The sequence below is a fragment of the Amycolatopsis sp. TRM77291 genome (assembly GCF_054166285.1).
Map to the genome: position 1 here is coordinate 6497473 of NZ_JBSZHF010000001.1, position 112915 is coordinate 6610387.

A 112915-nucleotide genomic window follows, 5' to 3' on the forward strand; every position below is an offset into this window, starting at 1 on the left:
GCGGGGGAAGCGGGGGGTGAGGCGGGAGCCGAGGAAGCGGCCGGGTTGGGCGGAGCGGCGTAGGTGTTCATCGCCGTGATCTTCCACTTGTCGCCTTGCAGCTCCGCGTTCAAGTGCAGCTGCGCGCTCCCGGCGGTCGTCTTGTTCGTGTCGGCCCGCGTCGAGCTCTGGTCGACGAACACCATCACGTCGGCCCGGTCGCCTTCCAGCCGGATGACGGCGCTCCGGGTGACCTTGCACGTCACGACCATCTTCTGCTGCGGGGCCAGCCGCTTGACCTCGCCCATCAGCAGGTTGTACTTCGCCCGCACCTCGTCGTTGACCAGCAGATCGGCCGCCGCGGACTCGGTCTTCGCGATGTTGTTGTAGTCGTACGAGAACAGCGCCTCGGTCGCCTTCGCGACCTGGTCCTTGACCTGCGCGGTCTTCGCGACGTCCAGCAGCGCGGTGTTGTTCGTCGAGCTGGACACCTCGTCGGCCTGGATCTTGAACAGCACCGCGGTCGCGGCCAGCAGCAGTCCGACGACGACCAGCGCGCCCGCCAGGATCAGCTGCCGGGAGCCCGGCTTCTTCTCGGGCGCTGAAGATTCATCGGAAGCGACCTCGGCTTCGGCCTCTTCGAGGTCGTCCGGCTTCTCTTCGGCGGCCGCGCGCGCCTTCGCACGCGGGCTCGGCTTCTCGACGGGCTCTTCAGGAGCCTCGACAGCGGCCACCTCAGGCTCAGCGACCTCAGCAACCTCAACGGCCTCAGGCTCAGGCTGGGGTTCCGGCGCAGGACGCGGAGCGGGCCGCGGCGACGGCCGGCGGACCGGCGCCGGCGTTTCGTCGACCTCTGAGACCTCGGAGACCTTCGAGACCTCGGAGACCTCCGAGACCTCTGTGGCAGCGGCTTCCGGAGAAGCGGGAGCAGGAGAGGCACCGGGCCGTCGCAGGCCGGCCACCCGGGGGCGGCGCACCGGCGGAGTGCTGCGAGGGGGCTGGCGACGGGAGGGGGGCACTACGTGGCTCCGTTCTAGGTGACGCTCTTACTGACCGGCCGCGACGAGGGGCACGTTGTCGATCCCGGACAGCTTCCACTCATCGCCCACCCGGGTCATCGAGACCTCCAGGCGCAACGCCTTCGAGCTCGCCTTGTCGCCCTGGGTGACCTGGGTGGAGATGGCGGCGAGGAAGCTCGCCTTGCCCTCGTGGTCGTCGAGTTCCTCGACCGCGATGTCCTGGATGGTGGTCACGACCTTGGTCTTCGCGTCGCCGAGCGCCTTGCGGTAGGTCGGCTCCAGCTGGGCCAGCTGCTGGCTCATCTTGTCGTCGGAGACGGCCTTCTGCTTGGCGAAGAACTCGTCGAGTTTCTCGAAGTCGACCTCGGTGTACGCCTTGATCGCGGTGCCGCCCGCCTTGGCCACCTCGTCCCGCGAGCGCGCCAGGTCGGCGTTGTCGTCGGACGCGGCCACGGCCCACATGACACCGAAGATCGCCGCGGCGACGAAGGCGGCGAGCGCGAACGCCGCCGCCCCGAGGACCAGGGTCCGCGATCGGGAAGAACTCATGACACTCCAGGTTAGATATACGGTCTCGGCGTCAGCCGGGCAGGCCCAGCAGCGTGCCGAGGGTGGGCAGGCTGACCCCGGGGCTCTGCAGGACGCTCGGCATGCCCTGTGCCGCGCGCAGGCTGGCCAGTTCCTCGGCCGAGCGGCCGGCGTTCGCCGCGACGTCGCCTTCCGACGGGATCTGCGGGACCCCGTTGTACGGCGCGTTCTGCGAACCGCGCACGTTGATCGGGCTGCCCTTCGGCTCGGCGCAGTACGCGTCGTCCTTCGGCGCGCGAGGCGTCGTGTCGGTGCCTTCGCGGTACTTGTCGAGGCCCATGTAGCCCTTGGTGCACGACGGCGGGTTGAACAGGTTGAGCGCGAGCCCGAGGTGCGCGGTGCCGTCGTTGGCGACGGTGTTGGCACCGGCCGCGAGCATCGGGTAGGTCACGAGGCCCTGTTCGAGCCCGTCGAGCCGGGTCACCAGCAGGTTCGACGTCGTGAGCAGGTTCGCCGTCAGCGCGCCAAGCCCCGGCCCGGATTCGGCGAGCACCGAGCTGATCTGGTTCGCCACCTGCGGGGTGATCCCGATCAGCTTCCGGATGTCGGCGTCGGAGTTCTTCAGGGTGCCGGAGAGCTTGTTGAGATCCGCGCTGAACGACTTCATCGAGCTCGCCATGTCGTTCTGCGTTTCGAGGACCTGTCCGCCCTTTTCCAGCAGCTGGACGGTCTGCGGCAGGTATTCCTGCGCGGTCGCGGTGAAGCTCCGCGCGGTGTCGAGCAGCCTCTGCAGGTCCGGGCCGGTGCCATTGAAGGCGTTGTACGACTCGTCGACGACCTTGCGCAGCGAGTCGGTCGGCACCGAGGCCGCGAGGCTGTCGAGGTCGCCGATGAGCTGTTCGGTGGGCACGGGCGTCTTGACCTTGTCGGCCGGGATGACCGAACCCGAGTTCAGGAACGGTCCCTTGTCGCTCTTGGGCTTCAGGTCGACGAACTGCTCGCCGACCGCCGACCGGTTCGCGACGACGGCGTCGAGATCGGCGGGCACCTGCGGGGCGTCCGGTGAGATGTTGAGGTCGGCCTCCAGCCCGGTCTTGGTCAGGCGCAGCTCGCCGACGCGGCCGATGTTGAAGCCCCGGTACGTGACCTCGGCGTTCTGGAAGATGCCGCCCGACTGCTTGAGCTGCAGTTTCACCGTGTAGCCCTCGTCGCCGAAGACCTGGCCGAGCCCGGCGAACCGGATCAGCGCGTACACGATGGCGACCACGGAGATGATCGCGAACGCGACCAGCTGGATCTTCGTCCTACGGACCAGCATCAGCCGGCACCTCCCGACAGCACGCCGAAGATACCGGCGGGTCCGGTCTGTTGCGGCTGTCCGCCGCCCTGCGGCGCACTCGCCTGGCCACCGGCGACACCGGCGACGCTGTCCGGGATCGGCAGCGGCGGGTTCGCGCCCGGCCCCTCGGTGCCCCCGGTCAGACCCGGCACCGGGATGACGTCCTTGAGCGGGTTCTCGCGGCTGCGGCCGAGATTCTTGAGGATCTCGTTCAGGTTCAGGTCGATCTTCGCGAACAGGTTGAAGTAGTCGCCCTTGACGCCGTCGTAGGCGGCGTCGCTGAACGGGAAGGTCAGCAGGATCTCCAGCGCCTTCGGCAGGTCCGCGCCCGCCTCGCCGAGCTTCTGCAGCGTCGGCTGCAGCGCCTTGAGGTCGGCGACGAGGTCTTCCTTGCTCTTGTTCACCGTGTCGACGGCGACACCGGAGAGGTGGTTGAGCGCGTTCAGCATGGTCACCAGCTGACCGCGCTGCTGCTCCAGCACACCGAGGCCGGGGCCGAGGTTGTCGACCGCGCCGACCAGCTTGTCCTTCTGGCCGTTCAGGGTGAGCGAGAGCCGGTTCAGCCCGTCGAGCGCCCGCGTGATGTTCGCGGACTGCTTGTCCAGGTTCGTGACCAGCTCGTTGGTGTTGTTCAGCAGCGCCTTGAGCTCCGGCGAGCGGCCGTGGGTGGCGTTGTTGAGTTCCTTGGTGATCGTGTTGAGCTGTTCCACGCCGCCACCGTTCAGCAGCAGCGAAAGCGCGCCGAGCAGTTCTTCGACCTCGACACTGCGGTTCGTGCGGGCCAGCGGGATCACCGCGTTGTCGGCGAGTTTGCCCTGTCCGTCGGCGGGCGCCGCCAGCTCGACGTACTTCTCACCCAGAAGGCTCGACTGCTTGACGTTGGCGAGCGCGTTCGCCGGCAGCTTCACGTCACCGTTGACCCGGAGGGTGACTTCGGCGTTCCAGCCGTCCGGGGTCAGCCCGATCGCTTCGACGCGGCCGATGGCGACCTCGTTGACCTTCACCCCTGCCTGCGGGGTCAGGTCGAGCACGTCCCGGAACTGCACCTTGACCGTGTACGGGTGGTCGCCGAGTTCGGCGCCACCGGGCAGCGGGACGTCGTAGATCCCGCTGAACCCGCAGCCGCTCAACGTCAGCGCGGCGACGGTCCCGGAGGCGATGAGAGCGAGTTTCTTCATCACTTGGCCGCCGTTCCATAGAGCTGCCCGGCGATCGGGAGCGGCAGCGGCGGCAGCTGGCCGGCCTGCGACGACTGGATCACCTGCGCGATCGACGGCAGCGGCACCAGCCCGTCGACCAGTCCGGCGACCCCCTTGCACGCGTCGCCCAGCGCGTCGAGCGCCTCCGGGGTCTGCTTGAGCAGGTTGCACACCATCACCAGCGGCGGCTGGGTGAGCTCGTTGAGGTTGGCCCGCGCGTCGAGCGTGCCGGACGAGGCGTTGTAGGTGTTGACCAGGTTCCCGAGGCCGACCGGGGCGACGTCGAGGATCTCGGCGAGCGCGCCGCGCTGGTCCACGAGCACCTTGGTGACACTGGCCAGCTTGTCCACATTGGACTTGAGCCGGTCGCGGTTCTTCTCGATGAACGCCTGCACCGCGGTCAGCGTGTCGGACAGCTGCTTCACCGTGGCCGAAAGGTTTTCCCGCTCCCCCGCGAGGAATCCGCTGACGTCGGCGAGCTGGCGCTCGAAGTCGCGGACCTGCTTGTCGCTGTTCACCAGCGTCTGCGAGAAGGAGCCGAGGTTCTCGACGGTCTTGAACAGATCGTCCTTGTTGCCGGACAACGTGCCCGCGGCCTGGCCGAGTTTCGTGATCGTGTCGTGCAGCGCCTGCCCGTTGCCGTCGAAGTTCTTCGCGGCGGTGTCGAGCAGGTTCGACAGCGACCCGTTCTTGTTGGCGCCGTTGGGCCCGAGCGACTGGCTGACCCGCGAAAGGCTGGCGGCGAGCTCGTCGACTTCCAGGGGGACCTCGGTGCGGTCGAGCCCGATGACGGCGCCGTCGGCGATCCGCGGGCCGCCCTTGTACGCCGGGGCGAGCTGCACGTAGCGGTCGCTGACCAGCGACGGCGACACGATGATCGCCTTCGCGTCGGCGGGCACGGGCACCGAACGGTCGTACTCGAGTTCGACGCGGACCTGGTTGCCCATCGGCTGGATCTTCGTGACCGTGCCCATGTCGACGCCGAGCATGCGGACACTGTTGCCTTCGTAGAGGCCGACCGTGCCGGCGAAGTACGCGGTCACGTGGTTGCGGCCGGCGTCCTTGAGCGTCCACCACAGCGCACCGGCGACGACCAGCGCGAGCACGATCGCGATGGTGAAGCCACGCGCGAGGCCGGCTCCGAGACGGGTACTCATTTCTCGTAGCACCCCTTCTCGTTGATCGGGCCGAACGACGGCAGGACCAGCCCGCAGATGTAGTTGTCGAACCAGCGGCCGCTGCCGATCGTGTTCGTGAACACCCGGATGAACGGCGCGAACCGCGCGATGCCCTGGCCGAGGGCGTCCTGGTTGCGCTGGAGCATCGAGGTCAGCTGATCGAGCTGGGTGAGCACCGGGTCGAGCTGCGCGTCGTTGTCGTCGACCAGGCCCTTGAGCTGGGTGGCGAGGTTGCGCGAGCCGTCCAGCAGCGCGGAGATCGCGTCCTTGCGCTTGGCCACCTCGCCGAGCAGCTTGTTGCCGTCGGCAAGGAGCTTCTGGAACTCGGCGTCGCGGTCGACGAGCGTCTGCGAGACCTGCCGCGTGTTCGCGAGCAGGCTCGACAGCTGCGAGTCACGCTTGGCGATGGTGTCCGAAAGCCGCGAAAGGCCGTTCAGGGCGCCCTTCACGTCGGCCGGGGTGTCCGCGAAGGTCTCCGTGATGACGTCGAAGCTCTTCGCCAGCTGCGTCGTGTCGATGTCGTCGACGGTCTGCGAAAGCCCGCGGAAGGCGTCGAGGACGTCGAACGGCGACATCGTGCGCTCACGCGGGATCGTCACGCTCGGGTCGAGCGTGCGCTGCCCCTGCGGGTCGAGCGCCAGGTACTTCTGCCCCAGCACGGTCTTGATCTTGATGGCGGCGCTGGTCTTGTCGCCCAGCCAGGCGTCCTTGACCTTGAACGAGATCCGGACCTTGTCGCCGTCGAGCTTGATCTCGGAGACCTTGCCGACCTTCACGCCGGCGACGCGGACGTCGTTGTCCTCCTGCAGGCCGGAAGCCTCGGTGAAGTCGGCGGAGTACGTCGTCCCGCCGCCGATGACCGGAAGGTCGTCGGAGTTGAGCGCGGCGAGGAAACCGAGTAGCAGCACCGAGATGCCGACCAGCGCGATCGGGATCGGATTGCGCTTCTGGAATGACTTCATGCCGTGCACCTCGCCCGGTTCACCGGCAGCAGCGGCAGGTTGATCGGCTCGTTGATCAGCGGAGGCAGGGCGACGGCTCCCGTCATCTCACAGGCGAAGAAGTTGAACCAGGAGCCATAGTCGGCGGTGCGGGTCAGCGCCGTCACCTTCTGCGGCAGGAACTGGATGAAGTGCTCGACGATCGGCTGGCTGTCGTTGAGGTTCTTCGACAGCGTGCCGAGCGCGGCGATGTCCTGCTTGAGCGGCTCGCGGGCCTCGCCGAGCAGACCCGAGGTCGTCTGGGCGAGGGTGCCGAGCGATTCGATGGCGTCGCCGATCGGCTCGCGGTCCGCGGCCAGCCCGGAGACCAGCTGCTGCAGCTTGACGATCAGGTCGTTGAGCTGCGGCGTGTGCGCGTTGACCGTGTCGAGTACCGAGTTCAGGTTGTCGATGACCTCGCCGATCACCTTGTCCTTGTCGGCGATCGTGGTGGCCAGCGACGCGGTGTGCTTCAACAGGCTTTCGACCGTGCCGCCCTCGCCCTGCAGGACCTGGATGACCTCGTAGGACAGCTTGTTGATGTCGTCCGGGTTGAGCGCGGTGAACAGCGGCTTGAACCCGTTGAACAACTGCGTCAGGTCGAGCGCGGGCGTGGTCCGCTCCAGCGGGATGTTCCCGCCGGGCTCCAGCGTCTTGCCGGAGCTGTCGGTGCCCTGCCCGAGCGAGAGGTAGCGCTGGCCGACCAGGTTGCGGAACTTGATCTGCGCGGTCACCCCGGCGGGCAGCTTGCGGCCGGCGTCCACCTCGAACTCGATCTCGGCCTGGCGCCGGTCGACGATGCGGACCTCCTTGACCTGCCCGACCCGGACACCGGCGATGCGGACGTCGTCGTTGGGCAGCACGAGGGTCGCGTCGCTGAACCGCGCCTTGTAGGCGTTGGTGCTGGTGGTGTTCACGTTGGCGATGCTGATCCCGAGGATCGTCGTGAACAGCACGGTGACGACGATGAAGGCGCCGAGTTTGATCAGCGGTGCGAGCAATCCCCTCACTTGACGTGCACCTCCGCTCCCCGATAGAGCGGACCGACGAGCAGCGAGCCCCAGCCGGGCACGTCCGAGGCGGCCATGCCGACCTGCGGGGCGACCAGCTGCGCGAGGAAGTCCGATTCGGACGCGCTGTAGGACGGGCTACCGCCGGGTGCTCCCCCGCCGTTGTAACCGCCGACGTTCGCGAAACCGTTCGAAGGCGAAAGGCCGTCGTTCGCCGAACGTGCCGGCGGCTTGACCGTGCTGCCGTCCTTGATCGGGCCGTCCGGCGGGTACTGCGGGAACGGGTCCGGGAACTGCTTCAGGTCGTAGCAGCGCGGGCCGCGTTTGTCCTCGAACCGCGGCTCGTCCTTGCCGGGCAGGTACGGCCCGCGGTTGACGGTGACCTCGATGGTCGCGTGCAGACCGGGCCGGTCGGTGCCCTTGCCGAGGGCCTTGTCGATCTTCGGCAGGTTGTCCGCCATCTGCCCGATCACGCACGGGTACGACGGCGAGTACTTCGCCAGCAGCTCCGCCGTCGGACGGGCGGTGTCGGCGAGCCTGATCAGGTTGTCGGCGTTGTTCCGCAGGAAGGTCTGGAGGTCGACCGAAGCCTGGGTGACGCTGCCGTAGAGGTTCGCCAGGTTCATCTTCTGGTCCACCACGGTGCGGGTGGTGGTGCTCAGATTGTCCAAGGTCTGCACCAGATCCGGGGCGACGTCGCCCAGGTTGTCCGAGAACTTCGCGAGCTCCTTGAGGTTCTGCTGGAGCTTGGGCTCGTGCGGGTTCAGCTCGCCGACGTAGGTGCCGAGCTGCGCGAGGGTGTCGCCGAGCTGGTCGCCGCGGCCGTTGAGCGCGGTCGAGATCGCCGAAAGGGTGCTCGACAGCTTCTGCGGCTGGACGGCCTGCAAGACCGGCATCAGGTGGGCGAAGGCCTGCTCCAGCTCGACCGCGCCGGACGTGCGGTCCTGGGTGATCACGTCGCCCTCGGCGATCGTCCGCTCCGAAGGCACGTCCGGGATTTCGAGGGAAACGAAACGCTCACCGAACAACGTCTTCGGCAGGAATCGCGCCGAAACGTTCTGGGGGATCAGTTTCGCCGACTCCGGATTCAGCGCGAGCGTGAGTTCGGCGCCGTCCGGGGTCGCGTTGATCTCCTTGACCGAGCCGACGATGAGCCCGCGGACCTTCACGTCGGACTGCTTCAGCAGCTGGTTCCCGATGTTGCCCGACTGGAGCTTCACGCTGACGACGGGCGTGAACGCCCGCTGGTACAGCGCGATGCTCAGCGCCACCCCGCCGATGAGCACGGCGACCAGAAGCAGGCCCAGCAGCCTGCGCCGGATTGTCGCGATCATCCTGCGATCCTCACCGTGACGTCGGTTCCCCAGATCGCGAAACCGATGAAGAAGTTCATGATGGACACCGTGACGATGCTCAGCCGGACCGCCTTACCGACGGCCACGCCGACACCGGCGGGGCCACCGGAGGCCCGGTAACCGAAATAACAATGCGACAGGATGATCAAGACGCTGAACAACAGCACCTTGATGAACGAATACAACACATCCTGTGGTGGTAGGAACAGGTCGAAGTAATGGTCGTAGGTACCCGCTGACTGGTTGTAGATGTAGATAACGACCAACCGGGACGCGAGATACGAACTCAGCAGGCCGATCACGTACAGCGGGATGACCGCGACGAAACCGGCGATGATCCGCGTGGTCACCAGGTACGGCAGGCTGGGCACGCCCATGACTTCGAGCGCGTCGATCTCCTCGGAGATCCGCATCGCGCCCAGCTGGGCGGTGAACCCGGCGCCGACGGTCGCCGAAAGCGCGAGCCCGGCGACCAACGGGGCGATCTCACGGGTGTTGAAGAACGCGGTCAGGAAACCGGTGAAGGCCGACGTGCCGATCGAGTTCAGTGCCGAATAACCCTGAAGACCGACGAGGACACCGGTGAACAACGTAAGGCCGACCATCACGCCGACCGTGCCGCCGATGACCGCGAGCGAGCCGGAACCGAAGCTCACCTCGGCCAGCAGCCGCAGAACTTCTTTCATGTAGCGGCGAAGCGTCCTCGGCGTCCACAGCAGCGCACGGCCGTAGAACGACATCTGGTCGCCGAGGTTGTCCAGAGTCTGCAAAGGACGGTTGGCGACCCGCTTGGCGCCCTGGAGGAAGGTCATGCGTCAGTCCAGCTTTCCGGGCACGATCTGCAGGTAGATCAGCGTGATCACGAAGTTCACCACGAACAGCATGAGGAACGTGATGACGACCGACTGGTTCACCGCGTCCCCGACGCCCTTCGGGCCGCCGGACGGGTTCAGTCCCCGGTAAGAGGCGACGACCGCGGCGATGAAGCCGAAGATCAGCGCTTTCAGCTCGCCGACCCAGAGGTCCGGCAGCTGGGCCAGCGCGGAGAAACTCGCCAGGTACGCGCCCGGCGTCCCGCCCTGGAGGACGACGTTGAAGAAGTACCCGCCGAGCACGCCGATGACGCTGACCATGCCGTTCAGCAGGAGCGCCACCAGCATCATCGCGAGCACGCGCGGCACGATCAGCCGCTGCACCGCGGAGACGCCGAGCACCTCCATGGCGTCGATCTCTTCGCGGATCGTCCGCGCGCCGATGTCCGCGCAGACCGCGCTACCGCCGGCGCCCGCGACCAGCAGCGCCGTGACCAGCGGGCTGGCCTGCTGCACGGTGGCCAGCACCGACCCGGCGCCCGTGTAGGACTGGGCGCCGAGCTGGCGGGCGAGCGAGCCGAACTGCAGCGAGATGACCGCGCCGAACGGGATCGCGACGAGCGCCGTCGGGAGGATCGTGACGCTCGCGATGAACCAGGCCTGCTGGATGAACTCCCGCAGCTGGAACGGGCGCTGGAAAATGCCACGAACGATGTCGAGGCCGAGAGCGAACAGGTTCCCGGTCTCGCGCAACATGCCGATCCCGGGAATCTTCGCCGATGAAGCGGAAGAGCTCACGCGCCACCTGACCCCGGATCTTGTGGCCGCAAGCGGTGGTTGCCCGCTCTCCCGGGATGCGGGATGTGGGCGACCTGGTCGTCGGGCAACTGGCCCTGGTGGTGGTTCGGGATCGAACTCTCGGCGGGCGACGACCGGTGGCCGGCGGTCGCGAGGCGCTGCGGGCGGACGCCGTAGCGCTGCTGCTCCTCCGGGGAGAGCGACTCGATGATGCTCTGCTGCGCCTCGGCAGGCAGGCCGTGCAGGATCTGCATGACGCGGTCCTTGCGGCGGACCGCGCCCATCCGGGTCGGCACGCCGGGCGTCGGCTGCATCTGCGGCGGCACCCCGCTGACGTCCTCGACACCGCCCGCGTGGTGACCGGCCTCGAACATCGCGCGCTCCGCGGCGAGCTGGGCCGAGTCCTTCTCCTCGCTCATGCCGATGGGGCCGTCCATCTTGCCGTTGAGGAACTGCTTGACGACCGGCTCCTCGCTGGTCAGCAGCACCTCGCGCGGGCCGAACATGACCAGTTCCTTGCGGAAGAGCATGCCGAGGTTGTCCGGGACGGTGCGGGCGAGGTTGATGTTGTGCGTGACGATCAGGAACGTCGCGTCGATCTGCGCGTTGACGTCGAGGAAGAGCTGGGAGATGTAGGTGGTGCGGACCGGGTCGAGACCGGAGTCCGGCTCGTCGACCAGGATGATCTGCGGGTCCAGCACCAGGGCGCGGGCGAGTCCGGCGCGTTTGCGCATACCGCCGGAGATCTCGCCGGGCAGCTTCTTGTCGGCGCCGTTGAGACCGGTCATCTCGAGCTTCTCGAGCACGATCCGGCGGACCTCGGTCTCCGACTTCTTCGTGTGCTCGCGCAGGGGGAACGCCACGTTGTCGTAGAGGTTCATCGAGCCGAAGAGCGCGCCGTCCTGGAAGAGGACGCCGAAGAGCTTGCGCACCTCGTAGAGCTGGTGTTCGGAGCACGTCACGATGTCGACGCCGTTGATCATGCATCGGCCACGGTCCGGCTTGAGCAGACCGATCATCGACTTCAAGAAGACGGACTTACCGGTTCCGGACGGACCGAGCATCGCCGAAACCTCGCCCGGAGGCAGGGTCAGCGTGACGTCCCGCCAGATGGCCTGCTTACCGAAGGACTTGGAAAGACCTTCGATGACCACCTCGGCACCCATCGCACCTCCAGGAGCTGTTCCGCGTCGTCGCGCACTGCCGTCCCGTGCCACTGGCCCGGGAGGACGCATGCGTTCGCGCAGCGATACCCGCGTCAACCAGGTGCAACGAGCTGAGTGCGAACAGGTTACTCACCAGTTTTCTTTTCTGGCCAGACCCGCGGGTAACTTTTCGCGCAGCCCGCCGCCTGCCCGTGCACCGCTTGCAGCACCGTAGTGCACGTCACTCCGGTGCGCAGATCCACAGCGGGCGCCGCCCGGCCCGTATCGCGTTTAGCCCGCTAAACGCAGGTCAGGGCCCTTGCCGCCCTCCGCGTCGGCCGGATCGCGTTTAGCGGGCTAAACGCGATCTGGTGCCCTGATGCTTAGCGTCGCTACGTGTCGCGATTAGGGGGCTAAACGCAGGTCGGGGCCGGAGACAGCGAAGGGGCGGGCATCCGAGTGGATGCCCGCCCCTTCGACGGTGCTGCGTTAGGCGCTGACGCGCCCGGGATCACTTGATGGTGATCTTGGCGCCGGCGGCCTCGAGCTTCTCCTTGGCGGCGTCGGCGGCCTCCTTGTCGACCTTCTCCAGGAGGGCCTTGGGAGCGGCCTCGACCAGCTCCTTGGCCTCCTTCAGGCCCAGACCGGAGACGACCTCGCGGACGACCTTGATGACCTGGATCTTCTTGTCACCGGCGGACTCGAGGACGACGTCGAACTCGTCCTGCTCCTCGGCGGCCGCGGCGGGGGCGGCACCCGGGGCGGCGGCGACGACGGCAGCCGGGGCGGCCGCGGTCACGTCGAAGGTGGTCTCGAATTCCTTCACGAACTCGGACAGCTCAAGAAGGGTGAGCTCCTTGAAGGCGTCGATCAGCTCGGCGGTGCTCAGCTTCGCCATGGTGGCTTTCCTCTCTGAAACGAACTAAAAGTTCGGGGTGGGGGTGTTCAGCTCTCGGCGGGTGCTTCGGCTGCTTCGGTACCGGCGTTGCGCTGCTTCTCCTCCAGCGCGGCAGCCAGGCGGGCGACCTGGGACGCCGGCGCCTGGAACAGCGCGGCGGCCTGGGACAGCTTCGCCTTGAACGCGCCCGCCGCCTTGGCGAGCAGGACCTCACGGCTGTCGAGATCGGCGATCTGGTTGATCTCGTCCACGGACAGCGTCTTGCCGTCCATGTAGCCGCCCTTGATCACAAGCGCGTTGTTGTCCTTCGCGAAGTCGCGAAGCGCCTTCGCGGCGTCAACAGCTTCACCTTCGACGAAGGCGATCGCGGTCGGGCCGACGAACAGGTCCTCGAGACCCTCGATTCCGGCGTCCGTGGCGGCACGCTGGACAAGGGTGTTCTTCGCGACCCGGTACTTGGCATTGGTGCCGAGAGCGCGGCGCAGCTGGGACAGCTGGGACACGGAGAGGCCGGTGTACTGGGTAACGACTGTGGCCGAGCTGGTGCGGAAGCGCTCCGCGATCTCGGCGACGGCCGCCTCCTTGTCGGGCTTCGCCATGGTCGCCTCCTCTCTTGGCTAGTGGTCCACTGGCCTTGAGAGCCCTGAAACGACGAAACGCCCCAGCGCAGACAGGCGCGGGGCGTCAGGGCAAACGACGGAGTACGTCGTGAGCGAGCCTCGTTCCTCCTGCGCGGGTCGCCCGCCCTAGCGGGGCCTTCGTTCTCCGAGTCAGATGACCAGGAGAAGACCAGCGGTCTTCGGTAGAACCTTGACAAGAGTACGTGACCCTGTTTCGCCCCCGGCACGGCCCCCCCCCCCCTCTCAACTCGCGTTCAGCGGGCTAAACGCGACCGGCGGAGTGCGCGGGAGGGCTCGCGAGGCATCATGGTGACGTGGCGGAGCAGCGTGATGACGGAAAGCCGGACAACGAGCCCGGCACGGACATCGAGCCCAAGGCGGGAGGTCAGCCCGCGCACCGGCTGGACGACGAGCAACTGCGCCAGTTCCAACAGTTTCAGCAGTTCCAGGACTATCTGAAGTTCACCGAGGCGCAGAAGCAGGGCCTCGTGCCGTCGCAGCCCGCGCAACCCATGACCCAGCACTACGGCGGTCAGCCTCCGGTGCCTCCGGGACCGCCGCCCGGCGAGCTCGTGCCGGCCCCTCGGCCGCGCATGCCGCGCTGGCTGCGACGTCTGGGCGGGAAGCTGCTCGCCTGGATCATCGTGATCTTGCTGATCTGCGTCGGCGCCACCATCGTCTACCGGCAGTTCTTCCCTAGCGACGCCGGGCAAAACACGGCGACGTTCGTCCAGGGCGGCGGAGGCAAGCATCGCACCAACCAGGTGCTGTCGACCAACCCGTGGGAGGCCGTGCGGGCCATCTACGACACGATCGGCAAGCCGTACCCGCCTGCCACCCGCGTCGAGAAGGTCTGCCTGTCGATGAGCGAACAGGCGCAGGCCCAGTTCGCCCGCAACCTCGGCTACCCGGACTGCGCGACCGCCGTCCCGGCCCTGAACGCCAAGGTCACCGACATCACGCCGTACATCTACGCGGTGCGCCCGATGTCGAGCGTCGTCCCGCGGCAGAACCTGACCATCCACTCGTGCTGGTACAGCATCCGCGGTGGCCCCTTGCTGGGCAGCTTCACCCTGCAGGAAGTCGAGATGGGTCAGTGGCTGATCACCGGGCACGCGAACTCCCCTGACCCCTGCCCCGCCCCGCCCACCGGCAACTGACCTGGGTGTTTAGCCCCCAGATCGCGATTAGGGGGCTAAACGCAAGTGCCCTCGGGATCGCGTTTAGCCCGCTAAAGGCGACACGCGCCCGGGATCGCGATTAGCCCGCGAAACGCAGGTCGCGCGCCGGATCGCGATTAGGGGGCTAAACGCAGGTCCGGTCAGAGGTCGTGCGACGTGAGGAAGCCGGTCAGCGCGGAGCCGAAGGCGGGGTGCATGACGGCGGCCATGTGATCGCCGGGGACGCGGACGAGGCGCGCGCCGGCGATGGCGGCGGCCAGGCGTTCGGGTTCCGCGGCCAGCGGATCGGTGTCCCCGGCCAGGATCAGGGTCGGCACCGCGATCGCCGTCAGGTCCAGTTTCGGATTCGCCGTCCCTCGTGCAACGGCCGCCAGCGCGATCCGGTCCGCCCGCAGAGCGTCGGCCAGCAGACGAAACGGCGCCGAAGACGGCGGAAGCGTCGAAGGGTCTGAAGCGAGCAGAGCCTCGCTGATCGCCTCCGGCGTGACGACGCGGGTGTCGACGCCGCCGAAGTCGACGATCCCCGAACCGACGCCCCCGATCGCGAGACACCGGATCCGCGGGTCGGCGGCCACGGCGCCGAGCGCGATCATCGCGCCCATCGAGTAGCCGACCATCGACACCTCGTCGAGGTTCAGCGTGTCGAGCAGCGCCGAGACGTCGCGGACCATCGCGTCGTCGCCGTAGCTCGCCTCGTCGTGCGGTTTCGCCGACCGCCCGTGGCCGCGCGCGTCCAGGCCGATCACGGTCAGCCCCGCGTCCTGGAGGGTGTCGACGACGCCCGGCGCGATCCAGTTGGCGTTCGTGTCCGCGGCGAAGCCGTGCTGCAGCAGAACCGGACGTCCTTTGCCTTCCCAAACGGTGTAGTTCAGCTGAAGCCCGTCGAACGACGCGAAGGTAGGCATGCCCTCAAGCAAACACGAAAAGGGGGCGGCCCCGCCGTAGCGGGACCGCCCCCTTCTCAGTGATGTCTAACTCAGACTCACGCGTCCTCGGAGAGGAGGTTGCGGGTCCGGGCCGGGTCGACCGGGACACCCGGGCCCATCGTCGTGGAGATCGTGACCTTCTTCAGGTAGCGACCCTTCGCCGACGAGGGCTTGGCGCGGAGGATCTCGTCCAGCGCGGCCGCGTAGTTCTCCACCAGCTTCTCGGTGTCGAACGAGGCCTTGCCGATGACGAAGTGCAGGTTGGCCTGCTTGTCCACGCGGAAGTTGATCTTACCGCCCTTGATGTCCGTCACGGCCTTCGCGACCGCGGGGGTCACGGTGCCGGTCTTCGGGTTCGGCATCAGGCCACGCGGGCCGAGGATGCGGGCGATACGGCCGACCTTCGCCATCTGGTCCGGCGTCGCGATCGCGGCGTCGAACTCGAGCCAGCCACCCTGGATGCGCTCGATCAGTTCGTCGGTGCCGACCACGTCCGCGCCGGCGGCCTCGGCCTCGGCGGCCTTGTCACCAACGGCGAAAACGATGACGCGGGCGGTCTTACCGGTGCCGTGCGGCAGGTTCACGGTGCCGCGGACCATCTGGTCGGCCTTGCGAGGGTCGACACCGAGGCGCATGGCGACCTCGACGGTGGCGTCCATCTTCGCGGAGGAAGTCTCCTTGGCCAGCTTCGCGGCCTCGAGCGGGGCGTAGAGCCGCTCGCGGTCCACCAGCTCAAGAGCCTTGCGGTAGGCCTTGCTGTGCTTGGGCATTGCTTCTGTCCTTAACTCTTCAACGGATCAGTGTGGTGTTGGAGCCAGCACTCGGCTCTCCCACGGTGGTGCGGGGTGGTGCTCAGTCGACGACCGTGATGCCCATCGAGCGGGCGGTGCCGGCGATGATCTTCGCGGCCTGGTCGATGTCGTGCGCGTTCAGGTCGGATTCCTTGGTCTTCGCGATGTCGCGGACCTGGTCCCAAGTGACCTTGGCGACCTTGGTCTTGTGCGGCTCGCCGGAGCCCTTCTCCACGCCCGCGGCCTTCAGCAGCAGCTTCGCGGCCGGCGGCGTCTTGAGCTTGAAGTCGAACGAACGGTCTTCGTACACGGAGATCTCGACCGGGACGACGTCCCCGCGCTGCGACTCGGTCGCGGCGTTGTAGGCCTTGCAGAACTCCATGATGTTGACGCCGTGCTGACCCAGCGCGGGGCCGACCGGCGGCGCGGGGTTGGCCGCACCCGCCTTGATCTGCAGCTTGATGATCGCCGCAAGCTTCTTCTTCTTGGGTGGCATTTCGTTTGTTCCTTCTTACTGACTTGAGTCCCCCGCACACCTGCCAGTACGCGGGGACTGCCGGCCGTCTGGCGGCCGTCAGATCTTGGAGACCTGGTTGAACGACAGCTCGACCGGGGTCTCCCGGCCGAAGATCGACACCAGGACCTTCAGCTTCTGTCCGTCCACGTTGACCTCGGAGATCGTCGCGGGCAGCGTCGCGAACGGGCCGTCCATGACGGTGACCGACTCGCCGACCTCGAAGTCGACCTCGACCGCGGGGCCGCCCAGCTGCGACTCGGAAGCGGCAGCCTCGCCCTTGCCGGGCTTGGCGGGGGCGGCCGTCTCGACCTTGGGCGCGAGGAACTTGAGCACCTCGTCCACGGTCAGCGGCGACGGACGCGAGGTGGCGCCGACGAACCCGGTGACACCCGGCGTGTTGCGCACCGCGCTCCACGAGGCGTCGTTCAGGTCCATGCGGACCAGGATGTAGCCGGGCAGCACCTTGCGCTGCACCTGCTTGCGCTGGCCGTTCTTGATCTCGGTGACCTCTTCGGTCGGGACCTCGATCTGGAAGATGTAGTCCTCGACGTCCAGCGTCTGGGTCCGGGTTTCGAGGTTGGTCTTCACCTTGTTCTCGTAACCCGCGTACGAGTGCACGACGTACCACTCACCGGGAGCGGCGTTGAGTTCCGCGCGCATCTTCGCGACCGGGTCGACGTCCTCGTCGGCCTCGGGCTCGGCGGCGGTGTCGTCGGTCTCGGCGGACGCCTCGTCGGCCTCCGCGGCATCTCCGGCTTCGTCGACCTCGTCGCCTGCGGCGGGCACCTCGACGGAGTCCAGGTGCTCGGACTGCTCGTCGCCGAGTGCCGCGTGCACCTGCTCGTCGGAAAGCTCGGTCAGCTCATGACCGGCTGCTGTGCCGTTGTCGGAGGTCACGTTCCGTCCTCTCAGTTGATCGGTTGCCGTGGCGCAGGCCTCCGCACGGTGCCCTCAGGCACCGCGAACGGCTGCCTCAGCTGCCGAAGACGGCACCGACGACCTCTTTGAAGGCCAGGTCGAGGCCGCTCACCAGCGCCACCATGAACACCACGAAGACCAGCACCACCGCGGTGTAGGTGACCATCTGCTTGCGGTTCGGCCAGATGACCTTGCGCAGCTCGGCCCAGACCTCACGGATGAAGCGCATCAGCCGGGCGAAGATCGACGCCTGCTTCGGCTTGCGGTCGCGCTTCGGGGTCGCCGTGCCTTTGGCGTCCTTGGACTTCTCGGTCTTGTCCCCGGCCTTCGCCTTGCCGGCGGGGCGGGTCTTGTCGTCCGACTTGGCGTCGGCCTTACCGGACGGGCGCGCGGACGCACGGCGCTCACGCCGGGCAGCGGCGGTCACCGGGCGGGACTGCTCGTCGGGCTTCCGCCCGGCGCCGTCCTGCGCCTTCTCACCGCTGGCGTCGCTGTCGCTCACGACCACTCCTCCGCCTTCACCAGTTCGCTAACGCAGGGGTGACAGGACTTGAACCTGCAACCTGCGGTTTTGGAGACCGCTGCTCTGCCAATTGAGCTACACCCCTTTGGAACCCCGATGCTCTGGAGCTCCCGAGGACGCATTCCATCGTCCCCACCGCCGTGGCGGGGATGACCGTAGTGCGTTCCGAGACCAGAAGTCTACGGCAACCCCCGAACAGCTTCGCAACCGCGCCCCTCAAAGCGGCGCGGAGCAGCCTTCCGCGGGGAAACTCCCCCACGGCCGACCCCATGATCGTGCCACGATGTCGCCATGAGCGCTCCCGCACCCTCGGCTTCGACGGCCACCCGCGTCTCGGCCCGCATCGGCGGCATCACGCCCTCGGCCACGCTGGCCGTCGACGCGAAGGCCCGGGAGCTCAAGGCGCAGGGTCGTCCGGTGATCGGGTTCGGCGCCGGGCAGCCGGACTCCCCCACCCCGGCCAACGTGCTCGAAGCCGCCGAAGCGGCCGTCCGGGACAAGGTCAATCACGGCTACACGGCCGCGGGCGGGCTCCCGGAGCTGCGCGAGGCGATCGCGGCGAAGACCGCCCGCGACTCCGGGTTCGAGGTCGACGCCGGCCGCGTCCTGGTGACCAACGGCGGCAAGCAGGCGGTCCACTCGGCGTTCGCGACGCTGCTCGACCCCGGCGACGAGGTGCTGCTGCCCGCGCCGTACTGGACGACGTACCCGGAGTCGATCGCCCTCGCCGGCGGTGTCGCGGTGCAGGTCACGGCGGACGAGACGACGGGCTACCTGGTCACCGTCGAGCAGCTCGAAGCCGCCAGGACGCCCCGCACGAAGGTGCTGTTGTTCGTGTCGCCGTCGAACCCGACCGGCGCGGTGTACCCGCGCGAGCAGGTCGGGGCGATCGGGCGCTGGGCACACGAAAACGGACTCTGGGTCATCACCGACGAGATCTACGAGCACCTGGTCTACGACGGCGCCGAAGCGCCTTCGATGCCCGTGCTGGTCCCCGAACTCGCCGACCGCACGATCGTCCTCAACGGCGTCGCGAAGACGTACTCGATGACCGGCTGGCGGGTGGGCTGGCTGCTCGGTCCGCGGGACGTGGTGAAGGCGGCGACGGCGTACCAGTCACATTTGTGCGGCAACGTTTCGAACGTGGCGCAACGAGCCGCGCTGGCCGCGGTGAGCGGTCCGCTCGATGCCGTTTTCGCGATGCGCGAAGCGTTCGACACCCGGCGAAAGACCGCGCTCTCCCTGCTTTCCGAGATCTCGGGTGTGGAAACTCCCGTGCCACTCGGCGCTTTTTACGTCTACCCGTCGGCGAAAGCCTTGCTGGGCAAGGAAATTCGCGGAGAACGCCCGGCAGACACGGTGGCGCTGGCCGATCTGATCCTGCGCGAAGCCGAGGTCGCCGTGGTGCCCGGTGAGGCGTTCGGGACCCCGGGCTACTTCCGGATTTCCTATGCGCTGGCCGAAAACGATCTCGCCGAAGGGATCACCAGGATGGGTCGTCTGCTCGCGGAAGCACGGTGACCGTGATGCGCCTGGGAATCGCCCTTCCGCAGTACGGTCCCCTCGCGTCGCTGGACGCCGTCACCGGTTTCGCCGCGGCCGCCGAGGAGCTCGGGTACGAGTCCTTGTGGGTCGGGGATCGCGTGCTGGCCCCGGTGTCGCCGTCGGACTTCTACCCCGGCGGCACGCCGGAACGGCCGTACCCGCCCGAGTTCGTCACCTTCGGCGATCCGCTGATCCTGCTGACCGTCGCCGCGAGCGTCACGAACAAGGTCCGGCTGGGCACCAGCACGCTCACCGGAACGGTCTATCCGGCCGTCGTGCTCGCCCGGATGCTCACTTCACTGGATCAGGTGAGCGGTGGCCGCCTGGACGTCGGCTTGGGCATCGGCTGGCTTCGTGACGAGTACACGGCGACGGGCACGCCCTGGAAGGGTCGTGGCGCGCAACTGGAGGAGCTTCTCGACGTCCTCCGGAAATTCTGGACCGGGGACCCCGTCGAGCACGAAGGCGAACGCTGGCGGGTCCCGGCGGCGAAGGTGGGATTGCGACCGGCGCAGCGCCCGCATCCGCCGGTGCTGCTGGGCGGGCTGTCGCCGGTGGCGCTGGACCGCGTCGGCCGCCGCGCGGACGGCTGGCTTCCCGCGGGGCTGCCCGCGCCATATCTGGCGAAACTCTGGGAGACCGTGGTGAGCTCGGCCGAGAAGGCGGGCCGCGACCCCGGCACGCTGCGGCGGGTCCTGCGGATCAACCCGAAGCCCGGAACCGATCTCCAAGACGTCGCCGCGCAGCTGAAGGCGGCCGCCGAGACCGGGATCGCCGAAGCCTTCGTCGACCCGCACTATCTCGCGCGGGACGTGGGCCACGCCCTCGATATCGCCGCCGAGCTGCGCGACCTCGTCCCCCGCGGCTGAAGGCCCTCCCCGCTCCCGGGAAGGCCCTCAACGGGTCAGGATTCGCCGTCGGCGAGCTGGACGAGCGCGTGGGCCTTCGCCGCGTACTTCCAGTTGCCGAGGTCCCGGATGGTCTTGATCTTGAGCTCGGCGAGGAGTTCGTCATGCTTCTTGGTCAGGCCCTCGAGCGCGGACGGCGGAGCGTCCAGCACCTCGTTGATGCCTTTGTCCTCCCACGCCTTGTCGACCAGCTTGTTCAGGTTCAGGCTCACGTGATTTCGCCTTTCCTCGGGGCAACTACGCGCACCACCTTGAACGTGATCCACGTCTCAGGCAACCGGAGATCACCCGTTCACGCGTCGTACACCGACGAGCGGACCGATGACAAAAGTGACCCAGGTCGCGTACAACGAACGGGTGACGCGGCGAAGAACGGGCGGCGGCTGCCTCTTCCTGGTGATCGTGCTGTCCGTCCTGGGGATCGCGTACCACCTGTGGGAGCGCGGGACGTCGGTGACACCAGCGGGAGTCACCACCCCGGACGGCGCGGGCCGGTACGTGGCGCTGGGCGATTCCTACACGGCTTCGCCGGGCACCGGGCGGCCTGTGGGCGAGCCGCCGGGCTGCGACCGCTCGGACAACAACTACCCGAGCCTGCTCGCCGCGAAGCTGCGTCCGGCCGAGTTCGTCGACGCCAGCTGCGGCGGCGCCACGACCGAACACCTCACCGGCGAGCAGAAGACCCGGGAGGGCACGAACGCTCCGCAGCTCGACGTCGTCGACGCCGACACGACTCTGGTGACCGTCGGGATCGGCGGTAACGACGTGGGCTTCGTCGGCTTCGCGAGCCAGTGCGCGACGCAGGTGCAGACCGCTTCGCCCTGCAAGACCCAGCTGACCGCGGGCGGACGCGACCAGCTGGCCGAGCGGATCGCCGCCGCGGCGGGCAGGCTCGGCGGGATTCTGGACCAGATCCGCGCGAAGGCCCCTTCGGCGCGCATCGTGGTCGTGGGGTACCCGACGGTGCTTCCGGACGACGACGCCGCTTGCTGGCCGGTCCTGCCGGTCGGCGCGGGCGACGTGGCCTACTTCCGCGACTCGCTGAAGCGACTGAACGAGGCGTTGCAGGCGACGGCGAAGGAACACGAAGCGGGCTTCGCCGACATGTCGACAGCGAGCAAGGGGCGGGACATGTGCAGCGCCGCGAACCGGCGCTGGGTCGAAGGCCCCGCTCCTTCCGTGCCCGCGGCGCCGCTGCATCCGAACGCGCGGGGCGCGGAGGGGATGGCGGAGGTCATCGAGAAGCTGCTCAAGTTCACGTAGAGCAAGGGACCTTTGCTCTTACTTACTTAGGCATGCTAAGCGAGCGATAGCAAAGGTCCCTTGCTCCCCCTGAGGTCAGATGCGGACGATCGCCTGCGCCTTGCCCAGGACGGCCTTGCCCTCGAACTTGGCGGTGATGTCGACGCGGGCGGTGCCGTCGTCGTTGACCACGGCGACCTTCCCGGTGAACTCGATCGTCGCCGCGCCGTCGTCCGGCACGACCACGGGGCGCGTGAAGCGCGCGAAGTAGTCGACGAGACGGCCGGGGTCGCCGAGCCAGTCGGTGACGAGCCGCGCCCCGAGCGCCATCGTCAGCATCCCGTGGGCGATGACGTCCGGCAGGCCGACCTCCTTGGCGAAGGCCTCGTTCCAGTGGATGGGGTTGAAGTCCAGCGAGGCGCCGGCGTAGCGCACCAGCTGGTCGCGGGTGACGTCGATGGTCAGCGGGGTCAGTTCTTTCCCGGCGGTGAACGTGCTCACGCGTCCTCCCCTCGGACCACGAGCTGGGCGTTCGTGGTGGCGATCGGGCCGCCGTCGGCGCCGGAGATCTCGGCGCGCAGGTTGATGAAGTCGTTCCCGGCGCGGGTCATGATGTTGTCGATGTACGTGGTGAGCGACAGGACGTCGCCCGCGTGCACCGGCCGCGTGTAGGTGAACCGCTGATCGCCGTGGACCATCCGCGAATAGTCGAGACCCAGCTCGGGGTCCGAGACGATCGCGTTGATCGAGGCGAGGTTGATGATCGTCAGGAACGTCGGCGGCGCGATGACGTCGGGGTAGCCGGCCGCCTTCGCCGCTTCGGTGTCGCGGTAGAGCGGGTTCGCGTCGCCGAGCGCGTCGGCGAACTCCCGGATCTTCTCGCGACTCACTTCATAGGTACTGGTCGGCGGGTACACCCGCCCGGTGAACGACTGGTCCAAGGCCACCCGAGCAGGCTACCGAACCCGGAAAAACCCGAAGCCGCCCTGGTGACCAGGGCGGCTTCGGGTGAGACAGGTAGAACCGCTAGACGCTCAGCGGGTCTCTTTGTGAGTCCGGTGCGTACCGCAGTTCGGGCAGAACTTCTTCATCTCCAGGCGATCCGGGTTGTTGCGCCGGTTCTTCTTGGTGATGTAGTTGCGGTGCTTGCACTCCTCACACGCGAGCGTGATCTTCGGTCGCACGTCAGTGGCAGCCACAGCATTTCCTTCTCTACTAGGCCTGGGATACCCAGGATTACCGCGTAGCGGTGGCCGGACTTGAACCGGCGACACAGCGATTATGAGCCGCTTGCTCTGCCAGCTGAGCTACACCGCCTTACATGAACCTGGCCGCGACACGCTTGCGTGACGCGGCTGAGGTTCTGAGCCCCTTTACGGAATCGAACCGTAGACCTTTTCCTTACCATGGAAACGCTCTGCCGACTGAGCTAAAGGGGCCTTGCCTCTCGCGAGGACTTGGAAAGATTAGCAGACTGGTTCAGGGGTCTTAACCGGGGGGCCGAGTACCGCAAAACCTCAGGTCAGCAGGGTCAGGACGGTCTCGGAGTGCCGTCCCGGCGACCGCGCCGTGCGGGCCTGCAGCCACGCCTCCAGGCGGTCCTCCGGCAGCGGCCGCGAGATGAGGTAGCCCTGCGCCACGTCACAGCCCATCGCCTCGAGCTGATCCCGCGCGACGTCCTCCTCGACGCCCTCCGCCACGACCGTGAGGCCGAGCGAGTGGCCCAGCTCGACGATGGAGCGCACGACGGCGAGGTCGCCGAGGTCGGTGCCCATGCCGAGGACGAAGCTCTTGTCGATCTTGACCTGGTCGACCGGGAGCTGCCGCAGGTACGCCAGCGACGAGTAGCCGGTGCCGAAGTCGTCGACGGCGAGCACGATGCCCAGCGAGTGCAGCTCCCGCAGGATCGGCAGCGCCTTCTGCGGGTCGGACATCACACCGGACTCGGTGAGCTCGAAGGTGAGCAGTTCCGGCGGGATGCCGAAGCGGTCGAGTTCGCGCGCGACCTTCGTCGGGAAGTCCTCGTCGGCCAGGTTCCGCACCGAGAGGTTCACCGCGGCGGAGATGCGCAGGCCTTCGTCGAGCCACTTGCGCACACGCTTCAACGACTCTTCGAGCACGAACGACGTCAGGACGCCGATGAGGCCGGCGGCTTCGATCGCCGGGACGAACTCGTCGGGTCCGAGCCTGCCGAACTCCGGATGCACCCAGCGAACGAGCGCCTCGACGCCTTGGATCTGCCGGTTCGGCAAGGTGATCTTCGGCTGGTAGTGGACGCTCAGCTGGCCTTCTTCCAGCGACTGCCGGAACTGCGTGACCATCTGGAACCGGCGCATGAAGATCTGGCCCATGCTGGCCATGTAGCCGCGGACCTCTTCGCCGCCCTTCGTGGCGCGGACGGCGACGTCGGCGCGCTGCAGGAGCCCGTCGACGTCGACCTGGTCGTCGTCTTCCGCCGACGAAGTGGCGTAGCCGATCATCGCGTTGGCTTCGACGGAGAGCCGGTCCACCGGGTACGGGGCGACGAGCTCCGCGCGCAGCAGTTCCGCGGCGGCCTGGGCGCGTTCCGGCGCGCAGCCGACGAGGAGCGCCGCGAAGGACGCGCCTTCGAGCCTGGCGAGCGGGACGTCGGGGCCGAGCGCGTCGCGGATCCGGCGGCCCGCGGCGATGACCATCCGGTCGGCCCACACGTAGCCGAGGGCGTCGCTGACGGTGGAGAAGACGTCGAGGTCGATCCGGAGCACGACCGCGTCGACCTGTTCCCGCAACGGTTCCTTGGCGACCTGGCGGAAGCCCGGCCGGTTGAGCAGGCCGGTCAGCGGATCGTGGTAGGCGTCGTGGCGCAGGGTCGCGAGGAGACGCCGGTTGTCCAGGGAAGTCGCGAGGTGGCTGGCCATCGTGCCGAGCAATTGGACGTCGTACTTGCCGAACCCGCGCCAGCGGGACAGCCTGTCGTGCGCTTCGACGACGCCGAGAAGCTGGTTCGCGCTGCGCAGCGGGACGACCAGCGCCTCCTGCGCGCCGCGGTCGAGCAGCGCGGAGCGGACGTCGGGATTGGCTTCGGTGATCCGGAAGTGCCGGACGTGCGCGCCGGGCAGGCGCAGCAGCGGGTCGTCGGCGGCCGGGTCGACGGGCGGCAGTTCGTCGCCCGCGACGACCATCCGCATGGTGTCCTTCGGTTCCAGCCGGAGCCTGAGCACGACGCGGCCGGCGGCCAGCTGGTCCTTGATGCGTTCGGCGATGGTCGCCCACTCGCGGACGTCGACACCGCCGACGAGTTCGTCCGCGCGCCCGGCAGGCCGCGCGGCGGCCTGTTGACCGGAACGCGCGACCATCAGGCTGACGTCGGACAACGCTTCCATGTCGCGCTGCTCGCGCAGCAGATCCGAGTACGCCCAGTACAACGCGGTGAGCCCAAGGAACACGGCCAGCACGAGCGGCCAGGCCTTCGGCGTCCCGGAAATGACCAAATATCCGGAAAGACCGACCGAAGCGTTGACGAAGCCGACGACGAGGATGCGGCCGGTCAGCCGGATCGCGGTGCTGACCCGCATGCGGCGGCGCAGCACGCGGACGGCCGCGAGCGCGAGCAGCGTGCTGACCAGCGGCGCGGTCAAAGTGCCCGCCAGCGCGGCGATCCAGGTCATGTCGTGGGCGCCGGAGGCCTGCTTCACCAGCCCTGCCACGGCGAACGCGCCGGTGATCTCCAGCAGGAAGGCGCCGGCGTTGTAGAGCACGCGGCCCGCGACCTTGCGGGCCAGCAAGGTCCCGATGCCCGCCGCGAGATGGGCGGCGAGCACGACTTCGAAGGGAGCGACGAAGAATCCGATGACCAGTGGGATCTCGGTGAACGAGATCGTCCACGAGATGCCGCTGCGGACGTCGACGTTGATGCCGAGCTGTTCGGCGAGCAGGAACGCGAGCGCGAGGATCGGCCCGATCCACAACAGGTCGTCCGAAGCCTCGAAGTCCAGCCACAGGCTGACCGCGGCCGCGGCGGCGATGCCCATGGTGAGTACCGCGAAGGTGTAGACGCGGAACCGTCGCTCGTCGGTACGAGCCTCCGTAACGGCGCCTCCCTTGCCCGCTGTCGCCTGTGCGGCGCTCCCGGGCCTGCCGTTCGTGTCCGGCATCCGACCTTCCTTCCCGGCTGCCCAACCGGTCTTGTCCTACCGCGACCTCGGGGACGAGGGCAATACAGTACCCCGGAGGGCGTACCCGAGTCCCATTCGAGACAGTATGAGATCACCCCAGGGTTAACAATGGGCGCGTCGCGCTGACCTGCGTGGACCAAGGGGTGAAATGGGAGCGTTATTCGCGTTCCTTCCGACTACCGGAAGTCACCTGACGCCACGCCCCGGCCAATCTCGTGAAGTTCCCGGCGGACCCGTGAGTAGGGGCTTGAATAGCCCTATGAATAGCCACGCGATCGCCGCCGGGCACGCCGAGCGGCTCGCCACCGTGGACGCCCTGCTCCCCGAAATGCCTGCACTGGAGCCTGCCGAGGACTCCGTGTCACTCTCCGCGACGGTTGGCGACTCGGCCGCCGCCGGATTGTCGGTACGGACCGAGGCGGGTCCCGATTCCGTTGACTCTCCGTGGCGGGCCCTCGTCGAGCATCGCCTCGAAGCGCGGCTCACCGGGCCCCGCCCCGAAGCCGCGCTTGACGCATTACTCACCCGATGGGATGAACATCTGAAGACCGTGGCCCCACCTGGGGATGTCGAGACCGCGGCGACCGTCGTGCGGCCGAGCCGGGACTCCCCCGGCTCGGCCGAATTGCTGCGCCGCGGCTTCGCGCCGGTGCTGGTGATCGCGGTCCGCCCGGCCGACCGGCTCGCCGCGACGGGGCCGCCCGCCACGCCCGGCGTGCACATCCGGCCCGCCGAAGCGGATGATCTCGAAACCGCCGTCGGACTCGAACTGGAATTGCAGCGCTATGACGCGCAGTTCGGTTCTGTCACTTTGCGCGAGGGCGCGGAGGAAACGATCAGGGCGGAGCTGTCGAAACACGTCGGCCGCGAAAATCCGACGTTGTGGATCGCCGAACTGTACGGACGGCCGCTGGGCATGGTCCGGGTGCAGTTCCCCGGCGAGACGGCGTGGATCGACGGCCGGGTCGCGGCCGAGCGCGTCGGCTACCTGTCGTCGCTGGCGGTGGCCGAACCGGCGCGATCGAGCGGGGTGGGGACGGCGCTCGCCGCGCACGCGCACCAGGTCTTCGACGAATGCGGCACCGAAGCCGTGCTGCTGCACCACGCGCTGGCCAACCCGCGCTCGACGCCGTTCTGGTACGCGCAGGGGTACCGGCCGCTCTGGACGTATTGGCAGCGGCGACCGGCGGTCCCCTGATCCCGATAGGCTCTTTTCGTGACGAGGGACGATGACGCGGCCCCGGTGGCGCCGACCGGGGTGGACACCGAGAAGCCGTCCGCGGCGAGGATCTACGACTGGTTCCTCGGCGGGACCCACAACTGGGCGGTCGACCGCGAGTTCGCCCGCGCGCTGGAAAAGCAGTGGCGGTGGGTCAAACCGGGCGCGCGGCACAACCGCGAGTTCATGAACCGGGTCGTGCGCGCGGCACTGGACGCCGGGATCCGGCAGTTCATCGATCTGGGCTCCGGTGTCCCGACCGCCGGGAACGTGCACGAGATCGTCCAGGAGGAACTGGAGCCGGGCGATACGGCGAAGGTCGTGTACGTCGACTACGAGCCGGTTGCGGTGGCGCACGCGGAGCTGATCCTCGAACGGCACGAGGCGACCGAGTGGGCCGGGATCATCCAGGCGGACATGCGGCGGCCGAAGGACGTTCTGCGGCATCCGGAAACACTGCGGCTGATCGATTTCGAGCAGCCGGTCTGCCTGATGATGATGGCCGTCCTGCATTTCGCCGGGCCGCACGACGATCCGCCCGCGCTCGTCGCGACCTACCGGAACGCGCTGGCGCCCGGTAGCTGGCTGGGGCTGTCACATATGAGCTTCGGCGGCCAGACGGGAAAGGACGCCGACGGGCTCCACTGGATGGTCGAGCAGTACCGGAAGACGAGCAACCCGGTGTGGATGCGGGACCGCGAAGAGATCGAGCCGCTCTTCGGGGACTGGCCGCTGCTGGAACCCGGCGTCGTCCACCTGCCCGACTGGCGACCGGTGCGGGAGCTGCGGCGGGACGAGGAAGGTGCCCGGCCGTTCGCGTGGTGCGGGGTCGCCGTCCACCCCTGACATCCGACCTTTTCTCCCAGCGCGTCGCGTTTAGCCCGCTAAACGCGACGCGTTGGGCGTTAGAGGTCTGAGGGGAGGGTGATCGCTGACGGCGAACGCGGAAAGGAAACAAACGGGTCGATCGGAGAGTTGAGCTAGGCAGACTCAACTAACCGAGGAGTGCACAGATGACCGACAACCGCCTCCTGCCCGTCCTCCCGCTCGATGACGACGTCGTGCTGCCGGGCATGATCGTCCCGCTCGACCTCGCCGACCCGGAGACGCGCGCCGCGGTGGAGTCCGCCCAGGCCAACACGCCTGCCCAGGCTTCCTTCCCGGGGATCCGGTCCAGCGCCGCCACCAAGGCCGAAGTGCTGATCGTCCCCCGCGTCCACGGCGAATACGCCGAACTCGGCACCATCGCGACCGTCGAGCGCATCGGGCGCGTGCCCGGCGGCAAGACCGCGGTGCTGCTGCGCGGCACCCGCCGCGCCGTCGTCGGCCGCATCGCCGACGGCCCCGGCGCCGCCCGCTGGGTGCACGCCGAGGTCGCCACCGAGACCAGCGACGACAACGCCGCGAAGCTCGCGTCGGAGTACAAGTCCGTCGTCATCGCGATCCTCCAGCAGCGCGGCGGCTGGCAGATGATCGACGCCGTCCAGGAGGTCGAAGACCCGTCCGCGGTCGCCGACCTGGCCGGCAACTCCTCCTACCTCAAGACCGAGCAGAAGCTCGAACTACTGACCACGCTCGACGTCTCCACGCGCCTGGAGAAGGCCCTCGAATGGAGCCGCGAGCAGCTGGCCGAGCTCGAGGTGACCGACACCATCCGCAAGGACGTCCAGGAGGGCATGGAGAAGCAGCAGAAGGAGTTCCTGCTGCGCCGCCAGCTCGAAGCGATCCGCAAGGAGCTGGGCGAACTCGACGGCACGGCCAACGACGACGACTACCGCGCCCGCGTCGAGGCCGCCGAACTGCCGGACGCGGTCAAGAAGGCCGCACTGTCCGAAGTGGACAAACTGGAGCGGACCTCGGACCAGTCCCCCGAGGGCGGCTGGATCCGCACGTGGCTGGACACCGTCCTCGAACTGCCATGGAACGAGCGCACCACCGACGTCCACGACATCGCCGCCGCGCGTGACATCCTCGACGCCGACCACGCCGGTCTCGACGACGTGAAGGAACGCATCATCGAGTACCTGGCCGTGCGCAAGCGTCGCGCGGAGTCCGGGCTCGGCCCGGTCGGCGGCCGTCGTTCGGGCGCGGTGCTGGCGCTCGCCGGCCCGCCCGGGGTCGGCAAGACGTCGCTGGGCGAGTCCGTGGCGAAGGCGATGGGCCGCAAGTTCGTCCGCGTGGCGCTCGGCGGTATCCGCGACGAGGCCGAGATCCGCGGCCACCGCCGCACCTACGTCGGCGCGCTGCCCGGCCGGATCGTCCGCGCCATCAAGGAAGCGGGCTCGATGAACCCGGTCGTGCTGCTCGACGAGATCGACAAGGTCGGTGCCGACTACCGCGGCGACCCGACGGCCGCGCTGCTGGAGGTGCTGGACCCGGAGCAGAACCACACCTTCCGCGACCACTACCTCGAGGTCGAGCTGGACCTGTCCGACGTCGTGTTCCTGGCGACGGCGAACGCGCTCGAGACCATCCCCGGCCCGCTGCTGGACCGGATGGAGCTGGTCACCCTCGACGGCTACACCGAGCACGAGAAGGTCACCATCGCCCGCGACCACCTGCTCCCCCGCGAGCTGGAGCGTGCCGGTCTCGGCAAGGACGACGTCACGCTGACCGACGGCGCGTTCAGCCGCATCGCCGCCGAGTACACGCGGGAAGCCGGGGTGCGCAACGCGAACCGGACCATCGCGAAGGTCCTGCGGAAGGTGGCGACCAAGGTCGCGCTGGACGAGGTCGAGCTGCCGCTGACGATCGACGCCGACGGGCTCGAGACCTACCTCGGCCGCCCGCGGCACCTGCCGGAGTCCTCACTGCCCGCGTCGACGCAGCGCACGTCGACCCCGGGCGTGGCGACGGGGCTGGCGGTGACCGGCGCCGGCGGCGACGTCCTCTACATCGAGGCGTCGCTGGCGGATCCGGAGTCCGGCTCGACCGGGCTGTCGCTGACCGGCCAGCTGGGTGACGTGATGAAGGAGTCGGTGCAGATCGCGTTGTCGTACCTGCGTTCGCGCGGCGCCGAGCTGGAACTGCCGGTCGGAGACCTGAAGGACCGCGGCATCCACGTGCACGTCCCCGCGGGCGCGGTGCCCAAGGACGGGCCGAGCGCCGGCATCACGATGACGACCGCGCTGGCGTCCCTGCTTTCGGGCCGGGTCGTGAAGTCGGACGTCGCGATGACCGGTGAGGTGTCGCTGACCGGGCGGGTGCTGCCGATCGGCGGGGTCAAGCAGAAGCTGCTGGCCGCGCACCGGGCGGGGATGAAGACGGTGATCATCCCGCAGCGCAACGAGCCCGACCTGGACGACGTCCCGGCCGAGGTGCTGGCACAGCTGGACGTCCACGCCGTGGCGAACGTCCGCGAGGTGCTGGACATCGCGCTGGCCCCGGCGACGGCCCCGGTCGCCCAGGCGGCGTAACGACGCGAGCCCTGAAGCCCCGGATCCTGCCAAGGATCCGGGGCTTTCGGCTTTCCGAGATCCGGACGAACCCGGACATTGCTCAGCCTTAAACTCCCTATCACGTTTTGATAACGTGTATTGCGTGCCACCCAGCCGGGGTGCGTGATCCTTGAGAGGGCAAGGTCATGAGTCAAGGAATTCTTTCCCCGTTGCGGCCGAGGCGCAGGTGCGTTTCGGCCGGTCAGATCGTCTGTCTGAGCATTCTCACCGGTTTCACCGCGGCGCTGACCTTCGCCGGCACCAGCGCCTCGATCGCCGCGGGCATCGCCATCGCCCTGTTCGGCGCCGTTCTCCGCCACCCCGTGCCCGCCAGGGCACACCGATGAACACCGAATCCGAGTTCATGGCGCGACTGCGTGAACTGCGCGACCGAAGCGGCCTCAGCATCCGCGCGCTGGCCGCCGCGACCGGCTGGTCCCGCAGCACCTTGGCCGACACGCTGGCCCGGAACACCTTGCCCGGCAACGAAAACCAGATGAGAGCACTGCTGCGCCCCCTGCTCCGGGCGGTTCCAGGAGAACCGGAAATCGACGAGTATCTCGCCGACTGGCGTCACCTGATCGGACGTCGTCACCACCGCAATGGCGGATACGCGCCGATCGATCGGATACTGCTCGCGTTGGCCGTCGCGGAACAACGCGGCGGGGCCGACGCCCCGGGACTCCGCAAAGCCCGGGAAATTGTGCTGAGCGAGGGTTCCCTACGAAAGTTCCCTTCTCGCGCTGAATATGCCGCGAATTCACCTGGAAGTCCCGTTCCGCCCGTACTCTCCGACCCGCTCCTTCCCGCACCACCACATCAGCGGATGTCTCGGAGGCATGAGTGAAGCGACGGAATTTCCTGCGCGCGGCCGTGGTCGGCGCCGGTGTCACGGCGTTCGGAAACAGGCTCTCGGGAGCGGCCCTCGCCGCGCCCGCCCAGAACGGACCCAGCCCGTACGGCGCGCTCCAGGCGGCCGACGCGAACGGGATCCAGCTGCCGGCGGGCTTCACCAGCCGCGTGATCGCGCGGTCCGGCCAGAAGGTCGCGAACACCGGGTACACCTGGCACAGCGCCCCGGACGGCGGCGCGGTGTTCGCCGACGGCAGCGGCTGGATCTACGTGTCGAATTCGGAGATCACGCCCGGCGGCGGGGCGAGCGCGATCAAATTCGACGCGAGCGGGAACATCACCGGCGCCCACCGCATCCTCTCGAACACGCGCCAGAACTGCGCGGGCGGCAAGACTCCTTGGAACACCTGGCTTTCCTGCGAGGAGATCGACCTCGGGTTCGTCTACGAGTGCCAGCCGAACGGCCCGGCCACGGCCGCCGTCCAGCGGCCCGCGATGGGGAAGTTCAAGCACGAGGCCGCGGCGGCCGACCCGGTGCGCAAGGTCGTCTACCTGACCGAGGACACCTCGGACGGCTGTTTCTATCGCTTCGTCCCGACGACCTGGGGCGATCTTTCCGCCGGGACATTGCAGGTGCTCAAGGCGGGCACGGCGACCTCGGGCAGCTTCACCTGGGCGAACGTGCCCGACCCCGACGGCTCCCCCACCGCCACCCGCAACCAGGTGTCCGGCGCGAAGCGGTTCAGCGGCGGCGAAGGACTGCACTACGCCAACGACACCGCGTGGTTCACCACCAAGGGTGACAACCGCGTCTGGCAGCTCAACCTCACGAACAACACCTACGAGCTCGCCTACGACGACTCGCTGGTCAGCCCCGGCTCGGCCCCGCTGACCGGCGTCGACAACGTCACGGGAACCTCCTCGGGTGACCTGTTCGTCGCCGAAGACGGCGGCAACATGGAGATCTGCATCATCACGCCGAACGACATCGTGGCGCCGTTCCTGCGGATCAACGGCCAGAGCTCGTCGGAGATCTGCGGCCCGGCGTTCACCCCGGCGGGGAACCGGCTGTACTTCTCGTCGCAACGCGGTACCTCCGGTTCGTCCTCGGGCGGGATCACCTACGAGGTGACCGGCCCCTTCCGGTCCTGAGTGCCTCTTGGTGAACCCGCACCGCGATCGACGTCGGCAGGGCGACCTGGTCAACCCTCTCCCGTTGACCGGCAAGGGCGCCCTACCACCGCGATAGCGGGGCCTTCGGCCGGGGCGGGTTCACGCGTTGTGTCCCTTTCTCCGCCCCGGCCTCAGCTCCGCAAACAGGCTCCGACACCGCGTGCGGGGCGCCCGGCCGGGCGCCCCGCACCGGCTCAGGCGTTGGTGCGGTTCTTCTCACGCAGCCGGTTCACCACGAAGAGCGTCAACGCGACGGCGACGGCGGCGATCACGAAGTACTGGAAGAACCCGGCGTACTTCTCGACCAGGTGCCAGCTCTCGCCGAGGCCGTAGCCGGCTAGCACGAACACCGTGTTCCAGATCAGGCTGCCCAGCGTGGTCAGGGCCAGGAACCGCCAGAACGGCATGCGCTCGATCCCGGCGGGCAGGGAGATGAGGCTGCGGAAGATCGGCACCATCCTGCCGAAGAACACCGCCTTGGTCCCGTGTTTCTGGAACCAGGCCTCGGTCTTGTCGAAGTCGGAGGTCTTGACCAGCGGGATCTTCGCCATCCAGCGGCGGGTGCGGTCGCGGCCAAGCAACTGTCCGAGGTAGTACACGATGATCGCGCCCGCGACCGAGCCGAACGTGGTCCACACCAGCGCTTCCACCAGGGTGAACGTGCCCTGGCTGGCGGAGAACCCGGCGAGCGGGAGCACCAGTTCGCTGGGGATCGGCGGGAACAGGTTGTCCAGGCCGACGATGATCGCGGCACCCGGACCACCCAGCGCGTCCATCAGTGACACCGCCCAGCCGGCGAGTCCTCCCATCGATTCGCTGGCGGTTTGGGCGAGCAGGAGGTTCATGGCGGCCTTTCGTGGTCGTCTGCAGTTGCCAACGAACGTACGAATCACCCGGGTTCCGCACCCTGGGGTTAAGCGGCACAGATCACTGAGGAAAACCGCAGTACCCGTTTCCGGATACCCCGCTAACCTGGCGTTATGCCTGTCCCGGCAGCGATGCGCCGCTATCTGCGCAAGAGTCTCCGCGGCACGCTGGGCCTGGCGATCGGCGCCACGACAGCGGTCGCGGAGTTCTTCTACGTGCTCTTCGGCGGAATCGCGCTCGCCGTCCCCGCGCTGCGGCTCCCTGTCTTCGCCGGTGCGCGGGCACTGTCCGAAATGGAACGACGGAGACTGGAGAAATACTTCGGCGAAGAGAACGCCGCGGACTACACCGACCGGCGCGCGATGGCGTATCTCGTCCCGCGATGCGTCATCGGCCTGCTCTGCGCCGCGATCTTCCTCATCGTCCTGCTGGGCGGTGGATCCGGGTTGATCATCGCCGCCCAGCTCCTCGACGGTCAGTCCCCCGGCGGGGGAGCGCCCGCCGACTGGTACGACCCGGTCACCACTCTCCTCTTCGGCGGAATCCTCGTTTTTCTGTGCCTGCAAGGACTGATCGGAGCCGCGACGCTGGATGCCAGGCTGGCGAGGCGGTTTTTCGGTCCCAGCAAAAGAGAACAGTTACGCCGGAGGGTCTCGGAGCTCGCGACCAGCCGGGCCGACGTGGTCGAGGCGGTCAACGGTGAGCGGCGCCGGATCGAGCGGGATCTGCACGACGGCGTCCAGCAGCGGCTCGTCGCGCTCGGGATGCTGCTCGGCCGGGCACGGCGGGCCACCGACCCGGACCGCGCGTCGGATCTGCTGCGGCAAGCGCACGAGGAATCCCAGCGCGCCCTCGTCGACCTGCGCGAGGTCTCGTGGCGGGTGTATCCGATCGCACTGGACGCCGACGGGCTGCACCCCGCGCTCGAAGCGCTCGCGGAACGCTCGGGGATACCCGTCCACCTGCGGGTTGACCTGCCGGAACGACCACCGGCGGCCGTCGAGACCGTCGTCTACTTCGTCGCGTCCGAAGCGGTCACCAATACGATCAAGCACGCCGCGGCGACGCGGATCGACATCGAGGCCGAGCGAGAGGGGGACAACGTGCGGGTGCGGATCACCGATGACGGGACCGGTGGCGCGCGGGAATCGGGCGGCGGTCTTTCCGGCCTCGCGATGCGCGTCGCGGCCGCGGACGGGCAGTTCACTGTGGACAGTCCGATCGGCGGCCCGACCGTGGTGACGGCGGTGCTGCCGTGCGAGTGATCCTCGCCGAGGATTCGACGCTCCTGCGAGAGGGGCTGGTCCGGCTACTGGTCGAAGAGGGGCACGATGTCGTCGCGTCGGTCGGCGACGGCGACGCGCTCCTCTCGACGACGGCCGCCTACCGGCCGGACGTGATCGTCACCGACGTCCGCATGCCGCCGACCCATACCGACGAGGGTCTTCGCGCGGCGCTCGAGATCCGGAACCGCTGGCCGGAGACCGGGGTACTCGTGCTCTCGCAGTACGTCGAGAAGCGCTACGCCGCCGAGTTGATCACCGGTGACGTCGAACGCGTCGGCTATCTCCTCAAGGACAGGGTCGCCCAGGTGGGCGAATTCCTGGACGCGCTCGACCGTGTCGCCGCGGGCGGGGCGGCCTTCGATCCGGAGGTCGTCCGGCGGCTGCTCGCGCGGACCACCCATACCGATCCGCTCGCGAAACTGACCGTCCGCGAGCGCGAAGTGCTGGAGAAAATGGCGCAGGGCCACACGAACGCCGGGATCGCCGGCTCGCTGTTCGTGTCGCTGAGCGCCGTCGAGAAGCACGTGAACGCCATTTTCGACAAGCTCGGACTGGCCAGCACCGCCGGGTACAGCCGTCGAGTCCTCGCGGTCCTGCGCTACCTCGGTTCCTGAGCCCGAGTTGACAGGCAAGTGACGACTTGCCTATAACGGAGTCGTGGACGGCGACCTGTTCAAGGCGATCGGCGACGCGACGCGACGCACCATCCTGGACGAGCTGACCGAAAAGGACGGTCAGACCCTGTTCGAGATCTGCGGCAGGCTGACCATGAAACATGGCCTTGCCTCGTCACGGCAGGCCATCTCACAGCATCTCGCGATGCTCGAACAGGCGGGCCTGGTGCACACCCGGCGGCAGGGCCGCTACAAGTTCCACCACATCGACACGAGCCCGCTGCGGTCGATCGTCGAGCGGTGGCCCATCGACCGAGAGGAACCGAACCCGTGATCCGGATCAACATCACCAGTGTCTTCGTCGACGACCAGGCCAAGGCACTGGAGTTCTACACCGAGAAACTGGGATTCATCAAGAAACACGACGTACCCACCGGCGATGCCCGCTGGCTCACCGTGGTCTCCCCCGCCAACCCCGACGGTGTCGAACTGCTGCTGGAACCGGACGGCCACCCCGCGGCGAAGCCGTTCAAGAAAGCGCTGACCGACGACGGCATCCCGTTCACCCAGTTCGCCGTCGACGACGTCTACGCCGAGGTCGACCGGCTCAAGGGCCTGGGCGTCGAGTTCACGCAGGACGCCGTCGACATGGGGCCCGTGGTCACCGCCGTCTTCGACGACACCTGCGGCAACCTGATCCAGCTCGCCACGATGAAGTAGCAACGAGAATGCGGGGCTTGGTCCACTGTGGACCAAGCCCCGCCGCGAAGTTCCTTACTGCTGCACCCATTCCACGAGTTCCACGGGCACGCCGTTCGGGTCGGTGACCATGAGGAGGCGCTCTCCCCACGGCTCTTCCCGCAGCGGCAACGTGATCTCGACACCTTCGTCGCGCAGGCGCTTCTCCTCGGCTTCGAGGCTCTCGACCGTGAAGGCCACGATCACACCGGACGCACGCTGCTGGCGCAGGTTCTCCGGAAGGACCTCGATCCCCGCCTGAAGCAGGACGATGGTCATCTTCGCGGTCTCATGCCCGAGGGAGACGAAACCCTCCGCGGCCATCTGCTCGGTGAAACCGAAGTGCTCGGTGAAGAAACGGCTGGAAGCGGCGACGTCGTCGACGGTCAGCGAGACGGTGGAGGCAAGGACGTTCATGGGCTATCCCCTTCGGGTCGGCGGGTGGGTTTCCGGAGAAGCGGACCGGTCAGTACGACCGGCGGCGCGGGACGCCGGTCGAGCGGCGCACCGGCATCGAGCGGCCCGGGAACGGCTGCTGGCGGCGGTCGTTCCGGCGGACCCGGGCGCGGTTGGTGCCTTCGTTGCCTTGGGGGATTCGAGCGGTCAAGGAGCCTCTTCTCTCACTGTTCGGTAGTACGGACGTAAGTTTACATCCGACGCACCGTAAGTCAAGGATATTTTTACGACGGTGGTAAACTTCGCGCATGACCAGCACGGATGTGGGTTTGCGGGAGCTCAAGAAGCAGGAGACACGGCAGCTGATCTCCGATCAGGCGACGCTGCTCTTCATCGAGAAGGGCTTCGAGGAGACCACGATCGCCGAGATCGCCGCAGCGGCGAGAGTCGCGAAGAAGACCGTCACGAACTACTTCGCACGCAAAGAGGACCTGGCGCTCGACCAGCACGAGGAGTTCACGAACGGGCTGGCGAACGCCGTCCGGGACCGGAAGCCGGGTGAGTCGGCGCTGGCCGCGCTACGGCGCACCTTCCTGGACGCGGTGGCCGAGCACTCGCCCGTGATCGGCTTCACCGGACCGATCTTCGCCAAAATGGTCCTGGAGAGCCCGACCCTGACCGCCCGGCTGCGTGAACTGCACGAACTACGGGAAGCGGCGCTCGCCGAACTGCTCGCGAGCGAGACCGGAGCCGACGCGGACGACGTCACCCCGGTCATGGCCGCCGCCGAGCTCAACGCGATCGACCGCGTTCTCTTCCGCGAGGTCCTCCGGCGCTCACACGCCGGCGAAAACAACGAAGAGATCGCCGCCGCGCTGACGAAGGCGACCCAACGAGCTTTCGAGTTGCTGGAACCGGCCTTCGGTGACTACGCGATCCGCGAATAGCCCTGGGTTTTGTCGGGGGTTCCCGCTAGGTTCCGCTGCATGTCTGAGGGGACCTTGCTGGACGTCGTCTATTGCGAAGGCTGGGATCCGGCCGCCCGCGCGGTGATCGGGAGGCTCTCCTCCGGCACAGCGCGCGGGCGCGACGCCGCCGGAGAGCAGTACGCCGTCGCCCTAATGCGCCCTGGCACCGAGGTGCCGCAGGTTCTGCTCGAGATCGCGTGGAAGCACTGCTTCGCCCGCACAGTGCAGTTCGATGAACTCGGCAGGCGCAGAGGTTTCTTCGAGTTCCGGGTGCTGGAGGACGGCTCGCTGTTCCTCATGAAGGTCGAGCAGTGGACCTACCGGTTCGACGATCAGGAGGAGTTCGACAAGAAGAGCGCCGGCCATCTGGAGATGTCCTTCGGCCCGGATGGCAAGGGCTGGATGCATCAGGCGCCCCAGGGTTACGGCGGCGGCTCCAGCAGCGGTCAGGTGAGCAAGCAGGTGTCGGAGCTGGCCATGCCGAGGCCTGCCTTCGGCGACTGGGAACCTCTCGCGAATTCGGGGCCGCTGACCCTCCGGACACCGGACACTCCCGATGCCGATCCGCCGCTGCCCGTCGACGAACGTCCCTGGCGGCCATCCGTTCCGCTGCGCCCTTCCGGCATGGACGAGATGTTCACCGCGGGCACGCGCTTCTCGCTGAGCGGCGACCATGGCCTCGTCGAGGTCGAGCTCCGGGACGCCGGCGGGCTCCGGATGCCCAGCGGCAGGCTCGTCGCGGCGGACCCGGCGTTCCTGGACGCCGACGCGGAGCACTTCACGGTCACCGTGCCGCCCGGTGAGTACCGGGTCGAAATCTCCGTGATCCGGTTCGTCGACGAACCCGCCCACGAACGGGTCGCCGCCGCCAAACTCGTCGTCGCCGACGCTCCCGTCGCCACCTGGGAAACCGCGCTCTGGCCAGGACAGAACGCGCTTTTCCTCGGGGACGGGGAGTTCTATGGCTACGGCGTGGACAGCGGCACGGGCTGCTTCGCCGACGCGGCCGCCCTCCCCGGGGAGATGGACGACGACCTTCTGGAGAAGTTCGAGGAGGTGGACCCGTACATCGACGTCACTCCGGACGGAGCCGAAGGCAACATCATCGCGTTCACCACCGGCTGGGGCGACGGCAGCTACCCGACGTGGATCGGCCGGGCGGCCGACGGCACGCCGGTCTGCTTCGTCACCGACATGCTGGTCCTCAACCGCGCCCGGATGATGGCGTCATGACCTTTACCGACGATGAGATCGCATACCTGCGCTCGCAGCCTTTGGCCCGCTTCGCGACCCTGTCCGAGGACGGCGAGCAGCCCGATGTCGTCCCGCTGGCGTTCGAGTTCGACGGCACGCATTTCTGGGTCGGTGGAGTGGGCGCTTCGGTTCTCGCGACCCGGAAGTTCCGCAACATCCGGGCAGGACGTCGCAAAGTGGCACTGGTCGTCGACGACACGGTCTCGTTCGACCCGTTCATCGCCCGCGGCATCCGCGTCTACGGCGAGGCCGCCGATCCGATCGAACGGGTCGGCATGGTCGGCCCGGGCATCTACGCGCGCGTGACGCCGAAGGTGTCGTGGAGCTGGAACATGGCGGGCGAACCCGCCGGCGAGACGTGGTATCCGTCGAGGCGAGCGGTGCACGGCGAGGCGTGACGCGCCGTTTTTGTCGGTGGGCGGCGGTACGGTCTGGTCCATGCGGGAGCTGATCGTCACGGAGAACTGCACGATCGACGGCGTGATCGAACTGGCGGGTGACTGGTTCAGTCCGGGTGACACCGATCCGGACGTGGACCGGTCGGACGTCCTGGCCGTGCTCGAAGAACAACGTGAGAACGCCGACGCGTTCCTCCTCGGACGCGTCACCTTCGAAGACATGCGCGGATATTGGCCGAAGCAAACCGAGGACACGACTGGGATTTCGGCCTATCTCGACTCAGTGGACAAATACGTGGTCTCGCGGACGCTGACCGAGCCGGAGTGGCGGAACACGACGGTGCTCTCCGGTGAGCTGCGTTCCGAGATCGAGAACCTGAAGGCCGCCGAAGGCAAGGACATCGTGACGACCGGCAGCATCTCGCTGGTGCGGGCGCTCATCGCCGAGGGCCTCGTCGACGAGTACCGGTTGTTCGTCTATCCCGTCGTGGCCGGTGAAGGCCGCCGGTTGTTCGAGGGTGCCACCGGCGTCCCGAAGCTTCGGCTGGTGGAGGAGCGGACGTTCGCGTCGGGCATCGTGCTGTTGCGTTATCGGGCCGCGTCGCGCTGACGTCACCGAAAACGGGATGAGGAGCGCACGGTCGCGGGCGTAGCGTCGGCGGCCGTGATCAGTGAGACGGATACGGGAGACGACCCGGCGGACGGCTGGTTCCCCGAGAGTGTGGCCGCGGGCTATGACGAGCCGGGCGGCGCGAACGCGCCTGAAGTGGTGACGCCGGCGGTGGACGTCCTCGAGGACCTGGCCGACGGTCCGGTGCTCGAGTTCGCCGTCGGGACCGGACGGATCGCGATCCCGCTGGCGGCGCGCGGTGTGCCGGTGAGCGGTATCGAACTGAGCCGCGCGATGGCGGACCGAATCATGAACAAGCCGGGCGGTGACGCCGTAGAGGTAACGCTCGGCGACATGACGAAGACACGAGTGGAGGGCGAATTCTCGCTGGTTTACTTGGTGTACAACACGATCGGCAACGTGACCACGCAGGACGGTCAGGTCGACGTCTTCCGCAACGCGGCCGCGCACCTGCGGCCGGGCGGGCTGTTCGTCGTCGAGGTCGGCCTGCCGGAGCTGCGCCGCTTGCCGCCCGGGCAGGACATCGTGCCGTTCGCGATGGAGAGCGGTTACGTCGGGTTCGACCAGTACGACGTCGTTACACAGGAGTTCACTTCGAACCACGTCACGGTGTCGCCGGATGGGCAGGGGCGCTTCCGCCGCATTCCCTTCCGGTACGCGTGGCCGGCTGAAATGGACCTCATGGCGCGCATCGCCGGGATGCGCCTGAGGTACCGCTGGGCGGACTGGGACCGTTCGGAGTTCACCGCCGAGAGTACGAAGCACGTGTCCGTGTGGGAACGCGCCCGTCCGTGAAGATGATGATCGCGCCGACGGCGAGCAGGGGCAGTGCCCACAATGCCGTTGTGAGATAGCCGTTGCGGGTGGGGAGGAGGGCGCCGTCCGGGGTGGCCGCGGCGAGCAGCAACCCGGCGAGGGCGCTGCCCACGGCCATGCCGATACTGCGCGCGATCTGGTTGATCGAGAGCACGCTGGCCGTTTCCCCTTGCGGCACACCGACGAGCACGAGTCTGGGCATCACCGCGAAGATGCCGCCGACGGCGAACCCGAGCAGGGCGATAGACAGGAGGACGAGAACGAACGACTGACTTCCGACGGCGAACACCAGTGCGCCTGCGACCGCGATCACGGTCGAAACCAGGTACGTCCACCGCTCGTCCATACGCGGAACCGCTTTCCCCGCAACGAATCCGAGCAGGGAGAACGGGATCAACGCCGCGCCCGCGGCGACACCGGGCAGCGCGAATCCGTACGGGGCGTCCGCAGGTGTCTGCACGTAGCGGGTGAAGAGACTGAACAACAGGTACAGACCCGCCCCGGCCACGAGAATCGCGAGGTTCGCGCGGAAGACGGGTCCTCGGCCGAGCAGCCGAAGGTCCACCAGCGGCTCCGTCGTGCGCAGTTCGACGAAGGCCCACGCGGCCAGGACCGCGGCGGTACCGACGAGCAGACCACCGGCGAGCCACACGGTCGACCACAGGGAGGGCACGGCGATGAGCAGGAGAACCCCGAGTGTGCCGAGCGCGAGGAGCAACGCGCCGGGGACATCGATCCGGGGCGGCCGACCGGGCGCCTCGGCAGGCAGCATGCGCCAGGCGATGAGGAACGCGACGACGGAGAGGAGGAATCCGAAGCCGTATGCGGCGCGCAGGCCCGCGAGCTGGTCAAGGAGGCTGACCACCGGGTAGCCGACCCCGATGCCGACGGTCGACGCGACCGACAGCGCGGCGATCGTCGAGGTCGAGCGCTCGGGCGGCAGGTGCGCGCGGGAGACGCTCATCAACAGTGCCCCGGCCGCGACCCCGAGCCCCTGCAGGGCGCGTCCGATCAGCAACGCCGTGTACGGAAGCGGAAGTACCGTCAGCAATCCGCCCGTCGTGACCATGGCCAGTGTGATCAGGATCGTGGTGCGGCGGTACGGGCCGCCGCCGAGCCTGCCAAGGACCGGACCAGCGATCGCGCCGCTGAACAGCGTCACCGTCAACGTCCACTGTGCCGCGTCGAGGGATACGTGCAGCCCCGTGGCGACCGGGGTGATCAGCGGCGCGCCGACGCTGCCGATCACGGCGCCCGCCAACGCCGTGCACACCAGTGCGGCGCTCAGCCGCCCGTCCCGCCGGACGGGGGCACTCATCGGTTCGTCTCGGTGGTGACGTGCGTGAACAGGCCCGGCTGGATCCGGGTGCGAACCCCCTCGGCCCAGAGCGCGTCGACCTGCTCGACGTCCATCGCGGCACCGGCGTTCAGCAGCATCCCGAAGGCGAGGAACGTCTTCACGGTCACCGGGTCGAGTCCGGTGCCGTTCTCGGCGGTGTCCCACATCCGCGCGAAACACGACCGCACCACGTCCCGCACCTCCGGGTCGCCGCACGCGGCGAAGCCCTGAAGCTGCAGCAACAACCCGGTCCGGTCGGTCAGCAGGTCGAAGTACTGTGCGCCCATCGCCGAGAGCGCCTTCAGCCCGGTCTCGCCCGCGCCCGCGTCCCGCATCGCGTCGCTGAGCCGCTCGAACGCGGCCTGGACCAGTTCGAGGAACAGGGCCTTCTTCGTCCCGAACATGCGGAAGACGTACGCCTGCGTGATGCCCGCCGTCTTCGCGATCTCCTCCGTCGACGCCCCGTGCAGCCCGTGCTCCGCGAACTCCTCCGCGGCGATGGCCAGCACCTGGGCACGTCGCTCGGGTCCGCTCATCCGTCCAGCCATGGCTTCAAGTTACTAGTTACTAACCACTTACTAAAGACCCGGGACGCATGAAAAGGAGCGGCCCCGTGACTGGGTCACGGGGCCGCTCCTGTGTGGCGAGTGAGGGATTCGAACCCCCGAAGGCAGTGCCGTCTGATTTACAGACAAGCGGCCAGACATGCGCTGACCTGCGCGTTATCGTCTCTCGACCCGAACTTTGGGGCATATTTGGCACAGAGTCTCTCAACGACAGCGGATCCACCGTCGCCAGTTGGCAACTGCGCCACCCCCACAGCCGCCCGCCAGATCCCAACTTTTAGGGACATGACTAGCGAGCTCAGGCCAACTAGGACGTAACGTTCCAACGCGAAGACACGATCTTGGAGCACCGCTGTACGTCGTGCTGCTCGGCGCACAGGTCGATCACGTGAGATAAGGAGTGCTTAGGATGCCAAAGAAGACCGGAGGCCAAAAGTACGTTCAGAAGGCTGTCAAATCCAAGGGCGCCCAGAAGGACGCCAAGCCCAAGAGCGTCGAGAAGGGCGCTAAATCCAAGAGCGCTGAGAGGGCCGCCAAGCCAAAGAAGGTCGAGAAGGGCGCCAAACTCACAGACGTTCAGAAGTTAGTCAAGGCCATAGACGAGGCCCGTGGCCAAAAAATCGTAACTCGCAAACCTAGGCCGATTCCGTCGGCAAATCCCCTGAAGATGCCGAAGCCTCCTGCAAAGCAGTAGAATCCTCCGATTCTGACTCTCCCCCAAAAGGCGCCACATAGGCTACATACATCGCAACTATACGAGAGGCCGGAATGCATACAGCATCCGCACCATCATAGATCTGCGACTCTTGCTCTTTCTCGTATGCGTAACTGATTGGACTAGTTAGAACCAGATCACGATCCTGAGTTTCGTCCGCAGCCGTACTAAAGGATAGTACACTGCCCTCAACCCTTGACCCGTCGTCAAGGATGCAGTTGACTAGAATGTCATCGTTCTCACCCTTGAGCTCGTCGAACAGTATCCACCAAGAAGACATCGCAGACGGATGCGGCGACCGGTGAGCCACAATAAAGGCAACAGTCGAAGACGACACTATTGCAAACATCATTGCACCGAGGGACCACCATAGAACCATTGGCAAGTTGGCCCGAAAGTACACCGAGCCGTCAAGAATCAACCGGCCAACGTCAGGCACCTTCCCCGGAAAACAGGCAGCAAGTACTGTCACTACCAAAATAGTAAAGACATTTGCCGCCACACTTACGGTCGCCACCGTTGCACTCTCACGAAACGGCGACTTTTTCTGGTCGGGGAAGTTACGCTCGCGAATGGCGACGTACGCCACCCCCGGAAGCAGAAGTACAACAAATAGGACTACACCAGTCAGAGTGGTGGGCAATACTCCTCCAAGAGGTTCGAGCGAAATATAGGGCTAGACCAGCGGACTACCTGGCAGTCTCATCGCGCTTCGTACGAGAGAGAGCTTCCGCTTGGCGCCCCTCTGGCGGCAAGGACTGGTCTACCACCGAATCGTCGCCATCGATCGAACCCGGCTGATATCGCGTCCCATTGGCATGGATGGCGTCCACGCGCATCTGGATGAGCCGCCGACGCGCCTCGTCTTCCTGCGGGTTCCAGTACGACTCAGCCGCCGTCGTCTGCGCCGAGTGCTTCCGGTAGAGCATGCTCGGTTCGGCGATGAACTCCCCTGGCGTCACTGCCTCCGCCGCCAACAGCGTGGCAATGGTCTCGGCCCCCGTGAGAGCCATCCACCCGCCCAAGGACCAGATGAGGTCCGTGTGCATCGCGACATTCGCCGCTAGCACCGAGAGCCTGTTCTCTGACTGCTCCTTGTAGAAGCGGCCGGGCTCCACGGGGCCATTGGGAGGGTCGTACGGCCCGGGCGTTGTCGTCCCATCCTCATGCAGGTCCAGACCCGCCGAGACACACCACGCGACGCGGTGCAACGCGTCGATATCCCGCGCTAGTGCACCCGGCAGCAGCACGTCGTCCGCGTCAAGGTTGCGAATCACGATCCCCCGCGCCTGAGATAGCGCCATGTTGCGGGTGACGGCCGCGCGGCCGGCCAAACCGGTGCCGTAGTGGACGCGAGGATCATCGTCGGGAAGCTCTTGTTTCGGCACACCGCTACTGCCGTCTTCCTGAACGCACCATTCCCAGGACCAGCCTTCCGGCATCTCCTGAGCCCGTAGAGACTCGTAAGCTTCCTTGAGGTAGTGGTGTCCGCCCTCAAAGACGGCCGTCACGACGGAGATCAAGCGTGGCGTTGCCATTGCTTACTCGTCCCACTTTCGCAGTTCGGTGGTGTAAGACAGGGAAATTCGGTCCGCCGGAGTCAGGAGTTCCGCCACGTCTACCGCGCGCCCCGACGTGTCGTAGCTGATCTTCAGGATGGGAATCACGGGCACGTTGAACGGGATGTCATAGAGGGCCACCTCTTCCTCGGTGGGCATGCGCGCGGAAACGCGATCCTCGATCTTCCCCACCTCCACCCCCGCCGTGTAGAGCTGGTGAAGGGTACCGCCGGGCCATGGCTCATTGGATGAGTCCAACAGCGGTGGATGATCCTTGACGAGCGAATACGGCAGGTACGAAACCATCCTGCTGTAGCCCTCGCCTTCCCGGTATTGCCGCAGGTAAGTCCTGCGTAGTACGTAGTCACTCGACGCAAGCCCCATGATCTTGGCTACCTCTTCCGGCGGAGGTACGACCTCATAGGTGACCTTGTCGTCGTTGACGGTGGCGATGTCGACCTTGGCGTCCCGCTCCGCCGAGCCGTGGCGCCGACGAACGTCCTCGGGTTCTTTGACCAGGTCTTTTTCCACCTGATAGTTGGCGTTCGAGCGCGTCAACTTCTGCGGAACCACGCGAACACGAACGGGCTGCCCTCGGCCGCCGGGCGCTAGAAGCCCCTGCCCCTTCAGGGTCTGCACAGCGGCGGAAACGACGTTCTTCCCGACACCGAACCGCTCTCGAAGTTGCTCGGTGTTCGGCAAGGTCTCCCCCGGCGCGAACTTGCCCTCGTGGATGTCCGCCCGGAGCTGCTCAGCTACCGCTTTCGCGTCCATTCGTTCCATGCCCTCATCCTCGCACACCATCCCAGGTTTCGAAACTCCATCCCGGGATGGACTTGACAACGTCGGGATGCAGACGGCAAGGTTCTCGGTATGCCATCCCGGGATGAAGAGAACATCCCAGGATGAACCTGGAACCGAGCGAAGGGGACCCGATGAGGTCGGCACACATCTCCCGCCGTCAGGCCGAAGCGTCGTTTGACGGACTGGAGTTCGATGTTTCTGCTGTTCAGGCTGCCGCGCCGATGGCCTGGGACTTCCTGGAGTACACCGACGAGGAGCGCGAGGTTGACGCGCTGATCGCGTCGGTTGACGCGGAGCTGGCGGCCGCGACGGCTGCGGCGGATGTGCGGGTGACGCACTCGTTTACCGACGTCCGCCGAGCGACCCGCTCGGAGCGACGGAGTGGCCGGACGGTGCTGCGGGCGCTGCCGTCGCTGCTGGACACCACCGCCGCCACGTCGTCCGAGGGCGAGGCCGCGTAATGGCGTGGCCATGGTCAAAGCCGAGACCTCAAGCGGAGGCCGGGCCGGTACGGCCGGACCAGGTGGCGCGGTTGGCTCGGCTGGTCGTGCACGAGGGCAACGCGATCGTGTTCGACGCGGAGGGCTCGGGTGAGTACGAGCGGGCTTCCGCACTGCTTGACGCGGCTCTCCGCAACGCAACGCCTGCCGAGGTCAAGGCCGCCCACGCGATAGCGGAGGAGTACCGCGAGGCCGAGTCGGCGGAGTACCGCCGCACCGGCGACTCCTCGGCACTGTCGCTGTCACTCGATGACATCCGCATTCCGTACGAGCGACCGGCGAGGTCGAAGCCCGCCGATCCTGCCTTGTCTGCCAGTCCCGCTGTTTCCGCCAGTCCCGCATCCGTCAGCACGGAAGGAACCACCACTATGGCCAACGTCGAAGAACTCCGCGCCGCGCTGTCCCTGGCCAACTCCCGCGCCGAAGGCGTACAGGGCCTTCTCGCTCAGGCCGCGCAGGAGCTGCGCGAAATCACCGGCACCGTCGAAACAGTCGCGCAGGGCAGCGGCCGGGCCGAGATTCACGACGCGGCGGGAATGCTCGCGCAGATCGCCGAACAGACCGAACAGCTCCTCGGCATGACCTCCGCCGCCCGCACGGCCATCGAGGCCTACGCGGGCTACCTGTAAGGAGCGCCGTCGATGACACGCCTACTGATCACCAGCCCCGACGCGGCGGCCCACTCCGCCAAGAACGCGCCGACCGCGCCGGGTGTCCCCACCAAGCCAGCACGTGACTCGAAGGGAAATCCGATGGTAGAGGAGCAGTTCGCCGTCTACCTCCGGCAGACGCGTGAACGCGCTGTGCGGCAAATGCAGGCCGCGCAGGACGTCATGGGTGAGTGGCTGGACCTAGTCCGCCAGAGCACCGAAACCCGGCTCGACAGCTTCGAAGCCGAGGACATCACCACCGATCCCGCCTACCGCGAAGCCCTGCGGCTCTACGCCCGTGTGGCCGCCTCGGTCGGCTGGTTCGCCCACCGCGCTCCCGCGATCGAAGCGGGTGAGGGCGAATGAGCCGCCAGTACCCGTGGACGCTGCGGGAGGTTCCGTGGTCGGACGTGCAGGAGTTCACCCGTGGCACGTGTGACGGGCTGCCGCTGCTGTCCTGGGGCATCGCCCCGACCGACAAGCTCGCGACCCGCCGCCAGTTGCGGGCGATGGGGTTGCGTCCGGGTGGTCAGGACCCGGTGGCCGTTCTGTACTTCCGGTGCGCCCGTGCAGGGAAGAAGGTCCACGCGGACCTGTTCCTGATCGACGGTGCGAAGCCGGTGCGGCCGATGACCCCGGCCCGGCAGGCAGCGCTGGACAAGGCGATGGCCGCCCGCCGCACCTGCCGCCAGTGCGGGGAGACCGGATGGGCCGAGCTGCCCAAGGCCGACCGCACCTGTGAGGCGTGCCGGTACCGGGCCGGGCTCGAACCCGATTCCTACCTCCACGACTACGTGGCCGGAACCCCGGTCCTCGCGCCGCACGAACTCGCCGAGGCTCACCGCGGCTTCTCCCCCGCCGGGCTCGCGCCGGTGATCCCGATTCATTCCGCACGGCCCGGCCGTGCCGAGACTCCGAAGGTGGTGGCCTGAATGACCACGCAAACCCTCATGATTCTGGGCGGCCTGGCGCTGGTGGGTGTGTTCAGCGTGTGGCGTGCCGGACGCAAGTCCGCCACCAAGGCACAGAAGGGCGTGCGGGAGGTGACCCGCATGACCGGCAACACCATCCGGCTCATCCTGGCCACAGCCGTCATCGCGTTCGTCCAGTGGCTCGTGGTCGTGAAGATCGGCAACACCACCGCCACCTGGATCGCGCTCATCGTCCCGGCCCTGTTCGCCGCCGCCACCATCGTGCGGCTCATGGCCATCACCGAAGTCGTCACCACCACGCGGGGAGGTCGTCACTGATGGCACGCAAGAAGACCGAGGGCGAACAGATCGGCGACCGCGTAGTCCACACGCTCCTCTCCGGCATGCGCCCCAAAGACCGGCAGGCCGTCCTGGGCGAGCTGACCCCGGCCGAGCGGCAGGAAGTCCTGGAGTCCGAGCTGGACGGCCGCATCGCGCAGTGGGACCAGACGCACGAGACGAAGTGGGGGGAAAGCTGATGACCACCACCGACATCGCCACCGCGCAGGACGCGCGGCACCAGCCGCTCACCGAGGCGGACAAGCTCCGGCAGGACGCCGAGTCAGCCGCGCAGGTCCGCAAGTTGGCCAACCACCCCGACGTGATCGCGCTGCGGGTGGAGAAGGTCCGCACTCAGATCGACGTCCTGTTGTGGGTCGGGATCTTCCTCGGTCTGGCCTTCACGATGGTCAACGTCCAGGCTTTCGCCGCGTCTGGGTCGGCCCCGTGGTCGCTCGGGTGGCTGTCCGCGTGGCTGCTGGACCCGATGGTGTCGCTCGTGCTGGTCGCCGTACTGCGGGCGGAGCAGATCACCGCCCGCTACCAGGTCGAAACCGGGAAGTGGGCACACCGGACGAAGTGGTTCGCGTTCCTGGCCACCTACGTCATGAACACCTGGAAGTCCTGGGTCCACCTCGACGTCGCGGGGGTCGCGCTGCACTCCGTGCCGCCGGTGCTGGTGTTCCTCGCTGCCGAGACCGCGCCCGTCCTGCGGGACAAGCTCACCGAAGCCGTCATGAAGGCCGCAGGACACGCCTTCACCGGCGAGACGAACAACCAGGAGACGGCCCCGGCCGCCGAGGCCACCCCCGCCGAGACCCCGGACGCGGAGGAGCCGTTGCCCACGCCGGCACTCTCCCCGGCCCCGGCTCCGCGCCGCACCACCCGCAAGGCCAAGGCCCCCGCCAGGCAGGGCCGCAAGCTGCGCGGTGACTACCTCGCCGAGGCCCGCGCCGCGTGGGCGCCCGGCATCGAGATCACCCCGGCCTGGGTTCGTGAGGTCTGCCCCGAGGTCTCGCGCGGAACCTCCAAGAACGTCGCCGACGACCTGATCGCCGAAACCGCCACCGCGCCCACCGTCCTGCCGGTGCCCGCCCCGACCACCACCGCCCGCACCGACTCGGAGGAGGCCGCCTGATGTCCACCACCGCCGACCACACCCCCGCATCCGCGAACGGCCCCGAACCCGAGAGGGACGCAACGGTGAACACGCCCAACCCGACCACGGACACCACCTCTGACGAACGCCCGGACGGCCGTGTCGTGAACGGCAACGTGGTGGAGTTCAAGCCGGGCACCGCCCGCACCGCCGAGGAGATCCCGACCCCGCGCGACACCGCCACCGTGGTCCGCTCGAATGTCCTCGACGCAGAGATCGTGGACGAGTCCGAGCCGGGCACGTCCGCCGCGAAGGTGGACCCCAAGGACGTGAAGAAGTCCTGGTGGGAGACCGTGTCCGACGCTAAGGCCCGACCGCTGGTCGCGTCCTGGCTGCTCTCGGCCGAGGAGTTCAAGGCCCGCGCGAAGTTCCTCGTGCAGCTCGCCGGGCACCAGACCGCGTTCCACGCGTTGCGGGTGCCCGTGTACGTCCCGAGCGCGTTGCTCAAGGCGCCGGGTGCGCTGTGCCGGGGCACCGTTCGTGTACACCGCTGGGTGTTCGACGCGGAGTCCAAGCCGGTGCGCATGGACGCCCGGGACCGGGCCGACGTGAACGAGTACATGAGGTTGCGCGAGGCCCGGAACGAGACCGTTCGCCGCCGGTCCGCGCCGGTGATGGTCGGTGTCCTGATGCTCATCGCGATCGTGTACCTAGCGATCACCTACGTCACGCCGTTCTGGAACTGGACCATCCTCATCACCGCCATGACGTTGGTGGGCTGGTTCGGGGCGCCGAAGGACAAGCCCGTCGCCGGGCGCGCCGTCGATTCCGCGAAGGCGCCGAAGCTCACGTCGGCGATGATCGAAGACGCGTTGGGCGCGCTGGGTATCGCGGGGATCAACCAGGCCATCGCGAAGGGCCGGGGCATCGGGTTCCCGTCGCCGATCGTGCGGGACGGGCCGGGCTGGCGCGCGGATATCGACCTGCCGCCGGGCGTCACGGCCGGGGACGTCATCGACCGTCGCGAACGGCTCTCCTCCGGGCTGCGGCGCCAGCTTGGGTGTGTGTGGCCCGAGGGTGACCCGACCATCCACGAAGGCCGCCTGGTGCTCTGGGTGGGCGACAAGGACATGTCCACCACCAAGCAGGCCCCGTGGCCGCTCGCCAAGCCGGGCGCGACGGTGGACCTGTTCAAGCCCCAGCCGTTCGGCACGGACCAGCGCGGCCGCTGGGTGCCCATCACGATGATGTTCGCCTCCGGTGCCATCGGCGCTATCCCCCGCATGGGCAAAACCGTGTCCCTGCGCGAAATCCTGCTCATCGCCGCACTCGACCCGCGTTCGGTGATCTACGCCTACGACCTCAAAGGCACCGGTGACCTGTCCGCGTTGTCGCAGGTCTGCCACGGCTACGGAGTCGGCGACGACCCCGAAGACATCGAGCGCATGGTTGTGGAGATGCGGGAACTCCGCGAAGAACTCCGCCGCCGCGCCAAGGTGATCCGGAACCTGCCCGAGAACGTGTGCCCGGACAACAAGGTCACCCCTGCTCTGGCGTCCCGTAAGGACCTGGGATTGGCGCCCATCATCATCGGTGTCGACGAGTGCCAGGTGTGGTTCGAGCACCCCGAGCACGGCGACGAACTCAAGGAAATCGCTACTGACCTGGTCAAGCGTGGTCCCGCGCTGGGTATTGGGCTGTTCCTGGCCACGCAGCGGCCGGACGCGAAGGCCATCCCGACCGATATTTCGGCGAACCTGTCCATCCGGTACTGCCTGAAAGTCATGGGACAGACCGAAAACGACATGGTCCTCGGAACCAGCCAGTACAAGAACGGCATCCGCGCGACCACCTTTGCCTGGTCCGACAAGGGAATCGGCTACCTCCGAGGAGAAGGCAGCGACGCGCAGATCACGCGCTCTGTCTACCAGGACGGGCCGACGGCCAAACGCATCGCCGCCGGTGCCCGCAAACAGCGCGAAGCCCTCAGCAACATCACCGGCTACGCCGCCGGGGAAGAGGTCGACCTCGACACCGCGCGCCTGGACACCCTCGCGGACGTCCTGGGCGTGTTCGAGAAGGGCGAGGAAAAGCTCTGGTCCGATGTGATCGTGTCCCGGCTCGCCGAGCTGCGCCCGTCGACCTACGGGAAGTGGAACCCGGCCGCCCTGGCCACCGCGCTGAAGCCGGACGGGTGAAGCCCGGACAGGTGTGGGCCACCGACCCCGAAACCGGGAAGGGCAGCAACCGCAACGGCTACACCCGCGACGCCCTCACCAAGGCCCGCAATAACCGAAAGTAACCGGCGAGTGGAGCTAGGGGCGCTCCGCGCTCTAGACCGGAGCGCCCCTAGACCTAGACCCCCACTCTAGAACTCCGCGACTTTCTGACCAGGACTCTAGGGACCTAGACCACCCCTGCGCCGACCAGCGGAAACCCGCGAAAACCCCGGCTAGCCGCCATCGCCACCGGCCCTAGCCCTGGTCGAGCACTGCCAAAACAGGCACACAACGTAACCAACGATGGGACTCTGTTTTGACCACGCACACCACCGGCCGCGCCCTCATCGCCGCCGTCCCGCTCGCCCTCGTCACGCTGTTCGTCACCGGCTGCGAGGTCCCGGCCGCCACCGGAACCCCCGGCACCCTCGACGCCACCACCGTCACCCGGCAGCTCGCCAAGCTCGCCGTGAAGCCCGCCGACACCGGCGCCCACTACAGCCGCGACGACTGGCCCCACTGGGACAGCGTCGGCAAGGGCTGCAACCGCCGCGAAGACACCCTCAAGACACAGGGCCACAACGTCACCACCGGCAAAGGCTGCAAGGTCCTGAGTGGAGAGTGGACCAGCCGCTACGACGGCGTGAAGGTCACCGACCCCGAACGCGTCGATATCGACCACATGGTGCCGCTCGCCGAGACCGCCCGCTCGCACACCCGCGACTGGACCGAGGCCCAGCGCACCCGCTACGCCAACGACCCGGCCGTCCTCGTAGCCGTGTCGGCGAAGTCCAACCGCAGCAAGGGCGACCAGGACCCCGCGAAGTGGCTGCCCGCCAAGGACCAGTGCGGCTACGTCGCGCACTGGGTGCGGGTGAAGACCACCTACCGCATGAGCATCGACCAGGCCGAACACGACGCCATCGCCGCCGTCCTCAAGCGCTGCTGACCGACCGCTGACCTACCGCCCCTGACTGTCCTCTGTGGAAGGTACTTCGATGGACACGGCACACCCGCTCACCAATCCCGAACGCCAGTTCCTCGGCTGCCTCATGTGGCTGTCCGCCGACCAGGCCCGGCGCCTGCTCACCGGGATGCGCGCCGATGACCTGGCCGACCCCATGGCGGCGTTTGTGCTTCAACTGGCCATCGAACTCATCGCCGACGGCCAACCACCGGCACCAGTCGCGCTGTTCGTCCATGCCGTCCGCACTGGCCGCGCCACCGGCGAGCACCGACAACATCGGCTCGGCGGGTGGCTGCGCGAGACCTACAGCGACGTCACACCCGCCCTCGCCGGATGGCTCAAAACCGTGGTCCTGGAAAACGCCTGGCGACGTGCTCTCACCGCTCACGCGCAGCGCCTCATCCAAGCCGCGGAATCAAGCCCCGCCGAGATCGTGCGGGACCTCGCCGACGAGACCACCGCCGAGGAGCTGTGGACCCGCTACCGGGACGCCCTCGGCAGGAATGCCGGCATTCCGAGTCTCGACGCCCACCGAGGAAAGGCCGCCTGATGACCGTGCCCGCGCTGCGGGTGGTGTCGCCTCCCCGTGAGCCGACCGCCACGTCCGCCGATGGCGCCGAAGTCCTGGACCAGATCGGAGAGTTCGTGTCCCGCTTCAACGTCTTCCCCTCCGAGCACTGCGCGCCCATGCTCGCGCTCTGGTACGCCCACACCCACGCCGCCGAACACTTCTACATCACCCCGCGCCTGATCCTGTCCTCCGCCGAGCCCGGTAGCGGGAAGACCCGCGTCCTGGAGGTCGCGCAGTACCTCGTGGCCTCACCGGAGATGACGCTGTCCGCCTCCCCGGCCGCGCTGTTCCGGCTCGTGTCCGCCGCACCGATCACGATCCTGTTCGATGAGGTGGACGCCATCTTCAACCCGAAGAACACCGGCAACACCGAGGACCTGCGCGCACTGCTCAACGCCGGATACAAGCGGTCGGCCACGATCCCGCGCTGTGTCGGCGACGCGAAGGCGATGGCCGTGCAGCGGTTCAAGGTCTATGCCCCCGCCGCGCTCGCTGGGATCGCCGGGCACATGCCCGACACCATCACCACCCGTGCCATCACCGTCCACATGCGACGTCGTGCCCCCGGCGAAACCGTCGAACCCTTCAAAACCCGCCGTGTCGAGACCGAGGCCGAGCCCCTGCGGGACCGCCTCGCCGACTGGGTCCACAGCATCGCCGAACAGGTCGGTGAGGCCGAACCCGAAATGCCCGAGGGCGTCACCGACCGCTCCGCCGAAATCTGGGAACCGCTCCTGGCCCTCGCCGACGCCGCCGGAGGCGAATGGCCCCAGAAGGCCCGCGAAGCCTGCCAGCACTTCGTCACCGCCAACAACCACCGCGCGGGCAGCGTCGGAACCCGCCTGCTCGCAGACCTGCGGACCGTGTTCACCGCGCACCAGGCCGAACGCCTACCCACCACGACCATCCTCGAAGCCCTCCACGCCATGGAAGAGGCACCGTGGGCCGACTACTACGGCAAGCCGTTCGACGCCCGCCACCTGTCCAAGGAACTCGGCCGGTACGGCGTCGAAGTCCACGCCTTCAAACACAACGGCACCACCGCCAAGGGCTACCGCACTACCGGCGAAACCGGCCTCGCCGACGCCTGGACCCGCTACCTCCCGCCACCCGAAACCGGGGATTCCCGGTAACTGCGGTAACCCCGGTAACCGTGCAGGTCAGACGGTTACCGAGCCGAAATCGCTGCGGTAACTGCGGTAACCGGGTTACCGAGGTTACCGAGCCGAAAATCCATCGGTAACCGCCTGACCAGCGAAGTTACCGAGGTTACCGAAGTTACCGACAACACCCGCTCAAGCCGCCAAGGAGACCGCCATGCACGTCGCGCACGCCACCAGCACGCACCACCGCGCGAGGAGAACCCGCCACCATGGCCACCACGAACTGGCTCACAGTCGCCGAGTTTTGCGCCGAGATGAAGATCTCGCGCCGAACCTTCCAGCAATGGCGCGCCACCGGGCGCGGACCTAGCTGCCTGAAACTGCCGAACGGTGATCTCCGTATCCGCCGTTCCGAGTACGAACGCTTTCTGGACATGTGCGAGGAGGCTGCTGCCTGATGGCGACCACCCATGACGTCCGAATCTGGACGCTTTACAAGTACGAGGGCAAGCGGAAGACGACGCACCGAGCCCGCTGGGTTGTTGCCGGTGAAAAGTTTGGCGAAAGCTTCGACACGTTCGCACTCGCCGATAGTTTCCGTTCCAAGCTGCTCACCGCCGCACGTGAGGGAGAAGCGTTCGACACTGAGAGCGGGCTACCGGTCTCGATGCTTCGCGCAACCGAGGTCAAGTCTTGGTTCACGTTCGCTTGCGAGTACGCGGATATGAAGTGGCCAGAGTCGTCGCCCAAGTACCGCGCATCTCTCGCGGAGTCGTTGATGACCATCACTGTTCCCATGCTCAAGGGGAAACCGCCGTGCGACCCCAAGACCCTACGAAAGGCCCTCAAGACCGCCTTCAATGTGAACACACGGAACGCTCCCCAAACAGACGAAGTCCGACAGGCTCTCTCGTTCGCCGCGAAGGCGAGCCGCAATGTCGGCGAGTTGGCGAATGCGGACACGCTGCGCACTGTTCTACGCGCCCTGGATCTCAAGTTGGACGGAAAGAAGGCAGCGACCAACACCGTGCGGCTCCGCCGCGTTGCTCTCGGAAACGCCATCGAGTACGCAATGTCGCCCGAACAGAAGCTTCTGACGGCAAATCCGGTTGAGGACGTGAAAATGAAGAAACGAAAGTTCGTCGTCCACGAGGTAGACCCGAAATCCGTCGTGAATCCGATTCAGGGGCGAATGTTGCTCGAAGCGGTCGGCACGATCGGCAAGCAGGGGCCGCCGCTGGTGGCGTTCTATGGGCTGATGTACTACGCCGCTCTCCGGCCGGAGGAGGTAGCGAACCTGAACAAGGCTGACCTGTCGCTGCCCAAGGAAGGATGGGGAGATCTTCTCCTCAGGAGGGCGCGTCCAGAGATTGGGCAGGAATGGACGGACTCCGGCGAGGCATCCGAAGAGGGGCCGCTCAAGCACCGGGCCGAAGAGGAGGAGCGGACGGTGCCGTGCCCGCCTCAACTCACCGCGCTACTCCACGAGCACCTACGCCAGTTCGGGACCGCGCCGGACGGCAGGCTGTTCCGGGGAGCCCGCGACGGCGGCCGGGTTGGCAGCTCGGTCTACGGCCGGGTGTGGGCGACGGCACGCGAACGGGTCTTCACGGCTGAGGTGGCCGCTGGACCACTGGGGAAACGTCCCTATGACCTCCGCCACGCTGCGGTGTCCACGTGGCTCAACGGCGGTGTGGAGCCCACTCGTGTGGCCAAGTGGGCCGGACACAGCCTCTCCGTGCTGCTGAGGGTCTACGCGAAGTGCCTCGACGGCGGGGAGCAGGCCGCCCGAGACCGCGTGACCAGGGCTCTTGGCGGCGAGTAGCCCGGAAAACTTTGGCGCGTATTTGGCGCGGCCACCCGCTACCAGCCGCGCCGAGCTACACACAACTGCACATAACAAGATCGGCCCCCGGGCCTGGTTTCCCAGGTCAGGGGGCCGATCTGCTGGTGTGGCGAGTGAGGGATTCGAACCCCCGAAGGCAGTGCCGTCTGATTTACAGTCAGATCCCTTTGGCCGCTCGGGCAACTCGCCGTGGCCGGGTGTCCCCGGCCGAGACGAAAGAATACCCAATGCCGTGGCGGGCCGGTCAACCGGGTTCCACAGGGCTAGGGTGGAAGCTCCTGACAAGCGAGTACGAGGTGTGAGAACACGTGGCGGATCCCTCTTTCGACGTGGTGAGCAAGGTCGATCGCCAGGAGGTGGACAACGCCCTGAACCAGGCCAGCAAGGAACTCGGTACACGGTTCGACTTCCGGGGTACCGGGACCAAGATCGACTGGTCCGGTGAGGAGGCGATCGCGATCGAGTCCGAGACCGAGGAGCGGGCGCTGGCGGCGGTCGAGGTGTTCAAGGAGAAGCTGATCAAGCGCGGCATCTCCCTGAAGGCCTTCGAGGCGGGCGAGCCGGCACTGTCCGGCAAGATCTACAAGATCGGCGGCAAGATCCTCCAGGGGATCGCGTCGGACAAGGCGAAGCAGATCGCCAAGTTCATCCGCGACGAGGGCCCCAAGGGGGTCCAGGCGCAGATCCAGGGCGACCAGCTGCGGGTGTCCGGCAAGAAGAAGGACCAGCTGCAGGACGTGATCGCCTTGCTGAAGGGCAAGGACTTCGAGATCGCGCTGCAGTTCACGAACTACCGCTGAGCGCGGTGACGACAAGGCCACCTTCCGCGGAAGGTGGCCTTCGTCATGTCTAGGACGCGGTGACCGTCCAGGTCCCATCGCCTTCCACCGAGACGAAGGCCGGGCCGGACACGGGCACGCTGCCCGTGTAGTCGCCGAGCTGGTTCACGGGAAGTTCCGAGTAGTCGCCGCTATGGACCCACACCGCGACGCGGCCGCTGTTCTTGGTGGTGACGGCGACCGACGTGACGGCCTCGGGCACGGCGAACACCGCTTCGCTCTTGCCCGAGAGGGGCTTGCCCGGCTCCAGGACGGGCAGGCCCCTCTCGTCCGTGATGGTCAGTGTCCAGGCGGCGTTGGCCTTGATGGTGAAGGTCTTCGCCTGGCGGCCGGGCATGTCGTTGATCCACCGCGTGCCCTTGTACGGGCCGATGTCGTTGACGATCAGCTCGTTCTCGGTGTTCACCGCGACGTGACCGGAGCACTTCGGACAGTCGAAGGTCACGAAGCCGAGGCGCGCCGGCCAGGCCATGGGGACCGACGCGTTCCCCTTGCCCGAGTGCTTCTCCTCCGGCTGAGGACCGGGGCTCCGCGTGGTCGTGGGGGCCGGCGAAGGTGCCAGCCCTTCCGGGGCGGCCGCCTGCGGGACGACACGGCCCAGATTCGGCGATGAGCAGGCCACCAGGCCCACGGTCAGCAGCGCAGCCGCGCACAAGCGCCTGATCACGTGTTTCCCCCTAGTCGAACCGTCAACGGATCTTCGCCAGCCGATAGCCCAGCGTTACCGGGCCACTCGGCCGAGCGATTCAGCCCACTCGGAAGTGGGTTTCCGCCGCAACTCCTTCGCGGAAGCCCGAAAGGGACAAAAGCCCGTGTTGTAATCCGGCGATCGCGTTCGAGGAAGGTCACGATGAAGCGCCGTTTCAGCTCCGCACTAGCCTTCGCGCTGTCACTCACGGTGATCGCGTCCCTGTTCACCTCCGCGCAGGCCGCCGAGCGCCAGCAGCTCGTTCCGGGCTACGGCTCGTACCCGCGGCTCATCCGGCTGGAGCATTCCCCGATCGGCCGCGGCCGCATCATCGCGTCGCTGACCAGCGAGGACGCGAACGGCAAGTTCACCCCGATCATGGAGAGCACCGACGAGGGCCAGAGCTTCCACAAGATCGGCGAGATCCGCGATCGCGACGGCCGCCGCGGCATGTGCTGCGGAACGCTGTACGAACTGCCGCAACGGGTCGGCAGGCTCCGCGCGGGCACCCTGCTGTGGGCCGCGAGCTACCGGCAGAACGCCGGTCCGGAGCGGCGCATCGGCATCAGGATCTGGTCCAGCCGCGACGCCGGTCGCACGTGGGGCTTCCTCTCCGAGGCGGCGCGTTCGCACAATCACGACGGCATCTGGGAGCCGGAGTTCGTCGTCGACGCGGGCGGCACACTGTGGCTGCACTACGCCGACGAGACCGAGGCGCCGCAGTTCGCGCAGGTGATGAACCGGGTCGCTTCCACCGACGGGGTGAACTGGGGCACCAAGCAGCGCACGATGGCGATCCCGCCGCATCGGGTGCGGCCGGGGATGCCGATCATCCGCCGTCTCCCCGACCGCCGGTACTACCTGGCCTACGAGATCTGCAACTACCGCGACCGCTTCTGCGACCCGTACTTCAAGATCTCCTCCGACGGCGCCAACTGGGGCGATCCCCTCGACCCCGGTACCCGCGTCACCACCGCGAACGGCAACTACTTCCAGCACGCCCAGACGGTCACGTTGTTCCCCGGCGGCCCGAACGGCGTGCGGCTGGTGATGGTCGGGCAGATCTACACCAACGCCGCCGGGGTCCCGCAGAGCAAGAACGGCAAGGTGCTGCTGGCCAACGACAACTTCGGCGCCGGGCACTGGTACGAACTTCCGGCACCGGTGCACATCACCGGGATCCACGACAACTTCTGCCCCAACTACAGCTCGACGCTGCTGCCGGTCGACGACGGCAAGAACGTGTTGCAGATCTCCACCGAGTACAACGCCGGCTGCAAGGCGTACTTCGCGAAGGGCCCGGCGTTCTGAGCCACCCGGTAGTGTGAGATCCCGAGCGATCGGCTACGAAGCGGGGGCATCGCATGAAGGGCATCGTGCTGGCGGGGGGCAGTGGGACGCGTCTGCATCCCATCACCCAGGCGATATCGAAACAGCTGCTACCGGTCTACGACAAACCGATGATCTACTACCCGATCTCGGTGCTGATGTTCGCCGGGATCCGCGAGATCCTGATCATCTCGACCCCTGTCGACCTGCCGCATTTCCGGCGATTGCTCGGTGACGGCAGCCAGTTCGGGCTCAGTTTCAGCTACGCCGAGCAGGCCGCCCCGAACGGGCTGGCCGAGGCGTTCGTCATCGGCGCGGACTTCATCGGCGACGACGACGTCGCGCTCGTGCTCGGCGACAACATCTTCTACGGCCAGGGGTTCTCCAGCAGGTTGCAGGCCGCGGCGACCGCGCTCGACGGCTGCGTGCTGTTCGGCTACCCGGTCAAGGACCCGCAGCGGTACGGCGTCGGCGAGATCGACGCCGACGGCAAGCTCCTCTCCATCGAGGAGAAACCCGAGAAGCCGAAGTCGAACAAGGCCATCACCGGCCTGTACTTCTACGACAACCAGGTCGTCGAGATCGCCCGTGACCTCAAGCCCTCGCCACGCGGGGAGCTGGAGATCACGGACGTCAACCTCACCTACCTGCGCCAAGACCGCGCGACCCTGATCGACCTGGGCCGGGGGTTCGCCTGGCTCGACACCGGCACGCACGACTCGCTGCTGGAGGCGGGCCAGTTCGTGCAGGTCCTCGAACACCGGACCGGCGTCCGGATCGCCTGTCTCGAAGAAGTCGCGCTGCGTATGGGCTTCATCGACGCGGAGCAGTGCTACGCGCTCGGGGCGAAGCTGGCGAAGTCCGGCTACGGCGAATATCTGATGAACGTCGCGCGCACGCAGGGTGCTACCGGCTGAACAGGTGCTCGCGCAGGGTGTCGCCGGTGTAGTCGGTCCGGAAGACACCCCGTTCCTGCAGCAGCGGCACGACGTCGTCGACGAACGCGTCCAGCCCACCCGGGGTCAGATGCGGCACGAGCACGAAACCGTCGGCGGCGTCGCTCTGGACGTACTCGTCGATCGACTCCGCGACCTGCCGGGCGGTACCGACGAACTGCTGGCGCGCGGTCACCTCGATGACGAGTTCGCGGATGGAGAGCTTCTTCTCCTCCGCGATCGCCCGCCATTTCGCGGCCACGGCGAGGGGATCCTTCTCGTGCCGGACGCGGCCCCAGGTCAGTGGCTCGGCGTCGGGGTCCGGGTCGATCTCGGGGAGCGGGCCGTCGGCGTCGTAGGCGGAGAGGTCGCGGCTCCAGACCTGTTCGAGGAACTGGATCGCGGTCGCCGGGCGCACCTGCTGGTAACGGATCTCGCGGGCGTACTCGTGCGCCTCCTCCTCGGTGTCGCCGAGCACGAATGTCGCCGCGGGCATGATCAGGAGTTCGCCGGGCTCGCGGCCGTAGGCGGGTAGCCGCCGCTTGACGTCGGCGAAGAACTGCTTGCCACTTTCCAGTGAACCGTGGCGGCTGAAGATGACATCGGCGGTCTTTGCGGCGAACTCCCTGCCTTCGTCGGAATCACCCGCCTGGATGACGATCGGCTGCCCCTGCGGGGTCCTCGGGACGGTGAACTCACCGCGGATGTCGAACTGCGGTCCACTGTGGACGAAGCGCTCGATGTCGCGGGCGAAGACGCCGTTCTCCTTGTCCCCCACCAGCGCGTCCGGTGCCCAGCTGTCCCAGAGCTCGCGCACGGTGGCGAGGAATTCCTCCGCGCGGCGGTAGCGGTCTTCGCGTTTCAAGAAGCCACCGCGGCGGAAGTTCTGTCCCGTCCACGCGTCCGGTGAGGTGACGACGTTCCATGCGGCGCGGCCGCCGGAAAGGTGGTCGATGCTCGCGACCTGCCGCGCGACCTCGTACGGCTCGTTGAAGGTCGACGACAGCGTGCCCGCGAGCCCGAGCCGGGTGGTGATCGCCGACAACGCGGCCAGCACGGTGGTGGTGTTCGGCCGCCCGACGACGTCGGAGTCGAGGATCTTGCCCGCGTGTTCGCGCAGGCGCAGGCCTTCGGCGAGGAAGAGGAAGTCGAACTTGCCCCGCTCGGCTGTGCGCGCGAGATGTTCGAAGGACGAAAAGTCGATTTGGCTACCCGAACGCGGATCGCTCCACACGGTCGTGTTGTTGACGCCCGGGAAGTGTGCGGCGAGTTTGACCTGCTTGGGCATCTGTCACGCCTCCGCGTACTGGTTGGCGGCGACCCCGAGGCCGAGATGGTCGCGCAGGGTGGTGCCGGTGTAGGTCTGCCGGAACGCGCCCGCGGCCTGGAGCGCGGGGACGGTCTCGGCGGTGAAGAGCGCCAGGTCGTCGGGCAGGACCGCGGGCAGGATGTGGAAGCCGTCGAGACCGTTGGCTGCCGCGAGGCGGGGCAGCTCGCTCGCGAGGTCGGCGGGAGTGCCGGTGAAGCTCAGGCCGGGCGGGAAGGACGCGTAGGTCTCCAGGGTCCGGCGGCGGTCGAGAGCCGCCTGCTCGGTCTCGGCGAGCACGATCGTCAGCCCGGCCAGGAGTTTGGCGTCCGGGAAACGCTCGCGGGCGCCGCGGGGCTCGTCGATCAGGACGACGTCAGCGCCGTGCGCGTACGGCGAGTCGCCGTACACCGCGACGACGGGGTGGCCCTGCGGTGGGCGCGGCGTGATCGAAGGTCCCTTGATGCTGAAGAAGCGGCCCTCGAAGTCGACGTAATGGAGCTTCTCGCGGTCGATGAAGCGGCCGGTCGGCTCGTCGCGGATGATCGCGTCGTCCTCCCAGCTGTCCCAGAGGCGCGCGATGACGTCGACGACCTCGGCGTTCTCCGCTTCGGCGTCGGCCTCGGTCGGGAGGGTGCGCCTGCCGAAGTGAGCGACCTCGGCTTCGGTGCGCGAAGGCACCGCGAGGACGCCTGCGCGGCCGCGGCTCGCGAAGTCGAGCGAAGCGACGGCCGTCGAGATGTGGAACGGCTCGGTGTGCGTGGTGGTGACCGTCGGAATCAGGCCGATTCGGCTGATCAGCGGGGCTATCGCGGCGAAGGTCAGCAGGGCGTCGAGCCGGCCTCGGACGACGTCCTCGCCGCCGGGCTGGAGCGCGAGGGTGTCGTCGAGGGTGACGAAGTCGAGCGAAGCCGCTTCGGCGAGCTTCGCGTGGGCTAGGTAGTGGGCGGCTGTGAACAAGGCGGCCGGGCGGACGTCGGAGACCCGCCAGGCGGCCGGATGCCGGCCGGCCCCGTCGAGCGCGACCCCGAGGTGCAGCTGCTGTGCGGAACCCATGCCCGGGGAACCCGCGCACTCCTCCCCCGATTCCCGCTCCCATGGGGTGAGACGGCCGGGCCGACCTGCGTTTAGCGGGCTAAACGCGATCCGGCTGGTCAGTGGGGGTGACGGGCCATTTCTTCCAGGCGCTGGATGCGTTCGGCCATGGGCGGGTGGGTCGCGAAGAGCTTCGTGAGGCCGCCGCCCGGCCGGAACGGGTTCGCGATCATCAGGTGTGACTGCGAGACCAGCTTCGGCTCCGGCACGAGCGGCGCCGCGCGCGTCCCCTCGTCGAGCTTCCGCAGCGCCGACGCCAGGCCGAGCGGGTCTCCGGTGAGCTCCGCGCCCGACGCGTCGGCCTGGAACTCCCGCGAGCGGCTCACCCCGAGCTTCACCACCGCGGCCGCGATCGGCCCGATCACGACCAGGAGCAGCCCGACCAGCGGGCTGTCACCGTCCTCGCGGTTGCCGCCGCCGAAGACGCTGGTGAACATCGCGATGTTGGCGATCACACTGATCACGCTCGCCAGCGCGCCCGCGACACACGAGATCAGGATGTCGCGGTTGTAGACGTGGGACAGCTCGTGCCCGAGCACCGCCCGCAGTTCGCGCTCGTCGAGCAGGTCGAGGATGCCGGTGGTGCAGCACACCGCCGCGTGCCGGGGGCTACGGCCGGTGGCGAAGGCGTTCGGCGCCTGCGTGGGGCTGACGTAGAGCCGCGGCATCGGCTGCCGCGCGGTGGTGGCCAGCTCCCGCACGATCCGGTACATCGCCGGGTGCTCGGCCTCCGAAATCGGGCGGGCGTGCATGGCCCGCAGCGCCAGCTTGCCGGAGTTGAAATAGGCGTACGCATTGACCCCGAGCGCCACCACCAGCCCGATGACCAGCGCGCCCCGCCCGAAGAATCCGCTGATCCCGACGATGAGCGCGGACAGCAGGCCAAGCAGGACGACGGTCTTGAGCCCGTTCTGGTGTTTGTGCACGGCGTCCTGCTCCTTCCATTCTCCGGGGTGGGGTTACTCATCGGAAACAACGCGATCGGGGGACGCGAAGTTCCTTCGCGTGCTCGGCTCGCGGGTTATCGTCGAATCTCGGAACGATCATCGGGAGGCGCCTGTGCGAGGACCCGAACTGAGCCGCCGAGCCCTGCTCACGCTGGCCGCGGCCGGCGCCTCCGCGGTCGCCTTCGCGCCGGCCGCCAGAGCCGAAAAAGTGCTTCTCGTCGAGGTCGGAGGCACCCCGGAGGCGGTCGCGGTGAATTCCGTCACCGGCTTCGCGTACGTCTCGGACCCGTCCACCGGCACGATCGTCGTCCTCGACTCGCGGTCCGGCACGGTCGGCGACGTGATCCCGGTCGGCGGCGAACCCGCCGGGCTGGCCGTCGACACCGTGACGAACAGGGTCTTCGTCGCGAACCCTCCCGGCGGGACCGTCCTCGTCCTGGACGGGCGGGCCAACGAAGTCGTCAGCGTGGTGCCCGCCGGCCCCGGCGCGTCCAGTGTCGACGTCGACGCCCAGGCGAACCGCATCTACGCGGCCAGCGCACTCACCGGGACGCTGGCCGTCATCGACGGCGTCGGCTGCCGCCTGCTGGACCTCGTCCCCGGCCCCACTCGGGGGTTGTCGTCGACGGCGGTCGACAGCGGGCGCAAGCTCGCGTACTGCACCAGCACGGCCACCGACTCGCTGGAGATCTTCGACATCGGCGCGGGCAGGTTCACCGGCGGGATCCCGGTCGGCAAGTCACCGACCGGAGTCGCCGTGCACAGCGCGTCCGGGACGGTGTTCGTCGCGAATTCGGCGATCCACCATCTGTCCATCGTGGACACGGCCGCGCGCAAGGAGAAGGCGACCGTGCTGCTGCGCTCGGAATCTTCGGCGCTCGCGGTCCACGAGGGATCGAACACCGTCTACGCCAACGGCGGACCGAACGGTCTCGCCAGGATCGACGGCAGGACCAGCCTGCTCACCGGCGACCTGTCACTCGGCGTGAACCCCGGCGCCGTCGCGATCGACCAGCGCACCAGGACGGTGTACGTCGCGGATCCCTTGCGCGGCAGGGTTTCCCTGATCCGGGACTTCTGACGCCGGAGCGGGCATGATGGCGGGGTGACCGAGTACGAATTGCGCGGCGGGCTGCAACCGGACGTCTCGGCCGTTGCCGCCGTACTGGCGCATCACGGTGTCGAAGGGCCGGACGGAAAGGCGCCCGGCGAGGCGCTGGTCTTCGCCGTGTCCGGCGGGATCGGGGCCGGCTACATCCTGTGGGACTTCGCGCACGAGACGATGTCGACGGTCGTGTTCGGTTTCCGCGCGCGCTGGCAGTATCCGCAGGAAGGGCTCAAGTCCACAGTGGACCGTTTGGGGCTCCGCATCGATCTCCACACCACCGGCGGCAAACGCGCCGCCGCCAAACGGCTCTCCACCGACCTCGAAGCCGGGCGGCCGGTGATCGTCCTCCCCGACCGCGGGTCGCTCGGTTACTGGCACCTGCCGCCGGAGATGTCCGGCGGTGGCGGCCATTTCGTCGTCGCGTACGGCGAAGAGGACGGCCGGGTGCTGGTCGACGACCGGAACCTCGCCCCGCTGACGGTCGACCGGAAGACGTTCGACGCCGCGCGCGCCAGGGTCGGCTCCTACAAGAACCTGCTCGCGACGATCGAGCCCGGCGAGGTCCCCGACTGGCGGACGGCCGTGCGCGACGGGCTGACGGACTGCGTCCGGAACCTCTCGGCACCGTCGAAGTCGTTCTCCCTGCCCGCGTGGGGACGCTGGGCGAAGGCGATGACCGACGAACGTGACCCGAAGGGCTGGCCGCGCGCGTTCGGCGAGCGGCGCGGGCTCGTCGGGGCGCTGTTCAACGTCTGGGAGAGCGTCACCCCGGCCGGGATGGAGGGCGGACATCTGCGTGGGCTGTTCGCCGACGCGCTCACCGAAGCCTCCAGTCTGCTCGAATCGCCGGCGCTGGCCGAACAGGCGTCGACCTGGCGCGGCATCGCCGAACGCTGGGCCGAACTGGCCGAGACGGCCGTCCCGGCGTCGAACGCGGAGTTCGCCTGGGTGCGCGGGCTGGTCAGCGCGGTGTCGGCGGGTGTCCGGGAGGGCGACGCGGGGCAGGACGGCGCCGCGGCGGCCGGTGCGGAAATGTGGAAACTGCGTGCGCACTACAACGACGAAACACCGTTCACCGACGGCGAAGCCCGCGAACTCTTCGGCACGATGAGCGCCCTGATCCGGGACATCCACACCGCCGAGACCGCCGCGATCCGCGAACTCTCCGAAGCCCTGATGGAGTGAACCGGGCCGGTGTCCGTTGCGCCGCGCGGCCGGAACACCGGGCGATCGTTGAAGATCCACTTCGTGCACGCACATCCGCTGGGGACGACCAGTGCGCGTCCCGCTCCCGAGATCCACCTCCACCGCCATCGCCTGCGTGTCGCCGACCTGGACTGTCTCGGCCACGTCGGGAACGTGCGGCTGCTGGAGTACTTCCAGGAAGCCCAGATCGCGTTGCTCGACCCGCGGCGTGAGCACCTGTTCCAGGCCAAGGGACCGGCGTACCTGATCGCGAAGCACAACGTCAGCTACCTGCGCAGGCTGACGTTCCGCGACCATCCGGTCGAGGTGGAGACCGTGGTCGGCCGGATCGGTACCTGCGACGTCGTGGTGAACAGCAGGCTTCGCGACGATCGGGCCGTCTACGCGCGCTGCCGCACCATCTGGGTCGCGTGCATCCTGCCCGAAGGCAGCGCGCGGCGGCTCGACGCGGAGGAACGCGAACGGCTGACGCGATTCAGCGGGGCGATCGACGAGATCTCCTGAATCAGTTTTTAACCGTTTATGCTCCATTTCCCGCGATACCGGAAAACGGCTGGGCCGTTCAGCGGCTGATCATCACGCTTTTCGGCCGGTACCTTCGAAAGACCTCTCTCCCCTGCAGAGCTCCCCGGAGGTATTTCATGCCACGGCCGAAGTCTGTCCGCTTCCTCGCGCCCATGATCGGCGCGATGCTATTGACGAGCGGGGCGGCCGTCGCCGCCCCGGCCGCCGAAGATCCCCAGTTCATCCGTCTGGCCAGCAGGACCTTCGACCCGCTGAGCCAGCGCACGGCGGCGAGCCAGGACTGGAAGGGCGCGTACCTGCTCCAGGTCCGGAGCGCGCTGACCGACGCGCAGCGCGGGAAATTGCGTTCACTCGGCGTGCGGGTCGGGACCTACATTCCCGATTTCGCCTACGTGGTCCGGCTGAAGCCGGAGAACCGCGAATCGGTGGCGGAATTGTCTTTCGTCCGCTGGCTCGGCGAATACCGGCCGGACGACAAGATGGAGATCTCAACGGCCGCGACCGGTAGCCATCTGGTGACATTGGTCGAGCCGGACGCGCGGGACCAGCGCGCTGTGGCCGAGCGGATCCTGCGGATCGGCGGCGGTATCGAGGCGATTTCGCAGAGCGGGCAGCACCTCGTCGCGAAACTCGGTTCCGGGCAGGCCGCCGCCGTGGCGCAGGGGGCGGAGGTGCTCGCGGTCGGCGCGATCACCGCCCCCGAAACCGACATGGCCAACGCCAGGGAGAGCGGGGGCGCGAACTACATCGACAGTGTCGGCGGCTACCGCGGTCAGGGCGTCCGCGGCGAGGTGATGGACGGCGGACTGCGCGTCACGCATCAGGAGTTCAAGGCGCGGCCGACGGTGATGCACGGCTCGAACTCCACCAGCACCAGCCACGGGACCTCGACCTATGGCCAGATCTTCGCGTCGGGCGTGAGCGCGCCGCAGCGTGGCCTGCTGCCCGAGGCCCAGGGGATCTTCGCCACCTACAACAAGCCGGACCGCTACGCCCACACCAAGGAACTGGTCGACCCGGCGGGCAAGTACCGCGCGGTGTTCCAGAGCAACAGCTGGGGCGGCGGGCTGACCACGGCCTACAACTCCGTCTCGGCCGAGCTCGACAAGATCGTCTTCGACCACGACCTGCTGATCTGCCAGTCGCAGAGCAACGCGGGCACCCAGCAGTCGCGGCCGCAGGCCTGGTCGAAGAACGTGCTCTCGGTGGGCGGGCAGTACCACTACAACACGCTGGGCCGCACCGACGACAAGTGGAGCGGCGGCGCCAGCATCGGCCCGGCCGCCGATGGGCGGATCAAACCGGAACTGTCGAACTACTACGACCGGATCGACACCACGTCTTCGAGCAGTGACACCTCGTACACGACGTCGTTCGGCGGCACGAGCGGCGCGACCCCCATCACCTGCGGGAACGCCGGTTTGCTGTTCCAGATGTGGGCCGACGGCGTGTTCGACGGCGGCCCCGGCAAGGCCCGCGACGTCTTCACGAGCCGCCCGCACGCGGCGACCGCGAAGGCGCTGCTGGTCAACGGGGCCGACCAGTTCGCGTTCAGCGGCACGGCGCACGACATGACCAGGACGCATCAGGGCTGGGGCACCGCGAACGTGCGGTACCTGCACGACCAGGCCAAGGCGAACGGGTGGAAGCTGCCGGTGCTGGTGAACGAGACCGACCTGCTGGGCACCGGGCAGTCGAAGAAGTACACGGTCGCGGTGAACGGGACCAAGCAGTTCAAGGCGACGCTGGCCTACACCGACCCGGCGGGTTCGCCGAGCGCGTCGGTCGCCAGGGTCAACGACCTGACGCTGAAGGTCACCGCGCCGAACGGGACCGTCTACTACGGCAACAACGGGCTGAAGGCGGGCAACTTCTCGACCGCGGGCGGGTCGCCGAACACGGTCGACACGGTGGAGAACGTCATCCTGGAGAAGCCGGCCGCGGGTACGTGGACGGTGGAGGTCGTGGCGACGCAGGTGAACGCCGACGGTCACCCGGAGACTTCGGCGACCGATGCGGACTACGCGCTGGTGGTTTCTTGACGGTTTGACGGACGGCGGCTTCGCGTTTAGCGGGCGAAACGCGAAGCCGGCCGGTGGGGCGTGGCGACCGCGTGTCGCGAAAGCCACTTTCGGGACATCAGACGTCGCGAAAGTGGCTTTCGCGACGTCCGCGCCGGTCTCGCGATGGTGTGAGGGCTTCGCGACTTGCGTTTAGCGGGCTAAACGCGATGCGGGTGGGGCGAGAGAGCTCGCGGGTCGCGTTTAGCCCGCTAAACGCGATGCGGGTGGGGCGAGGGACCTTGCGGGTCGCGTCTAGCCCGCTAAACGCGATGCGGGTGGGCAGGGGAACGCGGGTCGGTGGGGTTGCCCGCGCCCGGATGGCGGAGGGGTCTGCGCCGATGGCCGAGACGACAGGTTTCGGTTGTGAGACGGAAGCGTGAGTCCCCTGGAAGGCATGTAACGAGGCGACCCGAGGTGCCGACGTCTGGGATACGTGACGCGAGCCAAGGAGCCTCTCGATGACCACCTGCCGACTCTGCGGCTCGGCCCATCTCGCCAGTGTCGTCGACCTCGGGGCGACGCCGCCGTGCGAACGGTTCCTGACCGCGGAGCAGCTCGCGGAGCCGGAGCCGACGTACCCCTTGCACCTGCGGGTCTGCACCGAATGCTGGCTCGCCCAGATCCCCCCGCTGATCACCCCGGAAGAGACTTTCACCGAATACGCGTACTTCTCGTCATATTCCGCTTCCTGGGTCGAGCATGCGAAGACGTTCGTCAACGGCGCGGTCGAGCGGCTCGGGCTCGACGATTCGTCGTTCGTCGTCGAGGTCGCCAGCAACGACGGTTATCTGCTCAAACACGTTGTGTCACAGCGGATCCGTTGTCTCGGCGTGGAACCTTCGGTGAACGTCGGCCAAGCCGCGCGTGACGCCGGGGTGCCGACGAAGACCGCTTTCCTCAGCCCCGAGACCGGGCGAGAGGTCCGCGACGAGCACGGTCCCGCCGACCTCGTCGTGGCGAACAACGTCTACGCGCACATCCCGGACATCATCGGTTTCACGCACGGGCTCCGTGCCCTCGTCGCCGACGACGGCTGGGTCAGCATCGAGGTCCAGCACCTGCTGACGCTGATCCAGGACAACCAGTACGACACGATCTATCACGAGCATTTCCAGTACTACACGGTGGAATCCGCGCGCCGGGCCCTCGCGCGCGGCGGATTGTCCGTTGTGGACGTCGAACTCCTGCCGACGCACGGCGGCTCGATCCGGCTGTGGGCGCGCCCGGAGGCCGTCGCCGGTGCGCCGAGCGAGCGGATGACCGAGGTCCTCGACGCCGAGAAGGCCGCCGGACTGCACGAAATGTCCGGCTACACCGAATTCTCCGAGCGGGTCACCAAGGTCCGGCTCAACCTGAACAAGTTCCTCACCGACGCGGCGCTCGAAGGCAAGACCGTCGTCGGGTACGGCGCCCCCGGCAAGGGCAACACGCTCCTGAACCACTGCGGTATCCGCCCGGACGTCCTGCGGTACACCGTCGACCGGAACCCGTACAAGCACGGCCGGTTCACCCCCGGCACCCGGATCCCGATCCTGCCGCCGGAACGCATCGAGGCGGACGAACCCGATTACGTGCTCGTCCTTCCGTGGAACCTCCGGAAGGAGCTGACCGCTCAATTGTCCTTTGTGGACGAATGGGGCGGCAAACTGGTCTTTCCCATCCCGCACCTGGAAATCGTCGAGGTGAAGTCGTGAAGGTAGTCCTCTTCTGCGGCGGCTACGGCATGCGGATGCGCAACGGTGACGCGTCCGACGTGCCGAAGCCGATGGCCATGGTCGGCCCAAGACCCCTGATCTGGCACGTGATGCGCTACTACGCGCATTTCGGGCACACCGAGTTCATCCTCTGCCTCGGCTACGGCGCGCACCACATCAAGGAGTTCTTCCTCAACTACGAAGAGACCACCTCCAACGATTTCGTCCTGCGCAACGGCAAGGCGGAACTGCTGTCGACCGACATCGCGGACTGGTCGATCACCTTCGTGCAGACCGGTCTCGAATCGGCCATCGGCGAGCGCCTGCGCCGGGTGCGCCCGTACCTCCAGGGCGACGAGATGTTCCTCGCCAACTACGCCGACGTCCTCACCGACGCCCCGCTGCCGGACATGATCGAACGCTTCACGGTCTCCGACGCCGGCGCGTCGATGATGGTCGTGCCGCCGCAGTCGTCGTTCCACTGCGTCGAGATGGGCGAGGACGGCCGCATCGGCGCGCTGACCCCGGTCAGCGAGATGCCGCTGTGGGAGAACGGTGGGTACTTCGTGCTGCGCCAGGAGATCTTCGACCACATCCCCGAGGGCGGCGATCTGGTGGCCGACGGCTGTGGCGAGCTCGCCAAGCGGGGCAAGCTGCTCGCGTACCCGTACCGCGGGTTCTGGAAGCCGACCGACACCGTCAAGGAACGCGTCCAGCTGGACGACGCCTACGCGCACGGCGACCGCCCGTGGGCGCGCTGGGAACGCGAACCCGCGAGCACGGTGTGATCGGACTCGGCACGGGCGGCGTCCAGCGGATCGTCGCGCTCGGCGCGCATTGTGACGACATCGCCATCGGGGTGGGCGGCACACTGCTGACCCTCTGCACCGCCAACCCGGGTCTCCGCGTGGACGCTCTCGTCCTTTCCGGCGGCGGCACCGAACGCGAGGCCGAAGAACATGCCGCGCTCGCGGCCTTCTGCCCCGGCGCCGACGTCGAGGTCACCGTGCTCAAACTGCCCGACGGCCGGTTCCCCTCGCACTGGGAAGAGGCCAAGAACGCTCTCGAAGAGCTGCGCCGCCGCACCGACCCGGACCTCGTCCTCTCCCCTCGCACGGCGGACGCGCACCAGGACCACCGCGGGCTGGCGACGCTGGTGCCGACGGTGTTCCGCACCCATCTCCAGCTGGAGTACGAGATCGCGAAATGGGACGGCGACCTCGCCAAACCCACCGCGTACGTGCCGCTCACCCCCGAGATCGCCGAACAGAAGGTCCGGCTGCTGCAGGAGCACTACGCCTCGCAGCGGCACCGGCCCTGGTACGACCGGGAAGCCTTCCTCGGCCTCGCCCGCATTCGCGGAATCGAATGCGAGCAGCGCTACGCGGAGGCCTTCGACCTCAAGAAACTGACGCTCGACCTCACTCCGAAAGGCTGAAAGCCATGCGTGTGCTGCTGACCGGGCACAAGGGTTACCTGGGCACGGTGATGGCCCCGGTGCTGGCCGCCGAAGGCCACGAGGTCGTCGGCCTCGACTCCGGTCTCTTCGACACCTGCGTGCTGGGCCCGAAGCCCGACGACCCCAAGGGCTACGAAGTCGACCTCCGCGACGTCACGGCCGAGCACGTGACCGGGGTGGACGCGGTGATCCACCTCGCCGCGCTGTCCAACGACCCGCTGGGATCGCTGGCGCCGGAGCTCACCTACGACATCAACCACCGCGCCTCGGTGAAGCTCGCGAAGCTGGCGAAGGACGCCGGGGTGAAGCGGTTCCTTTACGCCTCGACATGCTCCGTCTACGGCGCTTCGGGCGGAGACGGCCTGGTCGACGAGGACGCGCCGCTGCGCCCGGTGACGCCGTACGCCGAGTCGAAGGTGCGGGTCGAGGACGACCTCCACGAGCTCGCCGACGACGATTTCACCCCGGTGTACATGCGCAACGCCACCGCGTTCGGCTTCTCGCCGCGGCTGCGATCGGACATCGTGCTCAACAACCTCACCGCGCACGCCCACGTCTCGGGCGAGATCCTGGTGCTGTCGGACGGGACGCCGTGGCGGCCGCTGGTGCACGCCAAGGACATCGCGCGCGCCTTCGAGGCCGCGCTGGTCGCCCCCAAGGAGGCCGTTCACGACAACGCGTTCAACATCGGCACCGAACGCAACAACGTGACCGTGGCCGAGATCGCGCAGCAGGTCGTCGAGGCGGTCCCCAGCGCGAAGCTGCGGATCACCGGCGAATCCGCGGGCGACCCGCGTTCCTACCGCGTCGACTTCTCCCGCTTCCGCGAGGCGATCCCCGGTTTCGAATGCGACTGGTCGGTCAAGGACGGCGCGCTCGACCTGATCTACGCCTACCGCACGCACGGCCTGACCGCGCACGACTTCAAGAACACCTTCACCAGGCTGGCCACGCTCAACGCGCGGACCGCCGCGGGCGAGATCGACGAAACCCTGCGGCGACGGTGATGACGCGCAAGCCACTGGACACGGGCGCCGACCTGCGGGAGCTGGTCGAGCGCCTGTATCCGCTCTGCCGCAGCATCACCGGCGACGACGTCCGCGCCACGCTGGAGATCCTCGGCGAGTACATCCCGCTCGACGTCCACGAGGTGCCGACCGGGACCCAGGTGCTCGACTGGACCGTTCCGCAGGAGTGGAACATCCGCGACGCCTGGGTGAAGGACCCGTCAGGCCGGAAGGTGGTCGACTTCCGGGAGTCGAACCTGCACGTCGTCGGCTACAGCGTCCCGGTGGCCGAGACGATGCCGCTGGCGGAACTGCGCGAGCATCTCCACACGCTGCCCGAGCAGCCGTCGCTGGTGCCGTACCGCACGAGTTACTACGCGCCGGCGTGGGGTTTCTGCCTGGCGCAGGACACCCTCGACGCGTTGCCGGACGGCGACTACGAGGTCCGGATCGAGTCCACTTTGGATGACGGGCACCTGACCTACGCCGAGCACGTGGTCCCCGGCGAGGTCACCGACGAGGTGCTGGTGTCGTGCCACACCTGCCATCCGTCGCTGGCCAACGACAACCTCGCGGGCATCGCCGTCGCCGCGGCGCTCGCGCAGCGGCTGGCCGCGGGGAAACCGCATTTCACGTATCGGTTCCTCTTCATGCCGGGCACGATCGGCGCGATCACCTGGCTCGCGCGCAACACCGAACGGCTCGGCAAGGTCAAGGCCGGGATCGTGCTCGCCTGCGCGGGCGACCCAGGATCGCTGACCTACAAGCGAAGCCGCCGCGGGGACGCCGAGATCGACAAGGTGCTCGAATTCGTCCTCGCCGGGAAACCGCACAAGGTCCTGGACTTCTCGCCGTACGGCTACGACGAACGGCAGTTCTGCTCGCCAGGGTTCAACCTCGGCGTCGGCTCCCTGACCAGGACGCCGTACGCCGGCTATCCCGAGTACCACACCTCGGCGGACAACCTGGAGTTCGTGTCCACCGAGGCTATGGAGGACACCCTCGCGACCTTGGGCGAGGCGTTCTCCGTGCTGGACCGGAACCGCCGCTACGTCAACCTGAGCCCGTACGGCGAGCCGCAGCTCGGCAAACGCGGGCTCTACGACTCCCTCGGCGGCCGCAGTGACGCCAAGGCGGCCCAGATGGCGATGCTCTGGGTGCTCAACCTTTCGGACGGCGAGCACAGCCTGCTCGACGTCGCACAGCGATCCGGTCTTCCCTTCGATGCCGTCGTCGCCGCCGCTCACGCGCTGCAGGGCGCCGGATTGCTGAAGGAGTGACGAGGGTGGCAGGCGGGAGACATCGGGCGACACTGGCCTCCGGGGCCGTACGCGCCATGGCGGGCAGGCTCAGCTGGGGCCTCGGCGACCAGGCCGTTTCAAGCCTGACCAACTTCGCGGTCGGGCTGTTCGTCGCGCGCTCGCTCGGGACTTTCGCCTTCGGCATGTTCAGTCTCGCGTGGGTGACCTACGGCGTGGTGCTCAACCTCTCGCGCGGGATGGCCACCGACCCGATGATGGTGCGCTTCTCGGCGGTGTCGGAGGACGCCTGGCGCCGGGCGGTGGCGAGGGCGGCGGGGACGGCGATCGGTGTCGGCCTGGCGACCGGCCTGATCAGCGTGATCGTCGGCTTCCTCGCCGTGCAGCCGCTGGGCGGGGTGTTCGTGGCGCTCGGCGCCGTGCTCCCCGGGCTGATGCTGCAGGACGCGTGGCGGTTCGCGCTGTTCGCCAAGGGCGACGGCAAGAAGGCCTTCGTCAACGACACGGTGTGGGGTGTCGCGCTGATCCCGGCGCTCGGCATCGCCTCGCATTTCGGCACAGTGGTCGCCTTCGTGCTCGCCTGGGGGCTGGCCGGCGCGGTCGCGGCGGTCTACGGGATGTTCCAGACCGGCATCGTGCCGAAGCTCTCAGCGATGACGGGCTGGGTGAAGGAGCAGCGCGACCTCAGCGTGCGCTATCTGATCGAGAACGTCAGCAACGCCGGCTCGTCGCAGCTGCGCGCCTACGGGCTCGGGGCCATCGCGGGGATCACCGCGGTCGGCGCGGTCCGCGGTGCCGAGCAGTTGCTCGGGCCGTTCCTGGCCCTGCTGATGGGCCTTTCGCTCACGACGGTGGCCGAAGGCGCCCGTGTCCTGCATCGCGCCCCGCACCGGCTGAAGCATTTCTGCGTGGTGCTCGGCGGCGGCCAGGCGGGGGCGGCGCTGTTGTGGGGGCTCGGGTTGCTGATCCTGGTGCCGCACGACGTCGGCCGCTGGATCATGGGGTCGGTCTGGGACGCGGCCGAGCCGCTGATCCTGCCGGTCACCCTGTCGGTCACCGCCGCGGGCTTCACCGCGGGCGCGGCCGCCGGGTTGCGCGCCCTCGGCAACGCCAAACGCAGCCTCCGTGCCCAGCTGGTCGCTTCGGTGGGCTACGTGGTCTTCGGGATCATCGGCGCCTACATCGACGGCGCCGAAGGTGCCGCGTGGGGCTCGATGCTCTCGGTCTGGCTGGGCGCCGCGCTGTGGTGGTACCAGCTCCGTGTCGCGTATCGCGAGTACCGGCCGGCCGCGCCACGCACCAACGACGAAGAGGTGGGAATGGTATGACCCGGATTCCGCGGCTCAGCATCGGTCTGCCCGTCTACAACGGCGAGGAGTACCTGTCCGAATCGCTCGACGCCCTGCTGGGCCAGAGCCACGAGGACTTCGAGCTGATCATTTCGGACAACGCTTCGACGGACGGCACCGAGGAGATCTGCCGGGACTACGAGCGCCGTGACGCCCGGATCCGGTACCTGCGGCTGCCGAAAAACGTCGGTGCGTCCCCGAACCACAACCGTGTCCTCGACGAGGCCCGCGGCGAGCTGTTCAAATGGGCTTCGCATGACGATCTCTACGGCCGTGACCTGCTGAAACTTTGTATCGAGGCGCTCGACGAGCGACCGGAGATGATCGTCGCCCACAGCTGGCAGGCGATCATCGACGACCACGGCGTGGTGACCCACAAACTCGACTACCCGCTGGCGACTGACTCGCCGCACGCGCCGACGCGGTTCCGCAGCCTGCTGTTCGAAACGGGCGGCGACGACTTCTACGGCGTGATGCGCACGAACGTGCTCCGCCGGGTCAAACCGCTCGACAGCTACCACCACGCCGACCGCACCTATGTCGCCGAACTGAGCCTCCACGGCCCGTTCCACCAGGTCCCCGAGGTGCAGTACTTCCGCCGCGACCACCCCGGCCGCGCCGAACGGGCGAACCCCAGCATCCGGAAGCGCTGCTCGAACCTCGACCCGCGGCGCGCCGACCCGGTGCGGAACCCGATGCCGCGGCTGATCGGCGAGTACATCGGCGGCTTCATCGGCGGTATCCGCCGGGCACCGCTCTCGTCGGCCGACCGGCGCGAGTGCTACCGGCACCTGGCGTCCTGGCTGGCCGACCGGTCCCGCGGCCGGAACGAAGACCGCGCCGAGGACGCCGAACCCGAAATCGACGGAATGAACATCGACGCCGTGGTCCCTGGACGGCAGAGGAGGACGTCGTGACCTCTCGCTCCGGAGCGAGAAAACGAAGACATCCCCGGGTGGGCTTCTTCGGCCTGCTGGGGGCAGGGAACATCGGTAACGACGGATCACTCGAAGTGGTACTCGAGTACGTACGGCGACGACATCCGGAGGCGGAACTCAGCTGCCTCTGCTCCGGACCGGAACTGGTCGAGGCACGCTACGGCGTCAAAGCGGAGTCACTGCTCTGGTACTACTCGCGCAACCGCGACACGACGGGGGTGCTCGCGGCCCTGCTGAAGGCCGTCGGCAAGGTCGCGGACACGCTCAAGATCCTCTCCTGGACCCGCCGGTGCGACGTGGTGATCGTCCCCGGCGCCGGTGTCCTCGAAACAACGCTTCCCTTGCGGCCCTGGGGTTTTCCGTACGCGATGGCACTGCTGGGAGCGTCGGGCAGGCTGTGGGGGACCCGGGTCGCGCTGCTCAACGTCGGCTCGAACGTCATCCGCCAGCGGACCACTCGGCGGCTCTACCGGATCGCCGCCCGGTCCGCGCACTACCGCTCCTTCCGCGACGAGCTGTCCCGCGACGCCTGGCGCGAGATGGGCCTCGACACCGCGAAGGACGACCTCTACCCGGACCTCGCGTTCGCCCTGCCGATCCCCGCCGGGCGGCCGTCGGACGTCGTCGGGGTCGGGGTGATGGAATTCCACGGGGGCAACGACGACCGGCGCCGCGGCGAGGAGATCCGATCGTCCTATGTGGACGCGATGAAACGGTTCGTGCGCAGGCTGGTCGACGACGGGCGGGAGATCCGGCTGCTCACCGGCGACGAGATCGACGACCCCGTCGTCGAGGAGATCTTCGCCGACCTGCGCGAACACCGGCCCGACCTCGAACCGAACCGGGTGACCGCGGCGAAACTGCCCACGCTCGGCGACCTCATCACCGAGATCGCCGCACTCGGCGCCGTCGTCGGGACGCGCTATCACAACGTCCTGTGCTCGCTGAAGCTCGCGAAGCCGACGATCTCGATCAGCTATTCGCAGAAGATGGACAGCATCATGGCGAACATGGGACTGGCGGAGTACTGCCAGTCCGCCCGCGCCGTCGACGTCGACCTGCTCGTCCGGCAGCTCGCCGAACTCGAGGCCAAACCCGACGAGTTCTGGCAGCGCCTGCGTGATCGAAGCGCAGCCAAGGGGAAGCTGCTGGAGAAGCAGTACGACGTTCTCGACAAGACGCTGTTCCGCACGTCCGAGGAGATCCGATGAAGGTCGAAGCGGTGCCCGAAATCGAAGGCGCCTACCTCTTCACGCCGGCACCGTTCGCCGACGAACGCGGGTTCTTCAGCCGCACCTTCGACAGCGAGGTCGTCGCGTCGGTCGGCATCGACCCCGGCGGCTTCGCGCAGGACAGCCTTTCGCGGTCGCGCAAGGGAGTCGTGCGCGGGATGCATCTGCGCGGCGGACGCGGCGAGGCCAAACTGGTCCGCTGCTCGGCCGGGGCCATCTTCGACGTCGTCGTGGACCTGCGGCCGGACTCCCCCACCTTCCGCACCGTGAAAGGGTTCGAACTGTCCGGGGAGACCCAGGTCTCCCTGTACATCCCGGCGGGTTGCGCGCACGGGTTCCAGGCGCTCACCGACCCGGCGGACATCTCATACCGCATCGACCGGCCGCACGATCCGGCCGAGGACATCGCGATCTCGTACACCGATCCCGAACTGGCCATCCCGTGGCCGCTCCCGGTCAGCGCGGTGTCCGAACGTGACGCTCACGCTCCCCCTCTAGCCGCCGCACTGACGACCACGAGGTGATCCCGTGAACCGCCCCTTGCCGCGCTCCGATCAGGCGAACGAACGACTGCACCGGGCGATCCCCGGTGGCGCGCACACCTATGCCAAGGGCCAGGACCAGTACCCCGACGACTACTCACCCGTCATCGCACGCGGCCTCGCCGGCCACGTGTGGGACGTCGACGGCAACGAATACATCGAATACGGTTCGGGGCTTCGCGCGGTCAGCCTCGGGCACGCGCACCCGCGGGTCCTGGAGGCCGTCCGCACCGAAATCGAGAAGGGCGGCAACTTCGTCCGGCCGTCCATCATCGAGGCCGAAGCCGCGGAACGGTTCCTCGCCGCCGTGCCGACCGCGGAGATGGTGAAATTCGCGAAGAACGGCTCGGACGCGACCACGGCCGCGATCCGGCTGGCGCGGGCGGCGACCGGACGGACGCTCGTGGCGATCTGCCGCGATCACGCGTTCTTCTCCACCGACGACTGGTTCATCGGGACCACACCGATGTCCGCCGGGATCCCGGGCGAGACGACGGAACTGACGGTTTCCTTCCCCTACGGCGATCTCGCGGCCACGGAAGAGCTGCTGCGGACGCACGAGGTCGCCTGTCTCGTCCTCGAACCCGCGACTCAGACCGAGCCGCCTCCTGGGTATCTCGCCGGTCTGCGCGACCTGTGCGACCGGTACGGCTGTCTGCTGGTGTTCGACGAGATGATCACCGGGTTCCGCTGGTCGGACGCCGGGGCGCAGGGGCTGTACGGCGTCACGCCGGATCTCTCGGCGTTCGGCAAGGCGCTGGGCAACGGTTTCGCGGTCTCGGCGCTGGCGGGCAAACGGGAGTACATGGAACTCGGCGGGCTGCGTGATCACCGCGAACGGGTCTTCCTGCTTTCGACCACCCACGGCGCCGAGACGCATTCGCTCGCCGCGGCGATCGCCGTCTTCGACATCTATGCCGAAGAAGGGATCACCGCGCGGCTGCACGCGCTGGGCGACCGGCTCGCGGCGGGTGTCCGCGAGGTCGCCGGGAGCGCCGGAGTCGGCGACCACGTGCTCGTGCGTGGCAGGGCGAGCAATCTGGTCTTCGCCACGCTCGACGAAAAGGGCGAGCCGTCGCAGCCGTACCGGACGCTGTTCCTGCGGGAACTGATCACCGGCGGGGTGATCGGGCCGTCGTTCGTGGTCAGCGCCGGGCTGACCGAGGCCGACATCGACAAGACGATCGACGTCGTCTCGCGGGCCTGCACCACGTACCGGAAGGCCCTCGAATTCCAGGACCCGACGCAGTGGACGGGCGGCCGTCCGGTGAAACCGGTGTTCCGGAGGTTCGCGTGATGACCACACTTTCGTGTCCATCCGGTGTGCTGCGCGGTGACTTACCTTGAAACGCATGACTTGGGCAAGAACGGCGGCGCTCACGCTGTCGGTGGTCCTGACGGCCGGCTCCTTCACCGCTGTGGCATCGGCGGCCGAGGCGCCGGCCGTCTGCGCGTCCGGACCGGCGAGTTTCCCGAAGCCGGACAACGCCGTCGTCGTCGATCCCGGCGAACACCTCGCGATCGAGACCTCCGCGCATCCGCCGGGGACGACGTTCTGGCTCAGCACCGGGACGCACATCCTCGCCGACGACCCGTACAGCCAGGTGATCCCGAAGGACGGCAACGTCTACGTCGGCGCACCCGGCGCGGTCCTGGACGGCCGCGGCATCAACCGGGCGGCGTTCACCCAGCACGCCAAGGACGTCGTGATCCGCGGGCTGACGATCCGCGGCTTCGTCGCCCAGCAGGACCAGGGCGTGGTGAACCACGATTCCGGCGAGCACTGGGTGATCGAGGGCAACGTCATCGAGCACAACCGCGGCGCCGCGATGATGGCCGGGCCGCGGCAGGAGGTCCTGGGGAACTGCCTGCGGAAGAACGGGCAGTACGGGATCAACGCCTACCGCGCGGGCGGCGGCATCACCGGGCTCGTGGTGGAGGGCAACGAGATCGCCTGGAACAACACCGAAGACTGGGAGAAGAAGCAGCCCGGCTGCGGATGCAGCGGCGGGGCGAAGTTCTGGGCAGTCGACGGCGCGGACATCCGGGGAAACTGGGTGCACCACAACCACGGCGCCGGGCTCTGGGCGGATACGAACAACAACGACTTCATCATCGAAGACAACACGATCGAGGACAACGACGCCGAGGCGCTGTTCTACGAGATCAGCTACAACCTCATCATCCGCAGCAACACGTTCCGCCGAAACGCCCTGGTGCTGGGGCGCGATTTCGCCGCGCGCGGGAACAACTTCCCGATCGCCGCGGTGTATCTGAGCGAATCCGGCGGCGAGCCGCGGATCTGGGCGCGGACCGACATGATCGAGATCGCGGAGAACGAGTTCGAGGACAACTGGGGCGGCCTGACGCTGTGGGAGAACGCCGACCGGTTCTGCAACAGCCCCTCGAACACCTCGACCGGGACCTGCACCCGGGTCGTCGCCTCGCCGTCGGACTGCGCGCCCGAATCGATCGCGCGGGAACCGGCGTACGACGACTGCCGGTGGAAGACGCAGCGGGTCAACGTGCACGACAACGTTTTCCGCAGCGCGCCCGACTGCACGGGGCTGTGCGGGCGGATGGCGGTGCTGTCGAACTACGGCACTTATCCGTCCTGGTCGCCCTATCGGGGGAACGTCGTGTCCGAGGCGGTGACGTTCCATCAGGACAACGAGTGGTTCTCGAACACCTACGTCGGGCATTGGTCGTTCGTGGCGCATGACGCGTCGCGGTCGCTGGACGTGGCCGCCTGGCGGGCGGCTCCTTACGGGCAGGACCCATGCAGCACCTTCGACGGTGCCGGCGGCTGCCCGGCGCGGTGACTCGCGCGACTCGCGTGATCAGGCGCCGCACTCGCGTGATCAGGCGCCGCACTCACGTGCTTGAAGCCGTAACTCGCGTGCTTGAAGACGCAACTCGCGTGCTTGAAGACGCAACTCGCGTGCTTGGAGCCGTAACTCGCGTGCTTGGAGTCGTAACTCGCGTGCTTGGACGGACGACACGCGAGTTACGCGTCTGATCACGCGAGTTACGTCCTCAATCACGCGAGTTACGCTTTCGGTCACGCGATTAGTCGGCTAAACGGACCCCTAGGCGGTGTCGCGAAAGCCACTTTCGGGACACCAGGCGTCGCGAAAGTGGCTTTCGCGACGCCGGGACCGGCGCGAAGGCGACGCAGTTAGTCGGCTGAATGCGGAAGTCAGGGCTTCGTCAGGAAGAAGTAGGCGTATCGCTCGTCCAGTTCGTTCTTCGGCACCAGCTGGATCGCCTGTGGCGTGAAGCCGCACCGCTCCGCCAACTGCCAGAAGGCGTCGACGCGGTAGGTCGTNACGCCGGGACCGGCGCGAAGGCGACGCAGTTAGTCGGCTGAATGCGGAAGTCAGGGCTTCGTCAGGAAGAAGTAGGCGTATCGCTCGTCCAGTTCGTTCTTCGGCACCAGCTGGATCGCCTGTGGCGTGAAGCCGCACCGCTCCGCCAACTGCCAGAAGGCGTCGACGCGGTAGGTCGTCATCGCCGCCAGCCCCGAGCGGTACGAGCGGCGGCGCGGCCGGGTCCGCCACGTGCCGGGGTCGTACTTGACCTGGATCAGCGCGAGCCCGCCGGGGACGAGCAGTTCCCGCGCGATACGGAGCAGGCGTTCGCCGTATTCCGGCGTCGGGATCAGCTCGAAAACGTAGAAACTCACGTAGACGTCGCAGGGTTCCTTCACCATCGAGAGCGCGGCTTCGGGATTCGCGACGTCGATGTCGACGGCCTGGAAGGAGGTGTCGCAGACGTTCGCGACCTGCTTCTCGCATTCGGCGAGCGTCTCGGCGGAGATGTCGACGCCGATGAATTCCTGGGCGCGCGGGGCGAAGTGGATGGCGTTCGCCCCACCACCGCAGCCCCATTCGACGACGCGGTTCCACGGCCGGTCGAAGCCCGCCAACCGGGCGCCGCCCTCGAACATGTCGAGGTGCCGCTTCCCGATTTCGGACCAGAGGTCGTTGCCGTCGAAGGTGTCGGACTCGCGCCAGTGCGAATTGTCCTTCCATCTCTTCTCGTCCGGCGAGTTCCAGTAGCCCTGTGCGTCGGCCGAGATGGCGGACTCGGACTGTTTGGCGCCGACCGTCGCCAGTGCGCGCTGGCCGAGGTCTTCCGCCCGTGCGGCGATCTTCTTGGCGGCATCGAGGAGGGGCATGGGAACCGTTCCTTTCGCTATGCGGTGTTCGAGGACCGGGTCGCCCCTTCGTCGGTGAGCGACGCGATCGCCGGAACCACCGCGAGCGCCACACCGAGGCCGCCCAGCGTGTCAGTCGGGTAGTGCGCGCCCATCGTTACCTGGGCCCAGCCCATCGCGGCCCCGGCGACGAAAACCGCGACGACCAGCAGCACCGACGCCGGGAAGCGCCGAAGGCCGCCGAGCACGCCCAGCGCGGCGGTGAAAGTCAACGCGGCGGCGAAACCGGTGTGCCCGCTGGGATACGCGAGGAATTCGCCGTGGATGTACCGGCCGGTGAGCGGTTTCAGCCCGCTCGTCAGGCCGACGGTGACCAACGCGGCCACCACCCCGGTGACGGCGGTGCGCGGCCGCCGCGTGTACCAGCACCAGCCGAGGAACACGGCCATGGTGACGATCGCGCCGACCGGTTCGCCGACGAAGTCGATCACCGTCGCGATCGTCCACCAGGGGTCGCCGGACCAGGCGAGCGCGTTCACCAGCGTCGCGTCCAGCCCGGTCGGCCCGGAGGTGCCGGCGTAGACCAGGCCCAGCACGAGCGCGCCGAGCCCGCCTGCCACGGCCAGGACGAACGCGGCCGGGCGGAGCACCGGCGGCAGGGCCGGTTTCACTCCGCGGCCACCCGCCCGATCGCGTCCCGGTAACCGCCGATCAGCCGCTCCAGCCCCACTTCCGGGGTGAATTCCTGTTCGTAGACCAGCCGCGCCGCCTTGCCGAATTCGAGGTTCCGGCCGGGATCGCCGACGACCTCCCGCAGCCGCCGCGCCAGCGACTCGGCGTCTCCGGGTTCGTGCAGCAGCCCCGTCACGCCGTCCTCGACCAGTTCGCGGAACGCGCCGTGCGCGGCCGCGACGGTCGGGACCCCGGCGGCCATCGCCTCGACGACCACCAGCCCGAACGTCTCCAGCCATTCCGACGGCGCCACGGCCACCGCCGCGCGAGTGACCAGCTCGGCGCATTCCGCCTTGCTCCGCAACCCTTCGTAGCGGACGTCGTCGCGGCCTTCCGCCCAGCGCGCGACTTCGTCCTGCATCGGGCCGGTGCCCGCGATCACCAGCGGCAGGCCGAGCCCGCCGGCCGCGGCGATCCGGTCCCAAGCCGCCATGAGCAGGCCGATCCCCTTCTCCGCGGTGATCCGCCCGAGGAACAGCACGTGCTCGCCGGTGCCGGAGCGCCGGATGCCGGGATCGGCGACGAAGTTGTACTTCACCGCCAGCCGTTCGGCGGGCATCCCGGCGGCGACCAGCACCTCGCGTTGCGCCCGCGAAATGCAGAAGAACCGGGACACCCCGGACCACCAGCGACGCCGGTTGAGCATCAGGCTGGTCGCCATCGGCACGGTCGCGAGCGCCGACCCGCGATAGCACCCGTGCCGCACCGCGGGCACCGGCGTCCGGCCGACGCAGTCCGTGCACACGTGCCCGTCGCGGTACAGGGTGCCGGGCGGGCAAATCAGGGTGTAGTTGTGCACGGTCGCGACGACGGGCACACGCGCGTCCGCGCACGCCGCCAGCACCGACGGCGACAGCAGCGGGAACGTGTTGTGGACGTGGACGACGTCCGGCCGGTCTTCGGCCAGCCGCCGGGCGAGGTCGGCGCGCGCCGCCCGGTTCCACGGCACCTGGAGCGGGACGGCGGCCTTGCGCGGTAACGACATCGCGGAGATGTCGTCACTGCGCCGTTCGAACAGGCCGACGTCGTGCCCGGCGGCCGCGAGCAGCGCGACCTCCTGGTCGACGACGTTGTTCTCCCCGCTCGGTTGCTCGGACCGGTAGCGGTTGTGGACCACGAGGACCTTCACGCAGGCTCCTTGGCCGGGACGAAATTCTTCTCGGTGGCAGGCACCCTCACCAGCAGCGACGCCGCCAGCGCCAGATGCAGCAGGTACGGCGACGCGTCACCGAGTCCCGCCTCGGTGTAGGACGCCGAAACGCAGTAGGTGATCAGGAAGATCGCGCACGCCCTGGCCAGCGACGGCGGCCGCAGCGCGGCGACCACGATCAGCACCAGCATGAAGGCCGCGACGATCGCGATCCCGACGTAGCCCTGTTCGTGGTAGACCGCGAGCCAGCTGTTGTCGATGGGCAGGCCGATGTAGGACTTGTTCGTCAGCCCGACGCCGAACACGTACTCGCCGATGGTGCGCGGATCGGACAGCAGCGCGTCCCACACCTTCGCGCGGCCGGTGAGGCTGGAGAAGTTCTCCGAGCTCTGGCCGCGCAGGAACCAGGCCTGCAGCAGCGAACCGAGGACGACGGCGGACACCGCGCCGATCAGCGCGACACCGGCGAACACCTTCCTGGCCCGCGCGCTCGACATCCAGAGGGACAGCAGCGCGATCAGCACGCCGGCGACCAGGCCGAGCGTCGCGGTGCGGGTGTGGGTCAGCAGCAGGATGCCGATCGAGGGGACGATGACGATCAGCGCGTTCAGCCGGTCGAGTTCACCGCCGAGCCACAGCAGCAGCGTGAGCCCGATGACCACCGCCGAGTACTGCCCGACCTGCGGCGGCGTCAGCGGCCAGATGGTACCGGTCAGCCGTCCGCCGTATTCCTCCGCCAGCGCGATCCCCGGTGACGCGGCCAGCCCGATGACGACCGTCAGCAGCACCACCGAGTACGTCCGGATGTGGTGCCGCACGAGCCGGATCCCGCCGTCCCACCACCGGGTCAGCAGCCACAGCGTGCTGACGAACACGCCGAACCGGAAGCAGCGGAACAGCGCGCCGTACCCGACTTCGAGGTTCAGGCTCGCCAGCAGGCTGAGCACCACCAGGATGCTGAGCAGCAGCAGGTACGCGCTCGGCCGGATCCGGAGCCGGGCGTTCAGCGCGAGCGCGATGCAGAACGCCAGCACGAGCGAACCCATGGTGACCAGCTGGATCACCGAACGCGGGATCGGGATGACGGTCGTCGCGCCGGTGGAGCCCAGCGTGTTCAGGATCAGCAGCGCCCATACGAACGCGACCGCCTTCGGCATGTCCGGCGACTGCGAAGGGCGTTCTCCCCGGGGCAGATGCGGGAAGCGGGTTCTCTGCCGCATGTCAGCCTCCCCCTTGACGGCTGTAGGCCGATCCGGCGTCCTGGTTGTACGGGCCGCCTTGCCATTCTCCGATGCTTAGGTTCCGGCTCGGTTCGAAGGCGACGAAGTTCCACGGGCCGACGTAGGTGTTGTCGTACCATTTGTTGCCCTGGGCGAAGGTGATCGCGTGCTGCACGACCTCGCCCTGGTACGGCGACCAGTCCGGATACGTGCCGAAGTTCGCGAGCACGGCCATCCGCGCGCAGGTGTTCTCGCAGCCCGCCACGGCCGGGTCGAGGACGAACCGGTTGTGGTGGATCTCGACGCGCTGGGTCTTCCAGCGGCAGTCGTCGAACAGCGGGCCGGACGCGATCGCCGGTTCGGCGCAGGTCTCGTGGTCCGGCACCAGCCGCGTGCACGCGCCGGACGAGGTGTTGGCGGGGCTGTTGCAGAACCGGTCCGAGTTCTCCCAGAGCGTGATGCCGTTCCAGTTGTTCTCGAGGACGTTCCCGGCGATCTCGACCTTGTCCGTGCGCGCCTTCACCCTCGGCTCGCCGCCGGATTCGGAGATGTAGATCGCCGCCACCGGGAAGCTGTCGCCGCGGTCGATGTAGGACTTGCCGTCCACGCCGTTGTTGCGGCGGAGGGTGTTGCCGCGGATGACGGCGTTGTAGCTGGTCTCGTACATGATCCCGGTGCTGTCGTTGCCCTCGACGACGTTGCCCTCGATCAGGAAGTCGTTGTTGTTCGTGTCGGCCCACAACCCGACGCCGCGGTTGGCGTGCACCCAGTTGCCGCGGACGTCGGCGCCGTCGACGGACCAGAACTTCACGCCGCCGGTGCAGCCGCAGCCTTCGACCTTCTTCTCCCAGTCGCCGGTGTTGTTCCCGGTGATCTCGTTGCCTTCGACGACGAGCCCGGTGATCCCGTTCTTTCCCTCGTAGGCGTTGATCCCGTACTGCCCGTTGTTCCGCAGGCAGTTCCCCCGCACCTGCTGCCGCGCGCCCGCCATCAGGCCCGCGCCTTCGTTGTCCTGCACCGTGTTGTGCTCGATGATCCAGCCGGGGGCGGAGTCGTGGTTGACCACGCCCTCGTCGCGCGGGGCCTGGAATCCGCGCACCGTGAGGTACTGGATCTTGACGTCGGCGGCGCTGCCGGAGAAGGCGTACTGGTTGATCTTCCGGCCGTCGAGGACGGCGTCCGGCGCGCCGAGGTAGACGTTCCCGGCCTTCGGCTGGACCTGGTCGAAGCGGTCGTCGCCGAGCCCGTGGGTGCCGGGCGCCAGCCAGAACGTCGTCCCCGGGCCGTTCGCCCTGGTCTTCGCCGCGAGATCGCCCGCGACGGCCGGATCGACCGTCACCGCTCCCGCCGGTGCCGACGCCGGACCTGGCGGCAGTTTGCCGCACACCTGGGCCACGCCGCCGGACGGCGCTCGCCCGGGGTCGGGCGGTGCGCCCGCATCGTCGGCGGGGCCGGAGGTGCACGCGGCCAGTGCCGCCGCGGCCAGCAGGATCGGCAGGAAGCGGTGCGGTCGAGCCGTCACAACGGCGGTCCTTCGGGGTCGAAGGTGAGCACGGTGGTCATCTCGGTCGAGGCGGTCCCGGCGCCGATCAGCGCCCACGCGGGCTCGCGACGGCCGAACCCGGCCGAGTACCAGCCGAGCGGCGGGGTGGTCTCGCCGCGGTGCGCGGACCACCTGAGCTGCGACGGTAGTTCCATCGAAGCGCTCCGTTCCCGGCCATCGGCCGTCCAGGACAACTTCGCCGTCGCTCCGGCGAGGATCACCTCGACGGCCGGGCCGAAGTGGAACGCGAGACGGCACGGCCGGGACTCACCGCGGACCTCGTCGAGAATCCGCAGGTCAGTGCCTTCCAACTCCACCGAACGCCGGTGGATCGACGGCGCGTAACCGTCGTGTTCCGCGCTCCAGCGTGACGGCGTACCCGCCGCGAGCACGGTGGCCGCGGCGTGTTTCGTCCACAGGAACGGGCCGCCGGACACGGACTGGTCGGTGCGCGCGAGTTCGAGTGTGTTGTGCCCGGCCGTGGACCGGAAGTACGACCGCCACTCCGGTTCGCCGTGGTAGCAGTAGGTCCCGGGGTCGGCGAGGATGTCGACGCCGTCGTGCCGGACCTCCACCGAGAGCGCGTCCGCGTGCGCGTGGGCGGCGATGGACAGGAAGCCGTGCGGTCCGCCGTCGCAGCGACACCAGATCGCGCCGTCCCGGAGGATGGTCATCCCGGCGTCGGCGAAGTCGTCCCGCCGCCGCTCCGGGCGCCGCGCGTCGACCCGGATGTCCTTGCCCAGTGCGGAGAAGAGCTGCGTGCGGACGTCACCGCCCGGCGTCTCCGGCCACCAGTCCAACCGTCCGAAAAGGACGGATCCGGTGTCGAGCAGCGACGCCCAGCGGCTCGTCTCGTCACCATCGACGATGAGCCCGAAGCCGTCGTCGGCGTCGCCCTGCCTCGGCGGACGCAGCCGATTGTCCACAATGGACGCCAACGCGTCCGTCATCGTGAGCAGGACGAGCCAGGTCGACTCGGGCACCGCGACCCCGGCGGCCTTCGCCTCCAGCGCCCCGGCGAGCCCCAGTTCCAGGACGAGCCCGTGGTACTCGGTGGCGAGTTCCCGGTTGAGCCCGGAGTCGAAGGTGTTGTGCCGCAGCATCTTGTCGAGCGACGTCAGCGCCGCGTCCCGCCACTGGCCGGACTCGGGGAACCAGGCGAACGCGCAGGCCGCGGCGAGCTGCCCCGCGTCCTCGGCGATCACGTGGTTGTTCGCCGACGAACCCCGGCTCGGGAACGCCGCCAGCCAGCGCTGGTGGTGCCAGATCTGTCCGAGCGCCACGGGGTTGTCCTCGAACAGTGCCGGCGTCTGCGCCCAGCCGTCCAGCAGGCGCCGCACCCAGACCCACGACAGCAGCCGGATGCCGAGTTCGATCCCGCTCACCCAGTGCACCCCGCGCATCGGCGGGTTGGCCGCCCACCACGACTTCAGGTGCGCGGCGACGCGCTCGGCATACCGGTCCTCGCCGGTCAGGGCGTACGCGGCGGCCAGCACGGTGAGGTGCTGGTGCCGCGACGGCTCCCAGATCTGTTTGATGTCGCCGACGGCGTCCTCGCTCCGGTACGGGATGTCGAAGGAGTACACGTCGGACGGCGCACGGCGGCCGGTCTTCGGGTCGTACGACCAGTCCGGGGCGACGAGGTCGTCCCGCTCGACGCCGAAGTACTCGGCGCGCCCGTCCATCAGCCGATCGGCGGCGACGAGCAGATCCTTGACGGCTTCACCCGAAACGGCGGCGAGGACGTCTTCACCGGGCGCCGTCACGAACCGGCGCTCCGGCAGCCAGGCGGGTTTCTCCCCCGCGACCCCGCGCCACTGGCGTTTGCGCACGACGTCGGTGACCCGGCCGGCGATCTCGGCGGGCCCCATCCGCGACAGTCTTCGCAGGTACCAGGAGGGATCCATCAGCCGAGTCCGATCCGGACCGGCATCCCGGTCTCCAGGCTGCGGTTGACCGCGAGCGTGGCCAGCGTCGTCGAAACGAGCGACTCGACCGAGACCGGCATCGCGACACCGGTGCTCAGCGCGTCGACGAACGCTTCGAGTTCGGCTTCCTGCCCCTTGTCCCGGCCCTTCGGGATACGCGAGCTCGCCCACTTCTTGCGGCCGAACACCGACGCGCGCGCGAAGTCGTCGAACTTCAGCACCTTGCCGTCCGCGGTGAGATCGATCGTTTCCTTGGGGAACGCAGACGCACCGTTGGTGGTGTACGCGATCGACGCCGTCGAGCCGTCCGGGTAGCGCAGCAGGATCTGGAGGTCCTGGTGTCCGGGCGTCGCGGTCGCGTACACGGAAACCGGGTCGGAGCCCAGCAGCCAGCTGACCGTGTCGATGAAGTGGCCGCCCTCGCCCGCGAACCGCGAACCCTCGCTGTCGGCCTGGTTGTACCAGCTGTTCGCGTCGAGCTGCCCGGCGTTGACCAGGTAGCGCACGGACGCCGGGCCGATCCGCGGGCCGAAGTGGCGCATCGCCTCGTTCAACAGCGGGGCGAACCGGCGGTTGAAGCCGACCTGCAGCCGGTCGTTGCCGGATTCCTCGATCGCGCCGAGCACGATCTCCAGTTCCTTCTCCGACAGCGCGAGTGGCTTCTCGACGAAGACGGCCTTGCCCGCGAGCAGCGCGCGCCTGGTCAGCTCGGCGTGCGAGCTGTGCCTGGTCACGATGAACACGGCGTGGATCGACTCGTCTTCGAGCATCGCGTCGACGTCGGTGGACGCGCGGGCGAAGCCGAACTTGCGCTTGGCGTTCGCGCCCGAAAGCGCGGACGTGGTGATGACTTCGAAAAGGTCCAGGTACTCCATCTGCACGAGATGCGGGAGGAGCATCGAGGACGCGTAGTTGCCGGCGCCGATGAAGGCGATCCGCAAGGTGTCGAGCTTCGGCACCGCGCGGCTCGTGACGGGCTTGGGCAGCGAAACCGCGGTGACGGGCTCGGTGGTGGCGGCGGCACGCTTCTCGTACTCGAACAGCACCGCGACGGCCTTGAGCTCGCCCTCGTCGAGCTTCCGGTACGTGTCGACGGCGTCGGAGAAGGCCGAGACGTGCGAGATCAGCGGCTCGACGTCGAGACGGCCGCTGCCCATCAGATCGACGACGCATTCGAGGTTACGGCGCTCGGTCCAGCGGACCTGGCCGATCGGGTAGTCGCGGCCTTCGAGTTCGTACTCCGGGTCGTAGCGGCCGGGGCCGTACGAACGGGAGAACCGGACGTCGAGTTCCTTTTCGTAGTAGGCGTTCCACGGCAGGTTCAGCGAGCATTTGCCGATGTCGATCACGCGGCCGCGGTCGCGGGCCAGCTTCGCGGCCAGCTCCACCGGCTCGTTCGTGCTGCCGCCCGCGGCAAGGTACACCTGGTCGACGCCGTGCCCGGAACTGATCTCCGCGACCGCGGTGTCGATGACACCGGACCCGGGATCACCGCATTTCAGGGCACCGAGCCGTTCAGCGAGCTCGCAGCGCGCCGGATCCGGGTCGACGCCGACCACGCGGACCCCGGAGGCGACCAGCAACTGCACGACCAGCTGGCCGATCAGGCCGAGCCCGATGACCAGCGCGATGTCGCCGATCTGCGGTTCGCCCTGGCGGACACCCTGCATCGCGATCGAACCGACCGTGCCGAACGCGGCGTGCCGGGGAGCGACGCCGCCGGGCACCTTGGTGTAGAGGTTCTTGGGCACCCAGTTCAGCTCCGCGTGCAGCGCGTGCTCGTTCCCCGCGCACGCCACGTAGTCCCCGACGGCGACGTCGTCGATGCCCGCGCCGACCTCCTCGACGACGCCGCACAGCGAGTACCCCAGCGGCGTGTACGAGTCGAGTTTGTTCATCGCCTTGCGGTAGGTGGCGCCGAGACCGTTCGTCGCGACGCTCTGCATCACCTTCGCGACCTGATCCGGCCGAGCCTTCGCCTTGCCCACCAGGGAAAGACTCGCCTCGGACACCTTCATCATCTCGGTGCCGGTGGAGATCAGCGAATAGGCGGTGCGGACCAGCACACCCCCCGATTTGCACGCGGGCACTTCGACGTCGAGGAGCGCCAGCTCCCCGCTCTTGTAGTTCTGCACTACCTGCTTCACGTCGCTCCTAGTGATGGATAAGGCAAGTGGTGTGACGGCTGCGGTACCGCGTCGGTACAGGTGTTCGTGAGTGGCGTCTCGGGTTGCCGAAGGGCGAGCCCCAGCGACGGTGTCGCGAAAGCCACTTTCGGGACGTCTGGTGTCCCGAAAGTGGCTTTCGCGACATGCACAGCCGAGCCTCAAGCCCGGTCGATGACCGCCTTGAGGAACCGCCGCGTCCGGTCGTGCTCCGGATCGTTGAACAGCTTGTCCGGCGTGGCGTCCTCCNGCGAAAGCCACTTTCGGGACGTCTGGTGTCCCGAAAGTGGCTTTCGCGACACGCCTTGACCATGAGGCACGCAATGAACCCCATCGGCGTCGTATCACCAGAACCCGAATCATGACTCACCTTGCCGAGCCGAAACAGCGCCGCGATACCAGTACTCGAGGGTCAAGATGTGCCAGAGATGCTTGGACCGGTCCTGCTGCCCGGACGCGTCTTCGTCCACGAGCTTCTGCAGCGCCTCGCGACGGAGGAACCCGGCCTTCACCAGTTCACCTTCGTTCGTCACCTCGCGCACCAGCGGCGCGAGGTCGCGGCTCATCCAGGCCCGCAGCGGCGCGCTGAACAGGCCCTTCGGCCGGTGCACGATCTCGGCGGGCAGGATGGACAGCGCCGCTTCCTTCAGCGCCATCTTTCCTTGACGCTTCACGATCTTCCGGTCACCGGGAATCCGGAACGCGGCCTTCACGACCTCGACGTCGACGAACGGCGTCCGCACCTCGGTGGAGGCCGCCATACTGGACCGGTCGGTGTAGGCGAGGTTGAGCCCCGGCAGGAAGAGCCGGGAATCGGCGAGGCACATGCGGTTCACGAAATCCGACAACGTGTTGTCGTGGTAGGTGTCCGCGTGTTCGGTGAGCACGTCGTCCACCGCGCCGGCGAGGTCCGGGTTCAGCAGTCCGGCGAGCTCGGCCTGGTCGTACATCGTGTAGCTGCGCCGGAACGCGGTCTCCTCGGGCAGCTCAGCGAACGAGAGGAACCGCTTCGCGAACCGGACCGACCGGAACCCGCGTTTCGACGTCGCCACCGGCAATCTGTCCACAAGGGACTCCACCGGACGACGGACGAGACCCGGAACCCGTTGGTACTGCAGAGCGATCTTGTTCGCCAGGTGCTTGCGGTATCCGGCGAACAGCTCGTCGGCGCCCATACCCGAGAGCATCACCTTGACACCGGCCTCGCGGGCGGCGGTGCAGATCAGGTAGCTGTTGATCGCCGCCGGGTCACCGATCGGCTCGTCGAGGTGGTACGTCATCCGCGGCAGCAGATCGAGCACCTGCGGCGCGATCTCGATCTCGTGCAGGTCGACGCCGAACTTCGCGGCGACCTTCTTCGCGTACATCAGGTCGTCCGGCATCGCCTCGAACTTCGCGTCCTCGGCCCGGAAACCGATGGTGTACGCGGAGATCCCCGGCAGCTCGCGCGCGGCGAGTGCGGTCAGGTAGCTGGAGTCGAGCCCGCCGGAAAGGAAGGTCGCGACCGGCACGTCGGCGATCAGGTGCTTGCGCGTCGAGTCCTCGATGACGGCGTTGAGGTCGAAGTCGCCCTCGTAAGTGGCGCCTTCCTCGGCGACCTGGCGCAGCGACCAGAAGGTGCCGCGTTCGACGTCGCCGTTGGGCCGGAACCGCGCCCAGCTGCCCGGCGGCAGCTTCTCGGCCTCCTTGAACGCACAACGGCCGTCCGGGACCCAGTAGTAGAGCAGGGACGCGACGAGCGCGGTGTCGTCGACGGTCAGCGAGCCGCCCAGCTCAGAGGCCAGTGCCTTCAGCTCGGACGCGAAGACGACGCCCTTGCCGCGACGTACCAGGAAGAGCGGTTTGATCCCCAGCTGGTCACGGACCAGCACCAGCTCGCCGGAACGCTCGTCGAAAACGCCGAACGCGAACATGCCGCGCAACCGGGACAAGCCCTCGGTGCCCCAAGCACGCCAGGCTTCCAGCAGGACTTCGGTGTCGGACGTCCCCCGGAAGCGCACACCGGTGGCTTCAAGCTCCTTCCGTAGGTCGGGCGCGTTGTACAGCTCGCCGTTGTAGGTGAGCGCGAGCCCGTCCTTGACCATCGGCTGCGCGCCGGTCTCGGTCAGGTCGACGATCGACAGCCTCCGGTGTCCTAAGTGGACTTCCCCGTGGTCGTACCGGCCCGAACCGTCGGGCCCCCGGTGGGCGAGGGTCTTGGTGAGCCGATCCCGTAGCGGTCCCCCGTCCGGCCAGAAGTAGGCCCCTGCGATACCGCACATCTGCTTTCGCTCCCCTTATCTAGAGGTGAACCCGCGACCGCGGCCGACGTCGGCAGGGCGCTGGTCGCCGATTCAAGTCACGTCCGGCGGAAGGGGCACCCTGCCACCGCGCCGGCGGAGCCTTCGGCCGTGGCGGGTTCACGCGTGTCGTCCTTTCATCGAGCTGCACCTCTGCTCCGCCCTCCGTCCCTACAAGGCTTCGGCGTTGTCCTGCGTGACCGGTGCGAATCGGGTCGTCGGCTGGTCGGCGTCGTTCACTTCGGCCCGCTTGTACGGCGTCGGCGTGCGGCGCGGGGCGGGCTCGGGTGGCGCCACCGCGAGCCGCCGCACGGTGGGCTCGTCGTCCGGGAACATCTCGGCCGGCTTCGGCTGCGGACGGCGCGCGGGCGCGGCGGCCCGGCCGCGCAGCGCGGTGTGCAGGCCGTCCCACAGGGTGCCGTCGGTGTGGTCGCGCGGGTCCGGGTCGACCAGCACGACCCCGATGATCGGGATCCGCCGCTCGGCCAGCTGACGCGCGACGGTGTGCAGCCATTCGGTATTCGCCTGTCCGGCGCGCACGACGAGGATCGCTTCCGCGCCGAGGTGTTCGAGATCCGTCCACGCGGTCCCCGGCTCGATCGAACCGACGCCGATGCGGCGTTCACCGGGAACCTTGGGCTCGTCGCGGTCCAGGACGCGGATCTTGCCTCCGGCGGCCAGCGCACGCAGACCGGCCTTCGGCAGTTCGTCGACCAGCGCGACCGGGCCCTGCTCCGCGAGTTCGTTCGCGATGTCGGCGGCCAGCGCGGCCGTCGTGGTGCGCGCGCCGAGGTCGAGCAGCGACACCGTCCCGTCGTCCTCGCGGATCGTGCGGATCAGCGTCGTCGCGACCCGTCTGCGTTGCTCCAGCGCGCGGCCCTTCCGGAACCAGCGCGGCGGTTTCGGCAGTTGCGCGATCACCGACGCGCCGAGATGGCGGGAGAGCTCGCGGCGCAGCACCGGCCGGTCCTTCACCACGCTGCCGATGGCGGCCAGGACGAGACCCGCCAGCAGGCCGAGCACCAGGCCGATCCCGGCGGCGGTGCCTGCGGATTTCAGCAGCGACTTCGGCAGGATCCGCGGCGCGTCCACGATCTGCGTCCCCGCGCCGACCTTCGGCGTGCCGATGCCCGCCTCCTGCGCGCGGCCGTCGTAGTCGGAGATCTTGGACGTCAGCTCCGCGCGGCGGGAGTACAGCCGCTCCAGCTGGGCCGGGTTGGGGTTCCGCTTCGCCTCTTCGGCGACGATGTCGTTCTGGATACCGGCGAGCTCGGTCTGCGCCTGGTTGCGCTGATCGAGCAAGGCCTTCTGCTCGGCCGCCGCGCCGGCCTGGTTGCGCGCGACGTACTCGGCGATGAAGGCGTCGGAGAGCGCCTGCGCGCGGGCGACCGCGTCGGCGTTGTCCTTGCCTTTGACCGTCACCTGGAGGACGTTGTTCGTCACGCCGAGCCCGGTGTAGTCCTTGAGGAACTCTTCGGGCGGCTGAGTGCTGTTCAGCTTCTTGAGCGCGTCTCCGGCGATCTTCGTCGTCTGCAGCACGGCGACGTCGGTCTCCATCAGGGTGCCGCTGTCACTGGGTGAATCGTCCGCGTGGACGACCAGGATCTTCGCCACGGCCGTGGGCGGCGACGGCAGGAACGTCGCCACGAGCCCACCGGCGATGAGCCCGGCGAGGGCGGTGGCCAGCCACAGGCGACGACGCCGCCGGACCGAGACCACGAGCCGCTGGAGATCGATGAGCGGCTCGGACTTCTCTTTTTCGGCGGTCGTCACGGTGTACCTGCCAGTGCTTCTCGATCTTTCCCAGCCTGCTTCCCGGGCTTCGGGGGCCGGGTTGGCCGCACGGGACGGATCAGAGCCGCCCCCACCACGGCCAGCCCCGCGTCTGCGCACGCCTCGGCGACACCGACCAGTTCCCACGCGGTCCGCGTGCCCAGACCGAGCACGACGAGCACACCTTCGGCGGCCTGGTCCTCCACGACCGGCCGTCCCGGTGCCACCGTGACGACGGTGAACCGGCGGCCGGACAGTCCGGCGATCCTGGCGGCCGCGGTCCGCGCGGCGTGATCGCCGTCGGCCACCAGCACCAGCAACCGCCGCTGCGGAAGCCGGGACACGAGGCGGCGATAGTGGACGTCGCCGTCGATCTCTTCGGGCGTGACGTCGATCCGCCGGATGTTCCACGGCCGGTCGTCGCCCAGCAGTTTCGCCCGCAGGCCACGCGTCGCTCCGGGATCGGGTTCGTCGGCGACGTCCACCGTGGCCAGCACCGGGCCGCCGAGCGCCGCACCGATCTCCTGTTCGTCCCGCAGCCGCCGGTCGGTGCGGGCGGCGAACAGGTGACCGAGCAGGCCGAACACGAAGAACAGCGCCGCGCCGCCGAGGGCGAGCTGCGGCAACGTCGGCGCCGCCGCCGAAGTCGGCCGCTGGGCCGCGCCCATGACGACCATGCTGCCGAGACCGCCGCTCGTGGTGTCGGTGGCGTTGAGGGTCGACATCGCCTGCTCGATCGACGAACGCAGCGCGGCCAGCTCGGTGCGCAGCTGGACGGTCTCCACCGAGGTCGTCCCGTCGGAGACCTTCTCGGTCAGCTCGGTGATCCGCTGGTTCGTCTGCGCGACCTGCTGGCGCAGGGTCTCGCGGCGTTCCTGCGCCACCTTGACCGCGGCGTCGCCGGTGCTGGCGAGGACCTGCGTCGAGTACTTCACGAATTCCTGGGCGACCTGATCCGCGACCTGCTGCGCGTGCTCGGCGGAGTCGTCGGTCGCGGCGATGGTGATGACGTTGCCCTGCGCGACCGTGGTGCTCACCCGGTCACGCAGGTCGGCGCCGCTGCCGCGGCCGAGGACGGCGGCGGCCCGGTCGAGCACCACCGAACTGGTCGCCACCTCGGCCTGGGTGAGCAGTTCGTCCGCCTCACGCGGGCCCTGCAGCAACACGTTGGACGTCGTCCGGTAACCCGGAGAAAGGATCACCGATGATCCCGCGCCGACCAGGGCGCCGAGGAGGGCCAGGACCACCAGGGTCCGCCACCTCCCGCGCAAGACCTGCCCGATCATGGACAGGCGCACCGTGTCGTCAGTCAAAGCCGGGATCTCCGTCCGGTGCGTGGGGGTGTGCATGAATCCCGTCGGGCCGGCCACCGCGTTGGTTACAGGGTTGCCCGACTCTTGTTCGAAACGCGACCGGGAAATCGATCAACGGACCGCGGCCGCATAGGCCGCGAGCAGGGCTTTCTGGGAGTTCTCCCACGAGAGCGGGCCGGCGACGCGCGCCCGTCCCAGCTCACCCATGGCGGCCCGCTGGTCCGGCGAATCGAGCAGATGCGCGATCAGCTTCGCGAACTCCGGCTCGTCGTTCGCCGGGGCGTAAAGGGCGGCCTCCCCGGCCGAAACCCTGGCCTCCCGCAGCTCGAAGGAGACGATCGGACGGCTCATCGCCATGTACTCCATGATCTTGTTCATGGTCGACACGTCGTTGAGCGGGTTCAACGGATCCGGCGAAAGACAGACGTCGGCCGCGGACAGGTAGCGCAGCAGGTCTTCGTCGGAGATCCGGCCGGTGAACTCGACCTGGTCGTCGAGCTTCAGTTCCTTGGACAACGCCACCATCGCGTCGAAAGCGTCGCCGGAACCGATGAACACGGCGTGCCAATCGGTGCGGCCGACGGCGTCACGCAGCGAAGCGAGCGCGCGCAACGCGTAGTCGACGCCGTCCTGCGGGCCCATCACGCCGAGGTACGCCAGCAGATGCGGCTTGCCCTTCTTCAGCTCGGGCTCGACCGGGACCTGATGGAACCGCTCGACCACCGGCGCGCTGCGCACGACGAAGACGTCTTCCGGCGACTTGCCACCGCGCTTCACGGCGACGTCCTTGTAGCTCTCGTTGGTCGCGATGACGACGTCGGCCGTCTTGTACGTTCGGCGCTCGAGCGCGCAGACCGCGCGGTACAGGAAGTCCTCGCCGCGGTCGAAACGCGAGAGGTACAGCTCGGGACAGAGGTCGTGCTGGTCGAAGATGAACTTCGCGCCCTGGCGCTTGAGATACAGCGCGACCAGGAACAGCAGGTCCGGCGGGTTGCAGGCGTGCACGACGTCCACGCGGCCGACCTTGCGGGCGAGCCGCAGCGTGTGCCACAGCGCGGAGCCGTACTCCTGGACGTACCCGGCCGGGCCACCGGTGGCGGCCTTCAGCGGGTACCGCAGGATGTGGACGCCGTCGATGGTGACTTCGGCTTCGGTGTCCCGCTTCGTCCCTTGTGGACAGATGACGTGGACTTCCCAGCCGGCGTCGCGAAGTGTCTGGCATTCCTGCCAGACGCGGCGATCGAAGGGGACGGACAGGTTCTCGACGAGGATGAGAGCTTTACCAGGCAAGACCGACATATCCCTCTTCAGCCCGGCGACGGTCGGCGTCGGGTACGCGGACGAGATCGATGATGGTGTGGCCGCCGCCGGCCGGGAGGGCCGCGAGGACCTCCGGATCGGTGCAGCCGACGAGGCAGACCTCGGCGTGGTCGACGACCTCGCCGATGGAGCCGGCGAGCAGCTGCCCGAGATGCGGCAGCCTGCCCTCGATGTACTCGCGGTTCGCGCCCATCAACCGCGAAAGGCTGACGTTGGCGTCGTAGATGCGGAGGTCGTAACCCTTGCCGAGCAGGCGCTCGGCGAGTTCGACGAGCGGGCTCTCCCGCAGGTCGTCGGTGCCGGGTTTGAACGACAGGCCGAACAGGCCGACCTTGCGCTTCCCGGTGCGCGCGACCAGATCGAAGGCGCGCTGGAGGTGTTCGTCGTTGGAGGGCAGCACGTGCGACAGGATCGGGACGGCGACGTCCGCGCGGTGCGCGGCGTAGACCAGGCCGCGCAGATCCTTGGGGAGACACGAGCCGCCGAAAGCGAACCCGGGGCGGAGGTAGGCGGGGCTGATGTTGAGCTTGCGGTCGGCGAGGAAGACGTCGATCACCTGATGCGAGTCGAGTCCCAGCGCGCGGCAGATGGCGCCGAGCTCGTTCGCGAAGCCGATCTTGAGGCCGTGGAAGGAATTGTCGGCGTACTTCGTCATCTCGGCGACCGGGATCGCGACGCGGAAGACCTCGCCGGGAAGGCCTTCGTACAGCGCCGCGACGACGTCGCCGCTGGCCGCGTCGAGCTCGCCGATGACGGTCTTGGGCGGGTCGAAGAAGTCCTTGACGCTGCTGCCCTCGCGCAGGAACTCGGGGTTCACCGCGACGCCGAAGTCGACGCCCGCGGTGCGGCCGGACGACTTCTCGAGGATGGGGACGAGCAGATCCAGGCAGGTGCCCGGGAGCATGGTGCTGCGGAAGACGACGGTGTGACGTTCGGTCTTGTCCTTGAGCGCCTCGCCGATCTCCTCGGCGACGCGCTCCAGGAACGCCGTCGACAGGCTGCCGTTCGGCGCCGACGGGGTACCGACGCAGATCAGGGAGACTTCGCTGTCCGCGATCGCCTGTCTTACGTCGGTCGTGGCTCTCAGCTTGCCCGCGGCGACCACTTCCGCGGTCAGCTCGCCGATCCGCTCTTCGACCACCGGCGCCTTGCCGCTGGAGACGAGTTCGATCTTCACCGGGTTCACGTCGACCCCGACGACCTCGTGCCCGCGGCCGGCGAGGCACGCCGCCGACACGCAACCGACGTAACCGAGCCCGAAGACGCTGATCTTCATGACGAATTCCTCCAGCCGCGTTCCGCTGCCCGTTGGTCGGCGGGACGGCCGGGTTCGTTACCGCTGTCCTGAAGTCGCCTGCTTTTGGCGGAATGCCTGTGCGGCAAGGGAATTACTCATCGTCCGAGGGGCGTGAAACGCTACAAGGGGCGCGTAAGGGTTTCGTCTCGATCTCGCGATCACCGGAGGCGCCTGATCGGACAAGACCCGTAAACACGTCGATGACACCCTCCCGGTTGCCCGGTCACGGCACCGGAATGTTCCGCTCTGGCCGCCCGGATGCTCCGGACTTTAGGTTCGCTTCGTCGACGATCGCCGGGGAGCGCCCGTGAGGGACGGATGCTTCACCAGGCGAGACTGGGGGAACACCATGCGAAGAACATCGCTGCGCACGATCGGCGCGTTGACCGCGGCCTTCACGGTCGCCGGCCTGGCGACCGCCGTGCCCGCGTACGCCGCCACCGGCCCGAACATCAAGGTGACGGCCAAGGCCCAGGAGGGACGCTGGCTGCCGGGCGACGCCATCCCGATCGAGGTGACGGTCGCCAACATCGGTGACACGACGGCGAAACAGGTCAAGGGGTACGGCGACCGGGAGTCCGGCGCCTACTTCACCTTCGACGAAGCCTCCTGGGGCGACCTCCGCTCCGCGGACGGCGCCACCTACGCGCCGGGCGAGAGCAGGACGTACACGCTCAAGGGCAGCGTGTACACCCTCGCCGAGGGCAACCCGGTGCTCACCATCGATGTGAGCGGCCCGGAAGAGGCCGACTACTCGGACAACCGGAGCCGGGCCACCGTCGGGCTGCTGTCGCCCGACACCACCGATCGTGTCGCCGGAGTCCTCTACGGCGATCGCGACGAGGACGGCAAGCTCTCGCCAGGTGAGGGTCTTGCCGGGGCCGAAGCTCGTCTGATCGGTCCGGGTATGTCCGAGTACCTCGTCGCGGTCACCGACGCCGAAGGCCGATTCTCCTTCGACGCCGTCCCGGTCGGCCCCAACATCTCTTGGCACTTCGAGAAGCTTCCGGACGGCTGGGTGACCGCTTACCCGCCGAGCCTGAGAGTGGACGGCAGCGGGCAGAACACCGCACTCGAGGGCAGGGCGATCCGCCCGCTGACGGACTCGTTGAGCGCGAAGATCACGCTCGACAAGGCGAGCTACGCGGTGGGCGAGACCGCGACGGCCACGGTGACGCTGAAGAACGTCGGCACCCGCGAAGTCACCGGCCTGTACGCGGGCTGCGACCCGGGCGGCTTCGAACGGGGTTTGGAGGTCCCGCAAACCCAGTGGGGCGCGTTCAGTCACGTGAACAAGGCCGGCAAGGTCGCTCCGGGGCAAAGCGTGGTCTTGAAGGTCACCGGCACGGTGCCCGCGAAGGCGGGTGCCTACGGTGAGACCGGGCTCGATTGCTGGTTCGACAACGACAACTCCTTGGGTTCCGGGCCGTATGCCTACCAAAACGCGAAGGTGCCGGGCGCCAAGGCCGACTCCCGCGGCCGGCTCTGGCACGACAAGAACGGCGATCACCGGATCGACCCCGGCGAGGGAGTGGCGAACACGACCGTCGCACTGAGCACGACCGACAAGAAGCTCGTGTCGCTCGCCAAGACCGACGCCAACGGCTTCCTGACCTTCACCAATGTCGCGGTCGGCAAATACCGGCTCTCGATACTCGGCCCTTGGCGGACGAGCACGTCCGGCGAGACCGTCGAGGTCGTCGCACCGCCTTACGCCCCCGGCCAGTGGACCCTGCACGTGGTCCCGCGCTGATCATCCGAACCGGACGGCCCCGGGGGCGAAAGCTCCCGGGGCCCGATCCTCATCCCTGGACGAACTTCGCCGCCAGGCCCTGCCCGACCGAGGTCGACTTCCCGTGGTCTTCGATCGGCGAAACCTTCGAGTTCTTGAAGCAGATGTAGGTCACGCCCGAGTCGACGCCGCCGTTCTTCGGGTCCGGGTTGATCCCCAGCGCCTTCGCGGCCGCATAAGACGCTTCGCCGATGATGTCCTTCGGGCCGGTGTCGCCGATGACGGTGTAGAGCACCTTGTCGTTGTAGATCACCGCGCACGAACCGGCGCCCTTGAGCCCGGCCTTCTCGAAGTTCCAAGTGCCGCTGATGCTCGGCACGACGACATAAGGCGTCTGGTCGGCGATCAGCGCCTTGCCGTCGGAGCGCGGGTACGCGGTGCCGTCCTGGAACCACGGGTCGGTGTTCTTGTTGCACCGCGCGGTCGGCTGCCCGTCGCAGTCGATGTCCATGTCGGCCTTCCAGAACACGGCGCTCCCCGCGTCGCAGACCGCGACGGTCCGGCCGGTTTCGTCGTCTGTCTTGTACTTGCCGTTCGACACCTGCTTGCAGGCGGTGGTCTTCGCCAGCAACTGCTGCGCGGTCGGGGCCGCCTGTGTCGAAGGGGAAGCCGCGGCCGTCGCCGCGGGAGTCAGGCCGGCGGCCACCACCATCGCCGAGAACAGAAGCAGTTTCCGCATACCGAACACCCCTTTGTTAATAAGACTTCTTTATCGAGGGTGCTCAGAATGCCGCCGCCGACGGCTTCGATTCAAGGGTTATTTTCCCACCGCACAAAGAAAAACGGTCAAAGGCGGGCAAGCCTGGCGACCCGCGCCATGATCCGTCCCGCTCGGCGGTACAGGCCTTCCCGCTCACCGAGCACACCGTCGATCCACTCCTGGTCGACGTCGTGCCGGACCTCGATCCGCGGCCGCAGCCAGCCATCGCGCGAAGCCGCGCCGCCTTCGGTCGTGTAGACCCTCGTCGCGCCGGAACGCCGGAGCCTGCTGAGCACCCGCCGGTCGTAGGCGCCGAACGGCGGCGCGTACGCGCGCACGGGTTTCCCGCTCAGTTCCGCGAGCAGTTTCGGCGCGGCTTCCAGTTCACGCCGGGCGTTCCGGTCGTCCAGCCGCCGCCAGTCGCGGTGTTCCCAGCCGTGCGAACCGATCGACATCCCCGCCTCGACCAGTGCGCGAAGGCCGTCGGCGTCGAGGAAACCCCGCTGCCCGATCCGGCCTGCCAGCGGGAAGAACTCGGCCGTGAGATCGCGCTCCACCAGTCTGGGGAGCGCGATCTCGACGTCCGAGGAGTTGCCGTCGTCGAAGGTGAGGCCGACGTCTTCACGGCCGGCCACCGTGTCGAGCACCCGCTCGAACTGTTCGACGGTCACCCAGGTTTCGTTTTCACCAGGATCCAGCGCGCGCACGGGTCTGCCCACGCCGCCGATCGCCAGGATCACCATCCGCGCCTCATTCGGGACCGAGTGTATTTCCCGATTAATCGAGTTGGCGAATGGAGTAGTTACATGATCCCGCAAGGTGTCCACGAATGGATTACTTGCGGATCTCCAGGGTGCAGCACTTCGGGCCGCCGCCCGCCTTCCTGAGCTCGGAGATGTCCAGGAAGACGACTTCGTAGCCGCGCTCGGTCAGCCGCGCCGCCAATCCGGTCGCCTCGACCGGCAGGACGACGTTGCGGCCGTCGGACACCCCGTTCAGGCCGAAGCACTCCGCGTCGGCCCGGTCCGCGATTACCGCGTCCGGGAACATCCGCTCCAGCACCTTCCGCGACCCGGCCGAGAAGGCGTCCGGGTAGTAGGCGATCTGGGCGGGCGTGGTGTCGGTGGCCTCGGCGAGCACGAACAGCGCGGTGTCGAGGTGGTAGTAGCTCGGATCGATCAGCCGCAGCGACACGACCGGAACGCCGAGGACCTCCTGCGCTTCGGCGTGCGCGGCCGGGTCGGTCCGGAAGCCGGTGCCGGCGAGCAGGACCTTGCCGGTCCACGCGAAGTCGCCCTCGGCCTCGTTGATCTTCTCGGGCATGGTGATGTCGCGGTAGCCGTGCTCGACGAACCAGCGGCGGAAGTGCTCGGCCTCGGCGGTGCGCTGCGGCGCGCGGAACCGCGAGCCGAGGACACGGCCGTCGACGACGGTGCCGGAGTTCGCGGCGAACACCATGTCGGGCAGGCCGGGCTGGGGGTCGATCTCCTCGACGGTGTGGCCGAGACGCCGATAGGTGTCGCGGAGTTCGGTCCATTGCGCCATCGCGGTGTCGACGCTGACCGGTACCGACGGGTCCATCCAGGGGTTGATGACGTAGTCCACCGCGAAGTACCGCGGCGGGCACATGAGGTAGCGGCGCGTCGTGGGTACACGGGGCTGCTGCTCCAGTTCCGGCATACCCGAAGGGTAAGGCTAACCTAATTCCGCAATCAATCGCTGTTCGCTGCGCATATACCTGCTAAACATTGCGTGTGAACACCATCGACCAGCGAATCGTTTCATGCCTGATGGCCAATGCGAGGTCCAGCTACGCCGACATCGGCAAGGTCGTCGGCCTGTCCGCGCCCGCGGTGAAACGACGGGTCGACAGACTGCTCGAAACCGGGGTCCTGCGCGGGTTCACCGCGGTCGTCGACCCCGAGGCGCTGGGCTGGGGCACCGAGGCGTTCGTCGAGATGACCTGCAACGGCAACATCACCCCCGCCCGGATCCGCGCCCGGCTGGAGCCGCTGCCGGAGGTCGTCGCGGCATACACGGTGTCAGGGGCGGCCGACGCGATCGTCCATCTGCGCGCGTCGGACATCCACCATCTGGAGACCGCGCTGGAACGGCTGCGCGGGCTGGAGATCGTCGACCGCACGGTGTCCACGGTCGTCCTGTCCCGGCTGCTGGAGAGGCCGCCGACCCCCGAGGCATGACACCCTCGAACCCGTGACCGATCAGATCCGCTCCAGCCACGACGACGGCGTCGCCGTGCTCACCATCGACGCGCCCGCGACCCGCAACGCCCTGACGCTCGACCTGTCCGCGCAGCTGGCCGAGGCCGTCGCGCGCGCCGAGGCCGACGAAAGTGTCCACGCTGTGGTCATCACCGGCGCACCGCCCGCGTTCTGCGCTGGCGCGGACCTGGACACGCTCGCCCGCGCCAGCGAAGACGGGCTCCGCGCGATCTACGACGGATTCCTCGCGGTGGCGCGGTGTTCCCTGCCGACGATCGCCGCGGTCGGCGGTGCCGCCGTCGGCGCCGGATTGAACCTCGCGCTCGCCGCGGACGTCCGCATCGTGGGACCGAAGGCGAAATTCGTGGCCAGATTTCTCGATCTGGGCATCCATCCCGGCGGCGGGATGACGTGGATGATCCAGCGGCTCGTCGGACCGCAGAAGGCCGCGTCGATGACACTCTTCGGTGAAGTCGTCGGCGCCGAAGCCGCTGTCGAATGCGGGCTCGCCCTCCGGCTCGCCGACGGGGATCTGATCGAGGCCGCCCGTGAACTGGCGAAACCCGCCGTCGGCGCTCCTCGGGACGTCCTTCTGGCGACGAAGCGCACGCTCCGGCACACCGCGGGACTGACCGGCCATTCGGCCGCCGTCGACGCCGAGATCGAGCCGCAGGTCGCGTCACTCACCGCACCCGCGTTCACCGAGCGGCTGGCCAAGCTGCGGGAGTCGCTGGCCGGACACTGACCGGCCAATGACCGTTCCTCGAGCCGACTTCACTACGCTGGAAGGAGATACGGCTCACAATCGGGCCGCATCGCCGACCGTTACCATCGGTAACAGATAAACCGGATAATCCCCGCTCAGCGGCGAGCCCAGGACACTCGAGGAGTAGGTCCAGACCGTTTTTACGGCAACCTGGAAAGTGTGCCGAGGACTAACCTCGGGACATGGCACCTGTGACCTGGCCGACATCGCCGGGCGAGGCACGCCGATCCCCGGCACGGCCGGGGACGACGCACGTCGGGAGAGAGGGAATCCCTGACCTATGAGCACGAGTGCGAACGGCAACGGCTCCTTGTCGGCCGTCAGGCCCACCGAGGTCGCCAAGCTGGACCGGGTGGTCATCCGGTTCGCCGGTGACTCCGGTGACGGCATGCAGCTGACGGGCGACCGGTTCACCTCCGAAGCGGCCGCCTTCGGCAACGACCTGTCGACCATGCCGAACTTCCCCGCGGAGATCCGCGCGCCGCAGGGCACCATTCCCGGCGTCTCGAGCTTCCAGGTGCACTTCGCCGACTACGACATCCTCACGCCGGGCGACCGGCCGGACGTCCTGGTCGCCATGAACCCCGCCGCGCTGAAGGCGAACGTCGCCGACGTCCCGACCGGCGGGACGATCATCCTCAACACCGACGAGTTCACGAAGCGGAACCTGGTCAAGGTCGGCTACGAGAACGACCCCCTCGACGACGACACCCTTTCGGCCTATCAGGTCCACCGGGTGGCCATGTCGACGCTGACCAGGGGCGCGCTCGAAGAGACCGGTCTATCCAAAAAGGACGCCGAACGCGCGAAGAACATGTTCGCGCTCGGGCTGCTGTCGTGGATGTACCACCGGCCGACCGAGGGCACGGAGCGGTTCCTGCGCGAGAAGTTCGCGAAGAAGGCCGACATCGCCGAGGCCAACATCCTGGCCTTCCGCGCGGGCTGGAACTACGGCGAGACGACGGAGTCGTTCGCGACGACGTACGAGGTCGCGCCCGCGAAGCTGAACCAGGGCACGTACCGCCAGATCACCGGGAACACCGCGCTGGCGTACGGGCTGGTCGCCGCCGGGCAGCAGTCCGGCCTGCAGATCCTGCTGGGCACGTACCCGATCACCCCGGCGTCGGACATCCTCCACGAGCTGTCCAAGCACAAGAACTACGGCATCCTCACCTTCCAGGCCGAGGACGAGATCGCCGGTATCGGCGCCGCGCTCGGCGCCTCGTACGGCGGTGCGCTGGGCGTCACCTCGACGTCCGGGCCCGGTGTCGCGCTGAAGTCCGAGGCCATCGGTCTCGCGGTGATGACCGAGCTGCCGCTGGTGGTCGTCGACGTCCAGCGCGGCGGCCCGTCGACCGGCCTGCCGACCAAGACCGAGCAGGCCGACCTGCTGCAGGCGATGTTCGGCCGCAACGGCGAATCGCCGGTGCCGATCGTCGCGCCGCTGTCCCCCGCCGACTGTTTCGACGCGGCGCTGGAGGCCACCCGGATCGCGCTGAAGTACCGCACCCCGGTGTTCCTGCTCTCGGACGGCGCGATCGCGAACGGCTCCGAGCCGTGGCTGATCCCGGACGTCGGGGACCTGCCGGATCTGCGCGTGGAATTCGCCACCGGGCCGAATGCCGAGGACGGTTCCGGGGAATTCTGGCCGTATGTACGCGACCCCGAGACCCTCGCCCGCGAGTGGGCGCTGCCGGGCACCGCCGGCCTGCAGCACCGCATCGGCGGGCTGGAGAAGGCCGACAAGACCGGCCACATCTCCTATGACCCCGACAACCACGACAAGATGGTCCGCCTGCGCCAGGCCAAGATCGACGGGATCGACGTCCCGGACCTCGTCGTCGACGATCCGAGCGGCGGCAAGGCACGGGTGCTGGCGCTCGGCTGGGGCTCCTCCTACGGCCCCATCGGCGCCGCGTGCCGCCGCGTTCGCAAGGACGGCATGCCCATCGCGCAGGCGCATCTGCGCCATCTCAACCCGTTCCCGGGCAACCTCGGCGACGTACTCCGTTCGTACGACACCGTCGTCGTCCCTGAAATGAACCTCGGCCAGCTTTCGATGCTCCTGCGGGCCAAGTACCTCGTCGACGTGAAGTCGTACACGAAGGTCGCCGGGCTGCCCTTCAAAGCCGAGGAGCTGCAAGGCGTCTTCACGGAGATCATCACCAGTACGGAGGGGACGAAGTGACCGCGATCGATCTGGGGATCCCCACCCTCGGCGGCCTGGACCTTGTGCCGACCGAGACCGAACCGCAGAAGGCCAAGGACTACAAGTCGGACCAGGAGGTCCGCTGGTGTCCCGGCTGCGGTGACTACGTCGTGCTCAACGCCGTGCAGTCGTTCCTGCCGACGCTCGGCCTCAAGCGCGAGAACATCGTGTTCATCTCGGGTATCGGGTGCTCGTCCCGGTTCCCGTACTACCTGAACACCTACGGCATGCACTCGATCCACGGCCGGGCGCCGTCGATCGCCACCGGGCTCGCGACCGCGCGGCCGGATCTGTCGGTGTGGGTCGTCACCGGTGACGGCGACGCGCTGTCCATCGGCGGCAACCACCTGATCCACGCGTTGCGGCGCAACGTGAACATCAAGATCCTGCTGTTCAACAACCGGATCTACGGCCTCACCAAGGGCCAGTACTCGCCGACGTCCGGGCCGGGCATGGTCACGAAGTCCACCCCGATGGGCTCGGTCGACACCCCGTTCAACCCGCTTTCGCTGGCGATCGGCGCCGAGGCGTCGTTCGTGGGCCGCGCGCTCGACTCGGACCGCAAGGGCCTGACCGAGGTGCTGGAGGCCGCCGCGAAGCACCGCGGGTCGGCGCTGGTGGAGATCTACCAGAACTGCCCGATCTTCAACGACGGCGCCTTCGACGTCCTCAAGGACAAGGACGAGGCCGCGACCCGGCTCATCCCGCTGAAGGCGGGCGAGCCGATCAAGTTCGGGCCGCAGGGCGAATACGGCGTCACGCGGAGCGGCTGGGCCGGACTGGAGGTCGGGAAGGTCGCGAACATCGGCGAGGAGAACCTCGTCGTGCACGACCCGGCGATCGAGGACACGTCGTACGCGTTCGCGCTTTCGCGGATCGGCGACCAGAACCTGAACCACGTGCCGACCGGCATCCTGCGGCAGGTCGAGCGGCCCACCTACGACGACCAGGCGCGGGCCCAGGTCGCGGAGGCACAGGCCGCCCGCAAGCCCGATCTGCAGGGCCTTCTGCGCGGCAAGGACACCTGGACCGTCGTCAGCTAGCCGGTCCTCAAGCGCGTAAAGGCCCCCTTTCCTCGGCTGAGCCGAGGGAAGGGGGCCTTCACGCGCATCATCAGGTCAGGGGACGGAAGCCCACGCGCTCCGCGTCGGCGGCGGTCCGGAACCAGACCTCGGCGACCATCTTCGGGAACTGCGGCGAGTCCTCCGTGCAGTACCGCAGCGCCGTCACGCTGGCCTTGACCGCGAAGTCGTCGGCGGGACGGCCGCCGCCCGGACGCGGCATCGCCGAACCGGGCCCGAACGGACCGGGCGGGACGGATTCCGCCACCGGAGCGACCTGCCGCGCGGGCGGAGGCTCGGGGGCGGGCATCGCGTCGCCAGGCTGGACGGCGGGCTCGAACAGCGAGCCGCTCTGCCCACCGGACAGCTCCGGCTCACGCCGCTCGATCGCCCGCATCGACGGCTGGATCGGCTGCGGCGGCTCGAAACCACCGCGCACCGCGCCTCGCGGCGTGCGCTTGGGCAGCACCTGGGTGGCTTCGGCGGGCGTCTCGGGCTCCGAGTCGAGCAGACCGGCCTTCGCTTCTTCGTCGGAACCGAAGGCGTACGCGGGCGGGTCGTCGTGCAGCGCCTCTTCCCGCTCGAACCAGTTGGTCTCGACAGGAGCCTGCTCGGTCTCCACGCGCGACGCGGGGCTGAACAGCGAAACCGGCTCCGGCTGCGTCTCGGCGCCTTCGGGGTCCAGCTGCATCTCCAGGCGGGACCGGTACGGCCCCTCGGCCGGCGCCGCCGGCTGCGGCTCGGGTTCCGGCTCGGGCTCGACATCCAGCTTCGAGGCGGGCTGGAGGTAATCGGTCGCCGCGGCGACGTACGGGTTCGCGGGCTCCGGCTCCGGCTCCGGCTCGGGCTCGGGTTCCGGCTCCGGCAAGGCCGCCTGGATGAACTGCGTCCGCTCGGCCGGGTGCTCCTGGTCCGGCTCGGGCTCCGGGTCCGGCTGGGGCGCGGTGCGGTATTCGGCCTCGTACTCTTCTTCGGGCTCGAAAACCTGCGTCGCGGAGTGCTCCGGCTCCTCGGCAGGCTCTTCCTCCTTGACGGGCTCCTCGGCAGGCTCGGTCCACTGCTGCGCGGGCTCCTGCTCGGTGAGCGTCTCGGGGTACGCGGGCTTCGGCGGCTCCTCGACGGCCGCGAACTCCTCGTCCAGCTCGTCGTGCGACGGCTTCGCGAGGTACGCGGTCCCGCCGGCGACGGCCGCCGCACCCGCGCCGAGGCTCACCCCGGCCGGCAGTCTCGACGTCTCGGCGTGCGCGGTGGCCAGGGAGCTTTCCAGCTCACGGATGCGCTTGCGCGCCGGGAGCACCAGCACCAGCCAGGTGAGCAGCGCGCCGACGACGAACGCCAGCAGACTCCACAGCCAAACCTGTCCGAAAATGGACATCTAACCTGCCCTTTGTCAATGCGTTCGCGCGACCAGGTAGTCGGCGACCGATTCGCAGGCGTCCCGGGCGGGCGACGCGGGCAGCGCCGCGAGCTCGGCACGCGCCCGACGAGCGTAGTCGGAAAGAGTTTCGCGTGCGCGTTCGAGTCCGGACGAGGCACGCAGCAGGTCCAGGGCCTCGGCGACGAGCGCGTCGTCGGAGATCGGGCCCGACAGCAGCTCCACCAGGCGCGGGTCGGTGGCCGGGTCGGCCAGCGCGTACAGCATCGGAAGGGTGCGGACGCCTTCGCGCAGGTCCGTTCCCTGTGCCTTGCCGAGCTCGTCCGAGGCGGACGCGATGTCGATCACGTCGTCGGAGATCTGAAACGCCGTCCCGATGATGTCGCCGAAGCGGCGAAGCGCGTCGATGTACTCGTCGGGCGCGCCGGACATCATCCCGCCGAACCGGCCGGAGGTGGCGATCAGCGAACCGGTCTTCTGCGCGATGACCGTGAGGTAGTGCTCGACCGCGTCGTCGCCGTCGGCCGGGCCGACCGTCTCGCGCATCTGGCCGGTGACCAGCTCGCCGAAGGTCTCGGCGATGATCCGGGCCGCGTCGGTGCCGAGGTCGGCGACCAGCCGCGAGGCGTGCGCGAACAGGAAGTCGCCGGTGAGGATGGCGATGGTGTTGTCCCAGCGGGCGTTGACGCTCTCCGCGCCGCGGCGCATCGTCGCCTCGTCCATCACGTCGTCGTGGTACAGCGTCGCGAGGTGCACCAGCTCGACCGCCGCCGCGGCGGTGACCACCTGGTCGCCCTGCTTCGGCCCGAACTGCGAGGCCAGCAGCGTGAACAGCGGGCGGAAACGTTTGCCGCCCGCCTCGACCAGGTGCGAAGCGGCGTCCTCGACGGCCTTGACGTCACTGCGGACGACCTCGCGGAGCAGGGTCTCGACGTCGGCGAGACCGGTCGCGAGGGTGCGCAGGAGCTGCTCGTCGGCGATCTGGAGTCCCACGGACGCGCGCAGGTCCTCGATGGCACCACCTGGGGCAGGTGAAGACACAGACACGTCGGCTCCGCTCTCTTTGACACCGTTCGGGGTTGCTCCCAGCGTAGTGGCTAGCAGCTGAGGCCTGTTGACGTGCTGTCCAGGGGAAACGGTGACGAATATGACACCCCCGCCGAGTATCCTGCCCACTTCGGCGCGAACCGGGGGAACGACATGGGGAGTCCGGACGATTCCGGCGACAGACCGGCGTGGAGACCTCCCGCCGAAGACCACCGCGAGCAGCGTTCGACGGTGTGGATCACCGTCGTCCTCTTCGCCGTGTTCATGGCGGTGATGCCGACCGTGGCAGGCGGCCTGAGTCAGCGGCGGCGGATCTTGATGTCGTCCATGCAGGTCGCCTTGCCCGCGACGTCGCGGTACGGATAGCCCTTGGCGTCCAGCAGTTCCATGACCTTCAGCTCGGCCTCGTCGAGCACCTCGCGCTCCTCTTCGCCCCGCAGCGTGATGCGGAAGGTGAACGCGCCGAGGTGCGCGCTGTAGGTGAGCAGGCCGTCCTCGGTGAACCCCATCGACTGGTGCCGGTCGAGCTCGGCGAGCAGCCGGGCACGGGTCTCGGCGTCGGGGTGGTCGAACTTGCCGTTGACGAGGACGCGGTAGGTCGGCATGCGCTCGAATATACAGATCTGTATCCGGATACGAATCCGAATATCCAACGGGTGTCCATGATCCACGGTCGAGTGAAACGACCGTCACGCGCGCAACGGGCGAATCCGACACGCAGATAGTGATGACAAAGGAAGAACGGCCAACCGGCTCGCTCTCCGTCACGTGAGGAGGACGTGGAATGCGCATCACCATCGCAAGCCGGGCAGGCCTTGTCGGCGCCCTGCTGCTGGCAGGTCTCGGCGCCGGGGTGACCCCGGCGGCCGCGTCGAACCCCGCGGGCGTCGCCTCACTCGGCTCCGCCGCCTTCACCAAGGGGACCTCGGCGCCGATCTCGATCGCCTCGATCGCCGAATGCGCGGTCGAGGGACCGACGAGCAACTCGTCCGGGGTCGTGACCAGGACCGGGATCACGTTCGGTGGCGGCACGTCGACGTGCACGACCACCGTCGTCGACCCCGAGAACGACGTCACCACGACGAAGTCGGAGGCCAAGGGACAGAATTTCGAGCTGTCGGCCCTGGTCTCGTCGGGCGGGCCGCGGATCAAGATCAGGTCCTACTCGGTCAGCTGCACGGCGACCCAGACGAGCACGAACGCGAGCTGGACCTACGGCGGCGCGACCGGGCTCGGCACCCTGCCGTCGCCCGTGCCGGTCGGCTACGTCAAGCCGATCACCAAGTCCAACGGCACGCTGCTCGCCGAAGCGATCTTCAACGAACAGACCTTGCCTGGCAACGGCAGCATCGCGCTGACCATGCTGCGGATCAAGTTCGCCCCCGGCTCGAACATCACCGGCGAAGTGGTCCTCGGCCGCACGGCCTGCTCCCCCACTCCGTAAGCCATCCCGCCGGGAAAGGGGCGTCCGGGACTCACCGGGCGCCCCTTTTCCATTCTGGCTTATATAAGCCCGTGCTGATATCTTGTCGGCAACCGAGCCGAGGAGGGCACCGATGGTCGACGTGACCAGCCAGATCAACTCCGTCCAGCGCAGGCTGGGCAAGCGCGTGGTCGAAGCGGGCGAGGCGGTGACGGCCACCGTCAGCCAGGTCTACGACACCGGCCTCGACGATCTCTGGGACGCCTGCACGAACCCCGAGCGCATCCCGCGCTGGTTCCTGCCGATCAGCGGCGATCTGCGCGTCGGCGGCAAGTACCAGCTCGAAGGCAACGCCGGCGGAACGGTCGAGCGCTGTGATCCGCCGAAAGGTTTCGCGGCGACCTGGGAGTACGGCGGTGACGTCAGCTGGATCGAACTCCGGCTGAGCCCCGAAGCCGACGGGCGGACACGGTTCGAACTCGACCACACCGCTGTACCCAATGAGCACTGGAACCAGTTCGGGCCCGGCGCCGTGGGCATCGGCTGGGACATGATGCTGAACGGGCTCGCGCTGCACCTCGAATCCGGCGAGGCCACCGACCCCGAGGCCGCCATGTCCTGGATGACCAGCGAAGAGGGCGTGCGGTTCATGACGCTGAGCAACGAGGCCTGGTACGAGGCCGACGTCGCCAACGGGACGGACGCGGCCATCGCCCGCACCCGCGCCGACGCCACCTTGGCCGCCTACACGGCGCCGCCGGAGAGCTGAAGGTCCTCGGCGAGTTCCGGGGCGCGAAGCAGGGCGATGAGCTCGTCGTCCGCCCGGAACACGGCGCGGGCTCCCGGCATCCCCGCCTGCCGGAGCATCGCGTGGAGGACGTCGGCGTGCGGCTGGTCGAGCAGGGTCCAGACCATCGCGCGCCGCTTCCCGTCGTCGCCCAGTTCGCGCGCGGCCCACCAGCCCATGACGAGCGCGCTCACCTGGTTGACGGCCGTTTCCCGCCCCCGCGCCAGTTGCGCCCGGTTCAGCCCGCACACCTTGATGGTCTGCTCGCCCTTCGCGGTCAGCGCGCGGTAGGTCCCGATCGACAGCACCAGGAACAGGTGCTCCAGCGGGTCTTCGGCGGTCGGGTCGATGAGCAGGCTGGTGCCGTCTTCGTCCACCGGGAAGAGATCGCGTTTGTGGTGGCTGTTGCAGTACTCGCAGGCGAGGACATGGTTGAGCCAGTCGAACGCGCGCCCCGGATTCCGCGCGATCGGCTCGAAATGGTCCACAGTGGACCCGAGCCCGTCACCGCAGTACATGCAGTAACCGCGGCCGGCGGCCATCACGTCCAGGCCCGCCCGCAGAGAACGCCGCACAGCACGGGAAACCCGCCAGAGTCGCCGGGCTTCCTTCGTGTCACCGGGAGGGATGCGCGCGGTCAGCTCTTCGAGATCGGCCACCACCCGCTCCGGCAGCGCGACCCGGCGGATCGCGATCACCGATCGTCGGCCTCGAACCGCCTGGCCACCTCGTCGACCCGGCTCGGCGGCGAACTGCTCAGCATGCCCCGCAGGCGTTCCCATTCCCGGACGCCGTTCGCGTCCGCGCGGCCGGAAGCCACCTGGAACTCGAGCTCGGCCAGATGCTCCCGCAATTCGACCGCCTGCGGCGAATACGGCGTGTCCAGGCCGAAAAGGTCGGAGAGCACGGCGTCGTCGCCGGAACCGAACACGACCCGCTCGTACAGCTCCTCGGAGACCACGCGCGGCGGGACGTCCTCGTCGGGCCCCGAAAGGCGGATGAGTCCGCCCGGGTCGGCGGCCTGGCAGACGTAGGGGCTGTGCGTGGTGACGATGAACTGGATCCGCGGGAAATGCGCCTTGAACCACGATCCCATGCGTTTCTGCCACGACACGTGGAGATGCGCGTCCACCTCGTCGATGATCACGACACCCGGGCTCTCGTGGTCAAGGCCAGCGCTGTCGAGTTGTTTGAGCAGGTCGACCACGAGCGCGGTCACCGTGCGATAGCCGTCGCTCATCTCGCGCAAGGGGAAACGGTCGCCGCGGTACTCGACCCAGAGCCCGTCCGAATCGACGTCCCGGATCCGGTAGCCGCCGGGCAGGAGGCCGTCACCGAGGATCTCCAGCGCCGCGTCCTTCAGCTCACGGGCGCCCGCTTTTCCTTCCAGGGCACGGAGATGCTGATTGATCAGCCAGGTGACGCCCTCGGCGAGCGAAGCGTCTTCGTGGAACAGGCTGGCCATCCGCGCCAGCGATCCCGCGCCGCGCATCCACGACTCGGCCTCGCCGCTGCCGCCCGCGAGCCGCCGGAACGGCCCGTACGCGGCGCAGAACGGCTGGCCCGGCGGAAGCCCGGAGATCGGCAGCAGGCCGGAGTCGAGCCAGCGGACCTCGACCGGCGCCGGGCCCTCTTCGCGCATCACCGACAGCTCGATCGACCCGGACGTCTGATCGTTGGAGATCCAGCTGCCGGCGTCCGACAGCAGCCCCCAGGCGACGTCCGGCGCCG

113 protein-coding genes and 4 tRNA genes (1 of these 117 cut by a window edge) are annotated in these 112915 nt (G+C 68.1%); 58 read left to right on the plus strand and 59 right to left on the minus strand.

Annotation, left to right across the window (positions count from 1 at the left end):
• From ACXIZN_RS30030 to rplJ, 13 genes are all read right to left on the minus strand, one after another.
• Positions 1–941: hypothetical protein (locus tag ACXIZN_RS30030; RefSeq protein ID WP_457960634.1), on the minus strand; the 941-nt coding region annotated here is incomplete at its 3' end.
• Positions 942–1025: 84 nt separating this feature from the next.
• Positions 1026–1547, minus strand: a complete 522-nt coding sequence (locus tag ACXIZN_RS30035; RefSeq protein ID WP_126733334.1) for a hypothetical protein — start codon at positions 1545–1547, stop codon at positions 1026–1028.
• 31 nt (positions 1548–1578) lie between these two features.
• Positions 1579–2844: an MCE family protein gene (locus ACXIZN_RS30040; RefSeq protein ID WP_457958372.1), complete on the minus strand. Its 1266-nt coding sequence runs from the start codon at positions 2842–2844 to the stop codon at positions 1579–1581.
• Positions 2844–4043 carry an MCE family protein gene (locus ACXIZN_RS30045; protein WP_457958374.1) on the minus strand — a complete coding sequence of 400 codons (1200 nt, stop codon included), beginning with the start codon at positions 4041–4043 and terminating at the stop codon, positions 2844–2846. The genes ACXIZN_RS30040 and ACXIZN_RS30045 overlap by 1 nt, the downstream gene beginning before the upstream one ends.
• Positions 4043–5221 carry an MCE family protein gene (locus ACXIZN_RS30050; protein ID WP_257489278.1) on the minus strand — a complete coding sequence of 393 codons (1179 nt, stop codon included), beginning with the start codon at positions 5219–5221 and terminating at the stop codon, positions 4043–4045. Before ACXIZN_RS30050 ends, ACXIZN_RS30045 begins: the two co-directional genes overlap by 1 nt.
• Positions 5218–6204 (minus strand): MCE family protein, encoded by a 987-nt coding sequence (locus ACXIZN_RS30055; RefSeq protein ID WP_457958376.1) that lies wholly within the window; start codon positions 6202–6204, stop codon positions 5218–5220. Before ACXIZN_RS30055 ends, ACXIZN_RS30050 begins: the two co-directional genes overlap by 4 nt.
• Positions 6201–7232, minus strand: a complete 1032-nt coding sequence (locus tag ACXIZN_RS30060; protein ID WP_126733329.1) for an MCE family protein — start codon at positions 7230–7232, stop codon at positions 6201–6203. The genes ACXIZN_RS30055 and ACXIZN_RS30060 overlap by 4 nt, the downstream gene beginning before the upstream one ends.
• Entirely contained in the window at positions 7229–8566 is a 1338-nt protein-coding gene (locus ACXIZN_RS30065) for an MCE family protein (protein ID WP_457958377.1), read from the minus strand. The genes ACXIZN_RS30060 and ACXIZN_RS30065 overlap by 4 nt, the downstream gene beginning before the upstream one ends.
• Positions 8563–9399: an MlaE family ABC transporter permease gene (locus ACXIZN_RS30070; RefSeq protein ID WP_016331063.1), complete on the minus strand. Its 837-nt coding sequence runs from the start codon at positions 9397–9399 to the stop codon at positions 8563–8565. Before ACXIZN_RS30070 ends, ACXIZN_RS30065 begins: the two co-directional genes overlap by 4 nt.
• A gap of 3 nt (positions 9400–9402) precedes the next feature.
• A complete protein-coding gene (locus ACXIZN_RS30075; RefSeq protein WP_020633292.1) occupies positions 9403–10155 on the minus strand; it encodes an MlaE family ABC transporter permease in 753 nt (250 codons plus the stop codon).
• A 38-nt stretch (positions 10156–10193) separates the two neighbouring features.
• A complete protein-coding gene (locus tag ACXIZN_RS30080; RefSeq protein WP_126733327.1) occupies positions 10194–11363 on the minus strand; it encodes an ABC transporter ATP-binding protein in 1170 nt (389 codons plus the stop codon).
• A gap of 490 nt (positions 11364–11853) precedes the next feature.
• Positions 11854–12240, minus strand: coding sequence for a 50S ribosomal protein L7/L12 (gene rplL, locus ACXIZN_RS30085; protein WP_257489281.1), 387 nt, complete (start codon positions 12238–12240; stop codon positions 11854–11856).
• 47 nt (positions 12241–12287) lie between these two features.
• On the minus strand, positions 12288–12839 hold the full coding sequence (gene rplJ / locus ACXIZN_RS30090; protein ID WP_192747811.1) for a 50S ribosomal protein L10: 552 nt from the start codon (positions 12837–12839) through the stop codon (positions 12288–12290).
• A gap of 335 nt (positions 12840–13174) precedes the next feature.
• On the opposite strand from rplJ, the gene ACXIZN_RS30095 reads away from it, so the two are divergent.
• Positions 13175–14020, plus strand: coding sequence for a hypothetical protein (locus ACXIZN_RS30095; protein WP_457958379.1), 846 nt, complete (start codon positions 13175–13177; stop codon positions 14018–14020).
• 161 nt (positions 14021–14181) lie between these two features.
• Here the strand turns inward: ACXIZN_RS30095 and ACXIZN_RS30100 are convergent, their stop codons facing one another.
• The 6 genes from ACXIZN_RS30100 to ACXIZN_RS30125 all read right to left on the minus strand — a co-directional run bounded on the left by ACXIZN_RS30100 (position 14182) and on the right by ACXIZN_RS30125 (position 17801).
• A complete protein-coding gene (locus ACXIZN_RS30100) occupies positions 14182–14946 on the minus strand; it encodes an alpha/beta fold hydrolase (RefSeq protein ID WP_457958381.1) in 765 nt (254 codons plus the stop codon).
• A 77-nt stretch (positions 14947–15023) separates the two neighbouring features.
• Complete coding sequence (gene rplA, locus ACXIZN_RS30105) at positions 15024–15737, minus strand: 50S ribosomal protein L1 (protein ID WP_007031003.1); 714 nt, start codon at positions 15735–15737, stop codon at positions 15024–15026.
• An 82-nt stretch (positions 15738–15819) separates the two neighbouring features.
• Positions 15820–16254: a 50S ribosomal protein L11 gene (gene rplK, locus ACXIZN_RS30110; RefSeq protein WP_020633284.1), complete on the minus strand. Its 435-nt coding sequence runs from the start codon at positions 16252–16254 to the stop codon at positions 15820–15822.
• A gap of 78 nt (positions 16255–16332) precedes the next feature.
• On the minus strand, positions 16333–17172 hold the full coding sequence (nusG, locus tag ACXIZN_RS30115) for a transcription termination/antitermination protein NusG (RefSeq protein ID WP_457958383.1): 840 nt from the start codon (positions 17170–17172) through the stop codon (positions 16333–16335).
• 76 nt (positions 17173–17248) lie between these two features.
• Complete coding sequence (secE, locus tag ACXIZN_RS30120) at positions 17249–17701, minus strand: preprotein translocase subunit SecE (protein WP_034304181.1); 453 nt, start codon at positions 17699–17701, stop codon at positions 17249–17251.
• Between the two features lie 27 nt (positions 17702–17728).
• A tRNA-Trp gene (locus tag ACXIZN_RS30125) sits at positions 17729–17801 on the minus strand.
• 206 nt (positions 17802–18007) lie between these two features.
• Between ACXIZN_RS30125 and ACXIZN_RS30130 the strand changes: the two genes are divergently transcribed.
• Together ACXIZN_RS30130 and ACXIZN_RS30135 are read left to right on the plus strand one after the other, a co-directional pair.
• Complete coding sequence (locus ACXIZN_RS30130; RefSeq protein ID WP_457958385.1) at positions 18008–19237, plus strand: pyridoxal phosphate-dependent aminotransferase; 1230 nt, start codon at positions 18008–18010, stop codon at positions 19235–19237.
• Entirely contained in the window at positions 19234–20130 is an 897-nt protein-coding gene (locus ACXIZN_RS30135) for a TIGR03619 family F420-dependent LLM class oxidoreductase (RefSeq protein ID WP_457958387.1), read from the plus strand. Before ACXIZN_RS30130 ends, ACXIZN_RS30135 begins: the two co-directional genes overlap by 4 nt.
• Positions 20131–20165: 35 nt before the next feature.
• Here ACXIZN_RS30135 and ACXIZN_RS30140 read toward each other — a convergent pair whose 3' ends face one another.
• Positions 20166–20381: a hypothetical protein gene (locus ACXIZN_RS30140; protein WP_126733319.1), complete on the minus strand. Its 216-nt coding sequence runs from the start codon at positions 20379–20381 to the stop codon at positions 20166–20168.
• 118 nt (positions 20382–20499) lie between these two features.
• Between ACXIZN_RS30140 and ACXIZN_RS30145 the strand changes: the two genes are divergently transcribed.
• On the plus strand, positions 20500–21432 hold the full coding sequence (locus ACXIZN_RS30145; protein ID WP_457960635.1) for an SGNH/GDSL hydrolase family protein: 933 nt from the start codon (positions 20500–20502) through the stop codon (positions 21430–21432).
• A 75-nt stretch (positions 21433–21507) separates the two neighbouring features.
• Here the strand turns inward: ACXIZN_RS30145 and ACXIZN_RS30150 are convergent, their stop codons facing one another.
• The 6 genes from ACXIZN_RS30150 to ACXIZN_RS30175 all read right to left on the minus strand — a co-directional run bounded on the left by ACXIZN_RS30150 (position 21508) and on the right by ACXIZN_RS30175 (position 25544).
• Positions 21508–21912 carry a MaoC family dehydratase gene (locus ACXIZN_RS30150; RefSeq protein ID WP_457958389.1) on the minus strand — a complete coding sequence of 135 codons (405 nt, stop codon included), beginning with the start codon at positions 21910–21912 and terminating at the stop codon, positions 21508–21510.
• Complete coding sequence (locus ACXIZN_RS30155; protein ID WP_034304171.1) at positions 21909–22358, minus strand: MaoC family dehydratase N-terminal domain-containing protein; 450 nt, start codon at positions 22356–22358, stop codon at positions 21909–21911. Before ACXIZN_RS30155 ends, ACXIZN_RS30150 begins: the two co-directional genes overlap by 4 nt.
• 87 nt (positions 22359–22445) lie before the next feature.
• Positions 22446–22610, minus strand: a complete 165-nt coding sequence (rpmG, locus tag ACXIZN_RS30160) for a 50S ribosomal protein L33 (RefSeq protein ID WP_005152047.1) — start codon at positions 22608–22610, stop codon at positions 22446–22448.
• 45 nt (positions 22611–22655) lie between these two features.
• A tRNA-Met gene (locus tag ACXIZN_RS30165) sits at positions 22656–22728 on the minus strand.
• Positions 22729–22777: 49 nt separating this feature from the next.
• Positions 22778–22850, minus strand: a tRNA-Thr gene (locus ACXIZN_RS30170).
• A gap of 78 nt (positions 22851–22928) precedes the next feature.
• Complete coding sequence (locus ACXIZN_RS30175) at positions 22929–25544, minus strand: putative bifunctional diguanylate cyclase/phosphodiesterase (RefSeq protein WP_126733316.1); 2616 nt, start codon at positions 25542–25544, stop codon at positions 22929–22931.
• Between the two features lie 280 nt (positions 25545–25824).
• Here ACXIZN_RS30175 and ACXIZN_RS30180 point away from each other — a divergent pair, with 280 nt between their 5' ends.
• The 6 genes from ACXIZN_RS30180 (at position 25825) to ACXIZN_RS30205 (ending at position 32225) form a co-directional block, all read left to right on the plus strand.
• On the plus strand, positions 25825–26763 hold the full coding sequence (locus ACXIZN_RS30180) for a GNAT family N-acetyltransferase (protein WP_457958391.1): 939 nt from the start codon (positions 25825–25827) through the stop codon (positions 26761–26763).
• Positions 26764–26781: 18 nt separating this feature from the next.
• Positions 26782–27630: an SAM-dependent methyltransferase gene (locus tag ACXIZN_RS30185; protein WP_457958392.1), complete on the plus strand. Its 849-nt coding sequence runs from the start codon at positions 26782–26784 to the stop codon at positions 27628–27630.
• Between the two features lie 167 nt (positions 27631–27797).
• Positions 27798–30200, plus strand: coding sequence for an endopeptidase La (gene lon / locus ACXIZN_RS30190; protein ID WP_457958393.1), 2403 nt, complete (start codon positions 27798–27800; stop codon positions 30198–30200).
• 167 nt (positions 30201–30367) lie between these two features.
• Positions 30368–30568 (plus strand): hypothetical protein, encoded by a 201-nt coding sequence (locus tag ACXIZN_RS30195; protein ID WP_126733312.1) that lies wholly within the window; start codon positions 30368–30370, stop codon positions 30566–30568.
• Positions 30565–31068: a helix-turn-helix domain-containing protein gene (locus ACXIZN_RS30200; RefSeq protein ID WP_457958395.1), complete on the plus strand. Its 504-nt coding sequence runs from the start codon at positions 30565–30567 to the stop codon at positions 31066–31068. The genes ACXIZN_RS30195 and ACXIZN_RS30200 overlap by 4 nt, the downstream gene beginning before the upstream one ends.
• Positions 31065–32225, plus strand: a complete 1161-nt coding sequence (locus ACXIZN_RS30205) for an alkaline phosphatase PhoX (RefSeq protein WP_457958397.1) — start codon at positions 31065–31067, stop codon at positions 32223–32225. The genes ACXIZN_RS30200 and ACXIZN_RS30205 overlap by 4 nt, the downstream gene beginning before the upstream one ends.
• A 215-nt stretch (positions 32226–32440) precedes the next feature.
• On the opposite strand, the gene ACXIZN_RS30210 is transcribed toward ACXIZN_RS30205, so the two are convergent.
• Positions 32441–33091, minus strand: a complete 651-nt coding sequence (locus ACXIZN_RS30210) for a DedA family protein (protein WP_457958399.1) — start codon at positions 33089–33091, stop codon at positions 32441–32443.
• Positions 33092–33226: 135 nt separating this feature from the next.
• Between ACXIZN_RS30210 and ACXIZN_RS30215 the strand changes: the two genes are divergently transcribed.
• Genes ACXIZN_RS30215 through ACXIZN_RS30230 form a run of 4 tightly spaced genes read left to right on the plus strand, consistent with a single transcriptional unit; the run spans position 33227 to position 35733 of the window.
• Entirely contained in the window at positions 33227–34378 is a 1152-nt protein-coding gene (locus ACXIZN_RS30215) for a histidine kinase (RefSeq protein WP_457958401.1), read from the plus strand.
• A complete protein-coding gene (locus ACXIZN_RS30220; RefSeq protein ID WP_457958403.1) occupies positions 34369–35013 on the plus strand; it encodes a response regulator in 645 nt (214 codons plus the stop codon). Before ACXIZN_RS30215 ends, ACXIZN_RS30220 begins: the two co-directional genes overlap by 10 nt.
• Positions 35014–35056: 43 nt before the next feature.
• The gene (locus ACXIZN_RS30225; protein WP_005152025.1) at positions 35057–35347 is read left to right on the plus strand and encodes an ArsR/SmtB family transcription factor; all 291 of its coding nucleotides are present in this window, start codon (positions 35057–35059) and stop codon (positions 35345–35347) included.
• On the plus strand, positions 35344–35733 hold the full coding sequence (locus ACXIZN_RS30230) for a VOC family protein (protein ID WP_378346099.1): 390 nt from the start codon (positions 35344–35346) through the stop codon (positions 35731–35733). Before ACXIZN_RS30225 ends, ACXIZN_RS30230 begins: the two co-directional genes overlap by 4 nt.
• Positions 35734–35787: 54 nt before the next feature.
• Here ACXIZN_RS30230 and ACXIZN_RS30235 read toward each other — a convergent pair whose 3' ends face one another.
• The gene (locus ACXIZN_RS30235) at positions 35788–36168 is read right to left on the minus strand and encodes a VOC family protein (protein WP_457958405.1); all 381 of its coding nucleotides are present in this window, start codon (positions 36166–36168) and stop codon (positions 35788–35790) included.
• Positions 36169–36217: 49 nt separating this feature from the next.
• Positions 36218–36358, minus strand: a complete 141-nt coding sequence (locus ACXIZN_RS30240) for a hypothetical protein (RefSeq protein ID WP_457958406.1) — start codon at positions 36356–36358, stop codon at positions 36218–36220.
• A 97-nt stretch (positions 36359–36455) separates the two neighbouring features.
• Here ACXIZN_RS30240 and ACXIZN_RS30245 point away from each other — a divergent pair, with 97 nt between their 5' ends.
• The 5 genes from ACXIZN_RS30245 to ACXIZN_RS30265 are packed head-to-tail and all read left to right on the plus strand — an operon-like array spanning position 36456 to position 40193.
• Positions 36456–37094 (plus strand): TetR/AcrR family transcriptional regulator, encoded by a 639-nt coding sequence (locus ACXIZN_RS30245; protein WP_457958407.1) that lies wholly within the window; start codon positions 36456–36458, stop codon positions 37092–37094.
• Between the two features lie 39 nt (positions 37095–37133).
• Entirely contained in the window at positions 37134–38348 is a 1215-nt protein-coding gene (locus ACXIZN_RS30250; protein WP_457958409.1) for a DUF4241 domain-containing protein, read from the plus strand.
• A complete protein-coding gene (locus ACXIZN_RS30255) occupies positions 38345–38767 on the plus strand; it encodes a PPOX class F420-dependent oxidoreductase (RefSeq protein WP_457958411.1) in 423 nt (140 codons plus the stop codon). Before ACXIZN_RS30250 ends, ACXIZN_RS30255 begins: the two co-directional genes overlap by 4 nt.
• A 40-nt stretch (positions 38768–38807) precedes the next feature.
• Positions 38808–39377, plus strand: coding sequence for a dihydrofolate reductase family protein (locus tag ACXIZN_RS30260; RefSeq protein ID WP_457958413.1), 570 nt, complete (start codon positions 38808–38810; stop codon positions 39375–39377).
• Positions 39378–39431: 54 nt separating this feature from the next.
• Positions 39432–40193 (plus strand): class I SAM-dependent DNA methyltransferase, encoded by a 762-nt coding sequence (locus ACXIZN_RS30265; RefSeq protein WP_457958414.1) that lies wholly within the window; start codon positions 39432–39434, stop codon positions 40191–40193.
• On the opposite strand, the gene ACXIZN_RS30270 is transcribed toward ACXIZN_RS30265, so the two are convergent.
• Both ACXIZN_RS30270 and ACXIZN_RS30275 read right to left on the minus strand, forming a co-directional pair.
• On the minus strand, positions 40141–41532 hold the full coding sequence (locus ACXIZN_RS30270; RefSeq protein ID WP_457958416.1) for an MFS transporter: 1392 nt from the start codon (positions 41530–41532) through the stop codon (positions 40141–40143). The two genes, ACXIZN_RS30265 and ACXIZN_RS30270, sit on opposite strands and share 53 nt — an antisense overlap.
• Positions 41529–42101 (minus strand): TetR/AcrR family transcriptional regulator, encoded by a 573-nt coding sequence (locus ACXIZN_RS30275; protein ID WP_457958417.1) that lies wholly within the window; start codon positions 42099–42101, stop codon positions 41529–41531. Before ACXIZN_RS30275 ends, ACXIZN_RS30270 begins: the two co-directional genes overlap by 4 nt.
• 427 nt (positions 42102–42528) lie before the next feature.
• Here ACXIZN_RS30275 and ACXIZN_RS30280 point away from each other — a divergent pair, with 427 nt between their 5' ends.
• Positions 42529–42813 (plus strand): hypothetical protein, encoded by a 285-nt coding sequence (locus ACXIZN_RS30280; protein ID WP_457958419.1) that lies wholly within the window; start codon positions 42529–42531, stop codon positions 42811–42813.
• On the opposite strand, the gene ACXIZN_RS30285 is transcribed toward ACXIZN_RS30280, so the two are convergent.
• From ACXIZN_RS30285 to ACXIZN_RS30295, 3 genes are read right to left on the minus strand one after another with little or no spacing between them, the layout of a single operon-like run.
• Positions 42755–43477, minus strand: a complete 723-nt coding sequence (locus ACXIZN_RS30285) for a DUF6338 family protein (RefSeq protein WP_457958421.1) — start codon at positions 43475–43477, stop codon at positions 42755–42757. The two genes, ACXIZN_RS30280 and ACXIZN_RS30285, sit on opposite strands and share 59 nt — an antisense overlap.
• Positions 43478–43523: 46 nt before the next feature.
• A complete protein-coding gene (locus ACXIZN_RS30290) occupies positions 43524–44372 on the minus strand; it encodes a glycosyltransferase (RefSeq protein ID WP_457958423.1) in 849 nt (282 codons plus the stop codon).
• Between the two features lie 3 nt (positions 44373–44375).
• A complete protein-coding gene (locus ACXIZN_RS30295) occupies positions 44376–45176 on the minus strand; it encodes a GntR family transcriptional regulator (protein ID WP_457958425.1) in 801 nt (266 codons plus the stop codon).
• A gap of 122 nt (positions 45177–45298) precedes the next feature.
• Here ACXIZN_RS30295 and ACXIZN_RS30300 point away from each other — a divergent pair, with 122 nt between their 5' ends.
• From ACXIZN_RS30300 to ACXIZN_RS30360, 13 genes are all read left to right on the plus strand, one after another.
• Complete coding sequence (locus ACXIZN_RS30300) at positions 45299–45658, plus strand: hypothetical protein (protein ID WP_457958426.1); 360 nt, start codon at positions 45299–45301, stop codon at positions 45656–45658.
• Positions 45659–45729: 71 nt separating this feature from the next.
• Positions 45730–46326, plus strand: coding sequence for a hypothetical protein (locus ACXIZN_RS30305; RefSeq protein ID WP_457958427.1), 597 nt, complete (start codon positions 45730–45732; stop codon positions 46324–46326).
• A 12-nt stretch (positions 46327–46338) separates the two neighbouring features.
• Complete coding sequence (locus ACXIZN_RS30310) at positions 46339–46713, plus strand: hypothetical protein (RefSeq protein WP_457958428.1); 375 nt, start codon at positions 46339–46341, stop codon at positions 46711–46713.
• Positions 46710–47279 carry an RRQRL motif-containing zinc-binding protein gene (locus ACXIZN_RS30315; protein WP_457958430.1) on the plus strand — a complete coding sequence of 190 codons (570 nt, stop codon included), beginning with the start codon at positions 46710–46712 and terminating at the stop codon, positions 47277–47279. Before ACXIZN_RS30310 ends, ACXIZN_RS30315 begins: the two co-directional genes overlap by 4 nt.
• On the plus strand, positions 47280–47597 hold the full coding sequence (locus ACXIZN_RS30320; protein WP_240595877.1) for a hypothetical protein: 318 nt from the start codon (positions 47280–47282) through the stop codon (positions 47595–47597).
• Positions 47597–47797 carry a hypothetical protein gene (locus ACXIZN_RS30325; protein WP_457958431.1) on the plus strand — a complete coding sequence of 67 codons (201 nt, stop codon included), beginning with the start codon at positions 47597–47599 and terminating at the stop codon, positions 47795–47797. The genes ACXIZN_RS30320 and ACXIZN_RS30325 overlap by 1 nt, the downstream gene beginning before the upstream one ends.
• Positions 47797–48735: a hypothetical protein gene (locus ACXIZN_RS30330; RefSeq protein WP_457958433.1), complete on the plus strand. Its 939-nt coding sequence runs from the start codon at positions 47797–47799 to the stop codon at positions 48733–48735. Before ACXIZN_RS30325 ends, ACXIZN_RS30330 begins: the two co-directional genes overlap by 1 nt.
• On the plus strand, positions 48735–50894 hold the full coding sequence (locus tag ACXIZN_RS30335) for a cell division protein FtsK (RefSeq protein ID WP_457958435.1): 2160 nt from the start codon (positions 48735–48737) through the stop codon (positions 50892–50894). Before ACXIZN_RS30330 ends, ACXIZN_RS30335 begins: the two co-directional genes overlap by 1 nt.
• 337 nt (positions 50895–51231) lie before the next feature.
• Entirely contained in the window at positions 51232–51864 is a 633-nt protein-coding gene (locus ACXIZN_RS30340; protein ID WP_457958437.1) for an HNH endonuclease family protein, read from the plus strand.
• Positions 51865–51913: 49 nt separating this feature from the next.
• Positions 51914–52432 (plus strand): hypothetical protein, encoded by a 519-nt coding sequence (locus tag ACXIZN_RS30345; RefSeq protein WP_457958439.1) that lies wholly within the window; start codon positions 51914–51916, stop codon positions 52430–52432.
• A complete protein-coding gene (locus tag ACXIZN_RS30350; protein WP_457958440.1) occupies positions 52432–53586 on the plus strand; it encodes a DUF3631 domain-containing protein in 1155 nt (384 codons plus the stop codon). Before ACXIZN_RS30345 ends, ACXIZN_RS30350 begins: the two co-directional genes overlap by 1 nt.
• A 239-nt stretch (positions 53587–53825) precedes the next feature.
• Positions 53826–54014: a helix-turn-helix transcriptional regulator gene (locus ACXIZN_RS30355; RefSeq protein ID WP_240595884.1), complete on the plus strand. Its 189-nt coding sequence runs from the start codon at positions 53826–53828 to the stop codon at positions 54012–54014.
• Positions 54014–55381: a tyrosine-type recombinase/integrase gene (locus ACXIZN_RS30360; RefSeq protein WP_457958442.1), complete on the plus strand. Its 1368-nt coding sequence runs from the start codon at positions 54014–54016 to the stop codon at positions 55379–55381. The genes ACXIZN_RS30355 and ACXIZN_RS30360 overlap by 1 nt, the downstream gene beginning before the upstream one ends.
• 128 nt (positions 55382–55509) lie before the next feature.
• Here the strand turns inward: ACXIZN_RS30360 and ACXIZN_RS30365 are convergent.
• A tRNA-Tyr gene (locus tag ACXIZN_RS30365) sits at positions 55510–55591 on the minus strand.
• Positions 55592–55710: 119 nt separating this feature from the next.
• Here ACXIZN_RS30365 and ACXIZN_RS30370 point away from each other — a divergent pair.
• Positions 55711–56202, plus strand: a complete 492-nt coding sequence (locus ACXIZN_RS30370; protein WP_016331028.1) for a YajQ family cyclic di-GMP-binding protein — start codon at positions 55711–55713, stop codon at positions 56200–56202.
• A gap of 49 nt (positions 56203–56251) precedes the next feature.
• On the opposite strand, the gene ACXIZN_RS30375 is transcribed toward ACXIZN_RS30370, so the two are convergent.
• Complete coding sequence (locus tag ACXIZN_RS30375) at positions 56252–56908, minus strand: hypothetical protein (RefSeq protein ID WP_457958444.1); 657 nt, start codon at positions 56906–56908, stop codon at positions 56252–56254.
• Between the two features lie 183 nt (positions 56909–57091).
• Between ACXIZN_RS30375 and ACXIZN_RS30380 the strand changes: the two genes are divergently transcribed.
• Complete coding sequence (locus ACXIZN_RS30380; RefSeq protein WP_457958445.1) at positions 57092–58240, plus strand: sialidase family protein; 1149 nt, start codon at positions 57092–57094, stop codon at positions 58238–58240.
• Between the two features lie 53 nt (positions 58241–58293).
• Positions 58294–59175, plus strand: coding sequence for a glucose-1-phosphate thymidylyltransferase RfbA (rfbA, locus tag ACXIZN_RS30385; protein ID WP_340684806.1), 882 nt, complete (start codon positions 58294–58296; stop codon positions 59173–59175).
• On the opposite strand, the gene ACXIZN_RS30390 is transcribed toward rfbA, so the two are convergent.
• The 3 genes from ACXIZN_RS30390 to htpX all read right to left on the minus strand — a co-directional run bounded on the left by ACXIZN_RS30390 (position 59165) and on the right by htpX (position 62520).
• Positions 59165–60481 (minus strand): NtaA/DmoA family FMN-dependent monooxygenase, encoded by a 1317-nt coding sequence (locus tag ACXIZN_RS30390; protein WP_457958447.1) that lies wholly within the window; start codon positions 60479–60481, stop codon positions 59165–59167. The two genes, rfbA and ACXIZN_RS30390, sit on opposite strands and share 11 nt — an antisense overlap.
• 3 nt (positions 60482–60484) lie before the next feature.
• Positions 60485–61555 carry an LLM class flavin-dependent oxidoreductase gene (locus tag ACXIZN_RS30395; RefSeq protein WP_457958448.1) on the minus strand — a complete coding sequence of 357 codons (1071 nt, stop codon included), beginning with the start codon at positions 61553–61555 and terminating at the stop codon, positions 60485–60487.
• 98 nt (positions 61556–61653) lie between these two features.
• Positions 61654–62520 carry a zinc metalloprotease HtpX gene (htpX, locus tag ACXIZN_RS30400; protein ID WP_457958450.1) on the minus strand — a complete coding sequence of 289 codons (867 nt, stop codon included), beginning with the start codon at positions 62518–62520 and terminating at the stop codon, positions 61654–61656.
• Positions 62521–62653: 133 nt separating this feature from the next.
• On the opposite strand from htpX, the gene ACXIZN_RS30405 reads away from it, so the two are divergent.
• From ACXIZN_RS30405 to ACXIZN_RS30475, 15 genes are all read left to right on the plus strand, one after another.
• Positions 62654–63622 carry a YncE family protein gene (locus tag ACXIZN_RS30405; protein ID WP_457958451.1) on the plus strand — a complete coding sequence of 323 codons (969 nt, stop codon included), beginning with the start codon at positions 62654–62656 and terminating at the stop codon, positions 63620–63622.
• Positions 63623–63646: 24 nt separating this feature from the next.
• Positions 63647–64834, plus strand: a complete 1188-nt coding sequence (locus ACXIZN_RS30410; protein ID WP_457958453.1) for a BtrH N-terminal domain-containing protein — start codon at positions 63647–63649, stop codon at positions 64832–64834.
• Positions 64835–64843: 9 nt separating this feature from the next.
• Entirely contained in the window at positions 64844–65359 is a 516-nt protein-coding gene (locus ACXIZN_RS30415) for an acyl-CoA thioesterase (RefSeq protein ID WP_457958454.1), read from the plus strand.
• A gap of 185 nt (positions 65360–65544) precedes the next feature.
• A complete protein-coding gene (locus ACXIZN_RS30420) occupies positions 65545–67422 on the plus strand; it encodes a S8 family serine peptidase (RefSeq protein ID WP_457958456.1) in 1878 nt (625 codons plus the stop codon).
• 479 nt (positions 67423–67901) lie between these two features.
• Positions 67902–69137 carry a class I SAM-dependent methyltransferase gene (locus ACXIZN_RS30425; RefSeq protein WP_457958457.1) on the plus strand — a complete coding sequence of 412 codons (1236 nt, stop codon included), beginning with the start codon at positions 67902–67904 and terminating at the stop codon, positions 69135–69137.
• On the plus strand, positions 69134–69925 hold the full coding sequence (locus ACXIZN_RS30430; RefSeq protein WP_457958459.1) for a glucose-1-phosphate cytidylyltransferase: 792 nt from the start codon (positions 69134–69136) through the stop codon (positions 69923–69925). Before ACXIZN_RS30425 ends, ACXIZN_RS30430 begins: the two co-directional genes overlap by 4 nt.
• A complete protein-coding gene (locus ACXIZN_RS30435) occupies positions 69922–70575 on the plus strand; it encodes a PIG-L deacetylase family protein (protein WP_457958461.1) in 654 nt (217 codons plus the stop codon). Before ACXIZN_RS30430 ends, ACXIZN_RS30435 begins: the two co-directional genes overlap by 4 nt.
• A gap of 5 nt (positions 70576–70580) precedes the next feature.
• A complete protein-coding gene (locus tag ACXIZN_RS30440; RefSeq protein WP_457958462.1) occupies positions 70581–71603 on the plus strand; it encodes an NAD-dependent epimerase/dehydratase family protein in 1023 nt (340 codons plus the stop codon).
• Positions 71603–72883, plus strand: coding sequence for a DUF4910 domain-containing protein (locus tag ACXIZN_RS30445; RefSeq protein WP_457958464.1), 1281 nt, complete (start codon positions 71603–71605; stop codon positions 72881–72883). Before ACXIZN_RS30440 ends, ACXIZN_RS30445 begins: the two co-directional genes overlap by 1 nt.
• A 56-nt stretch (positions 72884–72939) precedes the next feature.
• Complete coding sequence (locus ACXIZN_RS30450) at positions 72940–74190, plus strand: hypothetical protein (protein WP_457960636.1); 1251 nt, start codon at positions 72940–72942, stop codon at positions 74188–74190.
• Entirely contained in the window at positions 74187–75128 is a 942-nt protein-coding gene (locus tag ACXIZN_RS30455; protein WP_457958465.1) for a glycosyltransferase family 2 protein, read from the plus strand. Before ACXIZN_RS30450 ends, ACXIZN_RS30455 begins: the two co-directional genes overlap by 4 nt.
• Positions 75125–76360 (plus strand): polysaccharide pyruvyl transferase family protein, encoded by a 1236-nt coding sequence (locus tag ACXIZN_RS30460; RefSeq protein WP_457958467.1) that lies wholly within the window; start codon positions 75125–75127, stop codon positions 76358–76360. Before ACXIZN_RS30455 ends, ACXIZN_RS30460 begins: the two co-directional genes overlap by 4 nt.
• Positions 76357–76905, plus strand: coding sequence for a dTDP-4-dehydrorhamnose 3,5-epimerase family protein (locus tag ACXIZN_RS30465; RefSeq protein ID WP_457958469.1), 549 nt, complete (start codon positions 76357–76359; stop codon positions 76903–76905). Before ACXIZN_RS30460 ends, ACXIZN_RS30465 begins: the two co-directional genes overlap by 4 nt.
• 4 nt (positions 76906–76909) lie before the next feature.
• The gene (locus tag ACXIZN_RS30470) at positions 76910–78220 is read left to right on the plus strand and encodes a glutamate-1-semialdehyde 2,1-aminomutase (RefSeq protein ID WP_457958470.1); all 1311 of its coding nucleotides are present in this window, start codon (positions 76910–76912) and stop codon (positions 78218–78220) included.
• A 55-nt stretch (positions 78221–78275) separates the two neighbouring features.
• Positions 78276–79745, plus strand: coding sequence for a right-handed parallel beta-helix repeat-containing protein (locus tag ACXIZN_RS30475; RefSeq protein WP_457958472.1), 1470 nt, complete (start codon positions 78276–78278; stop codon positions 79743–79745).
• Positions 79746–80302: 557 nt separating this feature from the next.
• Here the strand turns inward: ACXIZN_RS30475 and ACXIZN_RS30480 are convergent.
• The 12 genes from ACXIZN_RS30480 to ACXIZN_RS30535 all read right to left on the minus strand — a co-directional run bounded on the left by ACXIZN_RS30480 (position 80303) and on the right by ACXIZN_RS30535 (position 97781).
• Positions 80303–81103: a class I SAM-dependent methyltransferase gene (locus ACXIZN_RS30480; protein ID WP_457958474.1), complete on the minus strand. Its 801-nt coding sequence runs from the start codon at positions 81101–81103 to the stop codon at positions 80303–80305.
• 17 nt (positions 81104–81120) lie between these two features.
• Positions 81121–81753 carry a phosphatase PAP2 family protein gene (locus ACXIZN_RS30485; protein WP_457958476.1) on the minus strand — a complete coding sequence of 211 codons (633 nt, stop codon included), beginning with the start codon at positions 81751–81753 and terminating at the stop codon, positions 81121–81123.
• Positions 81750–82943, minus strand: coding sequence for a glycosyltransferase family 4 protein (locus tag ACXIZN_RS30490; protein WP_457958477.1), 1194 nt, complete (start codon positions 82941–82943; stop codon positions 81750–81752). Before ACXIZN_RS30490 ends, ACXIZN_RS30485 begins: the two co-directional genes overlap by 4 nt.
• Positions 82940–84121, minus strand: coding sequence for an O-antigen ligase family protein (locus ACXIZN_RS30495; RefSeq protein ID WP_457960637.1), 1182 nt, complete (start codon positions 84119–84121; stop codon positions 82940–82942). The genes ACXIZN_RS30490 and ACXIZN_RS30495 overlap by 4 nt, the downstream gene beginning before the upstream one ends.
• 64 nt (positions 84122–84185) lie before the next feature.
• On the minus strand, positions 84186–85706 hold the full coding sequence (locus tag ACXIZN_RS30500; RefSeq protein ID WP_457958478.1) for a right-handed parallel beta-helix repeat-containing protein: 1521 nt from the start codon (positions 85704–85706) through the stop codon (positions 84186–84188).
• The gene (locus ACXIZN_RS30505; RefSeq protein ID WP_457958479.1) at positions 85703–87634 is read right to left on the minus strand and encodes an alginate lyase family protein; all 1932 of its coding nucleotides are present in this window, start codon (positions 87632–87634) and stop codon (positions 85703–85705) included. The genes ACXIZN_RS30500 and ACXIZN_RS30505 overlap by 4 nt, the downstream gene beginning before the upstream one ends.
• Positions 87634–89802 (minus strand): bi-domain-containing oxidoreductase, encoded by a 2169-nt coding sequence (locus ACXIZN_RS30510; RefSeq protein WP_457958481.1) that lies wholly within the window; start codon positions 89800–89802, stop codon positions 87634–87636. The genes ACXIZN_RS30505 and ACXIZN_RS30510 overlap by 1 nt, the downstream gene beginning before the upstream one ends.
• Positions 89803–90179: 377 nt before the next feature.
• Entirely contained in the window at positions 90180–92081 is a 1902-nt protein-coding gene (gene asnB / locus ACXIZN_RS30515; protein WP_457958483.1) for an asparagine synthase (glutamine-hydrolyzing), read from the minus strand.
• A 189-nt stretch (positions 92082–92270) separates the two neighbouring features.
• The gene (locus tag ACXIZN_RS30520; protein WP_457958485.1) at positions 92271–93872 is read right to left on the minus strand and encodes a Wzz/FepE/Etk N-terminal domain-containing protein; all 1602 of its coding nucleotides are present in this window, start codon (positions 93870–93872) and stop codon (positions 92271–92273) included.
• Positions 93869–95185: an exopolysaccharide biosynthesis protein gene (locus ACXIZN_RS30525; RefSeq protein ID WP_457958486.1), complete on the minus strand. Its 1317-nt coding sequence runs from the start codon at positions 95183–95185 to the stop codon at positions 93869–93871. The genes ACXIZN_RS30520 and ACXIZN_RS30525 overlap by 4 nt, the downstream gene beginning before the upstream one ends.
• A gap of 111 nt (positions 95186–95296) precedes the next feature.
• Complete coding sequence (locus tag ACXIZN_RS30530; protein ID WP_457958488.1) at positions 95297–96484, minus strand: glycosyltransferase family 4 protein; 1188 nt, start codon at positions 96482–96484, stop codon at positions 95297–95299.
• The gene (locus tag ACXIZN_RS30535) at positions 96465–97781 is read right to left on the minus strand and encodes a nucleotide sugar dehydrogenase (protein WP_457958490.1); all 1317 of its coding nucleotides are present in this window, start codon (positions 97779–97781) and stop codon (positions 96465–96467) included. Before ACXIZN_RS30535 ends, ACXIZN_RS30530 begins: the two co-directional genes overlap by 20 nt.
• Before the next feature lie 370 nt (positions 97782–98151).
• Between ACXIZN_RS30535 and ACXIZN_RS30540 the strand changes: the two genes are divergently transcribed.
• The gene (locus ACXIZN_RS30540) at positions 98152–99555 is read left to right on the plus strand and encodes an SdrD B-like domain-containing protein (protein WP_457958492.1); all 1404 of its coding nucleotides are present in this window, start codon (positions 98152–98154) and stop codon (positions 99553–99555) included.
• Positions 99556–99604: 49 nt separating this feature from the next.
• Here ACXIZN_RS30540 and ACXIZN_RS30545 read toward each other — a convergent pair whose 3' ends face one another.
• The 3 genes from ACXIZN_RS30545 to ddaH form a co-directional block, all read right to left on the minus strand.
• Positions 99605–100273: a glycoside hydrolase family 75 protein gene (locus tag ACXIZN_RS30545; RefSeq protein ID WP_457958494.1), complete on the minus strand. Its 669-nt coding sequence runs from the start codon at positions 100271–100273 to the stop codon at positions 99605–99607.
• 107 nt (positions 100274–100380) lie between these two features.
• Positions 100381–101037: a polysaccharide deacetylase family protein gene (locus ACXIZN_RS30550; protein ID WP_457958496.1), complete on the minus strand. Its 657-nt coding sequence runs from the start codon at positions 101035–101037 to the stop codon at positions 100381–100383.
• Between the two features lie 91 nt (positions 101038–101128).
• The gene (gene ddaH / locus ACXIZN_RS30555) at positions 101129–101974 is read right to left on the minus strand and encodes a dimethylargininase (RefSeq protein ID WP_457958498.1); all 846 of its coding nucleotides are present in this window, start codon (positions 101972–101974) and stop codon (positions 101129–101131) included.
• A gap of 74 nt (positions 101975–102048) precedes the next feature.
• Between ddaH and ACXIZN_RS30560 the strand changes: the two genes are divergently transcribed.
• From ACXIZN_RS30560 to ACXIZN_RS30575, 4 genes are all read left to right on the plus strand, one after another.
• Positions 102049–102495, plus strand: coding sequence for an Lrp/AsnC family transcriptional regulator (locus tag ACXIZN_RS30560; protein ID WP_005151923.1), 447 nt, complete (start codon positions 102049–102051; stop codon positions 102493–102495).
• Positions 102496–102508: 13 nt separating this feature from the next.
• Complete coding sequence (locus ACXIZN_RS30565) at positions 102509–103261, plus strand: enoyl-CoA hydratase (protein ID WP_457958500.1); 753 nt, start codon at positions 102509–102511, stop codon at positions 103259–103261.
• Positions 103262–103562: 301 nt separating this feature from the next.
• Positions 103563–105470 carry a 2-oxoacid:acceptor oxidoreductase subunit alpha gene (locus ACXIZN_RS30570; protein WP_457958501.1) on the plus strand — a complete coding sequence of 636 codons (1908 nt, stop codon included), beginning with the start codon at positions 103563–103565 and terminating at the stop codon, positions 105468–105470.
• Positions 105467–106534: a 2-oxoacid:ferredoxin oxidoreductase subunit beta gene (locus ACXIZN_RS30575; RefSeq protein WP_034310725.1), complete on the plus strand. Its 1068-nt coding sequence runs from the start codon at positions 105467–105469 to the stop codon at positions 106532–106534. Before ACXIZN_RS30570 ends, ACXIZN_RS30575 begins: the two co-directional genes overlap by 4 nt.
• A 70-nt stretch (positions 106535–106604) precedes the next feature.
• Here ACXIZN_RS30575 and ACXIZN_RS30580 read toward each other — a convergent pair whose 3' ends face one another.
• From ACXIZN_RS30580 to ACXIZN_RS30590, 3 genes are all read right to left on the minus strand, one after another.
• Complete coding sequence (locus ACXIZN_RS30580) at positions 106605–107927, minus strand: sunset domain-containing protein (protein ID WP_457958503.1); 1323 nt, start codon at positions 107925–107927, stop codon at positions 106605–106607.
• A gap of 15 nt (positions 107928–107942) precedes the next feature.
• Positions 107943–108968 (minus strand): polyprenyl synthetase family protein, encoded by a 1026-nt coding sequence (locus ACXIZN_RS30585; RefSeq protein WP_457960638.1) that lies wholly within the window; start codon positions 108966–108968, stop codon positions 107943–107945.
• A 305-nt stretch (positions 108969–109273) separates the two neighbouring features.
• Positions 109274–109579 carry a DUF6204 family protein gene (locus tag ACXIZN_RS30590; RefSeq protein ID WP_034310717.1) on the minus strand — a complete coding sequence of 102 codons (306 nt, stop codon included), beginning with the start codon at positions 109577–109579 and terminating at the stop codon, positions 109274–109276.
• A gap of 179 nt (positions 109580–109758) precedes the next feature.
• Here ACXIZN_RS30590 and ACXIZN_RS30595 point away from each other — a divergent pair, with 179 nt between their 5' ends.
• Together ACXIZN_RS30595 and ACXIZN_RS30600 are read left to right on the plus strand one after the other, a co-directional pair.
• On the plus strand, positions 109759–110418 hold the full coding sequence (locus ACXIZN_RS30595; RefSeq protein ID WP_457958505.1) for a hypothetical protein: 660 nt from the start codon (positions 109759–109761) through the stop codon (positions 110416–110418).
• A 112-nt stretch (positions 110419–110530) separates the two neighbouring features.
• The gene (locus tag ACXIZN_RS30600; RefSeq protein WP_457958507.1) at positions 110531–111166 is read left to right on the plus strand and encodes an SRPBCC domain-containing protein; all 636 of its coding nucleotides are present in this window, start codon (positions 110531–110533) and stop codon (positions 111164–111166) included.
• On the opposite strand, the gene ACXIZN_RS30605 is transcribed toward ACXIZN_RS30600, so the two are convergent.
• Together ACXIZN_RS30605 and ACXIZN_RS30610 are read right to left on the minus strand one after the other, a co-directional pair.
• Positions 111142–111882: an HNH endonuclease gene (locus ACXIZN_RS30605; protein WP_457958508.1), complete on the minus strand. Its 741-nt coding sequence runs from the start codon at positions 111880–111882 to the stop codon at positions 111142–111144. The genes ACXIZN_RS30600 and ACXIZN_RS30605 overlap by 25 nt on opposite strands.
• Positions 111879–112915, minus strand: the 3' portion of a protein-coding gene (locus ACXIZN_RS30610) for an AAA family ATPase (protein WP_126733260.1). 151 nt of this gene lie beyond the right edge of the window; the window shows 1037 of its 1188 coding nt (coding positions 152–1188); the start codon falls outside the window, past its right edge; the stop codon is at positions 111879–111881. The genes ACXIZN_RS30605 and ACXIZN_RS30610 overlap by 4 nt, the downstream gene beginning before the upstream one ends.

Bases quoted from the DNA above. Each gene is read 5' to 3' on its own strand.
- ACXIZN_RS30195 (WP_126733312.1), top strand. From the start codon at position 30,368: ATGAGTCAAGGAATTCTTTCCCCGTTGCGGCCGAGGCGCAGGTGCGTT.
- ACXIZN_RS30495 (WP_457960637.1), bottom strand. From the start codon at position 84,121: ATGCCGAAGGCGGTCGCGTTCGTATGGGCGCTGCTGATCCTGAACACG.
- ACXIZN_RS30180 (WP_457958391.1), top strand. From the start codon at position 25,825: ATGAATAGCCACGCGATCGCCGCCGGGCACGCCGAGCGGCTCGCCACC.
- ACXIZN_RS30390 (WP_457958447.1), bottom strand. From the start codon at position 60,481: ATGCCCAAGCAGGTCAAACTCGCCGCACACTTCCCGGGCGTCAACAAC.
- ACXIZN_RS30275 (WP_457958417.1), bottom strand. From the start codon at position 42,101: ATGGCTGGACGGATGAGCGGACCCGAGCGACGTGCCCAGGTGCTGGCC.
- rplK (WP_020633284.1), bottom strand. From the start codon at position 16,254: ATGCCACCCAAGAAGAAGAAGCTTGCGGCGATCATCAAGCTGCAGATC.
- ACXIZN_RS30200 (WP_457958395.1), top strand. From the start codon at position 30,565: ATGAACACCGAATCCGAGTTCATGGCGCGACTGCGTGAACTGCGCGAC.
- ACXIZN_RS30335 (WP_457958435.1), top strand. From the start codon at position 48,735: ATGTCCACCACCGCCGACCACACCCCCGCATCCGCGAACGGCCCCGAA.
- ACXIZN_RS30570 (WP_457958501.1), top strand. From the start codon at position 103,563: ATGAGCACGAGTGCGAACGGCAACGGCTCCTTGTCGGCCGTCAGGCCC.
- ACXIZN_RS30295 (WP_457958425.1), bottom strand. From the start codon at position 45,176: ATGGAACGAATGGACGCGAAAGCGGTAGCTGAGCAGCTCCGGGCGGAC.
- ACXIZN_RS30545 (WP_457958494.1), bottom strand. From the start codon at position 100,273: ATGCGGAAACTGCTTCTGTTCTCGGCGATGGTGGTGGCCGCCGGCCTG.
- rplL (WP_257489281.1), bottom strand. From the start codon at position 12,240: ATGGCGAAGCTGAGCACCGCCGAGCTGATCGACGCCTTCAAGGAGCTC.
- ACXIZN_RS30245 (WP_457958407.1), top strand. From the start codon at position 36,456: ATGACCAGCACGGATGTGGGTTTGCGGGAGCTCAAGAAGCAGGAGACA.
- ACXIZN_RS30330 (WP_457958433.1), top strand. From the start codon at position 47,797: ATGACCACCACCGACATCGCCACCGCGCAGGACGCGCGGCACCAGCCG.
- ddaH (WP_457958498.1), bottom strand. From the start codon at position 101,974: ATGCCGGAACTGGAGCAGCAGCCCCGTGTACCCACGACGCGCCGCTAC.
- rplJ (WP_192747811.1), bottom strand. From the start codon at position 12,839: ATGGCGAAGCCCGACAAGGAGGCGGCCGTCGCCGAGATCGCGGAGCGC.
- ACXIZN_RS30080 (WP_126733327.1), bottom strand. From the start codon at position 11,363: ATGGGTGCCGAGGTGGTCATCGAAGGTCTTTCCAAGTCCTTCGGTAAG.
- ACXIZN_RS30535 (WP_457958490.1), bottom strand. From the start codon at position 97,781: ATGAAGATCAGCGTCTTCGGGCTCGGTTACGTCGGTTGCGTGTCGGCG.
- ACXIZN_RS30280 (WP_457958419.1), top strand. From the start codon at position 42,529: ATGCCAAAGAAGACCGGAGGCCAAAAGTACGTTCAGAAGGCTGTCAAA.
- ACXIZN_RS30350 (WP_457958440.1), top strand. From the start codon at position 52,432: ATGACCGTGCCCGCGCTGCGGGTGGTGTCGCCTCCCCGTGAGCCGACC.
- rplA (WP_007031003.1), bottom strand. From the start codon at position 15,737: ATGCCCAAGCACAGCAAGGCCTACCGCAAGGCTCTTGAGCTGGTGGAC.
- ACXIZN_RS30300 (WP_457958426.1), top strand. From the start codon at position 45,299: ATGAACCTGGAACCGAGCGAAGGGGACCCGATGAGGTCGGCACACATC.
- ACXIZN_RS30045 (WP_457958374.1), bottom strand. From the start codon at position 4,043: ATGAAGAAACTCGCTCTCATCGCCTCCGGGACCGTCGCCGCGCTGACG.
- ACXIZN_RS30050 (WP_257489278.1), bottom strand. From the start codon at position 5,221: ATGAGTACCCGTCTCGGAGCCGGCCTCGCGCGTGGCTTCACCATCGCG.
- ACXIZN_RS30530 (WP_457958488.1), bottom strand. From the start codon at position 96,484: ATGTCGGTCTTGCCTGGTAAAGCTCTCATCCTCGTCGAGAACCTGTCC.
- asnB (WP_457958483.1), bottom strand. From the start codon at position 92,081: ATGTGCGGTATCGCAGGGGCCTACTTCTGGCCGGACGGGGGACCGCTA.
- ACXIZN_RS30395 (WP_457958448.1), bottom strand. From the start codon at position 61,555: ATGGGTTCCGCACAGCAGCTGCACCTCGGGGTCGCGCTCGACGGGGCC.
- ACXIZN_RS30600 (WP_457958507.1), top strand. From the start codon at position 110,531: ATGGTCGACGTGACCAGCCAGATCAACTCCGTCCAGCGCAGGCTGGGC.
- ACXIZN_RS30380 (WP_457958445.1), top strand. From the start codon at position 57,092: ATGAAGCGCCGTTTCAGCTCCGCACTAGCCTTCGCGCTGTCACTCACG.
- ACXIZN_RS30235 (WP_457958405.1), bottom strand. From the start codon at position 36,168: ATGAACGTCCTTGCCTCCACCGTCTCGCTGACCGTCGACGACGTCGCC.
- ACXIZN_RS30055 (WP_457958376.1), bottom strand. From the start codon at position 6,204: ATGAAGTCATTCCAGAAGCGCAATCCGATCCCGATCGCGCTGGTCGGC.
- ACXIZN_RS30475 (WP_457958472.1), top strand. From the start codon at position 78,276: ATGACTTGGGCAAGAACGGCGGCGCTCACGCTGTCGGTGGTCCTGACG.
- ACXIZN_RS30260 (WP_457958413.1), top strand. From the start codon at position 38,808: ATGCGGGAGCTGATCGTCACGGAGAACTGCACGATCGACGGCGTGATC.
- ACXIZN_RS30360 (WP_457958442.1), top strand. From the start codon at position 54,014: ATGGCGACCACCCATGACGTCCGAATCTGGACGCTTTACAAGTACGAG.
- ACXIZN_RS30040 (WP_457958372.1), bottom strand. From the start codon at position 2,844: ATGCTGGTCCGTAGGACGAAGATCCAGCTGGTCGCGTTCGCGATCATC.
- ACXIZN_RS30070 (WP_016331063.1), bottom strand. From the start codon at position 9,399: ATGACCTTCCTCCAGGGCGCCAAGCGGGTCGCCAACCGTCCTTTGCAG.
- ACXIZN_RS30580 (WP_457958503.1), bottom strand. From the start codon at position 107,927: ATGTCCATTTTCGGACAGGTTTGGCTGTGGAGTCTGCTGGCGTTCGTC.
- lon (WP_457958393.1), top strand. From the start codon at position 27,798: ATGACCGACAACCGCCTCCTGCCCGTCCTCCCGCTCGATGACGACGTC.
- ACXIZN_RS30065 (WP_457958377.1), bottom strand. From the start codon at position 8,566: ATGATCGCGACAATCCGGCGCAGGCTGCTGGGCCTGCTTCTGGTCGCC.
- ACXIZN_RS30595 (WP_457958505.1), top strand. From the start codon at position 109,759: ATGCGCATCACCATCGCAAGCCGGGCAGGCCTTGTCGGCGCCCTGCTG.
- ACXIZN_RS30445 (WP_457958464.1), top strand. From the start codon at position 71,603: ATGACGCGCAAGCCACTGGACACGGGCGCCGACCTGCGGGAGCTGGTC.
- ACXIZN_RS30075 (WP_020633292.1), bottom strand. From the start codon at position 10,155: ATGTTGCGCGAGACCGGGAACCTGTTCGCTCTCGGCCTCGACATCGTT.
- ACXIZN_RS30310 (WP_457958428.1), top strand. From the start codon at position 46,339: ATGACACGCCTACTGATCACCAGCCCCGACGCGGCGGCCCACTCCGCC.
- ACXIZN_RS30465 (WP_457958469.1), top strand. From the start codon at position 76,357: ATGAAGGTCGAAGCGGTGCCCGAAATCGAAGGCGCCTACCTCTTCACG.
- ACXIZN_RS30450 (WP_457960636.1), top strand. From the start codon at position 72,940: ATGGCGGGCAGGCTCAGCTGGGGCCTCGGCGACCAGGCCGTTTCAAGC.
- ACXIZN_RS30355 (WP_240595884.1), top strand. From the start codon at position 53,826: ATGGCCACCACGAACTGGCTCACAGTCGCCGAGTTTTGCGCCGAGATG.
- ACXIZN_RS30270 (WP_457958416.1), bottom strand. From the start codon at position 41,532: ATGAGTGCCCCCGTCCGGCGGGACGGGCGGCTGAGCGCCGCACTGGTG.
- ACXIZN_RS30420 (WP_457958456.1), top strand. From the start codon at position 65,545: ATGCTATTGACGAGCGGGGCGGCCGTCGCCGCCCCGGCCGCCGAAGAT.
- ACXIZN_RS30480 (WP_457958474.1), bottom strand. From the start codon at position 81,103: ATGCCCCTCCTCGATGCCGCCAAGAAGATCGCCGCACGGGCGGAAGAC.
- ACXIZN_RS30315 (WP_457958430.1), top strand. From the start codon at position 46,710: ATGAGCCGCCAGTACCCGTGGACGCTGCGGGAGGTTCCGTGGTCGGAC.
- ACXIZN_RS30175 (WP_126733316.1), bottom strand. From the start codon at position 25,544: ATGCCGGACACGAACGGCAGGCCCGGGAGCGCCGCACAGGCGACAGCG.
- ACXIZN_RS30255 (WP_457958411.1), top strand. From the start codon at position 38,345: ATGACCTTTACCGACGATGAGATCGCATACCTGCGCTCGCAGCCTTTG.
- ACXIZN_RS30505 (WP_457958479.1), bottom strand. From the start codon at position 87,634: ATGGATCCCTCCTGGTACCTGCGAAGACTGTCGCGGATGGGGCCCGCC.
- ACXIZN_RS30215 (WP_457958401.1), top strand. From the start codon at position 33,227: ATGCCTGTCCCGGCAGCGATGCGCCGCTATCTGCGCAAGAGTCTCCGC.
- ACXIZN_RS30425 (WP_457958457.1), top strand. From the start codon at position 67,902: ATGACCACCTGCCGACTCTGCGGCTCGGCCCATCTCGCCAGTGTCGTC.
- ACXIZN_RS30590 (WP_034310717.1), bottom strand. From the start codon at position 109,579: ATGCCGACCTACCGCGTCCTCGTCAACGGCAAGTTCGACCACCCCGAC.
- ACXIZN_RS30440 (WP_457958462.1), top strand. From the start codon at position 70,581: ATGCGTGTGCTGCTGACCGGGCACAAGGGTTACCTGGGCACGGTGATG.
- ACXIZN_RS30550 (WP_457958496.1), bottom strand. From the start codon at position 101,037: ATGGTGATCCTGGCGATCGGCGGCGTGGGCAGACCCGTGCGCGCGCTG.
- rfbA (WP_340684806.1), top strand. From the start codon at position 58,294: ATGAAGGGCATCGTGCTGGCGGGGGGCAGTGGGACGCGTCTGCATCCC.
- ACXIZN_RS30540 (WP_457958492.1), top strand. From the start codon at position 98,152: ATGCGAAGAACATCGCTGCGCACGATCGGCGCGTTGACCGCGGCCTTC.
- ACXIZN_RS30325 (WP_457958431.1), top strand. From the start codon at position 47,597: ATGGCACGCAAGAAGACCGAGGGCGAACAGATCGGCGACCGCGTAGTC.
- ACXIZN_RS30455 (WP_457958465.1), top strand. From the start codon at position 74,187: ATGACCCGGATTCCGCGGCTCAGCATCGGTCTGCCCGTCTACAACGGC.
- ACXIZN_RS30035 (WP_126733334.1), bottom strand. From the start codon at position 1,547: ATGAGTTCTTCCCGATCGCGGACCCTGGTCCTCGGGGCGGCGGCGTTC.
- ACXIZN_RS30320 (WP_240595877.1), top strand. From the start codon at position 47,280: ATGACCACGCAAACCCTCATGATTCTGGGCGGCCTGGCGCTGGTGGGT.
- ACXIZN_RS30290 (WP_457958423.1), bottom strand. From the start codon at position 44,372: ATGGCAACGCCACGCTTGATCTCCGTCGTGACGGCCGTCTTTGAGGGC.
- ACXIZN_RS30100 (WP_457958381.1), bottom strand. From the start codon at position 14,946: ATGCCTACCTTCGCGTCGTTCGACGGGCTTCAGCTGAACTACACCGTT.
- ACXIZN_RS30345 (WP_457958439.1), top strand. From the start codon at position 51,914: ATGGACACGGCACACCCGCTCACCAATCCCGAACGCCAGTTCCTCGGC.
- ACXIZN_RS30210 (WP_457958399.1), bottom strand. From the start codon at position 33,091: ATGAACCTCCTGCTCGCCCAAACCGCCAGCGAATCGATGGGAGGACTC.
- ACXIZN_RS30130 (WP_457958385.1), top strand. From the start codon at position 18,008: ATGAGCGCTCCCGCACCCTCGGCTTCGACGGCCACCCGCGTCTCGGCC.
- ACXIZN_RS30250 (WP_457958409.1), top strand. From the start codon at position 37,134: ATGTCTGAGGGGACCTTGCTGGACGTCGTCTATTGCGAAGGCTGGGAT.